Raw genomic sequence first — 111,651 nt, 5'->3', positions numbered from 1 at the left:
CCTCACCGCCAAGCTCAAGGACGAATTCGCCAAGCGCGACGTCAAGGTGATCGCCCTCTCGGTGGACGGCCTGGAATCGCACCAGGGCTGGATCAAGGACATCGAGGAAACCCAGGCGACCGCCGTGGGCTTTCCGATCCTGGCCGACGCCGATCGCAGTGTCTCGACCCTCTACGACATGATCCACCCCAATGCCAACGACACCCTCACGGTGCGCTCGCTGTTCGTCATCGATCCGCAAAAGAAGGTGCGGCTGTCGATCACCTATCCGGCCAGCACCGGACGCAATTTCGACGAGATCCTGCGGGTGATTGATTCCCTGCAGCTCACCGACAATCACAAGGTGGCGACCCCGGGCAACTGGAAGGATGGCGATGACGTGGTCATCGTGCCGTCGCTCAAGGACGAAGAAGAACTCAAGCGCCGTTTCCCCAAGGGCTACACCGCGGTGAAGCCCTATCTGCGCCTGACCCCGCAGCCCAATCGCTGACACCTGCGGTGACAAGAAAACCCCGGCTCCGGCCGGGGTTTTTGTTTTCTGGTTATAACCAAGTGCCTAAAGGATATTTTTAGGGAATAAGCACCCCTTGCTAAGGTCCGCTCATTCCTTTTCGAGCGGCGCGACACCGCTCCTTTTTATCCTGGAGGCGGCGATGCAGGTGGTGACTTTGGCGGGCAGTCCGGGAGCGCGGTCGCGCTCCACCGGCGTGCTGGATCTGGCAGCGAACTGGCTGCAGGCGCGCGGCGTGGAATTGTCGCGCTGGCGTATCCAGGACTTTCCCGCCGCCGACCTCATCGGTGCCCGTTTCGACAGTCCGCCAGTAGTGGAACTGATCGCCCAGTTGCAGGCCGCCGATGGCCTGGTGATCGCCACCCCGGTGTACAAGGCCTCCCTGGCCGGCGCCCTCAAGACCCTGCTGGACCTGCTGCCCGAACGCGCCCTGACCCATAAGGTGGTGCTGCCCCTGGCCACCGCCGGTTCCAGCGGCCACCTGCTGGCCATCGACTACGCGCTGAAGCCGGTGCTCTCGGCGCTCAAGGCTCAGGAAATCCTCAATGGCGTCTTCGCCGACGACAGCCAGGTCAGCTACACCGAGACCGGCGTCGCCCTGACCCCGGCGCTGGAGCAGCGCCTGCACGAATCCCTCGAACAATTCCACGCGGCCCTGGTGCGGCGTCCCCAACCCCTGACCCCCGAGCTGCTGGCCGATCGCATCGGTCAGGCGCGCTGGGGCATCTGACCAGGAGCGTTAGTCATGCAGTTCTCCTTCACCCGTTCGCTGCTCGCCGTTTCCCTGCTGACCCTGGCCGCCGGCCTGGCCCAGGCGGAAGAGACGGTGCGCATCGGCTACCAGAAGTACGGCACCCTGATCACTCTCAAGGCCCGCGGCACCCTGGAGCAGCGCCTGGCCAAGGACGGCGTCAAGGTGCAGTGGACCGAATTCCCCGGCGGCCCGCAGCTGCTGGAAGGCCTCAACGTCGGCAGCATCGATTTCGGCGTGACCGGGGAGACCCCGCCGGTGTTCGCCCAGGCCGCCGGGGCCGATCTGGTCTATGTGGCCCACGAGCCGCCGGCGCCCACCAGCGAAGCCATCCTGGTGCCCAAGGATTCGGCCATCCAGTCGCTGGCCGATCTCAGGGGCAAGAAGATCGCCCTGAACAAGGGTTCCAACGTCCACTACCTGCTGGTGCAGGCGCTGGCCAAGGCCGGCATCCCCTACCAGGACATCCAGCCCGTCTACCTGCCGCCCGCCGATGCCCGCGCCGCCTTCGAGCGCGGCGCGGTGGATGCCTGGGTGATCTGGGATCCCTATCAGGCCGCCGCCGAGACCCAGTTGCAGGCGCGCACCCTGACCGATGCCACCGGCCTCGCCGACAACCACCAGTTCTATCTGGCCACCCGCAGCTTCGCCAAGGCCCATCCCGAGCAGGTCGGCGCCATCGTCGACGAGGTGCGCTCGGTGGGCGAGTGGGCCAAGGCCCACCCCGACCAGGTCGCCGCCCAGGTGGCGCCGCTGCTGAACCTGCCGCTGGACACCGCCGAACGGGTGGTCAAGCGCCAGGGCTATGGCGCCCGCTTCATCAGTCCCGAGGTGGCGGCGCAGCAGCAGAAGATCGCCGACGCCTTCACCGCCCTCAAGTTGATTCCCAAGCCGCTGGTCATCCGCGACGTGGTGTGGACCCCGCCCGCCAGTCTGCAGACCGCTGCCGCCAAACCCTGAATTCGCCTGCTGGAGAAAGTCCCCATGAGTCTCGATATCTTCTGGTTCCTGCCGACCCACGGCGATGGCCACTACCTGGGTACCGCCGAAGGCGCCCGCGCCGTCGACCACGGCTACCTGACCCAGGTCGCCCAGGCCGCCGATCGCCTGGGTTTCGGCGGGGTGCTGATCCCAACCGGTCGCAGTTGCGAGGATTCCTGGCTGGTGGCCGCCTCGCTGATCCCGGTCACCCAGAAACTCAAGTTCCTCGTAGCCCTGCGCCCGGGGATCATCTCGCCCACCGTGGCAGCGCGGCAGGCGGCCACCCTGGATCGCCTCTCCGGCGGCCGGGCGCTGTTCAACCTGGTCACCGGCGGCGATCCCGACGAGCTGGCCGGTGACGGCCTGCACCTGTCCCACAGCGAAAGATACGAAGCCTCGGTGGAGTTCACCCGCATCTGGCGTCGCGTGCTGGAGGGCGAGACGGTGGACTACGACGGCAAGCACATCCAGGTGAAGGGCGCCAAGCTGCTCTATCCGCCGCTGCAGCAACCGCGCCCGCCGCTGTACTTCGGCGGCTCTTCCGATGCCGCCCAGGACCTGGCCGCCGAGCAGGTGGAGCTGTACCTGACCTGGGGCGAACCCCTGGACGCGGTGCGCGAGAAGATCGAGGCGGTCAGGGCCAAGGCCGCCGCCCAGGGCCGCACGGTGCGCTTCGGCATCCGCCTGCACGTGATCGTCCGCGAGACCAACGAAGAGGCCTGGAAGGCCGCTGACCGGCTCATCGCCAACCTGGACGATGCCACCATCGAAAAGGCCCAGGCCGCCTTCGCTCGCTTCGACTCGGTCGGCCAGCAGCGCATGGCCGCGCTGCACGGGGGCCGCCGCGACAACCTGGAGATCGCCCCCAACCTCTGGGCCGGGGTCGGCCTGGTGCGGGGCGGTGCCGGGACCGCGCTGGTCGGCGACGGTCCCACCGTGGCCGCGCGGGTCAAGGAATACGCCGCCCTGGGCATCGATACCTTCATCTTCTCCGGCTATCCGCACCTGGAAGAATCCTACCGGGTGGCCGAACTGCTGTTCCCGCACCTGCCGGTCAAGCGGCCGACCCAGGTGGAGGGCGCCAACTACGTGAGTCCCTTCGGCGAGATGGTGGCCAACGACATCCTGCCGCAGAAAGCGGCGCAGAGCTGAGGGGGCGGGCATGAGCAGTACGACCGAACGTCAACTCCAGCGCCTGGCGCCCTGGGTGGTGCCGGTGGCCCTGATCGTCGCCTGGCAGCTGTCGGTGAGCAGCGGCCTGCTGTCCAGCCGCATCCTGCCGTCACCGGCGGCGGTGCTGGAAGCGGGCTGGAGCCTGGTCAAGAGCGGTGAGCTCTGGCAACACCTGGCCATCAGCGGCTGGCGTGCCGGTATCGGCTTCGCCATCGGTGGCAGCATCGGCCTGGCGCTGGGCTTCATCACCGGGCTGTCGAAATGGGGCGAGCGCCTGCTCGACAGCACCCTGCAGATGGTGCGCAACGTGCCGCACCTGGCGCTGATCCCGCTGGTGATCCTCTGGTTCGGCATCGACGAATCGGCCAAGTTGTTCCTGGTGGCCCTGGGGGTGTTCTTCCCCATCTACCTCAACACCTACCACGGCATCCGCAACGTCGATCCGGCGCTGGTGGAGATGGCCCGCAGCTACGGCCTCTCCGGGGCGCGGCTGTTCTGGCACGTGGTACTGCCGGGCGCCTTGCCGGCCATCCTGGTGGGGGTGCGTTTCGCCCTCGGCCTGATGTGGCTGACGCTGATCGTCGCCGAGACCATTTCCGCCAGCTCCGGTATCGGCTACCTGGCGATGAACGCCCGGGAATTCCTGCAAACCGACATCGTGGTGCTGGCCATCCTGCTCTATGCCGTCCTCGGCAAGCTGGCGGATCTCGCCGCCCGCGGCCTGGAACGCGCCTGGCTGCGCTGGCACCCGGCCTATCAGAAGGGAGCCCACGCATGACCAGTCTGCAAGCCGTTCCGCCGCTGGCACGGGGCATCGCCCTAAAGCTGCAACAGGTGGTCAAGACCTTTGGCGAGCGCACCGTGCTCCATGGGATCGATCTGGAGATCCCGGCCGGTCAGTTCGTCGCCGTGGTGGGCCGCAGTGGCTGCGGCAAGAGCACCCTGCTGCGCCTGGTGGCCGGACTCGACCGCGCCAGTGGCGGCACCCTGCTGGGGCAGGACGAACCCCTGGCAGCGCACCGCGAAGACACCCGGCTGATGTTCCAGGACGCGCGCCTGCTGCCCTGGAAACGCATCATCGACAACGTCGGCCTGGGCCTCAAGGGCGACTGGAAGCCCAAGGCGCTGGAAGCCCTGGAGGCGGTCGGCCTGGCCGATCGCGCCCAGGAATGGCCCTCGGCGCTGTCCGGCGGCCAGAAGCAGCGCGTGGCCCTGGCCCGCGCCCTGATCCACCAGCCGCGCCTGCTGCTGCTCGACGAGCCGCTGGGCGCCCTGGATGCCCTGACCCGCATCGAGATGCAGCAACTCATCGAGGGCCTCTGGCAGCGCCACGGCTTCACCGTGCTGCTGGTGACCCACGACGTGGGCGAGGCGGTTGCCCTGGCCGACCGCGTGGTGCTCATCGAAGACGGCCATGTCGGCCTGGATCTCGACGTCAATCTGGCGCGCCCCCGGGCCGCCGGCGATGCCCAGCTGGCCCGCCTGGAAGCCGAGGTACTGGCCCGGGTGCTGCAGCAGCCGCTCAACCCCGATCTACCCGAAATCGTGCAACCCCTGCCCACGCAACTGCGCTGGGCCTACTGATCGTTCATCCGAGGAGTTCTGCCATGACCATCAAGGCCATCAACGTTCGCAACCAGTTCAAGGGCACCATCAAGGAAATCATCGAGGGCTCGGTGCTCTCCGAGATCGACGTCCAGACCGCCGCCGGCATCGTCACCTCCGTCATCACCACCCGCTCGGTCAAGGAGCTGGAACTCCAGGTGGGCAGCGAGGTGATCGCCTTCGTCAAATCCACCGAGGTGTCCATCGCCAAGCTGTGAGGCGGCCCTGCTGGTGAGGAAACCCGCCCTAGTGGCGGGTTTTTTGTTGGGGCCTGGTGTTGGGTATCCGCGTCACTGCCACGATTCTGCAACCTGGGTCGGTTCCAATGCCGCTTTTGCCTGGAGGAATGCGGGTGCGGCGACAAAGGGGCGTGGCCCTGCTCATGGCGCTTTGGGCGCTGGCCTTGGTGGCAGCCTTGTTGCCGGTGCTGCTGGCCGAAGGGCGGGCCGAACTGCAGCGGGCGCGGTTGCTGGAGCACGAGACGCTGGCGCGGGCACTGGCGGCGGGCGCCGAGCAGGTGGTCACCCAGGGCCTGATACAGGCCGGGGCCCGCCAGCGTCCCGAGTTCTGGCAGAGCCTGAGGGGGGAGGTGCTGGCCTATGAGGTGGAGGGGGCCCAGGTCCGTGCCCAGCTGCGCGATCTGCACGGCTGCTTCAACGTCAACGCCCTGGCCGGCCCGGAGCGGGACCTGGCGTTGCGGCAGCTGAAGCAGCTGCTGGCGCAGCGTCCGGGCGGCCTGGGCGAGCCCGGACTGACGGCTGCGGCCTTTGCCGAGCGCCTCGCCGACTGGGTCGATGCCGACGGCGAGACCCGTGAATTCGGTCTGGAGAGTGCCGAGGCCCTGCGGCTGGCGCCGCCGCTGCTGGTGCCCAATCTGCCGCTGGCCGAGATCGGCGAACTGGATCGGCTGGAGCCGGCGCGCCCTGGTCGGCATCTGCACCTGCGTGAACTCTGTGCCCTGCCGGAAACCTCCGGCTGGCGCCTCAATGCCAATGCCCTGGGGCTGGGTCAGCTGGCGCTGCTGGAGGCGCTGTTTCTCGATGAGGTGCCGCGCGAGACGCTGCAACTGCTGATCACCGCGCGGCCCGCCCAGGGCTATGCCACGGTCGAGAGCCTGCGCGAAGCGCTGCCGGGGGTGGGGGAGGAGACCTTCAGCCTGCTGACCCAGCGGCTGATCCTCAACAGCGGCGACTTCCTGCTCGGGGTCGAGGTGAGTCGCGACGGCCAGGTCTTTCGCCAGGTGCGGCAGCTGGCGGCCCAGGGCGTGAGTCGCTGGGCTGCCGCAGTGCCGGCGCAACGGGTGCGCTGGCTGGCGACACGGGACACCACGCTGTGGGTACCGGGGCCGGGTGGCGCGGAGGTGTTGCAGTAGCCTTGCGGTCCGGGCCGTAGCGTGGAAAACGGCGCAGCCTTTTCCACAGGTGATTCGTTGCCCGGGGCATGCCCTCACCCCAACCCTCTCCCAGGGGGAGAGGGGGTTGTCGGAGCAGGCGATTCGCTCCATCAAAGCCAGAGCCGTAGCGTGGAAAACGGCGCAGCCTTTTCCACAGGTGGCTCCGATGCGCGGGGCATGCCCTCACCCCAACCCTCTCCCAGAGGGAGAGGGGGCTGTCGGAGCAGGCGAGCCGCTTTATCAATGCCAGAGCCATAGCGTGGAAAACGCTGCGCGGTTCTCCATGTGACGGGACGGATTTCGAATCCGCCGGAAAGCAAAAGGCTCCCGCGGTCGTCGCCAACCGGGGGAGCCGGGCTCTCGCCGACGCGATCAGACGCCGATGGGGCCGCCGTCGAGCTTCTGGATCACCACGGTGGAGGCGCGGGGACGCACCTTGGTGCCGGCCGGGGTGGCGTCGGTGGCGACTTCGCTGAACGGCCAGTTATCCGGGTGCTGGACGTTGATGAACATGGTCGTCAGGTCCGGGGTCCAGGTGATGCCGGTGATTTCGCAGCCATTGGGACCGACCAGGAAGCGGCGCAGCGCGGTCTGGTTGGTGGCGGAAATGGCGACCTGCTTGCCGCTGCCATCCACCACCTGGGCCGGGATGACCGCCAGCAACTGGTCGTTGGTGTACTCGGCCACGGCGTTGTCGCTGTTGTCGGTCTCGATCCAGAGGATGCCGCGGCTGTCGAAGGCCAGGCCGTCGGGGCTGGCGAACTGGTTGAGTTCGGTCAGGCCCGAGCGGTTGATGTCGGGGGCCGCGCCGGCGTCCGAGCCGAAGACGAAGATGTCCCAGGTGAAGTCGGTCTGGTTGCTGTTGTCCTTCCAGCGCACGATGTGGCCGTTGACGTTGGGTACCCGCGGGTTGGCGGCATTGGCCGAGGTGCGTGCCGAGTTGTTGGTGAGGGTGACGTAGACCTCGCCGGTGAAGGGGTTGACCGTGGTCCACTCCGGGCGGTCCATCGGGGTCGCGCCCACGGCGTCGGCGGCGCCGCGGGTGTTGAGGATGATGCCGGCCAGGTCGCCGTAGAGGGCGCCCAGGGTACGGCCATCCTTGGTCGGCGCATTGACCGTCAGCGGCAGCCACTTGCCGTTGCCGCCGTCATCGAAGCGGGCGACGTAGAGGGTGCCGTTGTCCAGGTACTTGGCGCCGATGGCCAGGCGATTGGCCGAATTGGCGTCGGCCGGATCCCAGGCAGCGGCGGAAACGAATTTGTAGATGTATTCGTTGCGCGAGTCGTCGCCCATGTAGAACGCCAGCGGCTGGCCGGCGACCGGGATGCCGTAGGCCGAGCCCTCGTGGCGGAAGCGACCCATGGCGGTGCGCTTGGTGGCCGGCGCGGCGCTGTTGTAGGGGTCGATCTCGACGATGTAGCCGTAGCCGCTGGCTTCGTTGCGGAAGTCCTGGGTCGCGCTGGCGCCGGTGGGGGTCAGGTCGAAGCGGCGGAATTCGTTGTCCACCTCGCTGGCGTCACCCGCCGGCGTCTCCCAGCCGTAGTTGCTCTTGTTGGTGATGCCGATGCGCTTCTGGTCGACCGGCAGGGTGCCCTTGTTGACGAAGATGCCCGGCCAGTTCTCCTCGCAGGTGAGGTAGGTGCCCCAGGGGGTGAAGCCGTTGCCGCAGTTGTTGTTGGTGCCGCGGGTGCGGGTGCCATCGGGGGAGTAGGGGGTGACCAGATTGGCGTTGCCGCGCAGCGGACCGGCGATTTCCATGGGCGTGGCGCTGGTGAAGCGGCGATTCAGCGCGTCGTTGGTGACCACCTGCCAGATGCCGTTGACCTTGCGGATGCGGATCACCGCCGCGCCATGGGCGTTGATCTCCTTGCGCACTTCCTCGGCGGGACGCTTGCCGTTGGTGGTGGTCGGGCCGTTGGGGTGCAGCACCTTCTGGTCGATGTATTCGTAGTTGATGGCCAGCAGGCCGTCGCTGCTGGAATTGTTCAGCGGGAAGAAGTGCATGCCGTCGTGGTGCATGCCGGCCGCATTGGCCTGGTCGGTGGAGGTGTTGCTGCCGTCGCTGCGCCAGGCGTTGGCCAGGTTGTTCAGCGGGGTGCCCCAGGGCGCCAGGGTGCGGGCGCTGTAGCCAGAGGCCAGGACGATGGCGTCGAGTCGGGCGCCGCGGATGGATTCGAAGCCAAGCTTGAGCTGCGGCGCCGGGGCCGGCTGGCTGGGGGCCGGATCGTCGTGCGAGCCGCCACCGCCGTCGAAGCAGGCGGTCAGACCACCGCCGGCGATCATGGCGATGGCGGCACCCAGACCGCCCTTCATGACGCTGCGGCGCGACAGGTAACGGTCGACGACGGCGTCCAGCGGCTCGTTGCCGCTTTCGTTGCGGTTACGGTCGTCGCTCGTGAAAGTGCTCATGCGCAAAGCTTCCTTGGTTGATCACGGGAGCCGGCGACTTTAGGAAGCCTCTGTGATGGTCTGGTGACTGAAAGGTTACAGCCGGTCATTTCCCGGCGGTTGAGCTGTAACAGTTTGTAACCTGCTGTTTTGTCATGAATTTGTAGCTTTTCGCCGCCTAGGATGCCGCCCTCATTTAAGCGCGCAAGGCAGACATCGGATGGGCAACTGGGCACGACGCCAGGTCTTGGGCTGGCTCGCGGCGGGCGCCACGGCACCCCTGCTGGGTGGCTGTGCCCGGGGCTTTTCCGCCGGTCCGGCGGATACCGATCTGCAGCTGCTCTATGTCGCCGATACCCTGGATGCCCGCGAACCCGGCTGGCCAGTGGTGCCGCGGGTGCGGCTCGGGCCGGCCGGGCGTATCGGCGCCGCGCCCTGGCGTACCGGCGCCGACGCGGCCCGTCTCGCTCCCGCGCTGGCACCGCTGCTGGATGCCGGGCGTGGCGACGGCCAGCGCTATGGTGGCTATGCCGCCCTGGCCTGCCAGCTGACCCAGTTGCGCACCCGCCAGGGCGCGATCCGTAGCCTGACCCTGGAAAACGGCCAGTGCTGGAACGGCAGCGGCCTGACCCAGCTGACCCGCGGCGAGGCCGGGGTCGAGGGCAGCCAGTTGCTGGGCAGCGAGGTCCGCGTCAGCAGCGACGAACGCCTGCTCTGGCCCGAGCGCAGCGCCGCCCTCTATCGCCGTTATGGTCGCCCGGTGCTGGGCGCCACCCTTACCGAAGAACAGCGCACCACCCTGGGCGTCGCCCCCTTCGCCCTGATCGAGCGCGACGGGGTGCGCATCGCCCTGGTCGGAGTGACCGATCCCTATGCCAGCGACCAGCAGGCGCCGCTGGCCGACTGGTATGCCCGGCTGCGTCCGGTGCTGGCCGAAGCCCGGGGCAAGGCCGATCTGCTGGTGGTGCTGGCCGATGTCGGCAGCGGGCCGGGCCTGTGGCTGGCCGAGCGGCTGGAGGAAGCGGACCTGCTGCTCTGCGCCCGCGGCCAGGATCTCTGGCCGGAACTGATCCCGGTGATGCGCGGCAGCGGGCGTCCGCTGCCGGTGTGCCTGCCGGGCTGCCGCGGCGTCGGTATCTTCGAGATCCGCTGCCGGGGCGGTCGCGACGGCTGGCGCCTGGACGCCGTCTTCCATCCGGTGCAGGCCGAGCGCGTCTCGGATCGAGCCCTGCTGGAACATTATCAGCGGCAACTGGCGCAGGCCCGGGCGCCCCATGCCGGCTGGCTCGACCAGCGCCTGGCACGGGCGCCGGTGGACCTCTGGCGCCGCGACCTGCTCGGCGGCAGCTGGGACGCCCTGATCGCCGCGGCCCTGGGCGGTGGCGATGCGCAGCCGGTGCTGCTGCCCGGGCTGAGATATGACCTGCCCCTGCGGCGGGGCGACTGGATCACCCGCGAGCACCTGATCGCCCTCTGTGGCGGCCACGAGGCCACGGTGCTGGATCTGCCCACCTCGGCGGACGGCCTGCGCACGCTTCTGGAAGAGGCCGCCGACAACCGCTTCGGCGAACCCCTGCTGCTGGACAACAGCCAGGATCTGCCGCGGCTGCTGGGCGTTCAGTGGACCTGCCGCTACGGCGCGCCGCGCGGCCAGCGCATCGGACCGCTGCAGGCACCCCTGGGCGCCTCCTTTACCTGTCGCACCTTTGCCCTGGGGCGTGAACTCGGCACCGGCGAGGCGCTGTGGCAGCGCCTCGAAGCCTATCTGCGCGCCCGGCCCGCCGACTGGGGCTTGGCACCCCTGGCGCCGCCACGCCTGGAGTTCGTCGAAGGCCATCCGGGCTGGCATCCGCTGGCTGCCTTGCGCCGCCGTCTGGAGTCTCTGGCCTGATGGCGCGCCTGCTCATCCATCCCCTGGCGCTGCGGCTGCTGACCCTGCTGTGGCTGGGCATCGCCGCCTGGCTGGCGGCCCGGGTGGTCTGCGACCTGCGCCTGCTGTGGCTGCCGACGCCCGCGCCCAGCGCCCAGGTCGAGACGGCACCGGCGGCCGATCTGCTCGCCGGCCATTGGCGCGCCACCAGCCAGGCCGCACCCAGCAGCCTGCCGATCCAGTGGGTCGGGGCGATCAAGGCGGTGCCCATCGACGGGTCGGTGGTGGTGCTGCGCCACGGCGATCGCCAGCTGTCCCTGGTGCTGGGCGACAGCCTGGCGCCCGGTCTGGTGCTGACCGCCATCGACGCCCAGGGCCTGGTCTTTACCCGCGGCGATCGCGAAGAGCGGTTGCCCTGGCCGGCGCCGCGCGAACTCGTCGGGCTCGCCGCCAGCGGTACGGCCAAGCCGGCACCGGTCAAGGCCGCGCCCCTGCCGAGCGCGGAGGAGGGTGACCTGGCCAGCCTGCTCAGGCGCATTCGCGCCACCCCGGTGCGCGAGCATGGTGAGCTGACCGGCTACCGCCTGCAACCCGGCGCCGAGCCGGCCTTCTTCAGTGGCCTGGGCCTGGAGCCCGGCGACGTCCTGCGCCGGGTGGACGCCGTCCCCGTGGCCGATACCCGGGCGCTCCTGCAACGCCTGCCGCACTGGCGCGCCACCGGCGCCCTGACCCTGGAACTGGAACGTCAGGGGCGTGCCCTGGCCCTACCCGTGAGACTGTCCCTGTGAAGAAACGCAGCTATTGCGGCCTGCTCCTCGCCTTCTGGCTGCTCGGCGCCCAGGCCGAACAACGCTTCGAGGTCAACTTCGAGAACACCGAGATCGATCTGTTCATCGAAAGCGTCGGGCGCATCACTGGCACCAACTTCGTCATCGACCCCCGGGTGCGCGGCACCCTGACGGTGCGCAGCGCCCAGCCCCTGGCCGCCGACGATGTCTATGCCCTGGCCCTGGCCCAGTTGCGCGCCAACGGCTACGCCGCGGTGGAGCTGGACGACGGCAGCGTGAAGATCCTGCCCGATCAGGCGGCGCGCACCGAACCGCTGCCGGTGGAGCTGGATGACGGCGCCCCGGCCAAGGCCGGGGCCGGCGATACCGTGGCGACCCGGGTGTTCGCCGTGCGCGGTGGCAATCTCGAACAGCTGCTGGGCATCGTCCGTCCGCTGATGGACGCTCGGGTCGGGGTGGCCACGCCCTATCCGGCCAGCAACCTGCTGGTGGTGACTGACTGGCGCAGCAACCTCAGTCGCATCGGTCAGCTGCTGACGCGGCTGGACCGCGGCCGCGACGAGCCGGTGGAGATGATCACCCTGCGCCATGCCCAGGCGCGCGACACCGCGCCGCTGGTGGAGCGGCTGCTGGCCAGTCGCGGCCAGGCCGGTGGTGGTGTCCAGGTGCTGGCGGACGCCCGCAGCAATGCCCTCATGGTGCGCGGCGACGAGGCCGTGCGCCGCCAGGTGCGCCGGCTGGTGGCCGAACTGGACGTCTCCCGCGATGCCGCCAGCGACACCGAGGTGGTCTATCTGCACCACGCCAAGGCCGGCGAGGTGGTCAAGGTGCTGCGCGGCCTGAGCGGCGAGGTCACCCAGGAGGCACGGGTGGAGATTCCCGTGGCGCCTGCTGCTGGTAATACCACCCCTGTGGAGGGTGGGGCGGAAGGGGAAGCCCCGCTGCCCAAGAGCGGCGGGACGCTGGCGCCGGGGGCGCCCGGTATTCGTCTGGAAGCGGACCTGGGGACCAACTCCATCGTGCTGATCGGTCCGCCACGGGAGCTCGCCGGCTACAAGCGCATCATCAGCCAGCTGGATATCCGCCGCGCCCAGGTCGTGGTGGAGGCCATCATCGCCGAGATCACCGACACCAAGGCCAACCAGCTGGGTGTCCAATGGCTGTTTCTCGACCGCAACGGCAACCTGCCGGCGGGCAGCGTCAACTTCACCAACGGCACGCCCATCAACGGCATCGCCGCCGCCGCGGCCAACCAGGACACCACCGCCCTGGGCAGTCTGCTGTCGGGCATGCAGGGCATCTCCGCCGGGGTCGGGCGCATCGGTGGCAGCGGTTTGAATTTCGTCACCCTGCTGCAGGCCATGCGCGGCGAGAGCGGTTTCAACCTGCTGTCGACGCCGACGCTGCTGACTCTGGACAACGCCGAGGCCTCGATCATGGTCGGCCAGGAGGTGCCCTTCGTCACCGGTTCGGTCACCAGCAACAACGCCAATCCCTACCAGACCATCGAGCGCCGCGAGGTGGGGGTCAAGCTGCGCCTCAAGCCGCAGATCAACGAAGGCGACACCGTGCGCATGGAGATCGTCCAGGAGGTCTCGTCGCTGGCCGACAACGTGCGCGCCAGCGACGTGGTCACCAACAAGCGTGAGATCAAGACCACGGTGATGGTCGAGGACAACGGCCTCATCGTCCTCGGCGGCCTGATCAGCAACGAGGGCAACGACAGCGACCAGCGGGTGCCGCTGCTGGGCGACGTGCCGGTGCTGGGCAATCTGTTCAAGTCGCGTACCCGCTCCAGCACCAAGCAGAATCTGGTGGTGTTCATCCGTCCGCGCATCCTGCGTGATCCGGCGCTGGTGCAGCAGATCAGCGAGGACAAGTATCGCGGCATGCGCGCCGCCGCCTCGGCCGCTGCCTTGCCGGCCACCCCGCCGGGCAGTCGCGGCGCGCCCACCCTGCAGAGTCTCTATCCCTCGGCGCGGGCGCGCCTGGACGGCCTCTGATGACACCGACGCTGCCTTATCGCCTGGCGCGCCAGGCCGGTATCGCCCTGGCCGCCGCGCCCGACGGCTATCGGCTGCTGTGCCGTACGGATGCCGACCTGGCCCTGCTGCAGGAAGTACAGCGTCGCCATGGTCCCCCCCTGGGCTGTGACTGGCTGCCCCGCGAGGTCTTCGAACAGCGCCTGGGACCGCTCTACGAAGCCGGCCAGGCCACCAGCGAAGCCCTGGTGGAAGGCCTGGGCGAGACCGTCGACCTGGCCGGGCTGATGGAAGAGCTGCCGCGGGTCGAGGACCTGCTCGACAGCGCTGGCGAGGCGCCGGTGATCCGCCTGATCAACGCCCTGTTCGCCGAGGCCCTGCGCCTGGACGCCTCCGACCTGCACGTGGAGACCTTCGAGCAGGCGCTGGTGGTGCGGGTGCGGGTGGATGGGGTGCTGCGCGAATTGCTGCGCCCGCCGCGGGCCCTGTCGGCCATGCTGGTGTCGCGGATCAAGGTCATGGCGCGGCTGGACATCGCCGAGAAGCGCCAGCCCCAGGATGGCCGCATCACCCTGAGGGCCAGCGGCCGGGACGTCGACATCCGCGTCTCGACCCTGCCCGGCGTCCACGGCGAGCGGGTGGTGATGCGCATCCTCGACAAGCAGGCCAGCCTGCTGGAGCTGCCGCGCCTCGGCCTGCCGCCGGCCATAGACACTGGCCTGCGTGGTGCCCTGGCCCAGCCCAACGGCATCCTGCTGGTCACCGGGCCGACCGGCTCGGGCAAGACCACCACCCTCTATGCCAGCCTGGGCCTGCTCAACGAGGGCAGCCGCAGCATCCTCACCGTGGAAGACCCGGTGGAATACGCCTTGCCCGGCATCGGCCAGACCCCGGTCAACCCGCGCGCCGGCCTGACCTTCGCCAGCGGCCTGAGGGCCATCCTGCGCCAGGATCCGGACGTCATCATGATCGGCGAGATCCGCGACGTGGAGACTGCCGGCATCGCTGTGCAGGCCAGTCTCACCGGTCACCTGGTGCTCTCCACCCTGCACACCAACAGCGCCCTGGGCGCCATCACCCGGCTGCGCGACATGGGCGTTGAGCCCTTCCTGCTGGCCTCCAGCCTCAAGGGGGTGCTGGCCCAGCGGCTGGTGCGGCGGCTCTGTGGCTGCGCCGCCTGGCGTCCGCTGCGCCCGGCCGAGCAGGCGCTCCTGCCGGGGTTGGCCGGCCTCGAACGGCTGCGCGAACCCCAGGGCTGCGCGGCGTGCAACGGCAGTGGCTATCGCGGTCGCCTGGGGCTCTATGAATTCGTCGCCCTGGACGCCGAACTGGCCGAACTCATCTATCGCGGCGCCGGTGAAGGCGAGATGGCGCGACTGCTGGAAGGCCGCCGCGCGACCCTGGCCGAGGGCGCCCTGGCGCGCCTGGCGGCGGGCGAGACCAGCCTGGCGGAGGTGCTGCGTGCGGTGCACCAGTAACGCCCTCGGCGGAGCGCTGCGCTGATGCCGGCCTACCGCTACCTGGCGCTGGACGGCGACGGGCGTCGCCAGCGCGATGTCATCCAGGCCGAAAGCGAGCGCCACGCCCGCCAGCTGCTGCGCGAGCGCGGCCTCTTTCCCCGCGAGGTGCAGGCGAGCGGTCCGGTGCGCGGCGCGCGCGGTCGCGGCGGACGGCTGGACGCCAACAGTCGCACCGATTTCACCCGCCAGCTGGCGACCCTGGTGGGCGCTGCCATTCCCCTGGCCGAGGCCCTGCAGATGCTCGAGCGCCAGAGTCGCCAGGCGGCGCTCAAGGCCTTGCTGCTGGATCTGCTGGGCCAGGTGCGCGAGGGCTACACCCTGGCCGACAGCCTGGGTCGCCATCCCGGCACCTTCGATCCGCTGTACCTGACCCTGGTGGCCGCCGGGGAGCGGGCCGGGCGCCTGGGCCCGGTGCTGGAACGCCTGGCCGACTATCTCGAACGGGTGCAGCGCCAGCGCCACAAGGCGCGTACCGCGCTCATCTATCCCCTGGCGCTGGCCCTGGTCTCCATCGCCGTGGTGGCCGGCCTGATGACCTTCGTGGTGCCCAAGCTCACCGAGCAATTCATCCACAGTGGCCTGCAATTGCCCTGGATCACCCGCGCCCTGGTGGCCGTCAGCGATGGCCTGCTGGTCTTTGGGCCCTGGTTGCTGGGTCTGCTGGTGCTGGCCGGTGTCGGTCTGCAGCGCCTGCTGCGCCAGGTCCTGTGGCGGCGACGCTGGCATCGCCAGCTGTTGCGCCTGCCGCGCCTGGGCGAGTTGCTGCGCACCCTCGACAGCGCCCGCCTGACCCGCAGCCTGGCGATCCTGGTCGGCAGCGGCATCCCGGTGCTCGAAGGCCTGCAGGTCAGTCGTGCCACCCTGGGCAACCAGGTCCTGGGTGACGCCCTGGACGCCGCCATCGAGCAGGTCACCGCCGGTACCGGCCTCGGCCGGGCGCTGGATCGCACCGCGGTGTTTCCGCCGCTGCTGGTGAACATGGTCGCCAGCGGCGAGGCCAGCGGCACCCTCGACGCCATGCTGGAGCGGGTTGCGGATGCTCAGGAGCGGGATTTCAACCAGCAGGTGGACCTGGCCCTGGCGCTGTTCGAACCGGTGCTGATCCTCATCCTCGGCGGCGTGGTGCTGGCCATCGTCCTCGCCATCCTGCTGCCCATCATGCAGCTCAACCAGGCGCTTAACCTCTGATGCACCCCAAGGAGACTTTCGCGATGCGCTCTCATGCCGTACCCGCCCGCCAGGCCGGCTTCACCCTCATCGAGATCATGGTGGTGATCTTCATCATCGGCCTGCTGGTGGCCATCGTCGCGCCCAATGTGCTGGACAACCAGGACAAGGCCATGCAGCAGAAGGCCCGCGCCGATCTCGCCAGCCTGGAGCAGGCGCTGGACATGTACCGCCTGGACAACCTGCGCTATCCCACCGCCGAGCAGGGCCTGGCCGCCCTGGTGAGCAAGCCGACCCAGGCCCCCGAGCCGCGCAACTACCGCGCCGACGGCTATATCCGCCGCCTGCCGGAAGACCCCTGGGGCGCCGCCTATCGCTATCGCATCCCTGGCGAACATGGCCGGGTGGATCTCTACAGCCTCGGCGCCGACGGCCGCGAAGGCGGCGAGGGCAGCGACGCCGACATCGGCAACTGGACCCTCTGAGTCACCATGCCAAGGCGCCAGGGCGGTTTCACCCTGCTGGAGCTGATGGTCGTGCTGCTGATCGTCGGCCTGCTCACCGCGGTAGGCGTGGCGCGCCTGGGCGGCGGCAGTCCGGCCGGGCAGTGGCGCCTGGAAAGTCTGGCGGGCGACTTCCAGCTGGCGCGGGACACCGCCCGCCGCAGCGGCCGCATCCTCGGCTGGCAGGCCGACGCCTCCGGCTTTCGCTATCTGCAACTGGTGGCCGACACCCGCGGGCCACGCTGGCAACCCCTGGCCAGTGCCGATCTGCCGGACGGGCGCTGGCCGAGTGGTCTGCAACTGGCCGAACCGGTGAGTGCCCAGCCGCGGCTGATCTGGTGGCCGAATGGCGATACCCAGGGCCAGCGCCTGGCCTTTGCCGAAGACGAGCGGCAGTGGCTGCTGGTGGTCGACGGGCGCGGCCGCGCCTCGGTGGAACGGCCATGAAGCAGACCGGTTTCACCCTGCTGGAGGTGCTGGTGGCCCTGGCCATCGTCGCCTTCATGGCGGTGGGCGTCAGCCAGGTGATCGGCCAGCGACTGGACATCGCCGGGGTCGCCCAGTCCCGCGAGCTGGCCCAGCTGTGCGCCCGTGAACTCACCGCCCGGGCGCGGGTGGAGGGCCTGGCCACCGGCCAGGGCGAGTTGAACCAGGGTGGCGAACGCTGCTACTGGCGCCTGGAGGGCGCAAGCGGCCCCCTCGGCGGGCGGCTGACGCTCTATGCCGATGCCGCGCTCAGTCGAAGCCTGGGCGACTGGCCGATCCAGGCCGGAGTCCAGCCATGAGAAACCAGGCGGGCATGACCCTGATCGAGGTGCTGCTGGCCATCGCCCTCACGGCGCTGCTCGCCGTCTTGCTCGGCAGTCTGGTCAATCTCTGGCTCGACGCCCGCGGTCGCCTGGCCGCGCGGGAATCGACCAACGCCCGGGTGCTGGACCTCTGCGGCCTGCTGGAGCGGCGCCTGGGTGGTCTGGTCCTGCGCCCGCTGCAGGAGCACCGGCTGCCGCTGCACAACGCCCTGCTGGAGTGGCGCCCCGCCGAGCACCGCCTGGACTGGGTCGCCCTGGACAGCCTGCCGCTGAGTGCGGGGCAGGGCGCCGGTCGCCTGCGTCGCCAGCGCCTGGAATGGGATGCCGCCCAGGAACGGCTACGCCTCTGGCGCAGTGCCGAGCTGGATGCGGTGGAGGCCCCGGTGTGGCAACCGGTGTTCGATCAGCCCGGCGTCGAGCGCCTGCAGCTGGAATTCCACGGCGGCGGCCGCTGGCTCGCCTATCCGCCCCCGGCCGAACCCGCCAACGGGGTACGGCTGACCTTTACCCTGCAGGGTGCCGGCTATGTCTGCACCTTCGCCCTGCCTCAGACAGGTTGACCCCATGCTCGCCTCCCTCCCGCTCGGGCGCCTGCTGCCCCTGCTGCGCCGCGACCTCAGCCCCGCCCACAGCTCCACGCGGCTGCTCCTGCGTACGCGGCGACCCGGTCCGCCGGGCCCGGACAATCCGCTGGTGGCCGCGCGCCTTCAGGACGGCCAGCTGCAAGCCGCGGCAGCGCTGCCCGCGTCCGCCCAGCCGGTGACCCTGCTGCTGCATGGCGAAGACTGCAGCCTGTTCGATGTCGCCGCGCCCAAGGGGCTGCGTCCGCACGAATGGGGCCTGCTGCTGGAGGACCAGCTGCTGGCGGACGCCAGTGACCAGCACCTGGTCTGTCTGGGGCGCACCCCGGGTCGGCTGCGCCTGCTGGCACTGGATCGGGCGCTGCTGGAGGCCTGGCGGGAGCACTGCGCCGCCTGCGGCTGGACGGTGGCGGCCTGCTGGGTCGACTTCCAGCTGCTGCCCGAGCCCACCGCCGAGAGCGGGATCGGAATGCGCCTGGGCGAAGGCCTGAGATTCAAGACCCGGATCGAAGGCCACGAGGTCTGGCTGACCTGGCCGCACGCCCTCGAAGCCAGTCTGTCGCCCGCCCTGGCCGCGCTGCTCGAAGCCGGGCCCGAGGCCTCCCGCGATCCGCTCTGGCCCCGGCCCGCCGCAGGTCTCGCGCCCCTGGATCTCTGGCCGCGCCAGGGCCAGCGTCGCAGCCGACCCGCGCTGGGCCTGCCGCGTCCACTGGTGCTGGGCATGGCCGCGGCCGCGGTGCTGGCGATCCTGCACCTGGGCCTGCAACAGGTCCAGCAGTGGCGACTGGCCCAGCTCGACCGGGCCTATGTCGCCCAACGGCTGGGTCTGGCCAGCGACCGTCTCGAGGCCGGCCGCGCCGAACGCGAACTCCAGTTGGCCAGCCGTACCCGGCGGCAGCTGGAGGGCCAGTGGCGCCTCTGGCAGCGCCTCAGGGAGCCCCTTGGCGCCGCCCTGACCAGCGCACCAGGGCTGCGTCTGGTGGAATGGTCGCTCGATGAGCAGGGCATCCAGCTGGTGCTGGAAGGCCCCGCCAGTCTGGACAAGACCTTGCGCAGCCGACTCGGCGAGGAATTCGCTACCCTGCAGTGGCAACGGCAGGCCGGACGCCTGACCCTGCGCCTGGCGGTCCCGACGGAGAAGCGACCATGAGCACCCTTTTGCAGCGCTGGCAGCGGCTGCCCACTGAACGCCAGCGACTGGCCCTTGGCGGCCTGGTCATTCTGTTGCTGGCCGCCATCCTCTGGCTGCGCCCCACTCCAGGGGGCCGACCGGCCTCGGTGGACTGGGTCCGCCTCGCCGCAGAGGCCCGGGCACTGCCGGTCGCCCAGCCGCTGCAGGAGACGGACTGGCGCGCTGCGGTAGGCGGGGTGACCTTCAGCGCCCTGACCCTGGCCGAGCCGGTCTGGCACCTGCGTGGCGAAGCGGCGGATATCGCTGCGGTGGAACGGCTGCAGGCCTGGGCGCGGGCACGCGGCTGGTTGCCGCAGACCCTCAGGATTCGCAGCCAGTCAGGGGGCGTGGCCTTCGAACTGGATGTCCTGGCGGTGCTGGTGGGGCGGACGCCATGATGCGCTGGCTCGCGCGCCTGGTCGTTACCCTGTTCGTCCTGCTGATCTTCGCCCTGGGCTGCCTGCTCTATTGGCCCGCGGCGGACTGGCTGCCGCGGCTGCTACCGCCCCAGGTCACCCCGGTGGGGCTGCAGGGTTCCCTGCTGGGCGGCGGCATGCAGCGCCTCGACTGGCCGGGCGGCGGTGCCGGCCCCTGGCAATGGCAGCTGCGCTGGCCGGGCCGGTTGCAGGTCAGGATCGGCGAGCCCGAGGCTGCGCCCTGGGGCATGGTCCTCAGCGGCTGGCCCTGGCGGTGGCAGGCCGATCTCGCCGGAGGTGACCTGCGCTGGCTGCAGGCGCCGGGTAGCGCGCTGCTCGCCGGTCGGCTGGTGGGCGAGGTACGCCTGGCAGGCAGCTGGCGACGTTGCCAGGCGGCGGGTGGCGGATGGCAGGGCGATGGCCTGCAGCTCCTGGCGCCCCGGCGTCTCGCCCTGGGCGAGTCCCGGTTGCAGGTGGATTGCCAGACGGCGCCCTGGCTGCAGGGCGTCTTCGAGCGCACCGGCCAACATCGCCTGGAACTGCGCCTGAGCCTGGCCAACTGGCGCGGGCAGGTGCAGGGCACGGCGCAGCCCGGCAGCGACATGGCGTCGGTGCTGCAGAACATCGGCTGGCTCAGGCCCGGGCAGAGCCAGGTGATGGGGCGCTTCTGAATCTGGAAGAGCAGGGATCAGGCGACGCGCAGGCCCTGGCTCGACCCCAGCTTCGCCAGGTGGAGCAGGCCTTCCTCCCACTGCCGATGCCCGGAGCGGGTGTTGATATGGCCGGCACCGGGCAGGACATCCAGTTCGCTGCCCCAGGCCTGCGCCAGGGCTTCGGCCCGCGGCAGGCTGATGGCATGGTCGTTGTCCGAGGTCACCACCCGCGAGGGGAAGGGTAACGGCTGGCGTGGCAAGGGGGCGAAACCCACCAGCTCCACGGGGCAACCCGGACGTTCGACATCGGCCGGCGCCACCAGCAAGGCCGCCAGCACCCGCTGCCGGCGGGCCACCGGGGCGCTGGCCGCCCAGCGGGCGACGGTCACGCACCCCAGGCTATGGGCGATCAGCACCACCGGCGCATTGGCCTGGGCGATAGCCGCGTCGAGGGCGGCGACCCAGCGCTGCGGATCGGGACGCTGCCAGTCGTCCTGTTCGACCCGACGGGCATCCGGCAGACGGCGTTGCCAGTGGGTCTGCCAATGCTCGGGGCCGGAGCCTTGCCAACCGGGAAGGATGAGATAGCGGGTCATGGCGGTGCTCCGCGGGGGAAAGGGAGCATCGATAGTGCCGACGGTCGACCCGCATGAGAAAGAATAAAAGGCGCTTTGGTTATGCCTTACGCCTTGGTATGCAGTGGCGGAATCGCGATCGTGGCGGTTCGCCGATGCGACCGCTCCTACGGAAATATCCGTCTCGTGTAGGAGCGGCCGCGTCGGCGGACCGCCATGGCCGCGATCAAAAAACCCAACTACTCGTTGCGCCCCAACCGCTCCACTTCCTGCAGCCAGCGCAGCCGCTGCTCCTCGTCCGCCGCCCGCACCGGCGAATACTCGTGCACCTGCAGCACCTGGATGCCACAGGCCTCGAGGCCTTCCTGGATGCCCTGGCGATGGGGCGCCTGGTTACGCAGGCGCTGCCAGGGGGAGGGCGGGGTGTCGGAGGTGACCAGCAGCTCGGCGCTGCGGCCGGTCAGCAGCGGCTCGCCGCCCCAGGTCTGGTCGCGCTGGGCGAAGGCGAAGCCCGGTTGCAGCACGCGCTCAAGAAAGCCCGCCAGCACCGCCGGCAGGCCGTTCCACCACACCGGGTAGATGAACACCAGGTGCTCGGCCCAGTGGATCTGCCGCTGGGCTTCCAGCAGATCCGGCTCTAGTGTCTGCGAGAGGTCATAGCCCTCGCGCAGCACCGGATCGAACTGGGCGTCGGCCAGCTTGAGCTGGCGTACCACCTGGCCACTGGCCTGGGCGCCCTGGACATAGGCATCGGCCAGCGACTGGCAGAAACTGATGCGCTTGGGATTGCCCTGGATGACCAGCAGGCGCCGGCCATCCCCTTCCAGCGGCGTGGCGCCGCGTGCCTCAGCCACGGCCACCGGCTTCCAGCATGGTTTCCGGACGTACCCACTCGTCGAACTGCGCATCGGTCAGGTAGCCGAGCTCCAGCGCGGCGGCGCGCAGGGTCTTGTTCTCGGCATAGGCCTTCTTGGCGATCTCGGCGGCCTTGTCGTAGCCGATGTGCGGATTGAGCGCAGTCACCAGCATCAGCCCCTGCTCCAGGTGCTCGGCCATCTTGTGCTCGTCCGGCTCCATGCCGGTGACGCAATGGGTGTTGAAGTTGCGGCAGCCATCGGCCAGCAGGCGAATGGATTCCAGCACGTTGTGGGCGATCACCGGCTTGTAGACGTTGAGCTGCAGATGGCCCTGGCTCGCGGCGAAACCCACGGTGACGTCGTTGCCGATCACCTGGCAGGCCAGCATCGACAGGGCCTCGCACTGGGTGGGATTGACCTTGCCCGGCATGATGGAGCTGCCCGGTTCGTTGGCCGGCAGTTTGACCTCGGCGAAGCCGGCGCGCGGACCGGAACCCAGCAGGCGCAGGTCGTTGGCGATCTTCATCAGGGCCACGGCCAGGGTCTTGAGGCCGCCGTGCAGGGCCACCAGCGGCTCATGGCCGGCGAGGGCGGCGAACTTGTTCGGTGCGGTGACGAAGGGCAGACCGGTGAGTTCGGCGATTTCCTTGGCGATGGCCTCGTCGAAGCCCTTGGGCGCGTTGAGGCCAGTGCCCACGGCGGTGCCGCCCTGGGCCAGTTCCAGGACCGCCGGCAGGGCGTTGCGGATGGCCCGTTCGGCCAGATCCAGCTGGGCGACGAAGGCCGACAGCTCCTGGCCGAAGGTCACCGGGGTGGCGTCCATCATGTGGGTGCGGCCGGTCTTGACCAGGTTCTGGTAGCGTGCCGATTGCAGCGCCAGGCCGCCGGACAGCTCGGCGATGGCCGGCAGCAGGTCGTTCTGCACCGCCAGGGCGGTGGCGATGTGCATGGCGGTGGGGAAGCAGTCGTTGGAGCTCTGACCGCGATTGACGTGGTCATTGGGATGGACCGGCTTCTTGCCGCCCATGCCGTTGCCGGCCAGCTCGTTGCTGCGCCCGGCGATGACCTCGTTGACGTTCATGTTGCTCTGGGTGCCGCTGCCGGTCTGCCAGACCACCAGGGGAAACTGGTCGTCATGGAAACCGTCGAGGATCTCGCTGCTGGCCTTCTCGATCAGGGTGGCAACGTCTTCCGGCAACTCGCCGAGGCGCAGATTGACCCGCGCGGCCGCCTTCTTCACCGTCGCCAGGGCATGCACCACCGCCAGTGGCATCTGCTGGTTGCCGATGGCGAAGTTTTCCAGCGACCTCTGGGTCTGGGCACCCCAGTAGACGTCGTCGGCTACTTCGATGGGGCCGATGCTATCGGTTTCGGTGCGGCTCATGGCGGTCTCCGTTGATGAGGTAGGGTCCAGCTAACTTGGGCAGCAGGTTAGCGCCAGGGTTCCCAAATGGGAAGTGTTCTCAAATAGCTGCGGATCCTCGCCAAGTTCAGGCCAGGTTCAGCCGCTCTGTGGCACACTCGCGGTCCATTTTCAGCCTCCTGAAGGATGCCCATGAAGAAGACCCTCCGTACGCTTGGCGCCGTCGTTGTGCTCGCCAGCGCCAGCAGCTTCGCCCTGGCCGATGCCAAGAGCCACGCGGCCGACGCGGAGCGCTTTCTCAAGCTGGCCAACGCCGACAAGCTGACCACGCCGGTCTATGCCCAGGTCCAGCAACTCTTCGCCCAGCACTTCGAGCAGGCCAAGGCGCCGGCCAAGAAGGCCGTGCTGGAAAGCTACACCGCCCGCGCCAACCAGGCGCTGGACAGCACCATCGGCTGGGAAAAGATCAAGCCCGAGATGGTCAAGCTGTACACCGACAACTTCACCGAAGACGAGCTGGAAGGCCTGATCAAGTTCTACCAGTCCGATCTGGGCAAGAAGATGATCGCCACCCTGCCGCGCCTGTCGGCGCAGTCCGCCCAGCTGACCCAGGCCAAGCTGGAGCAGGCGGTACCCAAGGTCAACGGCATCCTCGCCGAGATGGACAAGGAGCTGGGCGTGAAGCCGCCGGCCGGTGCCGAGAACGCGCCGCCGCCCGCCAAGCGCTGATTCCCGCCGTTGCCACGAAGCCCGGACCCGTTCCGGGCTTTGTCGTCTGAGGGCCGACCGGAGCGATTCCGGGCGGGCCGCCAGCCCGTTAGAATGCGGGTTCTCACAGTCGAGGTATCCCCATGAGCATGCGCGAACGTATCCAGTCCAGCCTGGGCCTGTTGCAACCCGAGCACCTGGAGGTGCTGGACGAAAGCCACATGCACAGTCGCGGCCAGGAGACCCACTACAAGGCGGTGGTGGTCAGCCCGCACTTCGCCGGTCTCAACGCGGTGAAGCGCCACCAGAAGGTCTACGGCACCCTGGGCGAACTCATGGGCCAGTTCCATGCCCTGGCGCTGCACACCTACACCCCGGAAGAGTGGGCGGCCCAGGGGCAGGCACCGGATTCGCCCACCTGCCGCGGCGGCAGCAAGCACGACCTGGCGGGTTGAGTCCCGCCAGCCCTGTTCAGCGGCAGCCTGTATTGGTTAAAATTTGATCGGCGCCGGCATCCTTGCCGGCGTTTTCGTCAATGAACCTGTTTCACGACCTCGCGTGCTAGAGACAAACAAGGCCTAGGCGGCCCCGCGAAAAGACCTGAGGAAGCGGATCGGACTCGCGCTCGAGTTTACGAGTGGTAAATGAGCATTCCGACGGGGCTGGCCCTCCAGGGACTTTTCAACGCAGTTTGGCCGACGCGCAGCAGGTCATGAACAGGTTCTAACCGGTCCGCCCTTTGCGAGGGCGACCCCTGGGAACCCGAAGATGACCGACAAGATTGTCGTGGCGGCCTTGTACAAGTTCGTCACCCTGGACGACTACGTCCAATTGCGTGAACCCCTGCTGCAGACCCTCCTGGCGAGCGACGTCAAGGGCACCCTGCTGCTGGCCGAGGAAGGCATCAACGGCACCGTCTCCGGCAGCCGCGAAGGCATCGATGCCGTGCTCGCCTGGCTGCGCGCCGATCCGCGCCTGGTCGACATCGACCACAAGGAATCCTACTGCGCCGAGCAGCCCTTCTATCGCACCAAGGTCAAGCTGAAGAAGGAGATCGTCACCCTGGGCGTGCCTGGCGTCGATCCCAACCGCCGCGTGGGCACCTATGTCGAGCCCCGGGACTGGAATGCCCTGGTCGACGATCCCGAGGTGCTGGTGATCGACACCCGCAACGACTACGAGGTGGGCATCGGCAGCTTCAAGGGCGCCATCGATCCCAAGACCAAGAGCTTTCGCGATTTTCCGGCCTATATCCGCGAGCACTTCGATCCGGCCCGGCACCGGAAGGTCGCCATGTTCTGCACCGGCGGCATCCGCTGCGAGAAGGCGTCGAGCTTCATGCTGCAGGAGGGCTTTCCCGAGGTCTTCCACCTCAAGGGCGGCATCCTCAAGTACCTCGAAGAGGTGCCCGCGGCCGAGTCGCGCTGGGAGGGCGAGTGCTTCGTCTTCGACAACCGGGTGACCGTGACCCATGATCTCGCCGAAGGGGTCTACGACCAGTGCCATGCCTGCCGCACGCCGGTCTCGCCGGAAGACATGCAGTCGCCGCACTACAGCCCCGGCATCAGCTGCCCGCACTGCTGGGATTCGCTGTCGGAAAAGACCCGCGCCGGCGCTCGCGAGCGGCAGAAGCAGATCGAACTGGCGCGTCTGCGCAACGAACCCCACCCCATCGGCCGCGATCCGCGGCTCAACGCCACGCCCAGCCTCGAGGAAGTCTAGGATGACCGGTCGCCTGCTCTATGTGATGGACCCCATGTGCTCCTGGTGCTGGGGCTTCGCCCCGGTGGTCGAGCGCCTGGCCGAGCGGGCGGCCGCCCAGGACATCCTCCTGCAGCTGGTGGTCGGCGGCCTGCGCCGCGAGCGGGTGGCCCAGGACACCGCCAGCCGGGTGCGCACCCTGGCCTACTGGCAGGCGGTACAGGAGACCACCGGCCAGCCCTTCGCCCTCGACCAGGGCCCGCCGGAGGGCCTGGTGTACGACACCGAGCCGGCCTGCCGCGCCCTGGTCGCCGCGCGCCAACTCGACGAAGAGGCCGTCTGGCCGCTGGCCAAGCGCATCCAGCGAGCCTTCTATGTCGAAGCCCGCGACGTCACCCAGCCGGCGCTGCTGGTGGAACTGGCCGAGGCCTGTGGCCTGCCGCGCATCGAATTCGCCCCGCTGTTCGACGGTGAGGCGGCGCACCAAGCCACCCAGGCCGACTTCGACTGGGCACTCAATCTGGGCATCGCCGGTTTCCCCACGCTGCTGGCCGAGCGGGACGGCCAGCTGGCGCTGATCACCAACGGCTACCAGCCGCTGGACGAACTGGAGCCGCTGCTGGACGCCTGGCTCAGCCGCGGCGCGCAGCCGGCGTGACCCTGGTCATCGACGAGCGGCTAAGGCTGCCCGAGCAGGAAATCCAGCTCACCGCGGTGCGCGCCCAGGGCGCGGGTGGCCAGAACGTCAACAAGGTCTCCAGCGCCGTTCACCTGAGATTCGACATCCAGGCCTCGTCGCTGCCGGAAGCGCTCAAAGCGCGCCTGCTGGCCTTGCGCGATGGGCGCATCAGCCGCGACGGCGTGGTGGTGATCAAGGCGCAGCAATACCGCACCCAGGAGCAGAATCGCGCCGATGCCCTGGAGCGCCTGGCCGCGCTGATCGCCGCCGCCAACGTCCAGGAAAAGCCACGGCGACCCACCAAGCCCACCTACGGCTCCAAGCAGCGCCGACTGGAGGGCAAGTCGCGTCGCAGCGGCCTCAAGGCCAGTCGCGGACGGGTGGATTTCTAGGCGCCTCAGACCGGCGCCAAGGTGTCGCTTGCCAGCGTCTTCAGCCACTCGCCGACCGCCAGTAGAGCAGTATCTGCGCGGCCTCGCGTCGGCATGACCAGGTAATAGCCCCAGTCGCTCTGGACGGGTTCGGCCAGCACCTGGAGCAGTTGACCACTCTCCAGGGCGTCGCGGACGAATTGTCGATTGACCATGGCCACACCCTGGCCGGCCAGGGCCGCATCTATGGCCAGGGCTGCCTGGTTCATGTGCAGTTGCTGACGTGCTGCCTGGCCATCCAATACGGCCGGCCAGTCAGCCTGGCCATCGTTGAGCAGGGAATAGCGAGCCAGCGTCGCCGCATCCAGGGGCAGGGGTTGAACGCCGATCAGCGTTGGGCTGGCCACCACGATCAACTCGGCGAAGAGAAAGTCTGCCGTCACGCCACGCTGTTCAGGGCGGCGGGTCAAGCGTATCGCCAAATCAACCCCGTCCCGGGTGAAGTCCACCAGGACATCGCTGGCCTGCACCCGCAAATCGAGGTCGGGGTGGGCTCGGGTGAAAGCCGGCAATCGCGGAATGAGGCATTTGGCGGCGAAGGTTGGCGTCACGCTTACGGTGATCACGCGCCTGCGCGACAGCAGTGCATCGGTGGCTTCACGGAGCAAGGCAAAGGCGCGTTGCACATCATGGAAGTAGGCGCGACCGCGCTCGCTCAGTTGCACGCCTCGGCGCTGACGCAGGAACAGCGGAAATCCCAGGCGCTCCTCCAGCTGGCGTACCTGCTGGGCGACTGCTGCCTGGGTGACGGACAGCTCCAGGGCGGCTGCCTGGAAGCTGCCCCGCCGCCCGGCGGCTTCGAAGGCTTGCAGCGCTTTCAACGGCGGGAGGCGGTGGCTGACCGTCATGATCTTCCTGACCCTGGCTTTTCTATTGGCTGTATGCAGAGGATAGCGTGACAGGAATCAGCGGAAACCCGGTAGACAGAGACCTTTATTCCACGACTCGGCACCAGTTGCCAGGAGGAAGCAATGGGTCTTACCGTCATGATGTTCACGGCGCTTGGCCTGTGCTGGGGCTCGAACTTCATCTACATGAAGCTGGCTGCCGACTTCACCTCACCGGCGCAGATGACGTTGCTGCGGGTGTGTTGTGGCTTCGTACCCCTGGTGCTGGTGGCCTGGTGGCGAGGCGCACTCAAAAGGGCTCAGCTGCGTTTGTTGCCGCACTTCTTGGTGATGGCGCTGTTGGCCACCGCGTTCTATTACTTCGCCATCGCCAAAGGTACCGAACGGCTGCCTTCTGCCGTCGCTGGCGTGCTGGGCGGCACCATCGCCTTGTTCACTACCTTGGCCAGTCTGGTGTTCCTCCGCTCGCAACGCCCCAGTACAGCGATGCTCTGGGGCGTGTTGCTGGGCTTTGCTGGCGTGGTGGTGCTGATCGCGCCCTGGCAGGACGGAGCGGCCCCGTTGGATAAACAGGGCGTGTTCTGGATGCTGGGGGCAGCAGCGCTATTCGGCGGCTCCTACGTCTATGTCTGTCGATTTCTTGCGCCCCATGGTCTACCGGCTCTGGCGTTGGTGACCTGGCAAATGGGGCTTGCCCTAGTGTTGCTGCTGCTGGTGACCGACACCTCGGGCATGGGCGAGCTGCTGGTGCACCCGCGGGCACTGGCCGGGGTGACATTCGGGCTGGGGTTCTTGGGTACCGGAATGGCTTTTCTGCTTTATTACGCCCTGCTCGAACGCCTGGGTGCTGTCGCCTCGGCGGCGGCGACCTATCTTACCCCGGCGGTAGCCTTGGTTATTGGCTGGGCCAACGGTGAGGTGGTGGGGCCGCGTGAGCTGGCCGCGGCCGGGGTGATCCTGCTGGGGATTGCCTTGATGCAACAGGGACGGGACCGCTCCAAGGTGCGCTAGCGCACCACGATCAGCGCGCTGCCGGCGGCTTCCAGCATGTTGCGGGTGTTGCTGCCCATGAAGAAGTGGCGCAGGCGGGAGTGGCCGAAGGCGCCCATCACCACCAGCTCGAGACCGTGCTGCTTGCGATAACGCTCCAGGCCCAGCTCCACGTCGCCGTCGGTGATGGCGGTGGTGACCGTGCGGCCCCGGGCTCTGAGTTCGTCGGCGGCGCGAGCGAGGGCGACGCGGCGTTCTTCGCGGTCGCGGCCAACCGTCACCAGGTGGCAGGCCAGGCCGTCGAACAGTCGGCAGTTGGCCACCCAGGTCACCGCCTTGCGGGCGCTGCTGCTGTCGTCATAGGCCAGCAGCACGCCGTCGGGTTTGACGAACAGGTGGCCGGCCACCAACAGCGGGCGATGCAGGAGGCGGATGGCGCTCTCCAGATGGCGACCGATCAGCCGCTTGGGCGGGCTGTCCTCGCCCTGGCGGCCCAGCACGATGAGGTCGAAATCCTCCTGCAGACTCTCCAGCGAACCTATCAGGTCACCGTGCTGCAGCACGGCGCCGGCGCAGCGGGCCTGCTGCTCCTCTACCCGCAACTGGGCGGCATCGAGCAGCAGCCGACCCTGGTCTTCGGCGAGATTGCCGCGCTGGGCGTCCAGGGCGGCCAGCTCGGTGAGCAGGTGTTCGCGGTTGACCAGCAGCGGCGGCGTGGCCTGGCCCGGCCGTGGGAAGCGGCGCTGATCCAGTACATGCAGCAGGGTGAGCGGGGCATCCAGGGCGAGACCCGCCCAGGCGGCGAAGTCGCAGACGGCGGCGCTGACGGCCGAGCCGTCGAGGCAGGCAAGGATCTTGGACATGGCCGCGGATCTCCGGGAGCAGGACATTGCTGGGAGAGACCCGGCGGCGCCGTCCGGGGTTCAATCGCCGAGGGCGAGGTCGTCCGTCACCCCGCCGCGACGCAGCAGCTGCTTGCAGCGTTGCGACAGGTGCAGCACCCGCACCCGCTTGCCGGCCTTGGCATAGCGTTCGTGCAGGGTATGCAGCGCCGCCACCGCGGAATAGTCGACGAAACTCAGGTGGCGGCAGTCCACCACGACCTTCGCGGGATCGCCGGCCGGATCGAACTGGTTGAGAAAGGTGGCGGTGGAGGCGAAGAACAGGGTGCCGTGGACCTGGTACCTCTTGCTGCCGTCGGCCTCCAGGTGGCTGTCGGCATAGAGCCGGCGGGCGTGCTGCCAGGCGAAGTTGAGCGCGGCCAGGACGATGCCGCAGAGCACCGCGGTGGCGAGATCGGCGAAGACGGTGATCACGGTGACGGCGACGATCATCAGCATGTCGCTGCGCGGTACCCGGTGCAGCACCCGCAGCGAGGCCCAGGCAAAGGTCTGCTGGGCGACCACGAACATGGTGCCGACCAGCGCCGCCAGGGGAATGCGCTCGATCAGCGGCGAGAGAAACAGCACGAAGAGCAGCATCAGCACGCCGGCGACCACCCCTGACAGCCGGCCACGGCCACCCGAACTCAGGTTGATCATGGTCTGGCCGATCATGGCGCAACCGCCCATGCCGCCGAACAGCCCCGAGGCCAGGTTGGCCGCGCCGAGCGCCACGCACTCGCGATTGGGGCGGCCGCGGCTCTCGGTGATTTCGTCGGTGAGATTCAGCGTCAGCAGGGTCTCCAGCAGGCCGACCAGGGCCATCAGCACCGCATAGGGCAGGATGATCTGCAGGGTTTCCAGACTCCAGGGGATGTCGGGCAGCGCCAGCCGCGGCAGGCCGCCGGCGATATGGGCCATGTCGCCCAGGGTACGGGTCGGCAGGTCGAGGAAGTGCACCGCCAGGCCGACGCCGAGGATGGCGGCCAGGGCCGGCGGCACGGCGCGGGTCAGGCGCGGCAGGAGCCAGATGATGGCCATGGTCGCTGCGGTCAGGCCGATCATCAGATACAGCGGGGTACCGCTGAGCCAGGTCTCGCCCTGCTTGAAGTGCTCCAGCTGGGCCAGGGCGATGACGATGGCCAGGCCGTTGACGAACCCCAGCATCACCGGGTGCGGCACCATGCGGATCAGCTTGCCCAGGCGCAGAAGACCGAAGCCGATCATCAGCAGGCCGCCGAGCACCACCGTGGCCAGCAGGTACTGCACGCCGTGCTGCACCACCAGGGCGATGATGACCACCGCCATGGAGCCGGCGGCGCCGGAGACCATGCCGGGGCGACCACCGAAGAGGGCGGTGAGGGTACAGATGAAGAAGGCGCCATAGAGCCCCATCAGCGGGTTGAGATGGGCGACCAGGGCGAAGGCGATGCACTCGGGCACCAGGGCAAAGGACGTGGTGAGACCGGCCAGGATGTCGGCGCGGGGAGAGACACTTTTCATGGCGTATCCAGAACGGGCGATGGCGCGGCGGGGCGCGATCGCGGAGAGACGACAGGGCAGCAAGACACGGGCAGCCGCCGCAGGGGCGGTTACCGGGGGAGGGGTGGTGCTATGGCGGCGTCGGCAGGCGCTTGGACATGGTGAAGGGGTCCGAGGCATCGCGAGGAAAGTTAGCGAGCTTAGCATGACTTTCCGGCGCTGCCGAATCGACAGGATCGATGGACCGCTCTACCGGACGCCTTTCGCCAGGCCCTGACCTTGCACATCCGCTGGATAAGCAGTCGCGATCCGCTGCCCACTCGCCACCCCGTTCGTCAGACCGCGGCGGATCAGGAGATGGAAGGCCGACTTCCATTGATCGGCGACAACAGCGAAGCGCTCGATAAGCCAAACGGTTGAGTTACTCTCTGTGCAGGGTCCGGCTACGCACCGGACCCAGCCTGAACGAGGATAAGAACCGTGGATATGAACCGTCGGCAATTCTTCAAGGTCGCTGGAGTCGGCCTTGCGGGATCCAGCCTGGCGGCGTTAGGCATGGCTCCCACAGCCGCCTTTGCCGACCAGGTGCGCCATTTCAAACTGGCGCACACCGTGGAAACCCGTAACACCTGTCCCTACTGCTCGGTCGGCTGCGGCCTGATCATGTACAGCATGGGCGACCGGGCCAAGAACGTGGCCCAGAACATCATTCACATCGAGGGCGACGCCGACCACCCGGTCAATCGCGGCACCCTCTGCCCGAAGGGCGCTGGCCTGCTGGATTTCATCCACAGCCCCAATCGCCTCAAGTACCCCGAAGTCCGCAAGCCCGGCAGCAACGAGTGGACCCGCATCAGCTGGGACGAGGCGCTCGGGCGCATCGCCACCCTGATGAAGGAAGACCGCGATGCCAACTTCATCGCCACCAACGACAAGGGCCAGACGGTCAATCGCTGGCTGACCACGGGCTTCCTGGCCGCCTCGGCGTCCTCCAATGAAACCGGTTATCTGACGCACAAGATCGCACGGAGTCTGGGCCTGCTGGCCTTCGACAACCAGGCGCGCGTCTGACACGGCCCGACGGTGGCAGGTCTTGCCCCGACGTTTGGCCGTGGTGCGATGACGAATCATTGGAGCGACATCAAGAACGCCAATCTCGTCCTCATCATGGGCGGCAATGCCGCTGAAGCCCATCCGTGCGGCTTCAAGTGGGTCACCGAGGCCAAGGCGCACAACAACGCCCGGCTGATCGTGGTCGATCCGCGTTTCACCCGTTCCGCCTCGGTGGCGGATTACTACGCGCCGATCCGTACCGGCAGCGACATCGCCTTCCTGGGCGGGCTGATCAATTACTTGATCACGAACGACAAGATCCAGCAGGAGTACGTCCGCAACTACACCGACGCCGGCTTCCTGGTGAAGGAAGGCTTCACCTTCGAGGATGGCCTGTACAACGGCTACGATGCGGAGAAGCGCACCTACACCGACAAGGTGAACTGGGGCTATCAGATCGGCGATGACGGCTTCGTCAAGATCGATCCGACCCTGCAGGATCCGCGCTGCGTCTTCCAGCTGATGAAGCAGCACTACAGCCGCTACACCCTGGAGGTGGCCAGCCAGACCTGCGGCACGCCGCCGGAGGCGATCCAGAAGGTCTGGGCCGAGATCGCCGAGACCTCGGCGCCCGGTCGCGTCATGACCATCCTCTATGCCCTGGGCTGGACCCAGCACTCCATCGGCGCGCAGATCATCCGCTGCGGTGCCATGGTGCAACTGCTGCTGGGCAACATCGGCATGCCCGGTGGCGGCATGAACGCCCTGCGCGGTCACTCCAACATCCAGGGCCTTACCGACCTGGGTCTGCTGTCGATCCAACTGCCCGGCTACCTGACCATCGGCGGTGACGGCGAGCAGGACTACAACGCCTTCATCACCAAGCGCGCCAGCAAGCCGCTGCGCCCGGGGCAGCTGAGCTACTGGCAGAACTACGGCAAGTTTCACGTCAGCCTGATGAAGGCCTGGTACGGCGACAAGGCCACCAAGGACAACGACTGGTGCTACCACTGGTTGCCCAAGGTGGATGTCACCGGCGCCGGCTACGACGTCCTGCGCTACTTCGACATGATGGGCAAGGGCCAGGTCAACGGCTATGTCTGCCAGGGCTTCAACCCCATCGCCGCCTTCCCCAACAAGGCCAAGGTGATGCGCGGGCTGTCCAAGCTCAAGTGGCTGGTGATCATGGACCCGCTGGCCACCGAGACCTCCGAGTTCTGGCGCAACCACGGCGATCACAACGATGTGAACACCGCCGAGATCCAGACCGAGGTGTTCCGCCTGCCCACCACCTGCTTCGCCGAGGAAGACGGCTCCCTGGTCAACTCCAGCCGCTGGCTGCAGTGGCACTACAAGGGCGCCGAGGCACCCGGCGAAGGGCGCAGCGACATCGCCATCATGTCCGAGCTGTTCCTCAAGCTGCGCGAGGCTTATGCCAGGGAGGGCGGGGCCTTCCCCGATCCCATCCTGGGGCTGTCCTGGCCCTACGCCAAGCCCGAGGAGCCGGCCCCCGAGGAGCTGGCCAAGGAGTTCAACGGCTACGCCGTCACCGATGTGCTGGATGCCAAGGGCGCGGTCTCGGCCAAGGCCGGCCAGCAACTCGCCGGTTTCGGCCAGCTGATGGACGACGGCAGCACGGCGTCGGGTTGCTGGATCTTCTGCGGGTCCTGGACCGAGCAGGGCAACCAGATGGCGCGGCGCGACAACAGCGATCCCTTCCATATGGGGCAGACCCTGGGCTGGGCCTGGTCGTGGCCGAACAACAGACGCATCCTCTACAACCGTGCCTCCTCGGATCTCCAGGGCAAGCCCTGGGACCCGAGCAAGAAGCTGGTGTGGTGGAACGACAAGGCGCAGAAGTGGGGCGGTACCGACGTGCCCGACTACAAGATCGACGCCAAGCCGGCCGATGGCATGAGTCCCTTCATCATGAACCCCGAAGGGGTGGCGCGCTTCTTCGCCCTGGACAAGATGGCTGAAGGGCCCTTCCCGGAGCACTACGAGCCGTTCGAGACCCCCATCGGCGTCAACCCGCTGCACCCCAACAACCGCAAGGCCCTCAACAGCCCGGCGGCGCGGGTGCTCAAGGACGACTGGGCGGACTTCGGTGATCGCAAGGATTTCCCCTATGCGGCCACCACCTACCGCCTGACCGAGCACTTCCACTACTGGAGCAAGCACTGCCGCCTCAACGCCATCATCCAGCCGGAGCAATTCGTCGAGATCGGCGAGGTGCTGGCCAAGCAGAAGGGCATCGCCGCCGGCGATCTGGTGCGCGTCACCTCCAAGCGCGGCCACATCGTCTGCAAGGCGGTGGTGACCAAGCGGATCCGTCCGCTGCAGGTCAACGGCGAGACGGTGCACCACGTCGGCATCCCCATCCACTGGGGCTTCTCCGGTGTGGCGCGGATGGGTTATCTGGCCAACACCCTGACCCCCTTCGTGGGTGACGGGAACACCCAGACACCCGAGTTCAAGTCGTTCCTCGTCAACGTGGAGAAAGCGTGATGGCCAGTCAGGATATCTATGCCCGCTCCGCGACCACCACGGCCTACACCTCGGTGCGCACCCAGGCGGAAGTGGCCAAGCTGATCGACGTGTCCAAGTGCATCGGCTGCAAGGCCTGCCAGGTCGCCTGCTCGGAATGGAACGAGTTGCGCGACGAGGTGGGCCATACCCATGGCACCTACGACAACCCGGCGGACCTCACCGCGGACTCCTGGACGCTGATGCGCTTCACTGAGCACGAGGACGAGGCCGGCAAACTGGAGTGGCTGATCCGCAAGGACGGCTGCATGCACTGCGCCGAGCCGGGTTGCCTCAAGGCCTGTCCGAGTCCGGGGGCCATCGTCAAGTACGCCAACGGCATCGTCGACTTCAACCAGGATCACTGCATCGGTTGCGGCTACTGCATCGCCGGTTGCCCCTTCGACATCCCGCGGATCTCGAAGAAGGACAACAAGGCCTACAAGTGCTCGCTGTGTTCGGACCGGGTCGGAGTCGGCCTGGAACCGGCCTGCGTGAAGACCTGCCCGACCGGCGCCATCACCTTCGGCACCAAGGACGCCATGAAGGAGCACGCCGCCGAGCGCATCGTCGATCTCAAGAGCCGCGGCTACGAGAACGCCGGTCTGTACGACCCGGTTGGGGTAGGGGGCACCCACGTCATGTACGTGCTGCACCATGCCGACCAGCCGCAGCTGTACAACCACCTGCCCAAGGATCCGACCATCAGCCCCACCGTGGGCCTGTGGAAGGGCTTCACCAAGCCCCTGGCGCTGTTCGCCATGGGCGCGGCGGTGCTGGCCGGCTTCTTCCACTACGTGCGTGTCGGCCCCAACCGGACCGATGACGACGACGAGGTGGTCGAGGCGCCGCCCCGTTCCGAGGGCGATACGCCCAGGGGCGAGGTCAAGCAGCTGAGTCCGTCCGTGCAGATCTTCGATCCGCACGACAAGCAGCCCTAGCAGGGGTACGCCCCCGGCTTGGCCGGGGGCGTCCTGGGAGATCGAGATGAAACCTGAAATCCAGCGTTACAACGCCAACGAGCGGACCAACCACTGGATCGTGGCGATCCTGTTCTTCATGGCCGGGCTGTCGGGGCTGGCGCTGTTCCATCCCGCGCTGTTCTGGCTTTCGAACCTGTTCGGCGGCGGCACCTGGACGCGCATCCTGCATCCCTTCATGGGTGTGGCGATGTTCGTGTTCTTCGCCTTTCTGGTGATCCGCTTCTGGCGGCACAACAAGATCGGTCGCGAGGACGCCCAGTGGCTCAAGCAGATCAACGACGTCCTGAACAACCGCGAGGAAAAGCTGCCACCGATCGACAAGTACAACCCCGGGCAGAAGATCCTGTTCTGGGTGCTGCTGGCCTGCATGCTGGTCCTCTTGGTCAGCGGCGTGGTCATCTGGCGGCAGTACTTCGCCCACCTGTTCCCCATCCCGGTGATCCGCCTGGGCGCCCTGGCCCATGCCGTCGCCGCCTTTGTGCTGGTGCTGTCGATCATCGTGCACATCTATGCCGGGATCTGGATCAAGGGTTCGGTGACCGCGATGATGACCGGCTGGGTGAGCCGGGCCTGGGCCAAGAAGCACCACTCGCTGTGGTACGAGAAGGTCACCCGCGAGAAGAAGTGAGCCCTTTGCTGTTGGGCTTCGCTGCGCTCAACCCAACCTACCGGATGAGGTACGCGGCATTTTTTGCCCCCTCTCCCTCCGGGAGAGGGTTGGGGTGAGGGCAGCAGAGCCCGCACCCCAACCCGCCCGCTATCCTGAATCCTCTCTTCCACCGTTCTGCTAAGGAGCCCTGCCATGGCGGGCCAGATCCTCGAGCCCGGCGAAATCGAAGCCGCGGCCGTCAATCCCGATTTCATCCTGCTACCCGGTGGCGAGCTGTTCGGCTATCGCGCCGACCGCCTGCGCCTGCTGGCCACCGGCAATGCCCTGGGCGACTACCTGTTGTTGATGGCCGAGGTGTGCGAAGCCCAGCAAGGGGTCTTCGACCGCCTCGCGCCCCTGCCGCTGGACGAGGCGCGCAGCGCCCGGAGTCTGCAGCACGGCCTGCCACCCCTGGGCTACGACACCCTGGTCCGCGAAGGCGACTGGCTGCCCGCGCTGGATGCCCTGCTGGAGACCCTCACGCTCTCTCAGGCACCGGTGCAGGCCGCCCTGGACGAACTGCGCCAGGCCGATACCGGCCAGCGCAAAGCCTGGGCCATCGCCCTGCTGGCGGGCAGCTACGAGCTGGTGCCGGCCGGCGTGGTGCCCTTCCTCGGCGCCGCCCTGCAGGTGGCCTGGACCCACTGGCTGCAACGCAGCGACTTCAGCGCCCTGCGCGAACAGGGCAGCCAGACGGCCTGCCCCTGCTGCGGCGCGCCGCCCATGGCCGGCGTCATCCATCACCTGGGCAAGGCCAATGGCCTGAGGTACCTCACCTGTTCGCTGTGCGCCTGCGAATGGCACTTCGTGCGGGTCAAGTGCAGCCACTGCGAGACGGGCAAGGGGCTGGGCTACTACTCCCTGAGCACCGACGACGCCAACGCCCAGAAGGCCCCGCTGCGCGCCGAGACCTGTGCCCACTGCAAGACCTACCTCAAGCACCTCTATCGCGACCACGACGCCCGCAGCGAACCCCTGTCCGCCGACCTCGCCAGCCTGGTGCTGGACGTGCGCCTGGCGGAAGAGGGCTACGAGCGCCACGCGCCCAACCTGCTGTTCGCCCCGGGCTAGACCGGGCATGGCGACCGCCCGGGGCAGGGCGGTCGCCGCTTCTGTTTCCGCATATGGCGGGCTGCTCCGCCCGGGCCTCTGTAGGCGCACGCTCCCCGGTTGCGCTTCGTGAAGCCAAGCCGCGCGAACCTCGGCGAAGCGGTCGCCAACGTTGCTTATCGCGCCAAGAGTCGCTCGAGGATGCCCTGTCACCTCCGGGTCATCTTGCAGAGCCAGTCTATCGAGGGGCACAAAACCTTCTATCACGCCGGGCGGCGAAGCCGTCTAGTATGGAGATTGCGCCGCTTCGTCGGTGTGCCCATCTGATGAGGGGATAACAATGACCGCAACGTCCGCTTCGCCCATGGTGGGGCTCTCTCCGGAGCCGGCTCGACGCCGGCATCGGTGTCTGTCGAGCCCCTAGGCCGACGCGACCGGAACCACGCCTTCTGCAGGCCGTGCTGCTGTCGCGGCTGACAACCGGATGAACAAGACCCTGAGGTAGCCAAGAAGATGTCGACCGAATCCAAGTGCCCGTTCAATCACGCCGCCGGCGGCGGTACCACCAACAAGGATTGGTGGCCGAACCAGCTCAATCTCAACTTCCTGCACCAGCATTCCTCGCTCTCCGATCCCATGGGCGAGGAATTCGACTACGCCACCGAATTCAAGAGCCTCGACCTGGAAGCGGTAAAGGCCGACCTGCGTGCCGTGATGACCGATTCCCAGGACTGGTGGCCGGCTGACTTCGGTCACTATGGCCCGCTGTTCGTGCGGATGGCCTGGCACAGCGCCGGCACCTATCGCGTCGGTGACGGCCGTGGCGGCGCCGGTCAGGGTCAGCAGCGCTTCGCGCCGCTCAACAGCTGGCCGGACAACGTCAGCCTGGACAAGGCGCGCCGGCTGATCTGGCCGGTCAAGCAGAAGTATGGCCGCAAGATCTCCTGGGCCGACCTCATCGTGCTCACCGGCAACGTCGCCCTGGAATCCATGGGCTTCAAGACCTTCGGCTTTTCCGGCGGTCGCCAGGACGTCTGGGAACCGGACGACGCGGTGTTCTGGGGCTCGGAGACCGTCTGGCTGGGGGGCGATGTCCGCTACGGCGAGCACAAGCAGATGGAGCAGCCCGGTGACGGCGTGCTGACCGCACAGCCCGAGCAGCATCCGGTCGAGCAGAGCCGCAACCTGGGTTCCAGCCGCATGCTGGAGAACCCGCTGGCTGCCGTGCAGATGGGCCTGATCTACGTGAACCCCGAAGGTCCCAACGGCAATCCCGATCCGGTGGCCTCGGCCCATGACATTCGCGAAACCTTTGGCCGCATGGCCATGAACGACGAGGAAACCGTCGCCTTGATCGCCGGCGGCCACGCCTTCGGCAAGACCCACGGTGCGGGCCCGGCCACCAGCGTCGGTGCCGAGCCGGAAGCGGCCGACCTGGAACAGCAGGGCTTCGGCTGGCAGAACAGCTATGGCACCGGCAAGGGCGCCGACACCATCACCAGCGGCCTCGAAGTGACCTGGACCTCCACGCCGACCCGCTGGAGCAACGAATACTTCGAGAACATGTTCAAGTTCGAGTGGGAGCTGTTCAAGAGCCCGGCCGGTGCCCACCAGTGGCGGCCCAAGGACGGCGCCGGTGCCAATGCCGTGCCCGATGCCCACGATCCCAGCAAGCGTCACCAGCCGACCATGCTGACCTCGGACCTGGCGCTGCGCTTCGATCCGGCCTACGAGAAGATCTCCCGCCGCTTCCTGGAAAATCCGGACCAGCTGGCCGATGCCTTCGCCCGTGCCTGGTTCAAGCTGACCCACAGGGACATGGGGCCGCTGGCCCGTTACCTGGGCCCGGAAACCCCGGCCGAGGAGCTGCTTTGGCAGGACCCGCTGCCCAAGGCTGAAGGTGCGCCCCTGGGCGAGGCCGAGGTCAAGGCGCTCAAGGACAAGCTGGCCGCGTCCGGCCTGAGCGTGTCCGAACTGGTCGGCACCGCCTGGGCGGCGGCTTCCACCTTCCGCGGCTCCGACAAGCGCGGCGGGGCCAATGGCGGCCGGCTGCGCCTGGCGCCGCAAAAGGACTGGGCCGTCAACCAGCCGGCGCAACTGGCCAAGGTGCTGGGTGTGCTGGAGGGTATCCAGCGTGACTTCCAAGGGCAGGGCAAGCAGGTGTCCATCGCCGACCTGATCGTGCTGGCCGGTAGCGTCGGGGTGGAAAAGGCCGCCCAGGCGGCGGGGCACTCGATCAGCGTTCCCTTCACCCCGGGTCGCGTGGATGCCTCCCAGGAACAGACCGATGTGCAATCCTTCGGGCACCTGGAGCCCTGGGCCGACGGCTTCCGCAACTACGTGGGCGGGGAGTTCAAGGTCAAGCCGGAATTCCTGCTGGTGGACAAGGCGCATCTGCTGAATTTGACCGCGCCGGAACTGACGGTGCTGCTGGGTGGCCTGCGCGTGCTGGACATCAACGTGGGCGGCGCCAAGCACGGCGTCTTCACCCAGCGGCCGCAGACCCTGACCAACGACTTCTTCGTCAACCTGCTGGACATGGCCACCGAATGGAAGGCCACCGGTCCGGACAAGGCCACCTTCGAAGGTCGCGATCGCAAGACCGGGGCCGTGAAGTGGACCGGTACCCGGGTCGATCTGGTGTTCGGCTCCCACGCCCAGCTGCGCGCCCTGAGCGAGGTCTACGGCAGTGCCGACGCCCAGGAGAAGTTCGTCAAGGACTTCGTCAAGGTCTGGACCAAGGTGATGGAGCTGGATCGTTTCGATCTGCGCTGATCGCCATGCGGTGACGGAAAACGCCTCCTTCGGGAGGCGTTTTTTTTGGCCTCGCCAGCGACCCGCCGTTCATCCCCGATCAGTGGCGAGTCTCGCGGAGGCCACAGCCTGGAGCCATTCCGGCGCCCCCGGCGCGAGGGTCCGCCAGCCTTAAGCAAACCCTAAGCGCCCCTTAAGGAGCGCGTAACCCGGGAGATACAAACTGCGCTAAACACCCAGAGGCTGTCCCCCATGGAAGCGCTTGCCGAACTCTCCCTCAGTCTGGTCGAAGGCCCCATCCGCCCCGATCTGTGCCGCGATGAAGTCCTCGCCGATCTGTTCGAGGCCACCGCGGCGCGGGCGCCGGAGCGACCCGCCCTGCTCGAAGGCGAGCGCAGCCTGAGCTACGGCGAACTGAACGCCTGGGCCGACCGCGCCGCCTCGCGGCTGTTGGCCGACGGCGCCGGGCCCGGCCGCGTGGTCGGCCTCTGGCTGCCGCGCGGCATCGAGCTGCTGGTGATGCAGCTGGCCATCGCCAAGACCGGCGCCGCCTGGCTGCCCTGCGATGCCGAAACCCCGGCCGACCGCGTGGCCCTGTGCCTGGAAGACGCCCAGGCGGTAGGCGTGATCACCGGGGCGCCCTTCGCCGATCTGCTGGCGCGCCCCGGGTTGCACTGCTGGACCCCCGACGCGCTGAGCGTCGCCCTGGGCAGCGGCGAAACCCTGCGCCGGCGCGGCCTGGTCTCTCCGGACAATCTGGCCTATCTGATCTACACCTCCGGCTCCACCGGCAAGCCCAAGGGCATCGGCATCCGCCAGGACAGCATCTGCCACTTCCTGCGCAGCGAGAATTCGCTGCTCGGTATCGAGGCCGGCGACCGGGTCTACCAGGGTTTCTCGGTGGCCTTCGACATGTCCTTCGAAGAGATCTGGATCAGCTACCTGGTGGGCGCCACCCTCTGGCTGGCCCCGCGCGAGATCACCGCCGATCCCGAGGCCCTGGCCCGCGCCCTGAGCGCCAATCGCATCAGCGTGCTGCACGTGGTGCCGACCCTGCTGGCGCTGCTGCCGGAAGACGTCCCCAGCCTGCGCCTGATCAACCTGGGCGGCGAGATGTGCCCCGAGCCCCTGGTGGCGCGCTGGAGCCGGCCGCAACGGCGGCTGTTCAACACCTATGGCCCCAGCGAGGCCACCGTCTCGGCGAGTCTGGCGCAGCTGCAACCGGGCGAGCCGGTGACCATTGGCCGGCCGCTGCCCAACTACAGCCTGCTGGTGGTGCCTGCCGATGCCAGCCAGCCGCTGGCGCTGCTGCCGCGCGACCAGGTGGGCGAACTCTGCATCACCGGTCCCGGCGTGGCCGATGGCTACCTGGGCCGCCCGGAGCTGACCGCCGAGAAATTCCTGCCCAATCCCTGGAGCACCGGCAGTCACGATCTCAAGCTCTATCGCACCGGTGACCTGGCGCGGGTCGACGAACACGGGCAGGTGCACTGCCTGGGCCGGGTCGATGACCAGGTGAAGATCCGCGGCTATCGCGTCGAACTGGGCGAGATCGAAGCCACCCTGGCCCGCCAACCCGGGGTCGGGACCGTGGCCGTGGTGCTGCGCGAAGAGGGCGGCGTGGAGCAACTGGTGGCCTTCCTGGTCGGCGATGGCGGCCCGCTGCCACGCAGCGACCTGCTGCGCACCGAACTGGCCGGCTGCCTGCCGCTGTACATGGTGCCCAGCCGCTTCGAGTGGCTCGGCGAGATGCCACGGCTGAATTCCGGCAAGATCGATCGCAAGCAACTGCGGGCCCGCCCCCTGGCCATCGCTGCGGTGGCGCCGGTCGCTCCGGCCAGCGGCGCCCTGGGTGCGCTGCTGGCGGCCACCGCCGAACTCTTCCCCGGTCAGCCGCTGCACGCCGAGATGGATTTCTTCGACGACCTGGGCGGGCACTCGCTGTTCGCCGCCCGGCTGGTCTCGCGCCTGCGCCAGGATCCGCGCTATGCCAGTGCCACGGTCAAGGCGGTCTATGCCGGCCGCACCCTGGGCGCCATCGCCGAGGCCCTGGAGGCCGACGCCGCCGAAGCGGGCGCAACGACGGCCACCGAGGCCTGGGCGCCACCCAGCCGCTGGCGGCGCTGGCGCTGTGGCCTGGCCCAGGCGGTAGCCCTGCCGCCGCTGCTGACCCTGCGCCTGGGCCGCTGGCTGGCGCCCTTCCTGGCCTTCCCGCTGCTGATCCATTCCGGCACCGCGCTGCCCCTGGCGATGCTGACCGCCCTCAGCCTGTTCGTCCTGGCCATCGGCCTGGAATTCGCCGTGGCCGTGGTGGGCAAGCGCCTCACCGGCCGCCTGCAGCCCGGTCGCTATCCGCTCTGGGGACTGACCTACTACCGCTGGTGGCTGGGTGAGCGTTTCCTCGCTCTGGCGCCGGCCTACCTGCTCAGCGGCTCGCCCCTGGCGCGGGGCTGGCTGCGCCTGCTTGGCGCACGCGTCGGCGCCGAAGCCTTCGTCGGCACCCTGACCCTGCGCGTCCCCGAGTTGCTGACCCTGGGGCAGGGCGCCAGCCTGGGCAACGGCGTCAATTTCGAAAACGCCCGGGTGCTGCGCGGCGAATTGCTGCTCGGCGCCGTGACCCTGGGGCGCGAAGCCCAGGTCGGCTCCTATGCCATCCTCGAAGGCGACACCGCCCTCGGTGACGGTGCGCGCCTGCAGGCCCAATCCGCCCTGCGCAGCGGTCAGCGCATCCCGGCCGGCCGCCACTGGGGCGGCGCGCCGGCCCGCGATCAGGGTGCCGCCGGTGCCCGCGTGCTGCCGCCGGCCCCGGTGTCCCGTGCCCAGCGTGCCCTGCTCAAGGGCCTCTATGCCCTCAGCGGCCTGGTGGTCTCGGTGCTGTTCTTCATGCCGCTGTTTCCCCTGGCGCTGCTGATCGACGAACTGGAAAGCTTTGGTGGACTACCCTGGTGGCACACCTCTTCGCTGCTGCTCGATGCCCTGCAGTACGGCGTACTGGCCCTGCCGCTTGGCGTGGTCAGCGTCGCCCTGACCCTGCTCGGCTGCGCCCTGGCGCGGCGGCTGATCCTGCCACGCCTGGAAGAAGGCCAGTGGTCGATCGACAGCCTCTTCTACTGGCGCAAGTGGCTGGCCAACCTGATCCAGGAGTCGGCGCTGCAAAGCTTGCAGGGCCTCTATGCCACCGTCTATTCGGCGCTCTGGTATCGCCTGCTGGGTGCCCGGGTCGGTCGCGATGCCGAGATATCCACCGCCCAGGGTCCGGTCTCCTCGTTGCTGGAGCTGGGCGCCGAGACCTTTATCGCCGATGCCGTGATGCTCGGTGACGAACAGGTCGCCCAGGGCTGGATGACCCTCAGACGCACCTCCATCGCCCGGCGCAGTTTCGTCGGCAACGGCGCCTATGTCGCCGACGGCTGCCACATCCCCGAAGACGCCCTGATCGGTGTCCTGGGTCGACTCGACGAGGGTGTGCCCCTGCGCCAGGGCGAAACCTGGCTCGGCTCGCCGGCGGTCCGGCTGCCGGCGCGGGAAACCCTGACCGGCTACCCGGAAAGCCTGACCTTCCGCCCGGCCCCCTGGCGCCGGGTGGCGCGTGGCCTGATCGAAGCCCTGCGCATCGTGCTGCCCACCGGCTTCACCGTGGCCGCCGGCTGCGCCATCGCCGAGGCCTTGGTGCCGCTGTGGCAGCAGGGCGCCTGGCTGCAGCTGCTCGGCGAGACCCTGCTGGCCGGCAGCGCCTTCGCCCTGGCCAGCTTCCTGGTCGTGCTGGGGCTCAAGTGGCTGGTGGTGGGCCGTTATCGTCCGCGTTCGGCGCCCATGTGGACCTTTTTCGTCTGGCGCAGCGAAGCCATCACCAGCCTCTACGAAACCCTGGCGGTGCCCAATCTGCTCGGCACCCTGCGCGGCACGCCCTGGCTGCCGCTGGCGCTGCGCCTGCTCGGCGCCCGCCTGGGTCGCGGCACCTACCTGGATACCACCGACCTCACCGAATTCGACTGCGTGCGCCTCGGTGACCACGGCGAACTCAACGCCCTGGCCGGTCCCCAGACCCACCTGTTCGAAGACCGGGTGATGAAGGTCGGCGAAGTCGAGCTGGGGGCCGGGGTCAACCTGGGGCCGCGCAGCGTGGTGCTCTATGGCGCCCGCGTCGGCGACGACGTGGAACTGGGTCCGCTGTCGCTGGTGATGAAGGGCGAAACCCTGCCGGGTCGCTCGCGCTGGGAGGGTAACCCCGTTCAGCCCCGGCGCTAGCACTGTCACACAACCATAAAGACAGCCCCGGATACTCCGCCCCGTACAACAATGACGGGGCAAGGCGATGACGGCGTGGGTACGACGGATCAGGATCGGACGGACCGGCTGGCTGCTGGCCTTGGCGCTGCTGCTGGCACTGGGGGTGACCCAGGGCCTGCGCAGCAGCCATCTGGACAGCCAGTTGCTGTTCTGGCTCGGCCAGCAGTGGCAGAGCGAACCCCGAACCTCCCTGGAACTGGGTCGCTACCGGGTGGCGGTGGAAGCCAAGACGGTGGCCGGGGTCACCGAGAATCTGTCCGACCTCAGCTACGACCCGGAGCGGGATCGGCTCTGGGCGGTGGTCAACAATCCGCCGGAGTTGCTGGCCCTGAGCCGTGACGGCGAGCTGCTGCAACGCCATCGCCTGGAAGGCTTCGACGACGTCGAAGGCGTGACCTATCTGGGCAACGACCGCCTGCTACTGGCGGAAGAGGGCGCCAACGCCCTGACCCTGGTAGGCATCCCCGAAGGCGACGACGTGCTCCGGCGCAAGGACTATCGCAGCCTGACCCTGGATCTCTTCCCCCGCGCCAACCAGGGCTTCGAAGGCCTGGACTACGACGCCGCCCGCGATCGCCTGTTCGTGGTCAAGGAGCACTCGCCGCGCAAGCTCTATGAAATCCGGGGCCTGCTCAGGAGCTTCGACGGCGACTTCGCCCTGCGCATCATCGATCGCCAGGCCTGGCTGGACCAGGCGCCCAGCACCGGCGACCTTTCCGCGGTCCATGTCGATCGCCGCACCGGCCACCTGCTGCTGCTCAGCGACGAGTCGCGGGTGCTGATCGAGCTCGATGACCAGGGCCATACCCTGGATACCCGTTCCCTGGTGGCGCCCTTCGGCGGCCTGTCACGGCGGATCCGCCAGCCCGAGGGCGTCACCCTGGATACCGCCGGCAACCTCTATGTGGTCAGCGAACCCAATCTGTTCTATCGCTACCAGAAGCGCTGATCAGACGCCGCCCAGTCGCTCCAGCACGGCAGGGGTGTCCTGGGCGCCCATGGCGCGGGCCACGCTCAGCGCCGTGTTGCCGGCGGCGTCCCGGGCCTTGGGATCGGCGCCGCGGGCGACCAGCAATTCCACCATCTGCACGTGATTGAACATGGCCGCCATCATCAGTGCGGTCTTGCCGTCGGGCATGGCGCCCTCCACGGCGGCGCCGTGCTCCAGCAGCAGTTCGGCCATCGGCAGGTTGTTCTTGAAGGCCGCCCCGGCCAGGGGCGACTGGCCCATGTCGTTGGCGAGGTTCGGATCGGCCCGGTGCTCCAGCAGGACACGACTGGCCTCCAGGTGACCGTGGTAGCTGGCCAGCATCAGCAGGCTGTCGCCCTTGTGATTGCGCAGATTGGGCGTCAGCCCCTTTTCCAGCACCAGGGCCAGCACCTCGGCATTGCCGGTGCGCGCGAGGTTGAACACCTCGGTGGCGAATTCCTGGGCTTCTTCATCGGTCATGCGCTGGGGACCGTCTGCGGTCATGGGGTTCTCCTGGGCTAAGGCGGACGGGACCCTCGGGGTCCCGGGCGATAGGAGGGCAGACCCGAACGGCAGGAGGGAGTTCTCCCGCAGCGGCGAAACAAGGCCGCCGCACGTGCCTGTATGGCGGACGCGCAGTAGTTTTATAAGCGGCTCTCAGCCGAAGGTGGCGTGGGTCTCGGCATAGGCCTGCAATTCCGCCACGCTGTAGTTGCCGACCATCAGCACCGGGCCATGGGCCGTGCCGATCTGCGCCGGCAGGGTGTCCAGAAAACCACCGGTAGGGGTCACCCCGAGGTTGGTGTATTCGGCGGCCGGCAGATGGAATTCGGCGATCAGGCGCGCCGCTTCGGCGATTCCGGCGGCCACGCTGAGCGGATGCAGGGCCGCCCCCAGTGGATTGACCTGGCCACCGTTGTCGCCGTTGAACAGGTGGCCGACCTTGGCCGCCGCCTGGGTCAGGTCGTGCTGGTCGGCCTGGGCACCGATCAGGAACAGCGAGCCATAGTGGGGCAGGCTGCCGCCACCCTCGGCCTGGCTGACGAAGCTCGGCGCGAAGGGCTGTTCGCCGCGGATGTCGGAGCTGTAGTTGGCCACCGGATCGCCCAGGGTGACCACATTGACGAAATTGCCCCCATGGCCCACGGCCTGAGCATCGCGGGGAATGCCCGAGGCCTCGAAGCTGATGCCGCCGAGACCGGTCTGCTGGGCGACGTAGGCCGCCGAGATGCCACCTAGGGAGTGGCCGGTGACGAAGATGTCCTGGGTGCCATAACCCTGCTTGGCCGCCGCCTCGATGACCTGGTGGGCGAAGTCCAGCGACTGCCGCTGGGCGCTGGAGACCTGCTGGCCGAGGATCTGCAGATCGCTCAGCAGGCCACCGGCGGTGGAGAGGGGATCGATCAGCAGATTCTCGCCTCTAGTGGTGCCGGCATAGGTGATGAGCACCTGGTTCTCGGCGGTGATCCAGGTGTGGGCCGTGGCGCCGTTGAGCGAGTTGTGCAGCGTCAGCTGATGGCCATCGACGAGGAACGGCCGCATGCCGTCGGGCGTGCCACCCAGTACGTACTCGCTGATGGCGCCGTTGAGGAATTCGCTGACGGTAGGGGTGCTGGCCGAGTGGGTCTGCGCCAGCGGCGTGGCCGCGGCGCTCTTCAGCGTGTGCAGGTAGGTGAAGTTGCCGAGGCTGACGATGTCGCTGCTGTCGAGCAGGCCATCGCTGGCCCAGAGGGAGGATTTCTTGGACATGACGGCACCTTTGTTATTGTCGTGAGGTGGACGTGGTGGCCAGGGCCCTCCACACCAAGACCGCGGCAGGTGGCTGGGAAGAGCCCGCGAAACCATCCTAGGACGGGCTCTGGCACGCGGCAAACCGGGAACCCGGGGGTCATTTCCGGACGCCCCGGGTCCGGGTTCGGGCCGCTCTCTCCCAGGGCGGGACGAGCCTGCGGCAGTCCGGCGCCCCTGGTCGACCCGCCGCGGGTTCGGGCTACACTGGGGGTCGACTCGACCCAAGAGGCTCCCATGACCGCCATCCGCCTGCCGTCCATCGACCGCCTGCTGCGCCATCCCGCTTCGCGTCCGCTGGAGGAGCGCCACGGTCGCGAGCAGGTCCTTGGCGGCTATCGCTCGCTGCTGGACGATCTGCGCGAGGCCCTGAGGGCCGGCACCCTGACCGCGGTGGAGGTGGAGGAGGGCGTGCTGGCCGGCCGTCTGGGCGAGCGCCTGGCGTTGCACAGCCAGCCGCGGGTGCGGCGGGTGTTCAACCTCACCGGCACGGTGCTGCACACCAACCTGGGGCGGGCGCTGCTGGCGGAAGAGGCCATCGCCGCGGTAGTCGAGGCCGCGCGTCAGCCGATGAATCTGGAATTCGACCTGGCTACCGGCAAGCGCGGCGATCGCGACGACCTGGTCGCCGACCTGGTGCGCGAACTCACCGGCGCCGAGGCGGTGACGGTGGTCAACAACAACGCCGCGGCGGTCCTGCTGGCCCTGCATGCCATAGGCGCACGCAAGGAAGGGGTGCTGTCCCGCGGCGAGCTGATCGAGATCGGTGGCGCCTTCCGCATCCCCGACATCATGGCCCGCGCCGGGGTCAAGCTGGTGGAGGTGGGCACCACCAACCGTACCCATGCCCGCGACTACGAAGCCGCCATCGGCCCGCGCACCGCGCTGCTGATGCGGGTGCACACCAGCAACTACAGCGTCCAGGGCTTTACCGCCAGCGTGGCTACGGCGGAGCTGGCCGCCATCGCCCGCGCCCATAAAGTGCCGCTGTTGGAAGACCTGGGCAGCGGCACCCTGGTGGACCTGACCCGTTGGGGACTGCCCGCCGAACCCACGGTGCAGCAGGCCCTGCGCGACGGCGCCGACCTGGTGACCTTCAGTGGCGACAAGCTGCTCGGCGGCCCCCAGTGCGGCCTCATCGTCGGTCGCCGCGACCTCATCGAGCGCATCAAGAAGAATCCGCTCAAGCGGGCGTTGCGGGTCGACAAGCTGACCCTGGCCGCCCTGGAGGCGACCCTGGCGCTCTATCGCGATCCGGATCGACTGGCCGAGCGGTTGCCCAGCCTGCGCCTGCTGTCGCGCCCGGCCGAGGCCATCACCACCCAGGCCGAGCGGCTGCTACCGGCCTTCGCCGCCGTGCTGGGCACGACCTATGCGGTCAGCGTGGAGCCGGCGCTCGGCATGATCGGCAGTGGCGCCCAGCCGGTGGCCCGCCTGCCCGGGGCGGCGCTGTGCTGTCGCCCCCAGGTCAGCAAGCGCCTGCGTGGGCGCGCCTTGCGACAACTGGAAGAAGGCCTGCGCCAGCTACCCATCCCGGTGGTGGGGCGCATCGACGCCGATGCGCTCTGGCTGGACCTGCGCCAGCTCGACGACGAAGCCGCCTTTCTCGCGCAATTGCCAGCGCTGCTGCTGCCGGAGATTCGTTAACGGACGACCCAGCGCTGCCGGGCCCAATTGCTCAGCAGATCCACGCCCAGCACCAGCACCAGCATGCCGAGGATCACGGTGGCGGCCTGGGCCTGCTGGAACAGGCTCAGGCTGAAGTACAGCTGCTGCCCCAGGCCACCAGCGCCGACGAAGCCGAGGATGCTGGCCATGCGGATATTGTTTTCCCAGCGATAGAGCAGATAGGCCAGCAACTGCGGCCAGACCGCCGGCAGGGTGCCGTAGAGAAAGGCCGCCAGCGCGCCACCGCCGGCCAGGCGAATGGCTTCGGCCGGCGCCTTGGGGGTGTTTTCCAGGGCTTCGGCGAACAGCCGACCGAGCACCCCGGCGGTGTGCAGGGCCAGCGCCAGGGTGCCGGCGTTGGGTCCCAGGCCGGCGGCCAGCACCATCAGCGCCGCCCAGACCAGTTCTGGCACGGCGCGCAGGGCATTGAGCAGCAGCCGTGCCAGCGCCAGGGCGCCCAGGCCTAGGCGCCCGGCCGCCGGCAGCGCCAGCAGGATGCCGAGCAGCCCGGCGAGCAGGGTACCCAGGGCCGACATGGCCAGGGTTTCCACCGCGCCATGGGCCACGGCCGACAGCTGGGCGAGGGAGAAGTCCGGCTGGAGAAAGTCGGCCAGGAAGCTGCCCATCTGGCCCAGGGCGCGGGCACTGAGCAACTCACCGAAGGCGGTGCCCAGGTAGCTGGCGGACGCCACCAGGGCGGTGCCCATGGCCAGCACCGTCAGAGTGCCCCGGCCCCGGCCCTGACCGCGCTCCACCTGGCGCAGCAGGCGACTGAGCACATCGGCCAGGAGCACCAGCACCAGGAAGGTCAGCAGCAGGCTGGCCACCTCGCCACCGGCGAACATGCGCAGCGACAGATCGACCTGCTGGCCGAGCCCGCCGGCGCCGACGAAGCCCATCACCACCGAGGCGCGAATGGCGCACTCCCAGCGATAGACGCTGTAGGAAATCATCTCGCCCGCGGCGTTGGGCAGCACGCCATAGACGAAGGCCTGCAGGCGACCGGCGCCCTGCAGCAGCAGGGCCCGCGCCGGACGGGGATCGACCGATTCGAAGATTTCCGCATAGACCTTGCCCAGCATGCCGCCATAGGTGATGGCGATGGCCAGCACCCCGGCGGTCGGCCCCAGGCCCACGGCGCGGACGAACAGCAGCGCCCAGACGATCTCCGGCACGCTGCGCAGGACGATCAGCACCCCGCGGACCAGTCCGCGGAGCAGGCGCGGCAGGCGGCCTGGACGGCCGCCGCGGGGCAGGGCGGAGATCGACAGCACACGGGTGGCGAGCAGGGCGGCGGGCAGGGCGATCAGCGCGGCCAGGGCCATGCCCAGGGTGGCGATGGCCAGGGTTTCCAGGGTGGCGCGGCCGAGCACGGCGAGAAAGTCGGCGTCATGGGCGGGCGGCCAGAAGCCGGCGAGAAAGTGGCCCATGGTGCGGGCGTTGTCGCCGGTGAAGAGACCCGGCAGATCGAATTCCGCCAGGCGCAGCGTCGGCCAGGCCAGCAGCAGGGCCAGCAGGGTGAGCAGCAGACGAGGCCGGGCGGCCGGGTCCTGGCGAGGCGAGGTCAGCATCGCGGCAGGTCGAGCGGCGTCTCGGCCGGGGCCGGGGCCGGAGCGGCGGGCGGCAGGGTGGTGCTCAAGCCCTCGTTGGCATAGAGCGCGGCGAGATCGGCCGGGGTGACGGCACTGGCGGGCTTGTCCCACAGCAGCCGACCGGCCCGCAGACCGAGGATGCGCGGAAAGTGCTGCAACGCCAGTTCGACGTTGTGCAGGCTGGTGACCAGGGTAGTGCCCTGGCGCGCCGCGGCGTCGCTCAGCACCTCCAGGGTATGGGCGGCCAGCACCGGGTCCATGGCCGACACGGGTTCGTCGGCGAGCAGCAGCTGCGGCTGCTGGTAGAGCGCCCGGGCGATGCCGATGCGCTGCAACTGGCCCCCGGACAGCTGATCGCAGGAGGAGTAGAGCCGATCGGCGAGATCCAGCGGCGTCAGGGCCGCCGCGGCGCCGGCGCGATCCAGCGGATGCACCAGGCTGACCAGGCTGCGCGCCAGCGACCACTGGCCGAGACGGCCGGCCAGCACCGCAGTGATGACCCGCTGGCGCGCCGGCAAGGGCGGCGCCTGGTGGATCAGGCCGATACGGGCGCGCAACTGACGCCGCGCCCGGTTGCCCAGGCTCCAGGGCTGCTGGCCGAGCAGCTCCAGCTCACCCGCGAGCGGCCGCAGCCCGGTGGCCAGCAGGCGCAGCAGGCTGGTCTTGCCCGCCCCGGACGGACCGATCAGCGCGACCTGCTCACCCTGTTGCAGGTTGAGGTCGAGATCGGCCAGGGCGGGCGAGCCGTCGGCGTGTACCAGCGTCACGCCCCTGAGGGCGAGACTCACTTGAGCAGGCCGGCCGCCAGGGCGGAAGCCTCGATGCTCTTGTAGTTGTCCGGCGAGGTCGGCACGAAGCGGCTGGCCGCCTGCAGGTCGAGGATCGCCTTGTCGGCCGGCTTGGCCGGATCCAGGTCGAGGAAGGCCTGCTTGATCTTGGCCGCCAGTTGCGGATCCAGATTGCCGCGCACCGTCCAGTTGTAGTCGTAGTAGGCCGGGGTGGTGGAGATGACCCGGACCTTGCTGGTGTCGACCTTGCCGGCGTCGACCAGCTTCTTCCACACCGAGGCGTTGAGCACGCCGGCATCGGCCTTGCCCGCGGCGACCCAGGCGACGGTGGCGTCATGGGCGCCGGAATAGGCCACCCGCGAGAAGAACTGCTCGGGAACGATGCCGTCCTGCTGCATGAAGTAGCGCGGCATCAGGCTGCCTGAGGTGGAAGAGACCGAACCGAAGGCGAAGGTCTTGCCCTTGAGGTCCTGCAGGGTCTTCACGGCCGGGTCGGCGGTGATGAACTTGCTGGTGAACTGCTGATCTTCTGCGCGCTGCACCAGGGGGGTCATCGGCGCCTTGCGCTGCGCCTGGACGAAGGTGAAACCGCCGAACCAGGCCAGGTCCAGGCGATCCGAGGCCATGGCTTCCACCACGCCGGCATAGTCGGACACCGGGACGAATTTCACCGGCATGCCCAGGCGCTGCTCCAGGTATTCACCCAGCGGCTTGAACTTGCGGATCAGCTCGGTGGGCGCCTCGTCGGGAATGGCCGAGACGCGCAGTTCGTCGGCGGCGTGGGAGAGCAGGGAAGTCAGGGACAGGGCCAGGCCTGCTGCCAGGGCCAGCGAACGCTTGAGCATGGGTTTCTCCGGTTCAATAGCGGAAAAAAAGGGGCTGCAGTATAGGGGGTGGCGCTGTTTTGCGCAGCCGTCACGAGGCCGCTGGCCTGGCAGGATGCAGCTGCGGCGTGGCGTGACGGCTCTGGGAAGGGGTTAGGCAGCGGACGCGACTCGGCGTGCGGGTCCGCTGCGGTGGTGTCAGGACGGGTCGGCGAGCACTCAGGTCTCGTCGAAGAAACGCTCGTTCCAGTCCACCAGGGGTTGCGGCGAATTGAGCTTCTGCCCGTAGATCACCGCATAGGCCAGCACGTTCTGCACGTATTGCCGCGTCTCGTCGAAGGGAATGGTCTCCACCCAGACATCGAAGGCCAGGTGGCGGGCGCCCGTCAGCCAGCGCTTCACCCGCCCCGGGCCGGCGTTGTAGGCGGCCGAGGCCAGCACCCGGTTGCCGTTGAACTGGGCATGGACCATGGACAGATAGGCGGTGCCCAACTGGATGTTCTTCTCCGGGGTCAGCGCCTGTTGCGGCGAGGCCAGGGGAATGGCGAACTTGCTGGCGGTATGGCTGGCGGTGGCCGGCATCAGCTGCATCAACCCCATGGCGCCCACCCCGGAGCGTGCATCGGCCATGAAGCCGCTCTCCTGGCGGGTGATGGCGAACACCCAGCTGCTGTGCAGACCGCGGGTCTGGGCCTCGCGCACGAAGCTTTCGCGATAGGCGATGGGGAAGCGGATGTCCAGGTCGTCCCAGTACTTGGCCAGGCTGATGGTGCGAATCGCCGGGAAGTACCACTGCATGTCGTAGGCCATGCGGGCCTGGGCCACCAGTTCGTCACGGTTGAAGTGACGGCTGACATAGAACCACTCGCGGCGAGCATTGATCGGCTCGCCACGGGCGATGAATTCCAGGGCCCGCTGCACGCCGGGGGTGTTGCGCACCTTGCGCTTGAGGGCGTCGCTGAGCATCAGCGGCTTGTTGTTGAGCTGATAGGGCGCCTTGCTGCGGTCGGCGGCAAGGAAGCCATAGTAGTCGCGCTCGCGACTGACCTCGGCGTATTCCCGCAGCACCGCCGGACTCTGCGGCTGCATCAGCTCCAGGGTCCGGGCGCGCCAGTATTCCCAGCGATTGGCCTTGGCCAGGCTCGGCGGAAAGCGCTCGATCAGCGCATGGGCATCGCTCCAGCGACCCAGGCGCAGCAGCAGGCGGGCGCGCCATTCGCTGACGTCGTCGTCCCGCAACTCGGGATCATAGCGCTCCATCAGCGGCAGGGCGCGCGGATCGAAGTTCTTCGCCAGGGTCAGGCCGATCTGGCGGGCGATGGCGACCTTTTCATCGCGGGTGAAGGGCATGCGCTGGCTGTAGATTTCGAGCAGGCTCATGGCCTGTTCCGGATCCTGGCGCGCCAGCTTGCGCAGGCCCAGGCCGACCACGTCGGCGAGACTCTCGCTGGCCGGGGCGAAGGCCTGGACATTGGCGATCTGCTGCGGCTTCTGGGCCACGTCGATCAGCCGCTGGGCCTGGCCGGACAGCGTCGGCAACTGGGCGGACAGGGTGCGCACCAGGCCGTACTCGCCCTTGTCGGCGGCCAGCTTGGCACGCTCCCAGACGCGCTCCTCGGTGAGTTGCCCGCGCGCCGCCCAGGCCTGGAACAGGCCGTCGCAGGTGGTCGGCTGGGCCTTGCCCACCAGCCAGTATTTCTCCGCCAGTTTGAAGCCCTCGCTGGCATTGCCCTGGGCGATCAGGTACTGGCCGTGCAGGCAGTCCAGCTCGGTGAAGTTGAAGTCCGGCGAATAGTATTTCTCGAAGCGATTCCAGTCGCCGCGATCGGCCAGGCTGCGCAGCCAGCGCAGGCGCAGCCAGTTGGACTGCGGCAGATCGCCGTGCTCGGCGAGAAAGGTCTCGATCTCGGCATCGCTGGCCCCGGGAACGCGCTTGATCAGCTCGTCATAGGCCAGGTAAGGCTCCAGCGGATAGGTGCGCAATTCACCGCGATTGGCCAGGTAGACACTGGCATCGCCGCGGTCCAGCGCCGCCTTGGCCTGGTCGTAGAGTTGCCGCTGCTGCTCCAGGGGAGCGGCTTGCGAGGTGGTGGAGCCGATCAGGGGAGCGAGGAGCAGGGGCAGGATGACGAACAGGCGACCGCGCATGGGAATTCCGTAAAAGCTGGATGCGGAGGGGGCGGCGCGCACTGCGCAAGGCAAGCGGCCGACCGTCACGGGGCAGTCTAGCTTACGTGCCGGCGCCAGGCGGCGAAAGCGTCGGCCATGGCCTGCCGTCGGGCGGTCCGGGCGTTTCGCCGGCTCGTGTCGACCGGCGCCGGGGTGGGCGTCTCTGCTAGACTGGCTGGCCTTTTTCGCGGAGAAACCCATGGCGCTGCTCAAGTTCACCAACGTATCCCTGGCCTTTGGCGTCACCCCCTTGCTGGACGGGGTGTCCTGGCAGATCGAGCGGGGCGAGCGGGTATGCATCATCGGCCGCAACGGCACCGGCAAATCCAGCCTCCTGCGCATCGTCAAGGGCGAGCAGCAGGCCGATGACGGCGAGGTCTGGCGCGCCCCGGCGCTGAAGATCGGCGAACTGCCGCAGGAATTGCCGCGCGCCGACGACCGCTCGGTGTTCGACGTGGTGGCCGCGGGCCTGGCCGGCGTCGGCGAATTGCTCGCCGAGTACCATCACCTGACCCAGGACACCAGCGGCGAACTGGATATGGAGCGGCTCATGCACGTCCAGCAGGAGCTGGAGGCCCGCGATGGCTGGCGCCTGCAGCAACTGGTGGAAAGCACCCTGAGCCGGCTGCAGCTGCCGGCGGAAAAGACCCTCGCCGAACTGTCCGGCGGCTGGCGGCGGCGCGTGCTGCTGGCCCAGGCGCTGGTGGCCGAGCCGGATCTGCTGCTGCTCGACGAACCCACCAACCACTTGGACATCGGCGCCATCGCCTGGCTGGAAGACGCCCTGCGCGGCTATCCGGGCGCCGTGCTGTTCATCACCCACGACCGTGCCTTCCTCCAGGCCCTGGCCACCCGCATCCTCGAACTGGATCGCGGCAACCTGATCGACTGGCAGGGCGACTACGCCAGCTTCCTGGTGCACAAGGAGCAGCAACTGGCGGCCGAAGAGACCGCCAACGCCCTGTTCGACAAGCGCCTGGCCCAGGAAGAAGTCTGGATCCGCCAGGGCATCAAGGCCCGGCGTACCCGCAACGAAGGTCGGGTCCGTGCGCTCAAGGCCATGCGCAACGAACGTAGCGAGCGCCGCGAACGCCAGGGCAAGGCCAATCTGCTGCTGGAAACCGCCGACAAGTCCGGCAAGCAGGTCATCCTCGCCGAGCACATGAGCTATGCCCATCCCGGCGGCGAACCCCTGATCCGCGACCTGACCCTGCTGATCCAGCGCGGCGATCGCATCGGCCTGCTCGGTCCCAACGGCTCGGGCAAGACCACCCTGCTCAAGCTGCTGCTGGGTGACCTCCAGCCCACCGCCGGCAAGATCCAGTACGGCACCAAGCTGGAGATCGCCTATTTCGACCAGCTGCGCCTGCAACTGGAACCGGAAAAGACGGTGATCGACAACCTCGCCGAGGGTCGCGAATTCATCACCATCAACGGCCAGGATCGGCATGTGCTGAGCTACCTGGGCGACTTCCTGTTCAGCCCCCAGCGTGCCCGCACGCCGGTCAAGGCGCTGTCCGGTGGCGAACGCGCGCGCCTGCTGCTGGCCAAGCTGTTCAGCAAGCCGGCCAACCTGCTGGTGCTGGACGAACCCACCAACGACCTCGACGTCGAGACCCTGGAGCTGCTGGAAGAGGTGCTGCTGAGTTTCGAGGGCACGGTGCTGATGGTCAGCCACGACCGGGCCTTCCTCGACAACGTGGTGACCAGCACCCTGGTGTTCGAGGGGGAAGGGCGGGTCCGCGAATACGTCGGTGGCTACCAGGACTGGCTGCGCCAGGGCGGCTCGCCGCGTCTGCTCGGCGTGCAGACCCGGGAGGACAGCAAGCCGGCGCCGGCCAAGGCCGAACCCGCGTCCGCTGCGGCACCCGTGGCCGCTGCCGCCGCGCCGGCCAAGCGCAAGCTCAGCTACAAGGAACAGCGTGAGCTGGACGCCCTGCCAGGCGCCATCGAAACCGCGGAGATCGAATTGGAGGCCCTGCAGACCGCCATTGCCGATCCGGGCTTCTACCAGCTGCCGAACGAGGTCACCCAGGCCAAGCTCGCCCGAATGGATGCGCTGCAGGCCGAACTGGATCGCCTCATCGAACGCTGGGCCGAACTGGAATAATCCAGCCCGGCCGCGGGATCAGGCCTTATCTTTCTTCAAGGCTACCGCCAGGGTATCGCAGGGCGCGCCGTGCAGCAGGTCGTTGGACGTCGAGCCCAGCAGCAGCGCCAGGCCGTGACGACCGTGGCTGCCGACCACGATCAGGTCGCATCCCTGTTCCTTGGCCATGCGGTGGATTTCCTGGCGCGGTTGGCCGTAGGCCAGCACGCAATTGCCGGCCAGCTCCGCATACTGGGTAGTGAAACCGTCCAGTCGCTCGCGGGCCTGCTCGATCTGCTGCTGCTGCAGCGACGACAAGTCCATGGGCACGTCGCCGCCAAAGGCCATGGCCATGGGCTCGACCACGTGCACCAGCGACACCTTGCTGCCACAGCACTGACCCAGGGCAACCGCACGGCGGATCACCGGCTGGCAATCTTCGGTCAGGTCGACGGCAACCAATATGTGTTGGTAGGCCATACACATCTCTCCTTCATGATGGGGCGCCAGACCGTACCGTGGCTGGCGCTCGATTCGCAGGCTCTAGCCCACTTGTAGTTTCGACTCCAGGAGTCGGGGATAGCTCCACGGCTATCTTGCACAGAAGCGCGCCAAGCTCAAGCGCCCGCCACGCGAACCCCGCTCGCGCTTTCCCCGTGCGTCCCAATTGACAAGCGCCCGCTTTTGCCAGAAGGTTGTGCGAGCCGTTCAAACGGTTGTATGAATTTTCGCCCCGGCCCGGCCGGTGCCCTCCACAGAACAATATCGGGGCTGGCGATTCTCGGCTTCCACCCAAGCCGCCGCCCGCTTCGCGACCAGGACTCAAGGGAGACCCGCTGATGATTTTCGAAGGCAAAGCCCTTTCGGTGCGCGACGTGGAGGACGGCATCGCCGAACTTCGCTTCGACCTCCAAGGCGAATCGGTCAACAAGTTCAGCGCCATCACCCTGCGCGAATTCCGCCAGGCCGTGGATGCCCTGAAAGCCCACGCCGGCCTGCGCGGCGTCATCGTCACCAGCGGCAAGGACGTCTTCATCGTCGGCGCCGACATCACCGAATTCGTCGAGATGTTCGGTCGGCCGACCGAAGAGCTGCAGGCCGGCATCGCCGAGATCAACCGCATCTTCAACGATTTCGAAGACCTGCCGGTGCCCACCGTGGCCGCCGTGGGCGGCATCGCCCTGGGTGGCGGTTGCGAGATGACCCTGGCCGCCGACTACCGGGTGCTGAGTACCGCAGCGCGCATCGGCCTGCCGGAAGTCAAGCTGGGCATCTATCCGGGCTGGGGTGGTACCGTCCGCCTGCCGCGCCTGATCGGCAGCGACAACGCCATCGAGTGGATCGCGTCCGGCAAGGAAAACGACGCCGCCACCGCTCTCAAGGTCGGCGTGGCCGATGCCGTGGTCGCCCCCGAGCACCTGTTCGACGCCGCCCTGGACCTGGTCCGCCGCGCCGCCGCCGGCGAGCTGGACTACCGCGCCAAGCGCAAGCCCAAGCTGGAAAAGCTGCAGCTCAATGCCATCGAAGCCATGATGGCCTTCGAATCGGCCAAGGGCTTCGTCGCCAGCCAAGCCGGTCCGCACTATCCAGCACCGCTGGAAGCCATCAAGGCCATCCAGAAGTCCGCCAACTACGGCCGCGACAAGGCACTGGAAGTCGAAGGCGCCGGTTTCGCCAAGATGGCCCAGACCTCGGTCTCCGCCAGCCTGGTCGGCCTGTTCCTCAATGACCAGGCGCTCAAGCGCAAGGCCAAGGTGTTGGAGAAGCAGGCCGCGCCGGTCAAGCTGACCAGCGTGCTGGGCGCCGGCATCATGGGTGGCGGCATCGCCTACCAGTCCGCGCTCAAGGGCACCCCGATCCTGATGAAGGACATTCGCGACGAAGCCCTGGAGCTGGGGCTGAGCGAAGCCAGCAAGCTGCTCAACAAGCGCGTCGAGAAGGGCCGCCTGGAGCCGGCGAAGATGGCCGAGGCGCTCAATCGCATCCGCCCGACGCTGTCCTATGGCGACTTCAAGAGCGTCGACCTGGTGGTCGAAGCCGTGGTCGAGAATCCCAAGGTCAAGCAGGCCGTGCTGGCCGAGGTGGAAGGCCAGGTGCGCGAGGACGCCATCCTCACCTCCAACACCTCCACCATTTCCATCAGCCTGCTGGCCCAGGCGCTCAAGCGTCCGGAAAACTTCTGCGGCATGCACTTCTTCAACCCGGTGCACATGATGCCCCTGGTCGAGGTGATCCGCGGCGAGAAGACCAGCGAGAAGGCCATCGCCACCACCGTGGCCTATGCCCGCCAGATGGGCAAGAACCCCATCGTGGTCAACGACTGCCCCGGCTTCCTGGTCAATCGCATCCTCTTCCCGTACTTCGGCGGCTTCGCCGCGCTGCTGGCCCAGGGGGCCGATTTCCAGCGCGTCGACCGGCTGATGGAGAAGTTCGGCTGGCCCATGGGTCCGGCCTACCTGATGGACGTGGTCGGCATGGACACCGCCCACCACGCCCGCGACGTCATGGCCGAGGGTTTCCCCGAGCGCATGAAGGAAAGCCGCAAGACCGCGGTGGACGCCCTCTACGAAGCCCAGCGCTTCGGCCAGAAGAACGGCAAGGGCTTCTATGTCTACGAGACCGACAAGAAGGGCAAGCCGAAGAAGGTCGCCGACCCGGCCGTGGCCGAGGTGCTGGCACCGGTCACCTACGAGCAGCGTGAATTCACCGACGAGGAGATCGTCGAGCGGATGATGGTGCCGCTGTGCCTGGAAGCCGTTCGCTGCCTGGAGGACGGCATCGTCGAGAGCGCCGCCGAGGCCGACATGGGCCTGATCTACGGCATCGGCTTCCCGCCCTTCCGCGGCGGTGCGCTGCGCTACATCGACAGCCTGGGCGTGGCCGAATTCGTCGCCATGGCCGACAAGTACGCCGACCTCGGGCCGCTGTACCACCCGACCCCCAAACTCCGCGAAATGGCCGCCGCTGGCCAACGCTTCTTCGGTTGAGCCTGGAGTAAAGAAATGAGTCTGAATCCGAGAGACGTCGTCATCGTCGACTTCGCCCGCACGCCCATGGGTCGTTCCAAGGGCGGCATGCACCGCAACACCCGCGCCGAGACCCTGTCCGCGCGGCTGATCGACGCGGTCCTCTACCGCAATCCCCAGGTCAATCCGGCCGAGGTGGAAGACGTGATCTGGGGCTGCGTCAACCAGACCCTGGAGCAGGGCTGGAACATCGCCCGCATGGCGTCGCTGCTGACCCGCATCCCGCACACCAGCGGCGCCCAGACGGTGAGCCGCCTGTGCGGTTCCTCCATGAGCGCCCTGCACACCGCCGCCCAGGCGATCCAGACCGGCAACGGCGACGTCTTCGTCGTCGGCGGGGTGGAGCACATGGGTCATGTCGGCATGATGCACGGCGTCGACCCGAATCCCCAGCTGTCGCTGCACGCCGCCAAGGCCTCCGGCATGATGGGCCTGACCGCCGAGATGCTGGGCAAGATGCACGGCATCACCCGCGAGGCCCAGGACCAGTTCGGCTATCGCTCGCACCAGCTGGCCTGGAAGGCCACCCAGGAAGGCAAGTTCAAGGATGAGATCATTCCCCTGGAAGGTCACGACGAGAACGGTTTCCTCAAGGTCTTCAGCCAGGACGAGACCATCCGTCCGGAAACCACCCTCGAAGGCCTGGCGGCGCTGAAGCCGGCCTTCAACCCCAAGGGCGGTACCGTGACCGCCGGTACCTCTTCGCAGATCACCGACGGCGCCTCCTGCATGCTGGTCATGTCGGCCCAGCGCGCCCAGGACCTCGGCCTGCAGCCGCTGGCCAGGATCCGCGCCATGGCCGTGGCCGGTGTCGATCCGGCGATCATGGGCTACGGTCCGGTCCCGGCTTCGCAGAAGGCGCTCAAGCGCGCCGGTCTGACCATCGCCGACATCGATTTCATCGAACTCAACGAAGCCTTCGCGGCCCAGGCCCTGCCGGTGCTCAAGGACCTCAAGGTGCTCGACAAGATGGAGGAAAAGGTCAATCTGCACGGCGGTGCCATCGCCCTGGGTCACCCCTTCGGTTGCTCTGGCGCCAGAATTTCAGGCACGCTGTTAAATGTCATGAAACAGAATGACGGCACCTTCGGCCTGGCCACCATGTGCGTGGGTCTCGGCCAGGGCATCACCACGGTGTTCGAACGCCTGCGCTGATCCGCCGCAGCGTGCGTCATCCGACCGGGGCGCCCCCAGGGCTGCCCCGGTTTTCTTTTTTCGAGGTGGAACATGGCATTGCAGACGGGACTCTACCGGCACTACAAGGGTCAGCAGTATCGGGTACTGGGCGTGGCCCGGCATTCGGAGACCGAGGAAGAGCTGGTCATCTATCAGGCGCTGTACGGCGAATACGGACTCTGGGCCCGGCCTCTGAGCATGTTTCGCGAGAGCGTCCAGGTCGATGGCGAGCAGGTGCCGCGCTTCGCGCTGATCAGCGTCGAAGCCGATCCCTTGGGTCTGGATGCCACGCCGCAGCCTTGACCTTGCCGACATCGCCACTATATATAGCGGTGCCGCGTTGGCCGACCGCCCCCGGCGCACCAGACTGAAGACGTTCTGGTCCTCCATCCGCCGTTCCGGCGCTCGCCTTTCGCTCGCTCATCGCTTTCAAGCAGGAATCTGACTCTCCCATGGGTAAATCGCTGGTCATCGTGGAATCCCCGGCCAAGGCCAAGACCATCAACAAGTACCTGGGCAACCAGTACGTGGTGAAGTCGAGCATCGGCCACATCCGCGACCTTCCCACCAGCGGCGCCGGCACCGCCAAGGAGCCCGCCGCCAAGACGCGCAAGACCGCCGCCGAGGCGCCCGCGCTGTCACCCAAGGAAAAGGCCCGGCGCCAGCTGTTCGCCCGCATGGGTGTCGACCCCGAGCACGGCTGGAAGGCCCACTACGAGATCCTGCCCGGCAAGGAAAAGGTGATCGAGGAGCTGCGCCGCCTGGCCAAGGACGCCGACACCGTCTATCTCGCAACCGACTTGGACCGCGAAGGGGAGGCCATCGCCTGGCACCTGCGGGAAGCCATCGGTGGCGACGACTCGCGCTATAAGCGCGTGGTCTTCAACGAGATCACCAAGAAGGCCATTCAGGAAGCCTTCTCCCAGCCCGGCGAGCTGGACATCAATCGCGTCAACGCCCAGCAGGCGCGGCGCTTCCTCGACCGCGTGGTCGGCTACATGGTCTCGCCGCTGCTGTGGTCGAAGATCGCCCGTGGCCTGTCCGCCGGTCGGGTGCAGTCCGTCGCGGTCAAGCTGGTGGTGGAGCGCGAACGCGAGATCCGCGCCTTCGTCCCCGAGGAATACTGGGAGATCCATGCCGACCTGGCCACGCCGAAAAAGGCCCAGGTGCGCTTCGAAGTGGTGCGTGAGAAGGGCGAAGCCTTCAAGCCGCTGAACGAAGCCCAGGCCAAGGCCGCCCTGGCCAAGCTGGAAAAGGCCGCCTATCGCATCGCCAAGCGCGAAGACAAGCCGACCAGCAGCCGGCCCTCGGCACCTTTCATCACCTCCACCCTGCAGCAGGCGGCGAGCAATCGCCTGGGCTTCGGGGTGAAGAAGACCATGATGATGGCCCAGCGTCTCTATGAGGCCGGCTACATCACCTACATGCGTACCGACTCGACCAACCTGTCGGGCGATGCCATCGCCATGGCCCGCGGCTACATCGAGAGCGAGTTCGGCAAGCAGTACCTGCCGGAAAAGGCCAACGTCTACGGCAGCCGTGAAGGCGCCCAGGAAGCGCACGAGGCCATCCGCCCGTCCGACGTCAACGTCAAGCCCAACAGCCTGTCAGGCATGGAGCGTGACGCCGAGCGCCTGTACGAACTGATCTGGCGCCAGTTCCTGGCCTGCCAGATGCCGCCGGCCGAGTACCTGTCCACCACGGTGACCGCCGCGGCGGGTGATTTCGAGCTGCGTGCCCGCGGCCGCATTCTCAAGTTCGATGGCTACACCCGCGTCCTGCCGCAACAGAGCAAGCCGGGCGACGACGACGTCCTGCCCGAGATGAAGCAGGGCGAGGACCTCGGCCTGGTCAAGCTCGACCCGAGCCAGCATTTCACCAAGCCGCCGGCGCGCTTCTCGGAAGCCAGCCTGGTCAAGGAACTGGAGAAGCGCGGCATCGGCCGACCCTCCACCTACGCGGCCATCATTTCCACCATCCAGGATCGTGGCTACGTGACGGTGCACAACCGCCGCTTCTATGCCGAGAAGATGGGCGACATCGTCACCGATCGCCTCAACGAAAGCTTTGCCAACCTGATGGACTTCAGCTTCACCGCCAACATGGAAGGCAACCTGGACAACGTGGCCCAGGGCGAGCGGGACTGGAAGAACCTGCTCGACGAATTCTATGGCGACTTCAAGCAGAAGCTGGAGACCGCCGAGGCCGGCGAGAAGGGCATGAGGGCCAACCAGCCCACCCTGACCGACATTCCCTGCCAGGTCTGCGGCCGGCCGATGATGATCCGCACCGCCTCCACGGGGGTGTTTCTCGGCTGCTCGGGCTATGCCCTGCCGCCCAAGGAACGCTGCAAGGCCACCATCAACCTGGTGCCGGGCGACGAGATCGCCGAAGACGACGAGGGCGAATCCGAGTCCCTGGTCCTGCGCGGCAAGCACCGTTGCCCCATCTGCAGCACGGCGATGGATGCTTATCTGATCGACGAACACCGCAAGCTGCACGTCTGCGGCAACAACCCGGACTGCCCGGGCTACGAGATCGAAGAGGGCAGCTATCGCATCAAGGGCTATGAAGGCCCTTCGCTGGAATGCGACAAGTGCGGTAGCGAGATGCAGCTCAAGACCGGGCGCTTCGGCAAGTTCTTCGGCTGCACCAATCCGGCCTGCAAGAACACCCGCAAGTTGCTCAAGAACGGCGAGCCGGCCCCGCCGAAGATGGACGCCGTGCCCATGCCGGAGCTGCGCTGCGAAAAGGTCGACGACACCTATGTGCTGCGCGATGGCGCCTCGGGGCTGTTCCTGGCTGCCAGTGGCTTCCCGAAGAATCGCGAGACCCGCGCGCCGTTGGTCAGCGAATTGCTGCCCCATCGCGACGAGATCGATCCCAAGTACCATTATCTGCTCAGTGCTCCGGTGAAGGACTCTGAAGGCCGTCCGGCGGTGATCCGCTTCAGCCGCAAGACCAAGGAGCAGTACGTGCAGACCGAGGTCGAGGGCAAGCCCACCGGCTGGAAGGCCTTCTACGACGGCAAGAAGTGGCAGGTGGAAGAAAAGCGCTAGCGTCTCTAGCGCCAACTGCAGACAGGAGGCCGGCGTGAGCCGGCTCCAGGAGAAGGGCATGGCCAACGAGCGTTATACCCGCACCAACCAGAAGCTGTACTTTGCCGGTCTGGCCCTGGAAAGCTGGCGCCTGGCCCAGGCTGCGCCCGCCGCGCAAAGCCAGGGCCGGATCATGGCCGAGCGGGAAGCCTGCCTGTTTCACCTGCACGGCGCCTTGCTGGGACTCTGTCAGGAAGTGGCGGGCTTTTACCGCCACCCCACCATGGAGGCCACCTCGCTGGCCGTTCTGCTCGCTCCCGAGGCGCTCAATGAAGCGCCCAGCCCGGAAATGGGCGAGCTGATCGAGTTGGCCGGTAACCCCGAGACCTGGCTGGCGCGACTGATCGCCGAGTACCAGCGGCTGCTGCAGCCGCCCCAGGCACCCCGGCGACCCAAGCAGGATCCGACGCTGCCCTTGATCGAGGCGGTCAGCCTGGAGCCGGCCGAGCCGGAGCTGGGTCTCGAGGAGGTGGAAGCCTGGCGTGAAAGCCTCAAGCAGACGGCGCTCAGATTCCGTGGCGCCATGACCGAGTGGTAGGGTAGTTCTCACTACAATGCCATAGAGGCCGTCAGGACGATGGCCTTGCAGACCGTCGAAAAAGGCTCAGGCAAGTCAGCCTCTCAGACCCCACGCTGTTACACTGTCCGCTTAGCTGTGGAGATACTGAATGACTACTGCCTACCTGGAAATCGTTGAACTCTCCGATGGTCGCATCGTGTTGCGCCGTGCGGACGACGAGGAAGCCCTCGTTACCCTGGAGTTTTCCAGCGATGCCAAGGATTTCCTGCATGGACAGCAGATAGAGGTGGCCAAGGCCATGTTCAACCTGGGTGTGCAGATGGCCGGGCGCCTGGCCGAAGGCGATAGCCTCCAGCGCGACGATCAACCGCGCGTCCTGCACTGATTCTTTTCCAGATCCGGCATTCCGTCCTGGAATGCCGCCGCTACATCCCGTCCCGCCGCCTGCTTCCTACGCGAATCTGACGTTCAGACTCTGGCTGTTGCCCTGGGCCGCGGCACGTGCCAGCTGCTGCTTGCCCGCATCGCTCAGGTCGTGCAACCAGCTGATCACAGTATGGCTCTGCCCCTTGCGCAGCACCTCGCAGGCCAATTGCAGCGTCTTGGCAGCGCTCGGCGTCTGTAGCAGAAGCACACGCTCCGGATTCAGATGGGTGCTGCGCAACCAGGCGTTGCTGAGCAGCGACGGCGGGGTGACCAGGGTCAGCCAGCGGGCATCGTCCTTGTCGCTCAACTGGCGCAGGATGGGCGCCAGCAACTGCAGACACTGTTCCTGGCTGCCGTGCAGGGACATCTCGCTGAAGGTGTCCGGCAGTGGAGCGGCGGGCAGTTCCCGGGCCTGCTTGCCGGGCTTGGGCAGAAAGGCGGTCAGCTCCTGCAGCAGGAACTCCGGTGCCAGATCCAGCTCTTGAACCGACGAGCGCGGCGCATCGAACATCAGGGGAAATTGCATGGCGACCTCCTGGAGGCGACTCGATCAAATCCACTCGAGATCATGTACCACGGATACATGACGTCACTGTGCTCAGCCTGGTCTTGAGCGCTTTCCGGAGCGCGAACAGATACCCCCGATCAAGACTTCGGCGTAAGGCATAAAGGCGTGATAACGGCTGGCCCGAAGGCCAGCCTTAGACGTTAGCGGCGGATGACGCCAACGCTTAACCCTTCGATGGCGAATTCCTGGGTGGAAAGATCGACTTCGATAGGGGAGAACTCGGGATTTTCCGCCAGCAGAGTGACCTGGTTGCCCGAGCGCTTGAATCTCTTCACGGTGACTTCGTCGCCCACCCGGGCCACGACGATCTGGCCGTTGTGCACTTCGCGGGTCACATGGACGGCCAGCAGGTCGCCATCGAGGATGCCGACGTCTCTCATGCTCATGCCCTTGACCTTGAGCAGGTAGTCGGCACGCGGCTGAAAGAAGGCCGGGTTGATGGCGCAATTTTCCTCGACGTTCTGCTCGGCCAGGATGGGGGCGCCCGCAGCGACCCGACCGATGACCGGCAGGCTCTCGTCGGCCTTGCGCGAGGTGTCCAGACCCGGGATGCGGATGCCCCGGGAGGCGCCCGGCGTCATCTCGATGGCACCCTTGCGGGCCAGCGCCTTGAGGTGCTCCTCGGCCGCATTCGGCGATTTGAAACCAAGCTCCTGCGCGATCTCCGCGCGGGTAGGCGGAAAGCCATTGGCTTCGAGGCAACGCTTGATGAAGGCCAGGATCTCGGCTTGTCGCGGTGTCAGTTTCAGCATGATGCACGTCGCGTCGTCTAATGATGCTGTGATTATATACAGTAACTCCGGGTGGTAGGCAAGGCCGCCGACCACGACTTCGGACGACAGGCCGCGATCGTGACCAAAAGCCCGCAGAGGGTGGAAAGACGCGGCTTCCAGGCCATCAGCTGACCGCTCGCCGGCCGAACCGCGATTGACTTCGATAGCGTTTGAAACATATGTTTCAAACGGAATTCATCTACCGGGGACGGTCATGGCGCAGTCGGATACCGTGGAGCGCATTCTGGATGCGGCCGAGCAACTGTTCGCCGAGCGCGGCTTTGCCGAGACCTCGCTGCGACTCATCACCACCAGAGCCGGGGTCAACCTGGCGGCGGTCAACTATCATTTCGGTTCCAAGAAGGCGTTGATCCAGGCGGTGTTCTCGCGCTTTCTCGATCCCTTCTGCTTCAACCTGGAACGAGATCTGGATCAGTGGCAGCCCAGGAATGGCGAGGACGTGAGCCTGGAGGCTCTGCTGAATCTGCTGGTGGATCACTCCCTGGCCATCAAGCCGCGGCATGGCAATGACCTCTCGGTGTTCATGCGGCTGCTGGGCCTGGCGTTCAGCCAGAGCCAAGGGCACCTGCGCAAATACCTGGAGCAGACCTATGGCCGCGCCTTCCGCCGCTTCCTGCTGCTGGTGAATCGGGCCGTTCCCGAGATTCCGCCCCTGGAGCTGTTCTGGCGCGCCCACTTCATGCTGGGGGCGGCGGTGTTCAGCATGTCCGGCATCAAGGCGCTGCGGGCGATTGGCGAGAACGACTTCGGCGTCGATACCCACACCGACCAGGTGCTGCGGCTGATGGTGCCCTTCCTCGCCACCGGCATGCGGGCGCCCACGGCGATGCACGCACCGGAACTGGCCCAGGCCCAGTATCGGCCGCGGCGGCCGGTCGCCGTGGAGACGGCCGAGACCTACTAGGCTGCGGCATCAAGGGTGGCTGGGGTAAGCTTGCGTCCCTTTCACGGCGCCGTGCGCCGGAGCATTCGGACGAGGTACCCATGCAAGGCTCCCTGATGGTCGATATCGCTGGCACCTGGCTCACCGCCGAGGATCGCCAGCTGCTGCGTCAGCCGGAGGTGGGCGGACTGATCCTGTTCGCCCGCAACATCGAAACCCCGGGCCAGGTTCGCGAGCTATGCCGTGCCATCCGCGCCCTGCGGCCGGAACTGCTGCTGGCCGTGGACCAGGAAGGCGGTCGCGTGCAGCGCCTGCGCCGCGATGTGGTGCGGCTGCCGGCCATGGGGCAACTGGGCGGTCGCGCGGACAGCGCGGAACTGGCCCGCCTCTGCGGCTGGCTGATGGCGACCGAGATCCTGGCGGTGGGGCTGGACTTCAGCTTCGCCCCGGTGCTGGACGTCGACCATGGGCGCAGTCAGGTCATAGGCGCACGTTCGTTCGGCAAGGCCGAGCAGGTGATCGAGCTGGGTGGTGCCTTCATCGCCGGCATGGGCGACGCCGGTATGGCCGCGACCGGGAAGCATTTCCCCGGGCATGGCTGGGCCGAAGCCGATTCCCACTATGCCATTCCCACCGACGAGCGCGATCTCGATACCCTGCTGCGCACCGACCTGCGCCCCTTCCAGGCCCTGTTGCCGACCCTGGGCGCGGTGATGCCCGCTCATGTCATCTATCCCGCGGTGGATCCCCAGCCGGCCGGCTTTTCCCGGCGCTGGCTGCAGGACATCCTGCGCGGCGAACTGGATTACCAGGGCGTGATCTTCAGTGACGACCTGTCGATGGCGGGCGCCCACGTGGCGGGCGATGCCGGCCAGCGCGTCGAGGCCGCGCTCAGCGCCGGCTGCGACATGGGGCTGGTGTGCAATGACCGCGCAGCGGCCGAGCTGGCCCTGACGCGGGTGCAGCAGCTGGGCGTCTCGCCCGCGCCGCGGCTGGCCAGCATGAGGGCCCGCCGCCACGTCGATCTCGATTACCGGCAGCAACCGCAGTGGAGTCTTGCCCTGCGGCGGTTGCGCCAGGCTGACCTCATCTAAAGGACATTCCCATGACTACCTACGCCATCATCGGCGGTACCGGCCTCACCGCGCTCGCGGGTCTGGAGCTGGACCAGGCCCAGACCTTCGAGACGCCCTGGGGCGCGCCCTCGGCGCCCGTGCAGCGCGGCCACTATGCCGGGCGCCCGGTGCTGTTCCTGGCGCGCCATGGCCATCCCCATCGCATTCCGCCGCATCAGGTCAACTACCGCGCCAATCTCTGGGCGCTCAAGGAGGCCGGTGCCGAGGCCATCGTCGCTGTGAACGCCGTGGGCGGTATCCATGCCGCCATGGGCAGCGGTCATCTGTGCGTGCCCCATCAACTGGTGGACTACACCTGGGGGCGCGGCCATACCTTCTTCGAAGGGGCCGACCTCGAGCACGTCACCCACATCGACTTCAGCTTTCCCTACGATGAGCCCCTGCGGCAGCGTCTGCTCGGGGCACTGCGCAGGCTGCAGCTGCCGCACAGCGACCATGGCGTCTATGCCGCGACTCAGGGGCCGCGCCTGGAGACGGCGGGGGAGATCGTCCGGCTGGAGCGCGACGGTTGCGACATCGTTGGCATGACCGGGATGCCGGAAGCGGCCCTGGCCCGCGAATTGGGCCTGCCCTACGCCTGCCTTGCGCTGGTGGTGAATCCGGCGGCCGGCAAGGTGCAGCGGGAAATCACCATGGCCGAGATCGAAGCCGTTCTGGCCAGCGGCATCGACGAGGTGCGGCAGGTGCTGGCCGAGGTGCTGGCGGGCTGATAGCGCTCAAGCCGCTCCCGGGATCGACCGGGAGCGGCTCTTCGATCAGCTGGCGGCGGGCGTCAGGCGGTCGAACAGGGCTTCCAGGACGTTGAAGCGCTCTTCCGCCCGCTCCATGGGTACCTGGAACTTGAACAGGGTCGCGCCTTCCAGCCGGTACTTCTTCGGCTGCGCCTGGATCATCTTCACCAGCACCAGCGGATCCACCTGGGTGTCGGCGGCGAATTCCAGCCGTCCGCCCTGGGGCCCGGCATCCACCTTGACGATGCCCAGGCCTTCCGCACGCAGCTTGAGCAGCGTCAGGCGCACCAGGTTCTTGGTCGGTTCCGGCAGGAGTCCGAAGCGGTCGATCATCTCCACCTGCAATTCCTTGAGGGCGTCTTCGTCCGCCGCCGAGGCGATGCGCTTGTAGAGGATCAGCCGCGCATGGACGTCGGGCAGGTAGTCTTCCGGGATCAGCGCGGGCACGCGCATGTTGATGTCCGGACCGCCGCCCAAGGGTTGCTCCAGGTTGGGCTGCTCGCCCTTGCGGATGGCCTTGACCGCGCGCTCCAGCATTTCCATGTAGAGGGTGAAGCCGACCGCCTGGATCTGGCCGCTCTGGCCTTCGCCGAGCAGTTCGCCGGCGCCGCGGATCTCCAGGTCGTGGGTCGCCAGGATGAAGCCGGCCCCCAGGTCCTGGGCACCGGCGATGGCTTCCAGGCGCTTCTCGGCGTCCGGCGTCATGCCCTTGCGCGGCGGGGTGAGCAGATAGGCATAGGCCTGGTGGTGACTACGGCCGACCCGGCCGCGCAGCTGGTGCAGCTGGGCCAGGCCGAACTTGTCGGCGCGCTCGATGATGATGGTGTTGGCATTGGGCACGTCGATGCCGGTCTCGATGATGGTCGAGGCCACCAGCACGTTGAATCTCTTGTGGTAGAAATCGCTCATCACCTGTTCGAGATCGCGTTCGCGCATCTGTCCGTGGCCGATGCCGACGCGGGCCTCCGGCACCAGCTCGGCCAGTTCGCGGGCCCGCTTCTCGATGGTCTTGACCTCGTTGTGCAGGAAGTACACCTGGCCGCCGCGCAGCAGTTCGCGCAGCAGGGCTTCCTTGATCACCGCGTTCTGCTCCTCCATGACGAAGGTGCGCACCGAGAGACGCCGAGCCGGCGGGGTGGCGATGATGGACAGGTCACGCATGCCGGCCACGGCCATGTTCAGGGTGCGTGGGATCGGCGTGGCGGTGAGGGTGAGGATGTCCACCTCGCTGCGCAGCGACTTGAGCTGTTCCTTCTGGCGCACCCCGAAGCGGTGCTCTTCGTCGATGATGGCCAGGCCCAGGTCCTTGAACTTCACGTCGCCCTGCAACAGCTTGTGGGTGCCGATGATGATGTCGATCTTGCCCTCGGCCAGCTCGCGTGCGGCGGCGGCGACTTCCTGGGCCGACTTGAAGCGGCTCATCACCTCGACCCGTACCGGCCAGTCGGCGAAGCGATCGCGGAAGCTGTTGTAGTGCTGCTGGGCGAGGAGGGTGGTGGGTACCAGCACCGCCACCTGGCGACCACCGTGGACGGCGATGAAGGCCGCGCGCATGGCCACCTCGGTCTTGCCGAAGCCCACGTCGCCGCAGACCAGGCGATCCATGGGCGTGCCCGCCAGCATGTCCTTGTGCACCGCCTCGATGGCGGCCTGCTGGTCCGGCGTCTCCTCGAAGGGGAAGCCGGCGGAGAAGGTGGCGTAGTCCGCCGCCGGATCCTTGAAGGCATAGCCCTTGCGCGCGGCACGCCGGGCATAGATGTCGAGCAGCTCGGCAGCCACGTCGCGCACCTGTTCGGCGGCCTTGCGCTTGGCCTTCTGCCAGGTCTCGGAACCCAGCTTGTGCAGCGGCGCCAGGGCGTCGTCGGTGCCCGAGTAGCGGGCGATCAGGTGCAGGTTGGCCACCGGCACATAGAGCTTGGCGTCGTCGGCGTATTCGAGCAGCAGGAATTCCTGGGGCTGGTCGTCCAGCTCCAGGGTGATCAGGCCCATGTAGCGGCCGACGCCATGGTCGATGTGCACCACCGGCGCGCCTTCGCGCAGCTCGGTGAGGTTCTTGATGACGTTCTCGCCGGCGTCGCGACCCTTCTCGCGCCGGCGGCGCTGCATGATGCGCTGGCCGAACAGCGGATTCTCCGGAATCAGGGCGACGCCGGCGTTATCCAGCACCAGGCCTTCGTCCAGCGGCGCCAGGGCGATGGCGATGCGCTCGGCGCTGGCCTGGAAGGCTGCCCAGCCGTCGACCTGGCCAGGGCGCAGGTTCAGTCGGGCGAGCAGCTCCAGCAGCACCTCGCGGCGACCGGCGCTTTCCGCGGTGAACAGCACGCGACCGGGGAAATCGGTGATGAAGTGCTCCAGGGCCGCCAGCGGCTGGCTGGCCTTGGCGTCGATGGCCAGGTCCGGCAGGGCGCGTGCGGCGAAGCGCTCGCGGCCCACGCCGGCTTCCAGGTCGTCCGCGCCGATGACCACCCGCGGCCAGGCCTTCAGCCGGGCGAAGCAGTCTTCCACCGGCAGGAAGACATCGGCCGGCGGCAGCAGCGGCCGCTCCGGATCGATCCGGCGGTCTTCGTAGCGATTACGGACATCGGTCCAGAATTGCTCGGCGGCCTGTTCGATACCCGGCAGGGAAAACACCTGGGTGTTGGCCGGCAGATAGTCGAAGAGGGTCGAGGTCTCGTCGAAGAACAGCGGCAGGTAGTACTCGATGCCTGCCGGGGTGATGCCGCTGGCCAGATCCTGATAGATGGGGCAGCGGCGATAGTCCACGTCGAATCTTTCGCGGAATCGCGCACGAAAACCGGTCACCGCCTCTTTATGCAGCGGGAATTCCCGCGCCGGCAGGAGACGGATGCTGTCGACCTTGTCGATGGATCTCTGCGTCTCCGGATCGAAGGTGCGCAGCGTCTCGATCTCGTCGTCGAACAGGTCGATCCGGTAAGGCAGGTTGCTGCCCATGGGAAAGAGATCGATCAGGGCGCCGCGCACGGCGAATTCGCCGTGTTCGTACACCGTATCCACATATCTATAGCCGGCCGCTTCCAGGCGCGCGCGGGTGGCTTCCACGTCCAGCCGCTGGCCGACGTCCAGCACCAGGCTGCTGCCGAGCAGGAAGCGCGTGGGCGCCAGGCGGTGTAGGGCAGTCGCCAGAGGGACTACCAAAATGCCGTGGGACAGCTCCGGCAGCCGATAAAGGGTGGCGACACGCTGGGAGATGATGTCCTGGTGGGGCGAGAAGACATCGTAGGGTAGCGTCTCCCAATCGGGAAAATTCAGTACCGGAAGTTCAGGGGCGAAGAAGCGCAGTTCCTGCTCCAGGCGATCAGCGGTCTGGCTGTCCTGGGTGATCAGCAGGGTGAAGCGGCGGGTCGCGGCCTTGGCGGCTTCAGCGATGGCGAGGGCTAGCGCGGCGCCGGGCAGATTGCCCCACTGCTGGCGGCCGGCGGTTTCAGGAATTGACGGGGTACGCAAAACTGACACGCGGGCGGAACTCCGGTGGATTTCGGGAGGGTTGGGATTGTAACGACCGGGCTTTCACGCTGTCAGTGCAGCGACGCGCGTAGATTGCCTGGGACAGGCAGCGCGGTCATAATGTAGTTCCTTTTTTCAGCTCCTACATAGGGAAGGATTTGTCGTGAGTCAGAAGCCTGAGCAGTGCCTTGAAGAATGGATCGATCGCGAAGCGCTCGCCGAGGCCATGATTCCCCTGATTGGTCAGCTGTACCGTAACAACAATGTTGTGACCTCCATTTACGGTCGCGGTTTGGTCAACCGTTCGGTGATCTCCATTCTCAAGGCCCACCGGTTCGCTCGCCAGATCGACAACGTCGAGCTGTCCGTGCAGGACACCTACCCGCTGGTGAAGGCCCTGAGCGAGCTGGAACTGGGCGCCGCCTCCATCGACCTCGCTCGTCTGAGCCTGAAATTCAAGGCCGAAGGCGCCGGTCGCGACCTCAAGGACTTCCTGCGCAGCGAGCTGTCCGCCGTGGTCGGCAAGCAGGGCGTCGAGCAGCGCAAGGGCAAGGACGTCGTCCTCTACGGCTTCGGTCGCATCGGTCGCCTGCTGGCGCGCATCCTCATCGAGCACCAGGGTAGCGGCGACGGCCTGCGCCTGCGCGCCATCGTCGTGCGCAAGGGCGCCGACAACGATCTGGTCAAGCGTGCCAGCCTGCTGCGTCGCGACTCCGTGCACGGTTCCTTCGACGGCACCATCACCGTCGACGAAGCCAACAGCACCCTGTGTGCCAACGGCACCCTGATCAAGGTGATCTACTCTAACGATCCCACCACCGTCGACTACACCCAGTACGGCATCCAGGATGCCATCGTGGTCGACAACACCGGCAAGTGGCGCGATGCCGAAGGCCTGGGCCAGCACCTCAAGTGCAAGGGCGTCTCCCGCGTGGTGCTGACCGCACCCGGCAAGGGCAGCCTGAAGAACATCGTGCATGGCATCAACCATGACACCATTACCGCCGAAGACACCATCGTCACCGCGGCCTCCTGCACCACCAACGCCATCGTGCCGATCCTGAAGGCGGTCAACGACAAGTACGGCATCGTCAACGGTCACGTCGAGACCGTGCATTCGTACACCAACGACCAGAACCTGATCGACAACTTCCACAAGGGCGATCGCCGTGGCCGCAGCGCCGCGCTGAACATGGTCATCACCGAGACCGGCGCCGCCAAGGCCGTGGCCAAGGCGCTGCCGGAACTGGCTGGCAAGCTGACCGGCAACGCCATCCGCGTGCCGACGCCCAACGTCTCCATGGCGATCCTCAACCTGAACCTGGAAAACGCCACCAGCAAGGACGAGATCAACGAGTACCTGCGCGAGATGGCGCTGCACTCGCCGCTGCACAAGCAGATCGACTTCGTGAACTCGCCGGAAGTGGTGTCCAGCGACTTCGTCGGCTCCCGCCATGCGGGTGTGGTCGATGCCGGTGCCACCATCGTCAGCGACAACCGTGTCGTCCTCTACGTCTGGTACGACAACGAGTTCGGCTACAGCTGCCAGGTCGTGCGGGTGCTGGAAGAGATGGCGGGCGTCAATCCGCCGGCCTTCCCGGCCTGAGTCTTGCATCCTAGGCAAGGCTGACTTGCAAGAAAAAACGGGAGCCCGCGTGGCTCCCGTTTTCGTTTTGACCGGGTTTTGCGCCACAATAGCGACCCGTGACAAGAGGTCGCAGCCCCCTGGGGCGATCTCGCGCCGGATCCGACCTCTCGCGAGGCGGTCCGGCTCCAGCCGTCGCCTGCGGACGGCTAACCTTCTGAGGAGAAAGCATGGCGGTCTATAGCTACGACGTGGTGGTACTGGGTTCGGGACCGGCAGGCGAGGGTGCGGCGATGAACGCCGCCAAGAATGGCCGTCGCGTGGCGGTGGTGGACAATCGCCAGGTGGTCGGCGGCAACTGCACCCACCTGGGCACCATTCCTTCCAAGGCGCTGCGTCATTCGGTCAAGCAGATCATCCAGTTCAACACCAACGAGATGTTCCGCTCCATCGGCGAGCCGCGCTGGTTCTCCTTTCCCGACGTGCTGCGCAGCGCCGAGCGGGTGATTGCCCGCCAGGTGTCGTCCCGCACCAGCTACTACGCGCGCAATCGCGTCGACCTGTTCTTCGGTACCGCCAGCTTCGCCGACGAGAACACCATCGAGATCGTCAACCTGCGTGGCGATCTGGAGCGCCTGGTGGCCAAGCAGGTCGTCATCGCCACCGGCTCGCGACCCTATCGCCCGGTGGACGTGGACTTCAGCCATCCGCGCATCTACGACAGTGACACCATCCTGTCGCTGACCCATACCCCGCGCCGGCTGATCATCTATGGCGCCGGGGTGATCGGCAGCGAGTACGCCTCCATCTTCAGCGGCCTCGGCGTGCTGGTGGACCTGATCGACAACCGCGACCAGCTGCTCAGCTTCCTCGACGACGAGATCTCCGACGCCCTGAGCTATCACCTGCAGAACAACAATGTGCTCATTCGTCACAATGAGGAATACGAGCGCATCGAAGGCCAGGAAAACGGCGTCGTCCTGCACCTGAAGTCCGGCAAGAAGCTGCGCGCCGATGCCCTGCTGTGGTGTAACGGCCGGACCGGCAACACCGACCAGCTGGGCCTGCAGAACGTGGGCATCTCGGTCAATAGCCGGGGCCAGGTCACCGTCGACGAGAACTACCGGACCTCGGTCGCCAACATCTATGCGGCGGGCGACGTCATCGGCTGGCCAAGCCTGGCCAGTGCCGCCTACGACCAGGGGCGTTCGGCCTCGGACAATATCCTGCATGACAACAACGGGCGGGTGGTCAACGACATTCCCACCGGCATTTACACCATTCCCGAGATCAGTTCGCTGGGCAAGACCGAGCGCGAGCTGACCCAGGAGCGGGTGCCCTACGAGGTCGGCAAGGCCTTCTTCAAGAGCATGGCGCGGGCGCAGATCTCCGGCGAACCGGTGGGCATGCTGAAGATCCTCTTCCACCGCGAGACCCTGCAGGTGCTGGGCGTGCACTGCTTCGGCGACCAGGCCTCGGAGATCCTGCACATCGGCCAGGCGATCATGAACCAGGAAGGCGAGGCGAACAGCATCCGCTATTTCGTCAACACCACCTTCAATTACCCGACCATGGCCGAGGCCTACCGGGTAGCGGCCTTCGATGGCTTGAATCGGTTGTTTTGAGTCGGCCCAGGTTGAGCGGACGGAGGCGAATGTCCGCTCGGCTAGCCCCCTCTCCCCTCGGGAGAGGGCTGGGGTGAGGGGGCCTCCCTGTAGCAGCCTCCAGTGGAAAAGGCTGCGCCGTTTTCCACGCTACGGAGTCGGCTCGCATCACGGCCCAGGCGGTCCGCCGCTGCGGCCGCTCCTACGGGTGTTTGCCTAGAGGTAGGAGCGCTGTCTTTATCGCGGCCATGGGCCGCTCCTACGATTACACCGAGCCTGTGGGAGCGGCCCATGGCCGCGATCAGTGAAGCATCAGAGTCCCGCAGAGGCGTCCGCAGCGACGGCCCCCATGGCCGCGACTGCTCGGGCAGGCAGGAGCCTACCCCAGCGTCCGCCGCGCCAGGCTCGGAAAATCCGTGATCAGGCTGTCCGCGCCGAAGTCGGCCAGGCGGCGCATCAGGCTGGCGTCGTTCACCGTCCAGACCGAGACGTGCAGGCCCTGGCGCTGAGCCTTGAGCAGCCGCTCCGGGGTGCACAGCGTCCAGTTTAGCGCCAGCAGGTGGCAGTCGTAGTGAGAGGCCACCTTGAGCGGATCCAGCCAGGCGTATTCCGCCACCAGTCCACGCGCCAGCTGTGGGGTGTCACGCTGCAGGGCGCGCAGGACTTCGCGCGAGGAGCTGGTCACAGTCACCTTGTCCTGCAGGCCGAATTCCTCGACCAGCTGGGCGATGGCCCTCACGGTCTGCGCCGCCCGCACTCGCGAGGCGCTCTTCACCTCCAGCTGCCAGTGTTCGAAGGAACACTTCTCGAACAGCTCGCGCAGGGTCGGGATGGGGCAGGGGCGCGGCCACACCGGCCCCCCCTGGCGGGCATCCAGGGCGATTAGATCGGCGACCGCCTTTTCGCTGACCTTGCCGCCACGACCGGTGGTGCGTTTCAGGGTCGGGTCGTGGATCACCACCAGCTCGCCGTCCCGGGAGAGGTGCAGGTCCAGCTCGCAGCGCGTGACGCCCAGTTCCAGGCACAGCTCGAAACCAGCCAGGGTGTTTTCCGGGGCTTCGCCGCGGGCGCCGCGGTGTCCGTAAATAAGGGTCATGAGGGCTCCTTGGCGCTAGGGTGAGGGGACCGGGCGCCGCGGTTCGCGTACCGCGTCCAGCACCCGGTCGTTTTCGAAATAGACGCTGAAATCTCTGTAGTCCCAGCGGCGGATGGGCGGCCGACCGACCGGCGGGTGCTCCTGATCGGGCAGGCCGAAGCGTTCCAGGACCTGGCTGCGGCTGTCGCCGCGCAGGGGTAGCGGGGTACTGCCATCGCCCTGCTGGCCCAGCGGGATCTGCAGGGTCTCGGCCCAGCCGGGCAGGGCGGCGCCGAGCAGCAGGAGCGCCAGCCAGGGGCGTTTCACGCCTCGTCTCCGCGGTCGGCGCGGCGCACCCGGGCCTGCTGGCGCAGGACGTGGCGCGCCAGCAGCTGGCGCTGGGCGTCTTCCAGGTCGATGAAACTGGTGCCGATCTCGTATCCGCCCTTGACGGCCTGGCAACCGGTCACCTCGGCCAGCACCTGCAGGCCCAGGCCCTGGGGTGGCAGCGCCATGCGCAGGTCGAGGCGGGTGCCCAGGGCATAGGGCTCGGCATCGACGAAGGCCAGGCCGCCTTCGGACAGCACCACGTCGCGGGTGGCGCCGCTGTCGTGCAGGAGATTCCAGGTAAAGGCCTGGCCGAGCAGGTCCAGGCGCTTGTGCACCAGGCGCAGGCAGGCGGTGACGGCGCGGTCGCGCTCGTCCAGATTGCGCAGCAGGTGACGGGATTCGAATTCCAGCTGATGCAGTTCGCTCAGGAGTGCGAACAGCGGCGCGGTCTCGCCGGGGACCCCGTCGGCAGGGCTGATTTGCAGTGCGATACGGTCGGTGATGCGATAGTATTCCCGCCGTTCACGCGCGTCTGGGGTGGTCATGTCGGGCCGCTCCGTGGGTGATGGCCCCGAGTGTAGCCGGCGAGCCGGCACGGTGTCGCCGTCCAACCCGCAGGGCGCCTACGTCTTTCCGCCGTGCAAGCGAGCCTATGTTCAGACCCCTGCCGATCTACCTTGGCCTGCGTTACGTCCGCGCCAAGCGCCGCAACCATTTCGTCTCCTTCATCTCGCTCACCTCCATGATCGGCCTGGCCCTCGGCGTGGTCGTGATGATCGTGGTGCTGTCGGTCATGAACGGCTTCGACCGCGAGATGCGCGATCGCGTCCTCGGCATGATTCCCCATGCGACGGTGGAGTCCTACCAGCCGGTCAACGACTGGCGCAGCGTGCGCGAATTGGCGCTGCAGAACAGCCAGGTGGCCGCGGTGGCGCCCTTCACCCAGTTGCAGGGCATGCTGGCCCACGACAAGGCGGTGCAGACGGTATTGCTCAACGCCATCGATCCGGCCGAGGAGCCCAAGGTCTCGATCATCCCCAGCTTCATGCGCGAGGGCCGGCTCGACGACCTCAAGCCGGGCGAATTCGGCATCATCATCGGCTCCCTGGCCGCCGAGAAACTGGGCGTCAAGGTCGGCGACAAGCTCACCTATATCGCCCCGGAAGTGGCCGTGACCCCGGCCGGCATGTTTCCGCGCATGAAGAGATTCACTGTGGTGGGCATCTTCAGCGTTGGCGCCGGTGAGCTGGACGGCTCGGTGGGCCTGATCGACATCGAGGACGCCGCACGGCTGCAGCGCTGGCCGGCGAACGCGGTACAGGGCGTGCGCCTCAAGCTGCACGACCTGTTCCAGGCGCCGGACGTGTCCTGGAACATCGCTCGCCAGCTGCCGGGCAACGACTGGTACGCCCGCGACTGGACCCGCACCCACGGCAATCTCTACCAGGCCATCGGCATGGAAAAGACCATGATCGGCCTGCTCCTGCTGCTGATCGTCGCCGTGGCCGCCTTCAACATCGTCTCCACCCTGGTGATGGTGGTGACCGACAAGAAATCCGACATCGCCATCCTGCGCACCCTGGGCGCCACGCCCCGGCAGATCATGGCGGTGTTCATGGTCCAGGGGACCTTCATCGGCGTCATCGGCACCGCCATCGGCTGCCTGCTGGGCGTGCTCGCCGCGCTCAACGTCAGCGCCGCCCTGGCCTGGGTGCAGCGGGTCACCGGGCACCAGTTCCTCAACGCCGAGGTGTACTTCATCGACTACCTGCCGGCGCAGCTGCAGCTGCACGACGTCCTGCTGGTCTGCGGCGCGTCCTTTGCCCTGAGCTTCCTGGCCACGCTCTATCCCTCCTGGAGCGCCGCCCGTACCCAACCCGCCGAGGCCCTGCGTTATGAATGATCGAGCCGTTTTACGTTGCCAGGACCTGGGCAAGCGCTACGAGGAAGGCCCCCAGACCGTCGAGGTGCTGAGCAACGTCCAGCTGACCCTGCAACCGGGCGAGCGGGTGTCCATCGTCGGCAGTTCGGGGTCGGGCAAGACCACCCTGTTGAACCTGCTCGGCGGCCTGGATACTCCCAGCAGCGGCAGTGTCTGGCTCGACGGCGAGGAGCTGTCGGCGCTCAACGAGAAGGCCCGCGGCCTCCTGCGCAATCGCGCCATGGGCTTCGTCTACCAGTTCCACCACCTGCTGCCCGAATTCAGCGCCCTGGAAAACGTCTGCATGCCTCTGCTGATCGGCAAGGCCTCCATCGGCGAGGCCCGCGAGCGCGCCGCCAAGCTGCTGGAGCGGGTCGGTCTCGGCCATCGCCTGGGCCACAAGCCGGCCGAGCTGTCCGGTGGCGAGCGCCAGCGCGTGGCCATCGCCCGGGCGCTGGTCAACCAGCCCAAGCTGGTGCTGCTCGACGAACCCACCGGCAACCTCGACCAGCACACCGCCCATGGCATCCAGGATCTGATGCTGGAGCTGTCCACCTCGCTGCGCACCGCCTTCCTGGTGGTGACCCACGACCAGGTGCTGGCTGGCCAGATGGACCGGATGCTGCGCCTGGACGAAGGCCATCTGGTCGATGCCACGCCGGCCCGGCAGGTCTGAGGTCGCCATGTTCAGACCGCTTTCGCTGTTCATCGGCCTGAGATACACCCGCGCCAAGCGGCGCAAGTCGTTCATCTCCTTCTTTTCGCTGGTCTCCATGTTCGGCCTGGCACTGGGCGTGCTGGCCATGATCCTGGTGCTGTCGGTGATGAACGGCTTCCAGGAGGAAATGCGTGGCCGCATCCTCGGCATGGTGCCCCATGCCTTCATCAGCGCGGCCCAGCCGCTGGACGACTGGCGCCCGCTGGCGGCCAAGGCCGAGCAGCAGCCCCATGTGCTGGCGGCGGTGCCCTATACCCAGTTGCAGGGCATGCTCTCGGTACGAGGGCGCATGCAGCCGCTGCTGGTAGACGGTATAGATCCGGCCCAGGAAAAACGTGTGTCCATCGTCGGCGAGCGCATGACCCAGGGCAGTCTTGACGCCCTCAAGCCCGGCGAATTCGGCATCGTGCTGGGCGAGATCGCCGCGCGGCGCTTCCAGCTGGAACTGGGCAGCCAGGTCACGGTGATCATCCCCGAGGTCGGCGCCACCGGCAGCATCACCCCGCGGCTGCGGCGCTTCACCGTGGTCGGCACCTTCAAGGTCGGCGCCGAGCTGGATGCCTCCCTGGCGCTGATCAACGTCGCCGATGCCGCGCCGCTCAAGGGCTGGCAGCCGGGCCAGGTGGAAAGCATCCGCCTGGCGCTGGACGATCTGTTCCAGGCGCCGCGCATTTCCCGCGACGTGGCCAAGGCCCTCGGCGACGGCTACCAGGCGCGCGACTGGACGATCTCCCAGGGCAGCCTGTTCCAGGCGATGCAGATGGAAAAGACCATGATCGGTCTGCTGCTCTTGCTGATCGTCGCCGTGGCCGCCTTCAACATCATCGCCACCCTGATCATGGTGGTGGCCGACAAGAAGGCCGACATCGCCATCCTGCGCACCCTGGGCGCCACGCCCGGGCAGATCATGGCGGTGTTCATGGTGCAGGGTACGGTGATCGGCTTGGTCGGCACCCTGATCGGCGGCGTGCTGGGCGTCATCGCGGCGCTCAACGTCAGCAGCTGGATCGCCGCCCTGGAGCGCCTGGTCGGCCACAAGCTGTTTGGCGGCGACATGTACTTCATCAGCAACCTGCCGTCGCGGCTGGAGCTGGAAGATGTGGTGCTGATCGCCGTGGCCGCCCTGAGCATGAGTTTCCTGGCAACCCTCTATCCCGCCTGGCGCGCCTCGCGCACCTCACCGGCCGAAGCCCTCCGCTACGACTGATCTCCTGCCGGGCCAGGGGGCGCCATGCCCCTGGTCCTGTGGCGTCCAAACTGCTCTAATCCGCGCTTCTGAAGCCCTTTCGGCTCTCCATGGATGGAGTCCTGATGCGCGCCGCTCTGCTGTCCTTTGCCCTGGGCGTGCTGCTCCTGCGCGCCTTCGCCACGCTGCCGTCGCTACCGCTGCTGGCGGCCCTCGCGGCCGTGGCCCTGGCACTGCTGTTCACCCGCTTCCTGGCGCTCGGTGCCCTCGGGCTGGGTCTGGCCTGGGCGCTGCTCAATGGCCACTGGGCGCTGGACGATCGCCTGGATCCGGCGCTGGAACAGCGGGTGCTGTGGATCGACGGCCAGATCAGCGGGCTGCCCACGGTGGACGCCGATTCGGTGAGTTTCGTGCTCGCCGGGGCGACCAGCCGCCGCGCGCTTGAGCTGCCGGCGCGGATCCGCCTGAGCTGGCACGGCGGGCCGCGCCCGCTGGCCGGCGAACGCTGGCGCCTGGCCGCGGAGTTGCGCGGCCCGGCGGGCCTGGTCAACCCCCTCGGCCAGGACCGCGAAGCCTGGCTGCTGGCCCAGGGCATAGGCGCCACCGGCAGCGTCAAGGATGGCCAGCGCCTGGCCGCCGCCAGTGGCCTGGCGACCTGGCGCGACGGTATCCGGCAATACCTGCAGAGGCGCGATCCGGCCGGGCAGGGTGGGCTGCTCGCCGCCCTGGTGGTGGGCGACGGCTCGGGCATCACCGATGCCCAGTGGCAGCTGTTCCAGGACACCGGCACCGTGCACCTGATGGTCATCTCCGGGCAGCACATCGGCCTGATCGCCCTGGGCGTCTACGCCGGAGTGGTCCTCCTGGCGCGGCATGGCTGCTGGCCGCGCCGGCTGCCCTGGCGCCTGTCCGCGGCGGTGCTGACCATCGCCACCGCGCTGGGCTACGGACTGCTTGCCGGCTTCGAGGTGCCGGTGCAGCGGGCCTGCGTCATGGTCACCCTGGGCCTGGTCTGGCAACTCGGGCGCCAGCAGGTGCGGCTGGCGGATGCCGTGCTGCTGGCCCTGGTGCTGGTGCTGGCCGCCAATCCGCTGGTCAGTCTGCTGCCCGGCTTCTGGCTGTCCTTTGGCGCCGTGCTGTTGCTGCTGTGGAGCTTTGCTGGCCGCCTGGGCCGCCTGCCCTGGTGGCTCACCCTCGGACGCGCCCAGTGGTGCATGGCCGTGGGCCTGGCGCCGCTGCTGCTGGCGCTGGGCCTGCCCCTGAGTCTGAGCGGCCCGCTGGCCAATGCCCTGGCCGTGCCGCTGATGGACCTGGCCATCGTGCCCCTGGCCCTGGCGGGGACGCTGCTGTCCCTGCTCTGGTCGCCGCTGGGAACTCCGGCCTTGCTGCTGGCGGGTGGCCTGCTGCAGGGCCTGCTCTGGCTGCTGGGCGGCTTGGCGCACCTGGGGGCGGCCTGGCAACCGGTATTGGCACCCACCTGGGCCCTATGGCTGGCGGGGCTGGGCGCGCTGCTGGCCCTGCTGCCCGCGGGGGTGCCGCTGCGAGTCTTCGGCGCGCTGCTGATGCTGCCGGGGCTGTTTCCCCCGCCACCGCTACCCGCGGAGGGCCTGGCACGGATCACCGTGCTGGACGTGGGGCAGGGCCTGGCGGTGCTGGTGCGCACCCGCGAGCATGCGCTGCTCTATGATGCCGGTCCGCGCCAGGGCAGCTACGACAGCGGCGCCCGGGTCGTCCTGCCCAACCTGAAGGCCTTCGGCATCGGCAGCCTGGACGTCATGCTGCTCAGTCACGCCGATGCCGACCACGCCGGTGGTGCGCCGGCCGTGGCCAGGGGACTGCCGCCAGGACAGGTACTCAGTGGCGAGGCGGCTCGCCTCACGCCGGAACTGCACGCCCGGGACTGCACGGATGGGGCCGAGTGGCGCTGGAACGAGGTCGCCTTCACCACCTGGTGGCACCCCGCGGCGGATTCCAACGCTTCCTCCTGCGTGCTCAGCGTCGTGGCGAGGGGCGAGCGCCTGTTGCTGACCGGCGACATCGACGCCCGCCGTGAAGCCGAACTGCTGGCCAGCGGTGTGCCCGTGGCGGCGGAATGGCTGATCGCTCCGCACCACGGCAGTCGCAGCGGCTCCAGCGCCGCCTTCATCGACGCCGTCCAGCCACGTGGTGTGCTCATCTCTCGGGGGCTGAACAATCGCTATGGCCATCCCCATCCCCAGGTACTGGCGCGCTATCGCGAGCGCGGCGTGCTGCCCTACGACACCGCCGAGCGGGGCGCCCTGAGCTGGACCCTGGGTCGCTGGGAAGTACCAAGCGGGCAACGCCAGGTGCGGCATTGGTGGCGGATAAGCCCGCCGACACCCTGATAGCCTATTCAAAGGCTGCTGCGCGTCGGCCAAACCGCGTTGAAAAGACCTTCGGAATGCTCATTTACCATTCGTAAACTCCGCTTCCTCAGGTCTTGTCGCCTTGTTTGTCTCTAGCTCGCGAGCCCTTGAACAGGCTCTCCGGCGTTCGTGCTAGAGTGGCCGCATTTTGCGGCAGGGGTAACGGTCTCGTGTTCGAAATGGTCAAAGCGGGCGGCTGGATGATGCTGCCGATCATTCTCAGTTCCATCCTGGCCACGGCCATCATCGCCGAGCGGCTGTGGACCCTCAGGCGCAGCCGGGTCGCACCGCCGACGCTGCTCGCCCAGGTCTGGCGCTGGATCCAGGACAAGCAGCTCAATGCCGAGCGGCTGCGCGAATTGCGCGCCGGATCGCCTTTGGGCGACATCCTCGCCGCGGGCCTGGCCAATTCCCGCCACGGCCGCGACATCATGAAGGAAGCCATCGAGGAAGCCGGCAGCCGCGTGGTGCACGATCTCGAGCGCTACCTCAACACCCTCGGCAGCATCGCCGCCCTGGCGCCCCTGATGGGTCTGCTGGGTACGGTGTTCGGCATGATCGACATCTTCAGCGCCTTCATGAACGACGGCATGGCCAATGCGCCCATCCTCGCCGGTGGCATCTCCAAGGCCCTGGTCACCACCGCCACCGGCCTGCTGGTGGCGATTCCCGCGGTGTTCTTCCATCGCTACCTGCTGCGCCGGGTCGATGAGCTGGTGGTGGGCATGGAGCAGGAAGCGGTCAAGCTGGTGGACATCCTTCACGGCGATCGCGAGGTGGACGTCCGCGAAGGAGTTCCGGCGTGAAATTCCGTCGCCGCGCCGGGGGCGCCGCTCGCGAAGAGGTCTATATCAACCTGGCGTCCTTCATCGACGTCATCTTCGTCCTGCTGCTGTTCTTCGTGGTGACCGCGACCTTCAGCAAGCCCAGCCAGCTGAAGATCGAACTGCCCGAGGCCGATAGCGCCGCCGCGGCCGCCAACCAGGGCAAGATCCTGGAAATCAGCATCACCGCCGAAGGCCAGATGGCGCTCAACGGCCAGACCCTGGCGCGCAACGACCTGACCGGCCTGACCACCGCGCTGCAGCGGGAATCCGGCGGCGACAACAGCCTGCCGCTGGTGATCACCGCCGATGGCCGCGCCACTCACCAGGCAGTGGTCATGGCCATGGACGCTGCCGGCAAGCTGGGTTTCAGCCAGTTGCGCATCACCACCCTCGAGGCCCAGGCGAAACGGCCGTGAGCCTGGGCGAGCGCCTGGTCCGCGCCTGGTACCAGGGGCATCCGGCCCTGGGCCTGCTGGCGCCGCTCGAAGCCCTCTATCGCCAGGTCGCCCGGCGCAAGCGCCAGCGTTTCCTGGCGGGGCAGGGCAGCATCCATCGCGCGCCGGTACCGGTCATCGTGGTGGGCAATCTCACCGTGGGCGGTACCGGCAAGACGCCCATGATCCTCTGGCTGATCGGCCACCTGCGCGCCCGTGGGCTCAAGGTCGGGGTGGTCAGCCGCGGCTATGGCGCCACGCCGCCGAGTCTGCCCTGGCGGGTGCGGGCCAGCGACACCGCCGCCGTCGCCGGCGACGAGCCGCTGCTGATCGTGCAGCGCACCGGGGTGGCGCTGGTGACGGATCCCGACCGCGGTCGCGCCGTCGAACGCCTGCTCGCCGAAGAATCGCTCGACGTCATCCTTAGCGACGACGGCCTGCAGCACTATCGCCTGGCCCGCGACCTGGAGCTGGTGATGGTCGATGCGGCGCGCGGCTTCGGCAACGGTCGCTGCCTGCCGGCCGGCCCGCTGCGCGAACCCCTGGAGCGCCTGGCCGAGGTGGACGCCGTGATCCACAACGGCGCCGCGGTCGATCCGGCCGACGGCTTCGGCCTGACCCTGCAGCCCAGTGCCCTGGTCAATCTGCGCAGCGGCGAGACGCGACCGCTGGATTTCTTTCCGCCGGGGCAGCGCCTGCACGCCCTGGCCGGCATCGGCAACCCCGGGCGTTTCTTCGCCACCCTCGAAGGACTACACTGGCAGCCGTTGCCCCATGCCTTCGCCGATCACGCCACCTACAGCGCCGCGGACCTGACCTTCACCCCCGCGCTGCCGCTGGTGATGACCGAGAAGGACGCGGTCAAGTGCCGGTCCTTCGCCGCCGCCGACTGGTGGTACCTGGCGGTGGACGCCCAGCCCTCGGCCGCCTTCGTCGCCTGGCTGGACGGGCGTCTCGACCGACTCCTGCCCGAACACTCTCACTGACGGAACCTCTGCCCATGGATCTCAAGCTGCTGGACATCCTCGCCTGCCCCCTGACCAAGAGCCCGCTGATCTTGAGCGACGACAAGACCGAACTCATCAGCAAGGCCGCCGGCCTGGCCTTCCCGATTCGCGACGGCATCCCGGTGATGCTGGAAAGCGAGGCGCGCATCATCACCACGGACGAGCGTCTGGATAAATGAGCGCCGCCTTCACCGTCGTCATTCCGGCACGACTGGCCAGCACCCGGCTGCCCAACAAGCCGCTGCTCGACATCGCCGGCAAGCCGATGATCCAGCACGTCTGGGAGCAGGCCCGCCGCAGCGGCGCCGCGCAGGTGGTGGTGGCGACCGACCACGACGACATCCTGCGTGCCTGCGAAGGCTTTGGCGCCCGGGTCCTGCTGACCCGCGCCGACCATGCCTCGGGCACCGATCGCCTGGCCGAGGTGGCCGAGCTGCTCGGCCTGGCCAGCGACGCCCTGGTGGTCAACGTCCAGGGCGACGAGCCGCTGATCCCGCCGGCAGTAATCGACCAGGTGGCGGCCAACCTCGCCGCCCATCCCGAAGCCGGGGTAGCCACTCTGGCTGAGCCGATCAGTGACGTCGATAGCCTGTTCAATCCCAATGTGGTCAAGGTGAGCACCGACGTGAACGGCCTGGCACTGACCTTCAGCCGGGCACCGCTGCCTTGGGCGCGCAACGCCTTCGCCAGCGATCGCGCGCAGCTGCCCCAGGGCTTTCCCTATCGTCGCCACATCGGCATCTACGCCTACCGCGCCGGCTTCCTTGCCGATTTCGTCAGCTGGGGTCCCTGCGCCCTGGAAGAGACCGAAGCCCTGGAGCAATTGCGCGCCCTCTGGCACGGCGTGCGCATCCATGTCGCCGATGCCCTGGAAGCGCCCCAGGCCGGCGTGGATACCCTGGAAGATCTCGAACGCGTCCGTCGCCTGCTGGGAGCCTAGATGACCCTGCGCATCCTGTTCGTCTGCATGGGCAACATCTGCCGCTCGCCCACCGCCGAAGGCATCCTCAGGGCCAAGCTGGACGCCGCCGGCCTTGCCGAGGCTGTGGAGCTGGACTCGGCCGGCACCGGCGACTGGCATGTCGGCAAGGCACCGGATTCCCGGGCCATCCAGGCCGCGGCCGGTCGCGGCTATGACATCGCCGACCTGCGCGCGCGCCAGGTCGCTGAGGACGATTTCCAGCGCTTCGACCTGATCCTGGCCATGGACCAGGACAACCTCGCCTGGCTGGAACAGTTGCGTCCGGACGAGGGCGCCGTGCCCGAACTCTTCCTGGCGCGCCAGGGCCTGGCGGTGGACGAGGTGCCCGATCCCTATTACGGCGGTACAGCTGGCTTCGAGCGGGTCCTCGACCTGCTGGAAAGCGCCTGCGATGGCCTGGTCGCTGAGGTGGCTGCCCGTCATGGTCGCTGAGCTGCAACAGCTGGTTCCGCTGCAGGGCCTCAATACCTTCGGTCTGGTGGCAGAAGCCGATCGCTATCTGGAAGCCGCCAGTGACGCCGAGGTCCGCGCGGCCCTGGCGGTGGCCCGGCAGCTGGGCGTACCCCTGCGGGTGCTGGGCGGTGGCAGCAATCTGGTCCTGCCCGAACGGGTCGAGGGTCTGGTGCTGCGGCTGACCTCGCGCGGCATCCGCCTGCTGGCGGAGGAGGGCGATGCCCTGCTGGTGGAAGCCGAAGCCGGCGAGCCCTGGCACCCCTTCGTCATGGCCACCCTGGCCAACGGCTGGTACGGCCTGGAAAATCTCAGCCTGATCCCGGGCACCGTGGGCGCCTCGCCGATCCAGAACATCGGCGCCTATGGCGTCGAATTGAAGGACAGATGTGCGGGCGTCACGGCGCTCGACCGCCACAGCGGCGAACTCCATGACCTCAGTCCGGCCGATTGCGCCTTCGCCTACCGCGAGAGTCGCTTCAAGGCCGAGGCTGGTCGCTGGATCGTGCTGCGGGTGCGCTTCCATCTCAGTCGGCGCCCGCAGCTGGTGTTGGACTACGGTCCGGTGCGCCAGGCCCTGACCGAGGCGGGCGTCACGCAGCCGACCCCCGAGGCCGTCAGCGCGGCCATCTGCAGCATCCGCCAGAGCAAACTGCCCGACCCGGCGGTGCTGGGCAATGCCGGCAGCTTCTTCAAGAATCCGGTGGTGACCGCTGCCGAAGCCGCCGCGCTGCAGGGCCGCTATCCAGGTCTGCCGACCTATCCACAGGCCGATGGCAGCGTCAAGCTGGCCGCCGGCTGGCTCATCGACCAGGCCGGCTGGCGCGGTCATCGCGATGGCGCCGTGGGGGTGCATGCCGCCCAGGCGCTGGTGCTGGTCAACTTCGGCGGCGCCCGCAGTCGCGACGTCCTGGCCCTGGCCGAGCGCATCCGCGCCTCGGTGCGCGAGCGCTTCGGCGTAACGCTGGAGATGGAGCCGGGAAGCCTGACGTGACCGACGACGCCCCCGATGCCCAACGCCGCCGCCTGCTGATCGCCACCACCTCCGCCGTCGGCGGCCTGGGACTGGTGGCGGGTAGCGTGCCCTTCGTCTGCGCCCTGCGGCCCAGTCGTTCGGCGGAGGTGGCGGCGGCGCCGGTCGAGGTGGATCTCAAAACCCTGCGCGAAGGCGAGCAACTCACGGTGCAGTGGCGCGGCCAGCCGGTCTGCGTTCTGCGCCGCAGCGCGGCGGACCAGGCCCGGCTGTTGGCCGACCAGGCCGGCCTCGCCGACCCGGATTCCCGGGAATCCAGCCAGCCACCCTATGTCGATCCACGGCTGAGATCGCGGCGGCCGGACATCTTCGTGGTCACCGCTATCTGCACCCACCTGGGCTGTATTCCCTCCCTGGACACCGCAACGACGAACCAAGGCTATCTCTGTCCCTGCCATGGCTCCCATTTCGATCTCGCCGGGCGGGTCTATCGCGACCAGCCGGCACCCCTGAATCTGGCCGTGCCTCCCTATCACTTCAAAGGCGAGAGCCTGCTGGTGATCGGCAGCGACGGGGAGGGCGCGGCATGAGGGACAGGGAGCCCGGCTGGCTGGAGCGACGGCTGCCGATCGGCGCCTTCTGGCGCCGGCACCTCGGCGACTACCGGGTGCCGCGCAACCTCAACGTCTTCTATCTGTTCGGCTCGCTATTGCTCTTCATCCTGGCGCTGCAGGTGCTGACCGGACTCTGGCTACTGTTCGGCTATGAACCCACCGTGAAGGGTGCCTTCTCCTCGGTCCAGCTGTTCATGCGCGAGGTGCCCTTCGGCTGGCTGATCCGCTATCTGCACGCGGTGGGCGCCTCGGCGCTGTTCGTCTGCCTCTATCTGCACACGCTGCGCGGCCTGCTCTATGGCTCCTATCGCGCGCCACGGGAGCTGGTCTGGAGCTTTGGCGTGCTGCTCTATCTGCTGCTGCTGGCCCAGGCTTTCTTCGGCTATCTGCTGCCCTGGGGACAACTTTCCTACTGGGGCGCCCAGGTGTCCCTCAGTGCCGTCGAGGCCGTGCCCCTGATCGGCCCGACCCTGGCCGACCTGCTGCGCGGCGGGATAGTGCTGTCCGATGCCAGCCTGCGCCGCTTCCAGGCCCTGCACGTGGTCGGGCTGCCACTGCTGATCCTTGCGCTGGTGAGCCTGCACGTCGTCGCCCTGCGCCAGACCGGCTCGAACAATCCCGAGGGTGACGAGCGCGATGTCAGCGGTGCCGCCGGGGTGCCTTTCCATCCCTATCTGACGCTCAAGGACCTCTGCGGCCTGGCGGTCTTCCTGCTGGTCTTTCTCGCCGTGGTGCTGCTGGCGCCTGACCTGGGCGGACTGGTGCTGGAACCGGCCAACCAGCAGCCGGCCGATCCGCTGGTGACTCCCGCACATATCGCGCCGCCCTGGTACCTGGCCCCCTTCTATGCGCTGCTGCGCGCGGTGCCGAGCAAGGCCGGCGGTCTCGGCCTGGCGGCCCTGGCCATCGCCCTGCTGTTCGTCTTGCCCTGGCTGGATCGCAGTCCGGTCCGCTCGGTCCGCCACAAGGCCTGGCCGGCGCGACTGGGGCTGTACCTGGCCTGCCTGGCCTTTGTCGCCCTGGGCGTGCTGGGCGTGGTCGCCCTGACCGATGGGCGCCTGCTGCTGGCGCGTCTGGCGGCGGGTGTCTATTTCATCGGCCTGCTGGGCATGCCCTGGTACAGCAGTCTGGGTCGTCCGCGTACGCCAGCGGAGTCCCGGTCATGAGTCGCGTTCTGCTGCTGGTCCTGCTGCTGTGCAGTGGTCTGGCCATAGGCACCGAAGGCGATCCCCGGGCCGGTGCCATCAGCTTCGGCCGCTATTGCCTGGCCTGCCATGGCCAGGAGTACCAGCGCTTCGACCGGGTCGCCGCCGATCTTCACCTCGACCTCGCCAGCTGGGCGCCCGGGCGCACCCCCAGCGCGCCCATGCTCGGGCTGCTCAAGCCCGAGGACGCCCGGCGTGCCTTTGGCAGCGTGCCGCCGGATCTCACCCTGATCGCCGCGGTGCGCGGCGAGGCCTGGCTGCGCGCCTTCCTGCAGGAATTCTATGTGGCGCCCGGGCGGCCGCTCGGGGTCGACAACCTCAGGGCACCCGGCACGCGCATGCCCGACGTCCTGGCCGCCCTGCGCGGCCGCCAGGTGCGCGACTGCAGCGCGGGACGTTGCGTGCTGCGCCTGGAACCCGGCAGCGGCGCCCAGACGCCCGAGCAGTTCGCGCGCACCGTCGACGATCTGGTCGCCTACCTCGCTTATTCCGCCGCGCCCGAGCGCAGCCTGGCCTGGCGCCTCGCGCCCTGGGTGCTGGGCTATCTGCTGCTGTTCGCCGTCCTGGCCTTCTGGCTCAAGCGCGAATTCTGGCGGCGATTGCCCGACAGTGAGCGATGAGACTAGGTGGCGGGCGGCAAGGTGCGAGATAATCCCTTCTTTGCAGCTTCGCCCCCAACGGGGGAGGGACCCATGGGCGCCATAACCCGCCTGACCTGTTTCCATGATCCCGAGGATCACTACAGCCACCGGATCCGTCTGATCCTGGCGGAAAAGAACGTCGAGTGCGAGCTGATCGCCGTACGCCGGGGCGAGTGTCCACGGCAGCTGGCCGAGCACAATCCCTATGGCACCGTGCCGACGCTGATGGATCGCGACCTGGTGCTCTATGGCACCGAGGTGCTCATGGAGTACCTCGAGGAACGCTATCCGCATCCGCCGCTGCTCCCTGCCTATCCGGTCACCCGTGGCCAGTCGCGACTGCTGATGCACCGCATCGGCCGTGACTGGTGCAGCCTGGTGGACGCCATCCTGCAGGCCGCGCCGGGCGCCGACCTCGCCACCGCGCGCAAGGAATTGCGGGAGAGCCTGACCGGCGTGGCGCCGATCTTCGCGGAAAAACCCTTTTTCCTGAGCGACGACTTTTCCCTGGTGGACTGTTGCCTGCTCCCCCTCCTGTGGCGCCTGCCGCGCCTGGGCGTCGAATTGCCCCGGGCCGCCAAGCCGCTACAGGACTACATGGATCGCATGTTCGCGCGCGACAGTTTCCGATCCAGTCTTTCGGTCACCGAGCGTGAGATGCGCTAGAGGAGAACCCCATGAATTCCAGTCGCCCCTACCTGGTCCGCGCGCTCTACGAGTGGATCGTAGACAACGACTGCACGCCCCATCTGCTGGTCAATGCCGACTACGCCGAGGTGCGCGTGCCGCCGGGCTATGCCAACGACGGCCAGATCGTGCTGAACGCCTCGCCCAGTGCCGTGCGCGACCTGCACATGGACAACGAGGCGGTGAGCTTCAATGGCCGCTTCGGCGGCGTGGCCTACAACCTCTACGTCCCGATCGGCGCCATCCTGGCCATCTATGCCCGGGAGAACGGCCAGGGCATGGTCTTCGACAGCGAGCCCAGCCCGCCGGATGACCAGGGTCCCGACACTGGCGGCAGCAAGCCCGAGGCGCCCAAGCCGGCACCGGCGCGGCCGAGTCTGAAAGTGGTCAAGTAAGCCCTGCCGGCCTGCCGCGAAGTCTCTTTGCGGCAGGCAAGAAAAAGCCCCTGTCGGCATGGCCGGCAGGGGCTTTTTCGTAAGCCAGGCGGACTCAGCGCTTGAGCGAGGCCGGCAGGTGCGGCTGGATCTGGGTCAGCAGGCCGCGGAAGCACTTGGGGTTGCCGGCGACGATGTGGCCCTTCTCGAGGAAGTCGTGGCCACCGTTGAAGTCACCGATCAGGCCACCGGCTTCCTGCACCAGCAGGGCGCCTGCGGCCATGTCCCACTCCGACAGCCCCATTTCCCAGAAGGCGTCGAAACGACCGGCGGCGACATAGGCCAGGTCCAGGGCGGCGGAGCCGGCGCGGCGGATGCCGGCGGTCTGGCCGATCAGGCTGCGGAACATGCCCAGGTAGTTGTCCAGGTGATCGACGTCATTGGCACGGAAGGGGAAGCCGGTACCCAGCAGGGCGCCTTCCAGGCTGCGCCGGTTGGTGACGCGGATGCGGCGACCGTTCAGGGCGGCACCACGGCCACGGCTGGCGGTGAATTCTTCCTGACGCACCGGATCCAGGACCACGGCGTGCTCCAGGCGGCCCTTGTATTTGCAGGCGATGCTCACCGAGAAGTGCGGGACGCCACGGAGGAAGTTGGTGGTGCCGTCCAGCGGGTCGACGATCCAGACGTAGTCGGCGCCTTCGCCTTCGCCCGCCAGGTAGCCGGATTCCTCACCGTAGAAACCGTGGGTGGGGTAGGCCTTGCGCAGGGTGGCGAGGATGGTCTGCTCGGCGGCCCGGTCGACTTCGGAGACGAAGTCGTTGGCGCCTTTTTCGTCGACGGCGATCACGTCCAGGCGCTCAATCGAACGGAAAATCAGTTCACCGGCGCTGCGGGCCGCGCGCAGTGCGATGTTCAGCATGGGCTGCATGGATAAATCACCTGGGTTGTATAAGGAAAGCCGGCAATGATAGCAGACTTCGCGGCGCTGGAAGGGGTATTCGTGGCAAGCGGGCGCGTGTGGGCGTAGTATACGGCGCCGATTTCCCGCGTCCGCTCGAGGATAGCCACGTGCTGAACAACATCCGCGTCGTTCTGGTCAATACCAGCCATCCCGGCAACATCGGCGGTGCCGCCCGGGCAATGAAGAACATGGGGCTGTCGCGCCTCTATCTGGTCGATCCCGAGGACTTTCCCAGCGGCGAGGCCAATGCCCGCGCCTCCGGGGCCAACGACGTGCTCGACGCCGCCATCGTCGTCGACACCCTGGAAGAGGCCCTGACCGGCTGCAGTCTGGTGCTGGGCACCAGCGCCCGCGATCGCCGCATCCCCTGGCCGCTGCTGGATCCGCGCGAATGCGCCACCACCTCCCTGGCCCAGGTGGAGCAGGGTGGCGAGGTAGCCCTGGTGTTCGGTCGCGAATACGCCGGCCTCACCAACGAGGAGCTGCAGCGCTGCCACTACCATGTGCACATCCCCTCGGACCCGGCCTTCGGCTCGCTCAACCTCGCCGCAGCGGTCCAGGTGCTGGTGTACGAGGTGCGCATGGCCTGGCTCGCGGCGCAGAACCAGCCGACCAAGATGAACAAGGTCGAGGCCACCGCCATGCTCAACACCCAGCCGGTGACGGTGGAGGAGCTGGAGCTCTATTACGAGCACCTGGAGCAGACCCTGGTGGAGATCGGCTTCCTCGATCCGGCCAAGCCGCGTCACCTGATGAGTCGCCTCCGCCGCCTCTATGGCCGGGCCGGCATCAGCAAGCTGGAGATGAACATCCTGCGCGGCATCCTCACCGAAACCCAGAAGGCCGCCCGGGGCGAATCTCATCCGCGGACTATCCCCCCGATAGATAATGCCTGAGTGATTTGGTCGGTTTTAAAGTTGACCTTTTTTGTCGGGAATCCGATAATCGGGGTCATCCGATGCAACCCGCTCGAGTTCGTCATGAGACTGACCACCAAAGGCCGCTATGCCGTAACCGCCATGCTCGACCTGGCGCTGCATGCCCAGCGGGGCCCGGTGTCGCTGGCCGACATTTCCGAGCGGCAGGGTATTTCGCTGTCCTATCTGGAGCAGCTGTTTGCCCGGCTGCGCCGCGGCTCGCTGGTCAACAGCGTACGCGGTCCCGGCGGCGGCTATCAGCTGGCGCGCGACATGGGCGGTATCCATGTCGCCCAGGTGATCGATGCCGTCAACGAATCCGTGGATGCCACCCGCTGCCAGGGCAGCGGGGGGTGTCACCAGGGTGATACCTGCCTGACCCACCACCTCTGGTGCGACCTGAGCGATCAGATCCACACCTTCCTCAGTGGCATCACCCTGGCCGACCTGGTCGCCCGCAACGAGATCCAGCAGGTTGCCAAGCGTCAGGACACCAAGGTCTGTGCCAGCAAGCAATCGCCTTTAGCGGTCGAAAAAATCGAAGCGTCCACCATCGACTGAGCAGAGACGCCCGTCTGATTAGGAGTAACCGATGAAATTGCCGATCTACCTAGACTATTCCGCCACCACACCCGTCGATCCGCGCGTCGCTCAGAAGATGAGCGAGTGCCTGCTGGTGGACGGCAACTTTGGCAACCCTGCATCGCGCTCCCACCTGTTCGGCTGGAAGGCCGAGGAAGCCGTGGAAAACGCCCGTCGCCAGGTGGCCGAACTGGTCAACGCCGACCCGCGCGAGATCGTCTGGACCTCCGGTGCCACCGAGTCCGACAACCTGGCCATCAAGGGCGCCGCGCACTTCTACCAGAACAAGGGCAAGCACCTGATCACCTCCAAGATCGAGCACAAGGCGGTGCTGGACACCACCCGCCAGCTCGAGCGCGAAGGCTTCGAGGTCACCTACCTCGAGCCGGGCGAAGACGGCCTGATCACCCCCGAGATGGTCGAGGCGGCCCTGCGTGACGACACCACCCTGGTGTCCATCATGCACGTCAACAACGAGATCGGTACCGTCAACGACATCGCCGCCATCGGCGAGCTGACCCGTTCCCGTGGCGTGCTCTTCCACGTCGATGCCGCCCAGTCCACCGGCAAGGTCGAGATCGATCTGGAAAAGCTCAAGGTCGACATGATGTCCTTCTCGGCGCACAAGACCTACGGTCCCAAGGGCATCGGCGCTCTCTACGTCCGCCGCAAGCCGCGCGTGCGTATCGAGGCCCAGACCCATGGTGGCGGTCATGAGCGTGGCATGCGTTCGGGTACCCTGGCGACCCACCAGATCGTCGGCATGGGCGAAGCCTTCCGCATCGCCAAGGAAGAGATGGTCCAGGAAAATGCCCGCATCAAGGCCCTGAGCGATCGCTTCTACCGGCAGTTCGAAGGCCTGGAAGAGGTCTACCTGAACGGCAGCCTGATCCACCGTGTGCCGCACAACCTGAACCTGAGCTTCAACTACGTCGAAGGCGAGTCGCTGATCATGGCGCTCAAGGACCTGGCGGTCTCGTCCGGTTCGGCCTGTACCTCGGCCTCCCTGGAGCCGTCCTACGTCCTGCGCGCCCTGGGCCGCAACGACGAGCTGGCGCACAGCTCCATCCGCTTCACCTTCGGTCGCTTCACCACCGAAGAAGACGTCGACTATGCCGCGAGCAAGGTCACCGAAGCCGTCAACAAGTTGCGTGAATTGTCTCCGCTGTGGGACATGTTCAAAGAAGGCGTAGACCTGAGTCAGGTCGAGTGGCAAGCCCACTGACCCACCCCCTGATGAGTGAGGATTGAACCATGGCATACAGTGAAAAGGTCATCGACCACTACGAAAATCCGCGCAACGTCGGCAAGTTCGACGCGGCTGATCCGGATGTCGGCACCGGCATGGTCGGCGCTCCCGCGTGCGGCGACGTGATGCGCCTGCAGATCAAGGTCAACGAGCAGGGCATCATCGAAGATGCCAAGTTCAAGACCTACGGCTGCGGCTCCGCCATCGCCTCCAGCTCCCTGGCCACCGAGTGGATGAAGGGCAAGAGCATCGAGGAAGCGGCGTCGATCAAGAACAGCATGATCGCCGAAGAACTGGCCCTGCCGCCGGTGAAGATCCACTGCTCGGTACTCGCCGAAGACGCCATCAAGGCGGCGGTCAGCGACTACAAGCAGAAGAAAGGCCTGCTCTGAGGAGGAACCATGGCGATCAGCATGACCGAGTCCGCCGCCCGCCACGTGCAGCGTTCCCTCGACGGACGCGGCAAGGGTGAGGGCATCCGCCTGGGCGTTCGTACCACGGGCTGCTCGGGACTGGCCTACGTACTCGAGTTCGTCGATGAATTCGCGGCCGAGGACCAGGTGTTCGAAAGCCATGGCGTCAAGGTCATCATCGACCCCAAGAGCCTGGTCTACCTGGACGGCACCGAGCTGGATTTCGTGCGTGAAGGCCTCAACGAGGGCTTCAAGTTCAACAATCCCAACGTGCGTGGCGAGTGTGGCTGCGGCGAAAGCTTCAACATCTGAGGCCCGCCATGGGTAAGCCCTGTCACTTCGCCCTGTTCGAGATCAGGCCCGCCTTCGAGATCGATCAGGCGGGTCTGGCCTCGCGCTATCGCGATCTGGCCCGCACGGTCCATCCGGATCGCTTCGCCGATGCGCCGGAGCGCGAACGGCGCCAGGCGCTGGAGCGGTCGGCCGAGCTCAACGAGGCCTATCACGTGTTGCGCGCTCCGTCGCGCCGCGCGCGCTATCTGCTGGAGCTCGAAGGGCACGAGATGCCGCTCGAGGCGACCATCCAGGACACCGACTTCCTCATGCAGCAATTGCAGTGGCGCGAGGAGTTGGAAGACCTGCAGGACGCCGGCGACAGCGCGGGCATTCCCGCCTTCCGCCAGCGCCTCAAGGATGCGCAGCGTGACATCGAGCAGGCCTTCGCCGCGATCTGGCAGGATCCCGCCCAGCGCGAGTCTGCCGAGCGCTTGGTCCGTCGCATGCAGTTTCTCGACAAGCTGGCCAGCGAGATCCGCCAGCTCGAAGAGCGTCTGGACGATTAATCACAGGTGTCGCTCCGGCACCGACAACCATAAGCCGACTAGCCAATGGCTCTATTGCAGATAGCCGAACCCGGAATGGCGCCCAAGCCGCACCAGCGCAAGCTGGCGGTGGGCATCGATCTGGGCACCACCAATTCCCTCGTGGCCGCCGTCCGCAGTGGCGTGGCCGAGACCCTGCCCGATCTGCAGGGCGAGGTGATCCTGCCGTCCGCCGTGCGCTACGCCGCCGCTGGCGTGGAGGTGGGGGCGGGCGCCAAGGCCGCTGCCGCCCATGACCCCTTCAATACCATTCTTTCCGTCAAGCGCCTCATGGGGCGTGGCATCGCCGACGTCAAGCAGCTGGGCGAGCAGTTGCCCTATCGCTTCGTCGCCGGTGAATCGGAAATGCCCTTCATCGATACCGCTGCCGGGCGCAAGAGTCCGGTAGAGGTCTCCGCCGACATCCTGCGGGTGCTGCGCGAGCGCGCCGAAGCCACCCTGGGTGGCGAGCTGGTCGGCGCCGTCATCACCGTGCCGGCCTACTTCGACGACGCCCAGCGTCAGGCGACCAAGGACGCGGCCCGCTTCGCCGGCCTGAATGTTCTGCGCCTGCTCAACGAACCCACCGCGGCGGCCGTGGCCTATGGCCTGGACCGGGGCGAGGAGGGCGTGGTCGCCATCTACGACCTGGGTGGCGGCACCTTCGACATCTCCATCCTGCGCCTGACCCGTGGCGTCTTCGAAGTCATGGCCACCGGTGGCGACAGCGCCCTGGGCGGTGACGACTTCGATCACGCCATCGCCGGCTGGATCGTCCAGCAGGCCGGGTTGTCCAGCGATCTGGATCCGGGCACCCAGCGCCGCCTGCTGCAGAGCGCCTGCGCCGCCAAGGAAGCCCTGTCGGCCGCCGAGCGCGTCGAGGTCAGCCACGGCGACTGGTCGGGCGTGTTGGACCGCGGCACCTTCCAGGCACTCATCGCACCCCTGGTCGCGCGCAGCCTGAAGGCCTGTCGCCGTGCCCTGCGCGATGCGGACGTGGAGCCGGCGGATATCCGCGCCGTGGTCATGGTCGGCGGTTCCACCCGCGTGCCCTATGTCCGTGAAGCCGTGGGTGAGCTGTTCGACTGCACCCCGCTCACCGACATCGATCCGGATCGCGTGGTCGCCATCGGCGCCGCCCTGCAGGCCGATTCCCTGGCCGGCAACCGCGCCGGCGAAGAACTGCTGCTGCTGGACGTCATCCCGCTGTCCCTGGGACTCGAGACCATGGGCGGCCTGATGGAAAAGATCATTCCGCGCAACACCACCATCCCGGTGGCGCGGGGTCAGGATTTCACCACCTATCGCGACGGCCAGACCGCCATGCTGGTGCATGTGCTGCAGGGCGAGCGCGAGCTGGTCAAGGACGCCCGTTCCCTGGCGCGCTTCGAGCTGCGTGGCTTTCCGCCCATGGTCGCCGGGGCCGCCAAGATCCGCGTCACCTTCCAGGTCGATGCCGACGGCCTGCTCGGCGTTAGCGCCCGCGAGCTGTCCAGCGGCGTGGAAGCCAGCGTCCAGGTCAAGCCGTCCTATGGCCTGACCGATGGCGAGATCGCCAACATGCTGCAGGACTCCTTCCGCCATGCCGGAGACGACATGCAGGCCCGCGCGCTGCGCGAGCAGCAGGTCGAGGCCCGGCGGCTGATCGAGGCGGTCACCGCCGCGCTGGCCGCCGATGGCGAGCGCCTGCTGGACGCCGAGGAGCGTCAGGTGATCGAGCTGGAAATCGGCCGGCTGGCCGAGCTGCTGGACGCCACCGACGTCCAGGCGCTCGAAGACCAGACCAAGCGTCTTTCTCACGTAACCGATGCCTTCGCCGCCCGGCGGATGAACGCCTCGGTCAAGGCGGCCCTGGCGGGTCGTCGTCTCAACGATATCGAGGAGTAGTTCCATCATGCCGCAGATCACCCTGCTGCCCCACGCCGAGCACTGCCCCGAGGGCGCGGTCTTCGAAGCCAGCGAAGGCGAAACCATCATCGCCGCGGCCCTGCGCAACGGCATCGACATCGAGCACGCCTGCGAGATGTCCTGTGCCTGCACCACCTGCCACGTGGTCATCCAGGAAGGCTTCGACTCCCTCGAGCCTTCCGATGAACTCGAGGACGACATGCTGGACAAGGCCTGGGGTCTGGAGATGCGTTCGCGCCTGTCCTGCCAGGCGGTAGTTGGCAGCGAAGACCTGGTGGTGGAGATTCCGCGCTACACCATCAACCAGGTTTCCGAAGGTCACTGAGGACAGCTGTCATGGCACTGAAATGGACCGATGTGCTGGATATCGCCATCGAACTCAACGACGCCCATCCCGACGTGGATCCGCGCTACGTGAATTTCCTCAAGCTGCGCAACTGGGTCGTGGAGCTGCCGGAATTCGACGACGATCCCCAGCGGGGTGGCGAGAAGGTGCTGGAGGCCATCCAGGCCGCCTGGATCGAAGAGTCCGCCTGACGCATCGCCCGTACCGCGCTACGCTTTTCACCGGGACCCGCGTATAATCCGCGGGTTTCGTTTTTGCTCTATTCCCACATTCGGAGTTCACATGTCTGTTCAACGTACCCTGTCGATCATCAAGCCCGATGCCGTATCCAAGAATGTCGTCGGTGAGATCGTCACCCGCTTCGAGAAGGCTGGCCTGCGCGTCGTCGCTGCCAAGATGGTCCAGCTGTCCGAGCGCGAAGCCGGTGGCTTCTACGCCGAACACAAAGAGCGTCCCTTCTTCAAGGACCTGGTCTCCTTCATGACCTCCGGTCCGGTCGTGGTCCAGGTGCTGGAAGGCGACAACGCCATCGCCAAGAACCGTGAGCTGATGGGCGCCACCGATCCCAAGAAGGCCGACGCCGGTACCATCCGTGCCGACTTCGCCGTCTCCATCGACGAGAACGCCGTCCACGGTTCGGACTCCGAAGCGTCCGCCGCTCGCGAGATCTCCTACTTCTTCGCAGCCACCGAAGTCTGCGAGCGCATCCGCTAAGGATGAGCGCTGGCCAGGGAAGCGGCCAGCCCGCCTTCCTGGCACCGCCCGCGCCCTGCGTGGGCTTCAAACAGATTTCGTCGAGGTGATCCCATGACCACAGCCACCGATAAGGTCAATCTGCTGGGCCTGACCCAGCCGCAACTCGAGTCGTTCTTCGAGTCCATCGGGGAGAAGCGCTTTCGCGCCGGCCAGGTCATGAAGTGGATCCATCACTTCGGCATCGATGATTTCGACGCCATGAGCAACCTGGGCAAGGCGCTCAAGGAAAAGCTCAAGGCCGCCGCAGAGATCCGTGGCCCCGAGATCGTCAGCGAGGACATCTCCCGCGACGGCACCCGCAAGTGGGTGATCCGTGTCGCCTCCGGCAGCTGCGTCGAGACCGTTTACATTCCGCAGAACGGCCGCGGCACCCTGTGCGTGTCGTCCCAGGCCGGTTGCGCGCTGGACTGCAGCTTCTGCTCCACCGGCAAGCAGGGCTTCAACAGCAACCTCACCGCCGCCGAGGTGATCGGCCAGGTGTGGATCGCCAACAAGTCCTTTGGCAGCGTGCCCGCCAAGATCGACCGTGCCATCACCAACGTGGTGATGATGGGCATGGGCGAGCCCCTGCTGAACTTCGACAACGTCGTCGCCGCCATGCGCATCATGATGGACGACCTCGGCTACGGCATCTCCAAGCGCAAGGTGACCCTGTCCACCTCGGGCGTGGTGCCGATGATCGAAGAGCTGGCCAAGCAGATCGACGTCTCCCTGGCGCTGTCGCTGCACGCGCCCAACGACGAGCTGCGCAACGAGCTGGTGCCGATCAACCGCAAGTATCCCCTGGCCATGCTGCTCGACGCCTGCCAGAGATACATCGGCCAACTTGGCGAGAAACGCGTCCTGACCATCGAGTACACCCTGCTCAAGGACGTCAACGATCTGCCCGAGCACGCCCTGCAGATGATCGAGCTGCTGCGCAACGTGCCCTGCAAGATCAACCTGATTCCCTTCAATCCCTTCCCGCACTCCGGGTACGAGCGGCCGAGCAAGAACGCCACCCGCCGTTTCCAGGAGCTGCTGCAGCAGGCCGGTTTCAACGTCACGGTGCGCACCACCCGCGGTGACGACATCGACGCCGCCTGCGGCCAGCTGGTGGGCCAGGTCATGGACCGCACCCGCCGCAGCCAGCGCTATATCGCCGTTCGCCAGCTCGACGGTGCCGAAACCGTAACGCCGCTCCAGGGCTGAGGGCGCGACCATGGCGATCACGCGCTTTGCGGCTGTCGCGCTCGCCCTGGTGGTCGGCGGCCTCGCCGGCTGCGTGACCGAGGGCGACCGCAATCCCATGGATACCCGCCAGGGGCGGATGCAGGCCCGTGATGCCTACATCCAGCTCGGCCTCGGCTATGTCCAGCAGGGCAACACCGAACAGGCCAAGGTGCCGCTGAAGAAGGCGCTGGAGCTGGATTCGTCCAGCGCCGACGCCCATGCCGCCCTCGGGCTGGTGTTCCAGGCCCAGGGCGAGACCGACCTGGCCGATCAGGAATACCGCCTGGCCCTGCGCGAGCGGCCCCGCGATGCCCGCATCCTCAACAACTATGGCAGCTTCCTCTATGAGCAGGGGCGCTACAAGGATGCCTACGAACGTTTCACCCAGGCCGCCGAAGACAGTCTCTATCCCGAGCGCGCCCGGGTGTTCGAGAATCTCGGCCTGACCGCCCTGCGACTCAATCAGGTCGACTTGGGCAAGGAAAATCTGGAAAAATCCCTGCGGCTGGATCGCAATCAGCCCAGGGCCCTGTTCGAATTGGCTCAACTGGCCTACCAGACGCGCGACTATGTGCCGTCCCGGAGCTATTACCAGGCCTTCAGCCAGCTCAGCCCCCAGGATGCCCGCAGCCTGTTGCTCGGGATCCGCCTCGCCGAGGTGTTCAATGATCGCAACACCGCCGCGAGCTATGCCCTGCAGCTGAAGCGCCTCTACCCGAACTCACCTGAATATCGTCAACTTCAGTCGGAGCAGAAATGACCGCAGTGCAATCCGAAGCGGTACACGCCGGACGGGGCAATCCCGGTGAGATCTTGCGTCAGAAGCGCCTGTCGCTTGGCTGGAGCCAGGCCCAGGTCGCCCAGAATCTCAATCTCAGCGAGCGCATCATCGAGCAGCTCGAGTCCGGCAACTATCAGCAGATGCCTGGGCACACCTTTGCCCGCGGCTATACCAAGGCCTACGGCAAGCTGCTCGGCCTGGACCAGGTCGAACTGGTGCGGACCTTCGACGGCTACACCGGCACCGATGCCAAGGGCAGCACCGTGCACAGCCTGGGGCGTCTCGACGAGCCGGTGCGGTTGTCGCGCAATGTCCTGAGATTCGTCAGTTTCATCCTGGTGGTGCTGATCATCGCCATGGGCCTGTTCTGGTGGCAGGAGCGCAGTCGCCAGGCCTCCAGCGCCAGTGCCGTGAGCATGGAGCATGTCGAGGTCGAGGGCGCCGACGGCAAGACCGAGATCCATCCCATCGACGAGCCGGAAGAACAGCCCCCGGTCACCGCCCAGCAGCCGGCCGCCACCCTGCCGTCCCCGGTGGGCACGCCGACGCCGGATGCCAATGCCGTCGCCGCCATGACCGCCCCGACCGCTGCGCCCACCCCGGCCCCGGTAACGGGTTCGACCTCGCCAGCGCCCACGGCACCCGTCGCCGCGACCCCGGCCGCGCCGACCAGCGCCCCTGCCGCGGCGCCCGTCGCCGGCAGCGACAGCCTGAACATCCGCTTCAGCGCCAATTGCTGGACGCAGGTCAGCGACGGTAGCGGCAAGATCCTCTTCAGCGGCGTGAAGAAAGGCGGCGAGAGCCTCGAATACGCCTCGATCAAGGCGCCGGTGAACATCCGTCTCGGCTTTGCCCGCGGTGCCCAGATCTCCTACAACGGCCAGGTCGTCGACCTCGCGCCTTACACCAAGGGCGAGACCGCCCGCATCAAACTCGGTCAGACCGGACAATGACGTCCGGCGACCCCATGGGAAACCAGCATGCATAGCGAATCGCCCATCAAACGTCGGTTGTCCCGCAAGATCTGGGTCGGCTCGGTGCCGGTCGGCGGCGATGCCCCCATCGCCGTGCAGAGCATGACCAACACCGAAACCTGCGACGTCGACGCCACCGTGGCGCAGATCCAGCGCCTGCAGGACGCCGGTGCCGACATCGTGCGCGTCTCGGTGCCCGACATGGACGCCGCCGAAGCCTTCGGTCGCATCAAGCAGCGAGTCAGCCTGCCGCTGGTGGCCGACATCCACTTCGACTACAAGATCGCCCTGCGCGTGGCCGAACTGGGCGTGGACTGCCTGCGCATCAACCCCGGCAACATCGGTCGCGAAGACCGGGTCCGGGCGGTGGTCGACGCGGCCCGCGAGCGCGGCATTCCGATCCGCATCGGCGTCAACGCCGGTTCGCTGGAAAAGGACCTGCAGAAGAAATACGGCGAGCCCACCCCGGAAGCCCTGGTGGAATCGGCCATGCGCCACGTCGACCACCTGGAGAAGCTGGACTATCCGGACTTCAAGGTCAGCGTGAAGGCCAGCGACGTCTTCATGGCCGTGGCCGCCTACCGCCAGTTGGCCACCCGCATCGAGCAGCCGCTGCACCTGGGCATCACCGAAGCCGGTGGCCTGCGTTCGGGTACGGTGAAGTCCGCCGTGGGCCTGGGCATGTTGCTGGCCGAAGGCATCGGCGACACCATCCGCATCTCGCTCGCGGCCGATCCGGTCGAGGAGATCAAGGTCGGTTTCGACATCCTGAAATCCCTGCGCCTGCGTTCGCGCGGCATCAACTTCATCGCCTGCCCGAGCTGCTCGCGGCAGAACTTCGATGTGGTCAAGACCATGAACGAGCTGGAAGGGCGCCTGGAGGACCTGCTGGTGCCCTTGGACGTCGCGGTGATCGGTTGCGTGGTCAACGGCCCCGGCGAAGCCAAGGAGGCCCATGTCGGCCTGACCGGGGGTACGCCCAACAACCTGGTGTACATCGACGGCAAGCCTGCCTCCAAGCTGAACAACGACAATCTGGTGGACGAGCTGGAAGGGCTCATCCGCCGCAAGGCGGCCGAAAAGGCCGAAGCGGATGCCGCGCTCATCGCGCGCAGCTGAAAGATCAAGGAATAAGGCCCTTTCGTGAGCAAGTCCCTGCAAGCCATCCGTGGCATGAACGATATCCTGCCGGAGCAGACCCCGGCCTGGCGCTACCTGGAACGTACCTTCGCGACGCTGCTCGACGGCTATGGCTACCACGAGATCCGTCTGCCCATCATGGAGTTCACCGAACTCTTCGCCCGCGGCATCGGCGAGGGCACCGACGTGGTGGACAAGGAGATGTACACCTTCCTCGACCGCAACGAAGAGTCCCTGACCCTGAGGCCGGAAGGCACCGCGGGTTGCGTGCGGGCCGTGCTCGAGCACGGCATGACCGGGGGTGGCCAGGTACAGAAGCTCTGGTACGCCGGCCCGATGTTCCGCTACGAGAAGCCGCAGAAGGGGCGCTATCGCCAGTTCCACCAGATCGGCGTGGAGGTGTTCAACCTGCCCGGCCCGGACATCGACGCGGAGCTGATCGTGCTCACCGCGCGCCTCTGGCAGCGCCTGGGGCTGACCGACGCCGTCACCCTGCAGCTCAACAGCCTGGGTTCCAGCGCCGATCGCGCGCGTTATCGCGAAGCCCTGGTGGCCTATCTGCAGGAACGCTTCGAGCAACTCGACGAAGACAGCCAGCGCCGCCTGACCACCAATCCGCTGCGCATCCTCGACAGCAAGAACGCCCAGACCCAGGCGCTGCTGCAGGACGCCCCGACCCTGGCGGACTACCTGGACGACGAATCCCGCGCCCACTTCGATGGCCTCAAGGCCCGCCTGGACGCCGCCGGCATCCGCTACCAGATCAATCCCAAGCTGGTGCGTGGCCTGGACTACTACGGCCGGACCGTCTTCGAGTGGGTCACCGACAAGCTGGGTGCCCAGGGCACCGTCTGCGCCGGTGGCCGCTACGACGGCCTGATCACCCAGTTCGGCGGCAAGCCCACCCCGGGCGTCGGCTTCGCCATGGGCGTCGAGCGCCTGGTGCTGCTGCTGGAAACCCTGGAGTGCCTGCCCGGTGATCTGCAGCGCCCCGCCGATCTCTATCTCTGCGCCTTTGGCGAGGCGGCCGAACTGGCCGGCCTCAAGCTGGCCGAGCAGCTGCGCGATGCCCGTCCCGACCTGCGTCTGCTGGTCAACGCCGGTGCCGGCAGCTTCAAGAGCCAGTTCAAGAAGGCCGACAAGAGCGGCGCGCTCTGGGCGATGATCCTGGGTGAGGACGAACTGGCCGCGCAACAGGTGGCGCTCAAGCCGCTGCGTGGCGAGGCGCCCCAGGAAAAGGTCGATTTCGCGGCCCTGGCCGCTCGTCTGGACGAGATTTTGCCCCCGGCCGGTTCCGGTCGCGGGAATTGAGGAGAACGGATTTGAGTTCCATCGACGACGACAATCTGGTGGTCGCCAAGGCCTGGTGGCAGCGTAACGGCAAGCCGCTGGTGGCCGGTGGCGTCATCGCCCTGGTGGCGGTACTCGGCTGGCAGGGCTGGCAGCGCTATCAGAACAACCAGGCGCAAGGCGCCTCGGTGCTCTATCAGCAGCTGGTGGAAGCCGCGCTGGCGCCCGGTGGCAAGGTCGACACCGCGCGGGTGACCGATACCTACGGCAAGCTCAAGCAGGATTATTCCGGTACCGCCTACGCCCAGTACGGCAGTCTCTTCGTCGCCAAGGTGGCGGTGGAGAACAATCGCCTGGACGACGCCGCCGCCGAACTCAAGGCCGTGGTGGACAAGCCCCACGATGCCGAACTCGGCGAGCTGGCACGGCAGCGTCTGGCCCGGGTGCTGGCGGCCGAGGGCAAGGCCGAAGAGGGTCTCAAGCTGCTGGATGGCGAGGCGCCCAAGGCCTATGTCGCCAACCGCGAAGAATTGCGTGGCGATCTGCTGGTGGCGCTGAAGAAGCCGACCGAGGCCCGCGCCGCCTACGAAAAAGCCCGCGCCGCGCTGCCCAACGATGCAGCCGAAGGCGTGCTACAGATGAAACTCGATGATCTCGCCAAAGGAGACGCCTGATGTTGCGCTGGAAGCCTATCGCGGTACTGGGTCTCGCCCTTGCGGTCGTCGGGTGCAGCAGCACCGGCAAGAAGGAATTGCCGCCTGCCGAGCTGAAGGACATCAAGGCCGAGGTCCGACTGGATGAAGTCTGGAGTCGCTCGGTGGGCGATGGCCAGGGCAAGGAATACAACCGCCTGGTCCCGGCCGTGGACGGCCAGACCATCTTTGCCGCCGATGCCGATGGCCGGGTCATGGCGATGAATCGCGAGACCGGTGCGGTGCTGTGGAAGAAGGACCTGGACCTGCCGGTCTCCGGCGGCGTCGGAGTCGGCTCCGGTCTGGTGCTGGTCGGTACCCTGCGTGGCCAGGTCATCGCCCTCGACAGTGCCAGTGGCGACGAGAAGTGGCGTGCCCAGGCCTCCAGCGAGGTGCTGTCCGCTCCGGTCGTCAACAACGACGTGGTGGTGGTGCAGTCCCAGGACGACAAGCTGCAGGCCTTCGAGCTGGGCAGCGGTACCCGTCGCTGGATCTACGAAGACACCCAGCCGGTGCTGAGTCTGAGGGGCACCGGTGCCCCCCTGGTGACCAACCAGGTGGTGATGGCCGGTTTCGCCAGCGGCAAGGTGGTCGCCTTGGACGTGCAGCGTGGCCTGCCGCTGTGGGAACAGCAGATCGCCGTACCCAAGGGCCGTTCCGAACTGGAGCGCATCGTCGACGTGGACGGCGGCCTGTCGCTTTCGGGCGACACCCTCTATGTGGTCAGCTACAACGGCCGCGTGGTCGCGCTCAATCCGGCCAACGGCCAGATCCTCTGGCAGCGTGACGCCTCCAGCTACGACGGCGTGGCCGAAGGCTTCGGCAACGTCTACCTGAGCCTGGACAACGGCACCGTGGAAGCCGTCGAGGAATCCTCGACCTCCGCGCTCTGGACCAATGCCGATCTGGCCCGTCGCCAGCTCACCGGGCCGGTGGTCTGGTCGAGCAACGTGGTGGTGGGCGACTACGCCGGCTACATCCATCTGCTGAGCCAGGTCGATGGGCGTTTCGTCGGTCGCACCAAGGTCGACGGTGACGGCGTCCGGGTACGGCCACTGGTCGTCGGCGATATGCTCTACGTTTACGGCAATGGCGGTAAACTCGTCGCCTATCGTCTGCGCTAGAAACTATTATCCTCAACCGATGGCCGCTACCGTGAAGTTCGGTAGCGGCCATCGTGTTTTCTGCTCTGGGAGAGCCGCATGGTTCCCGTAATTGCCCTGGTGGGGCGGCCGAACGTCGGCAAATCCACGCTTTTCAATCGCCTGACCAAGACCCGGGACGCCATCGTCGCCGACTTCGCCGGCCTGACCCGCGATCGCAAGTACGGCGAAGCCAAGTGGCAGGGACGCACCTACATCGTGGTCGACACCGGCGGTATCTCCGGTGACGAGGAAGGCATCGACCTGAAGATGGCCGAGCAGTCGCTGCAGGCCATCGAAGAATCCGATGCGGTGCTGTTCCTGGTGGACTCCCGCGACGGCATGACCGTCGCCGACCAGATGATCGCCGAGCACCTGCGCAAGAGAAACAAGCGCACCTTCCTGGTGGCCAACAAGGTCGACACCGTCGATCCCGAGATCGCCCGGGCGGAATTCAGCCCGCTGGCCATCGGCGATGCCTTTCCCATCGCGGCGGCCCACGGCCGTGGCGTGAACAACCTGCTGGAAGCCGCCCTGGGCGTCTTCCCCAAGGACGAGGTCGAGGTCGAGGAGCTCTCCGAGGAGCAGGTGCGGGCGGCCGCGGAAGAGGGCGGTGACGTCTTCCGCCGCGTGCAGGGCATCGACGAGACCACCGGCATCAAGATCGCCGTGATCGGTCGACCCAACGTCGGCAAGTCGACCCTGGTCAACCGCATGCTCGGCGAAGAGCGAGTCATCGTCTATGACCAGGCCGGCACCACGCGCGACAGCATCTACATCCCCTTCGAGCGCAACGAAGAACGCTACACCCTGATCGACACCGCTGGCGTACGCCGGCGCGGCAAGGTCTTCGAGGCGGTCGAGAAGTTCTCGGTGGTCAAGACGCTGCAGGCGATCCAGGACGCCAACGTGGTGATCTTCGTCATGGACGCCCGCGAAGGCGTGGTCGAGCACGACCTCAACCTGCTCGGCTTCGTGCTGGAGACCGGTCGTGCCCTGGTGATCGCCCTCAACAAGTGGGACGGCATGGAGTCCGGCGAGCGCGACTACGTCAAGACCGAGCTGGAACGCCGGCTGCTGTTCGTCGATTTCGCCGACATCCACTTCATCTCGGCACTGCATGGCACCGGCGTGGGCCATCTGTACAAGTCGGTGCAGCAGTCCTTCGCCTCGGCCACCACCCGCTGGCCTACCAGCCGCCTGACCCAGATCCTCGAGGACGCGGTGCAGGAGCACCAGCCGCCGATGGTCAGCGGACGCCGCATCAAGCTGCGCTATGCCCACCTGGGCGGTGCCAACCCGCCGCTGATCGTCATCCACGGCAACCAGACGGAAGCGGTGCCCAAGTCCTATACCCGCTACCTGGAAAAGACCTATCGCCGGGTGCTCAAGCTGGTGGGGACGCCGATTCGCATCGAATACCGCGGTGGCGAGAACCCCTTCGAGGGCAAGAAGAACACCCTCACCGAGCGCCAGGTCAACAAGAAGCGCCGGTTGATGAGCCACCACAAGAAGGCCGAGAAGAAGCGCAAGGACAAGCGGCGGTAAGCCGGTCGGGCGTTGTGAAGGAAAGGGGGCTAATAGCCCCCTTTCTCTTTGTTAGCGGATTCTGGCGAGGAGGCTCCTCGCGCACCGAACTTCCCCCTCTCCCTTCGGGAGAGGGTTGGGGTGAGGGTGATCCCTGCGACGGCCTAGCAGTGAAAAAGATCGTAGCCTTGTCCCCTTCGCGTCGCCAAGGGGTGACCTGACTGCCAGCGGTTGCCCTCACCCTGGCCCTCTCCCGGAGGGAGAGGGGATGTTTGGGTCAGGCCTTGTACCCAGGCTATGCCTAGACCGCTGGCTGGCTGATCGGCTTAGCACTACTTGCCCTCTCGCGCAAAAAATCGCAGTCTGCCGATCTCCTTCCAGCCAGACCTGTGCCCGCGCGATGATCCAGAGCAAGCTTCCCGACCTCGCCGTCACCATCTTTACCCGCATGTCCCAGCTCGCCGCCCAGACCGGTGCGCTGAATCTGTCCCAGGGCTTTCCCGATTTCGATGGCCCGGCCGAGTTGCTCGCGGCGGTCGGTCGCCATGTCGCGGCCGGCCACAACCAGTACGCGCCCATGACCGGGCTGCCGGCGCTGCGCCAGCAGGTGGCAGCCAAGGTCGCCGCCTTCTATGGCCGAGAGGTGGATGCCGAGACCGAGGTCACCATCGTCCCCGGTGCCACCCAGGGCCTGTTCTGTGCCCTGCAGACGCTGGTGCGGCCGGGTGACGAGGTGATCGTCTTCGATCCCTGCTACGACAGCTACGAACCCTCGGTGCAACTGGCCGGCGGGCGCTGCGTGCACGTGCCCCTGGCGCTGCCGGGCTTTGGTATCGACTGGCCGGCGCTGGAGGCGGCCCTGAGTCCGCGCACCCGTGCCATCGTGCTCAATACCCCGCACAACCCCAGTGGCGCCCTGGTCAGCGCCGCCGAGCTGGATCGTCTGGCCGCGCTGATCCGCGGGCGCGATCTCTATCTGGTCAGCGACGAGGTCTATGAGCACCTGGTCTACGACGGCGAGCGCCATGCCAGCGTCATCGTCCACGACGAACTCTATGCCCGCGCCTTCGTGGTCAGCTCCTTTGGCAAGACCTATCACGTCACCGGCTGGAAGACCGGCTATGTGGTGGCGCCGCCGGCGCTGTCGGCGGAATTGCGCAAGGTGCACCAGTACGTGAGCTTCTGCGGAGTGACGCCGATCCAGGCCGCCCTGGCCGACTTCATGTCCGCCCATCCCGAGCATCTCAGCGAGCTGCCGGGCTTCTACCAGGCCAAGCGCGATCTCTTCTGCGATCTGCTGGGCAACTCGCGCTTCACCTTCCAGCGCGCCGCCGGCACCTATTTCCAGGTGGTCGACTACTCCGCCATCCGCCCGGAGCTGGACGACGTGGCCATGGCCGAATGGCTGACCCGCGTGCATGGCGTCGCCGCCATTCCGCTGTCGGTGTTCTACCAGACGCCGCCCGCGGACCTGCGCCTGGTGCGCTTCTGCTTTGCCAAGCGCGAAGACACCCTGCGCCAGGCAGCGGAGCGGCTATGCGCGATCTGACTCCCATCCAGGACCTGCGCCTGGCGCTGGTGCAGAGCGAACTGGCGTGGCACGATCCGGCCGCCAACCGTGCTCATTTCGAGGCGCTGCTGAGGGACGTGGGCGAGACTGACCTGATCATCCTGCCGGAAATGTTCACCACCGGCTTTTCCATGGAATCGGCCGCGCTCGCCGAGCCCGCGGACGGGCCGACGGCGGCCTGGATGAGCGAACAGGCGCAGCGGCTCGGCGCGGTGGTCACCGGCAGCCTGATCGTGCGGGACGCGGCTGGACAGCACCGCAATCGCCTGCTGTGGGCGACGCCGGATGGCGAGTTGCAGCACTATGACAAGCGCCATCTGTTTCGCATGGCCGGCGAGCACGAGCACTATGCCCCGGGCGAGCAGCGACTGCGGGTGACGCTCAAGGGATGGCTGATCCGCCCGCTGATCTGCTACGACCTGAGATTCCCGGTCTGGAGTCGCGCCCAGGACGACACCGATCTGCTGCTCTATGTGGCCAACTGGCCGGCGCCGCGGCGCGGCCACTGGAATCGCCTGCTGCCGGCACGGGCCATCGAGAATCTCTGCTATGTCGCCGCGGTGAATCGGATCGGCAGCGACGGCAACGGTCATCCCTATGCCGGTGACAGCCAGGTGCTGGACTTCCAGGGGGAGCCCCTGATCGACGCCGGCGCGGAATCCGGCATCTTCCACGCCACGCTGTCCGCTGCAGCCCTCACGGCCTATCGCGAGCGCTTTCCGGCGCAGCGCGATGCCGATGCCTTCCGCCTGGACTGATCAGGCCCAGAAGGGCGCTGGCTGGGCAGCATGCTGGTGGATCAGGGCGATGGCCTGGTCCACGTCCGCCGCGGTGGTGTAGCGACCCAGGCTGAATCTGTAGCTGCGCGCCGCCTGTTCGGCGGTCAGGCCGAGGCCCAGGAGCACATGGGAGGGCGCCGCCTTGGCCGAACTGCAGGCCGAGGTGGTCGAGAAGGCCAGCTGCCGCTGCAGCGCCGCGGTGTCCAGCGGCGTGGCGAAGGTCAGATTCAGGGTGTGGGGAATGCGCTGCCGGGCGCAGCCATTGAGCCGCATGCCGTTCAGGGTTTGTACCCCGGCCAGGAATCGCTCGCGTAACTGGCCGAGACGCTCGTTCTCTCGCGCCATGGCCTGGCCGGCGAGGGCGAAAGCGGTCCCCATGCCGACGATCTGGTGGGTGGCCAGGGTGCCGGAACGCAGCCCGCGCTCATGGCCGCCACCGTGGATCTGCGCCTGCAGGGCACCCTCGGCGCGCGGACCGACATAGAGGGCGCCGATGCCCTTGGGCCCATAGGTCTTGTGCGCGGAAAAGGACATCAGATCGACTTCCAGGCCGGCCAGGTCGATGGCGACCTTGCCGGTGGCCTGGGCGGCGTCCACGTGGAAGAGGGCGCCCCGGACGCGCACCAGCCGGCCGATGGCGTCGATATCGGTCAGGGTACCCAGCTCGTTGTTCACCATCATCAGCGAGACCAGGCAGGTGTCCGCTCGCCAGGCCTGGGCGACGGCCTCAGGGGTGATGAGGCCTGCCGCGTCCGGCGCCAGGTAGGTGACGGTGAAGCCCTCGGCTTCCAGCTGGGCGGCGGTATCCAGTACCGCCCGGTGCTCCAGGCAACTGGTGATCAGATGGCCATGCCCGCGCCGCCGGGCGACGCCGAGCAGCGCGAGGTTGTTGGATTCGGTGGCGCCGGAGGTCCAGATCAGCTGCTCGGGCCTGGCGCCGACCAGGTCGGCCACCTGCTGGCGGGCGGTGTCCACGGCGCGCTGGGCGTCGTTGCCGAAGGCATGGCCGCGAGAGGCGGGATTGCCGAAGACGCCCTGGCGCCCCATACAACCCAGCATGGCTTCGATGACGACATCGTCGACAGGGGTGGTGGCGGCGTAATCGAAATACAGGGGATAAGCGTCCATGGCGGCCTCGGGCATTGGAATGGACCTAGGCTAACGCTGGCGCGCGTGAAGAAATTTGCTTTTTTATCGCTCATTGAGCTTTCGAGCAGAATAGAATTCTCTCTAATAGCCGTTGTAGAGAAAATGAATTCATGGATCGCTTCGATCGCGCCATTCTCGAGATCTTGCAGCAGGACAGCACCCGACCGGTGGCCGATATCGCCGAGCGCATCGGCCTGGGTACCACGGCCTGTTGGCGGCGTATCCAGAAGCTGGAGGAGCAGGGCGTGATCCGCGCCCGGGTGGCACTGCTCGATCCCCGCGAGCTCAACGTGGGGGTGACGGTCTTCGTTTCGGTACGCACCAATCAGCACGCCATGGACTGGCTGCAGCGTTTCCACGAGGCGGTGGCGGCCATTCCGGAGGTGGTCGAGCTCTATCGCATGGCGGGCGATACCGACTACCTGATGCGCATCGTGGTGCCGGATATCGCCGCCTACGATGGCGTCTACAAGCGGCTGATCCAGGTACCGGGATTGCTGGACGTCAGCTCCAGCTTCGCCATGGAGCAGATCAAGTACAGCACCGCCTTGCCGCTGGATTATGTGCGGTAGGAGGATTGGGCTATCGCGGCCATGGGCCGCTCCTA

At 67.3% G+C, this 111,651-nt stretch carries 105 protein-coding genes and 1 pseudogene (1 of these 106 cut by a window edge); 83 read left to right on the top strand and 23 right to left on the bottom strand.

Annotated elements, in window-relative coordinates:
* The 8 genes from PSK12I2_RS0110880 to gspK form a co-directional block, all read left to right on the top strand.
* Positions 1 to 490: the 3' portion of a peroxiredoxin gene (locus tag PSK12I2_RS0110880; RefSeq protein ID WP_027598409.1), read on the top strand. The gene continues 149 nt to the left of window position 1, outside the view; only the last 490 of its 639 coding nucleotides appear in the window; its start codon lies off the left edge, out of view; its stop codon occupies positions 488 to 490.
* Positions 491 to 653: 163 nt separating this feature from the next.
* Complete coding sequence (gene ssuE / locus PSK12I2_RS0110875) at positions 654 to 1,241, top strand: NADPH-dependent FMN reductase (protein ID WP_027598408.1); 588 nt, start codon at positions 654 to 656, stop codon at positions 1,239 to 1,241.
* 15 nt (positions 1,242 to 1,256) lie between these two features.
* The gene (locus PSK12I2_RS0110870; protein WP_027598407.1) at positions 1,257 to 2,222 is read left to right on the top strand and encodes a sulfonate ABC transporter substrate-binding protein; all 966 of its coding nucleotides are present in this window, start codon (positions 1,257 to 1,259) and stop codon (positions 2,220 to 2,222) included.
* Positions 2,223 to 2,246: 24 nt separating this feature from the next.
* Positions 2,247 to 3,395 (top strand): FMNH2-dependent alkanesulfonate monooxygenase, encoded by a 1,149-nt coding sequence (gene ssuD, locus PSK12I2_RS0110865; protein WP_027598406.1) that lies wholly within the window; start codon positions 2,247 to 2,249, stop codon positions 3,393 to 3,395.
* Between the two features lie 10 nt (positions 3,396 to 3,405).
* A complete protein-coding gene (ssuC, locus tag PSK12I2_RS0110860; protein WP_017639828.1) occupies positions 3,406 to 4,194 on the top strand; it encodes an aliphatic sulfonate ABC transporter permease SsuC in 789 nt (262 codons plus the stop codon).
* Positions 4,191 to 5,000: an aliphatic sulfonates ABC transporter ATP-binding protein gene (gene ssuB, locus PSK12I2_RS0110855; RefSeq protein WP_027598405.1), complete on the top strand. Its 810-nt coding sequence runs from the start codon at positions 4,191 to 4,193 to the stop codon at positions 4,998 to 5,000. Before ssuC ends, ssuB begins: the two co-directional genes overlap by 4 nt.
* Before the next feature lie 23 nt (positions 5,001 to 5,023).
* Positions 5,024 to 5,239, top strand: coding sequence for a molybdopterin-binding protein (locus tag PSK12I2_RS0110850; protein ID WP_007163030.1), 216 nt, complete (start codon positions 5,024 to 5,026; stop codon positions 5,237 to 5,239).
* 134 nt (positions 5,240 to 5,373) lie between these two features.
* Positions 5,374 to 6,393 carry a type II secretion system minor pseudopilin GspK gene (gene gspK, locus PSK12I2_RS0110845; RefSeq protein WP_244898804.1) on the top strand — a complete coding sequence of 340 codons (1,020 nt, stop codon included), beginning with the start codon at positions 5,374 to 5,376 and terminating at the stop codon, positions 6,391 to 6,393.
* A gap of 393 nt (positions 6,394 to 6,786) precedes the next feature.
* Here gspK and PSK12I2_RS0110840 read toward each other — a convergent pair whose 3' ends face one another.
* Positions 6,787 to 8,823 (bottom strand): PhoX family phosphatase, encoded by a 2,037-nt coding sequence (locus tag PSK12I2_RS0110840; RefSeq protein ID WP_007162340.1) that lies wholly within the window; start codon positions 8,821 to 8,823, stop codon positions 6,787 to 6,789.
* Positions 8,824 to 9,022: 199 nt separating this feature from the next.
* Here PSK12I2_RS0110840 and PSK12I2_RS0110835 point away from each other — a divergent pair, with 199 nt between their 5' ends.
* The 12 genes from PSK12I2_RS0110835 to PSK12I2_RS0110780 are packed head-to-tail and all read left to right on the top strand — an operon-like array spanning position 9,023 to position 20,280.
* Complete coding sequence (locus tag PSK12I2_RS0110835) at positions 9,023 to 10,693, top strand: hypothetical protein (protein ID WP_027598403.1); 1,671 nt, start codon at positions 9,023 to 9,025, stop codon at positions 10,691 to 10,693.
* Complete coding sequence (locus tag PSK12I2_RS25065; RefSeq protein ID WP_051398717.1) at positions 10,693 to 11,460, top strand: hypothetical protein; 768 nt, start codon at positions 10,693 to 10,695, stop codon at positions 11,458 to 11,460. The genes PSK12I2_RS0110835 and PSK12I2_RS25065 overlap by 1 nt, the downstream gene beginning before the upstream one ends.
* Entirely contained in the window at positions 11,457 to 13,463 is a 2,007-nt protein-coding gene (gene gspD / locus PSK12I2_RS0110825) for a type II secretion system secretin GspD (RefSeq protein WP_027598402.1), read from the top strand. The genes PSK12I2_RS25065 and gspD overlap by 4 nt, the downstream gene beginning before the upstream one ends.
* Positions 13,463 to 14,920, top strand: coding sequence for a GspE/PulE family protein (locus PSK12I2_RS0110820; protein ID WP_027598401.1), 1,458 nt, complete (start codon positions 13,463 to 13,465; stop codon positions 14,918 to 14,920). The genes gspD and PSK12I2_RS0110820 overlap by 1 nt, the downstream gene beginning before the upstream one ends.
* 24 nt (positions 14,921 to 14,944) lie before the next feature.
* Positions 14,945 to 16,150, top strand: coding sequence for a type II secretion system inner membrane protein GspF (gspF, locus tag PSK12I2_RS0110815; RefSeq protein WP_027598400.1), 1,206 nt, complete (start codon positions 14,945 to 14,947; stop codon positions 16,148 to 16,150).
* Positions 16,151 to 16,173: 23 nt separating this feature from the next.
* Entirely contained in the window at positions 16,174 to 16,614 is a 441-nt protein-coding gene (gene gspG / locus PSK12I2_RS0110810) for a type II secretion system major pseudopilin GspG (protein WP_007162347.1), read from the top strand.
* Between the two features lie 6 nt (positions 16,615 to 16,620).
* Positions 16,621 to 17,079: a GspH/FimT family pseudopilin gene (locus PSK12I2_RS0110805; RefSeq protein ID WP_027598399.1), complete on the top strand. Its 459-nt coding sequence runs from the start codon at positions 16,621 to 16,623 to the stop codon at positions 17,077 to 17,079.
* On the top strand, positions 17,076 to 17,417 hold the full coding sequence (locus PSK12I2_RS0110800) for a prepilin-type N-terminal cleavage/methylation domain-containing protein (protein WP_027598398.1): 342 nt from the start codon (positions 17,076 to 17,078) through the stop codon (positions 17,415 to 17,417). Before PSK12I2_RS0110805 ends, PSK12I2_RS0110800 begins: the two co-directional genes overlap by 4 nt.
* Positions 17,414 to 18,001, top strand: a complete 588-nt coding sequence (locus PSK12I2_RS0110795; RefSeq protein WP_027598397.1) for a prepilin-type N-terminal cleavage/methylation domain-containing protein — start codon at positions 17,414 to 17,416, stop codon at positions 17,999 to 18,001. Before PSK12I2_RS0110800 ends, PSK12I2_RS0110795 begins: the two co-directional genes overlap by 4 nt.
* Positions 18,002 to 18,005: 4 nt before the next feature.
* Positions 18,006 to 19,172 carry a type II secretion system protein GspL gene (gene gspL / locus PSK12I2_RS0110790; RefSeq protein WP_027598396.1) on the top strand — a complete coding sequence of 389 codons (1,167 nt, stop codon included), beginning with the start codon at positions 18,006 to 18,008 and terminating at the stop codon, positions 19,170 to 19,172.
* The gene (locus tag PSK12I2_RS0110785; RefSeq protein ID WP_027598395.1) at positions 19,169 to 19,591 is read left to right on the top strand and encodes a hypothetical protein; all 423 of its coding nucleotides are present in this window, start codon (positions 19,169 to 19,171) and stop codon (positions 19,589 to 19,591) included. Before gspL ends, PSK12I2_RS0110785 begins: the two co-directional genes overlap by 4 nt.
* On the top strand, positions 19,588 to 20,280 hold the full coding sequence (locus PSK12I2_RS0110780) for a hypothetical protein (protein ID WP_027598394.1): 693 nt from the start codon (positions 19,588 to 19,590) through the stop codon (positions 20,278 to 20,280). The genes PSK12I2_RS0110785 and PSK12I2_RS0110780 overlap by 4 nt, the downstream gene beginning before the upstream one ends.
* A 17-nt stretch (positions 20,281 to 20,297) precedes the next feature.
* On the opposite strand, the gene PSK12I2_RS0110775 is transcribed toward PSK12I2_RS0110780, so the two are convergent.
* From PSK12I2_RS0110775 to PSK12I2_RS0110765, 3 genes are all read right to left on the bottom strand, one after another.
* The gene (locus tag PSK12I2_RS0110775; RefSeq protein ID WP_027598393.1) at positions 20,298 to 20,858 is read right to left on the bottom strand and encodes an alpha/beta hydrolase; all 561 of its coding nucleotides are present in this window, start codon (positions 20,856 to 20,858) and stop codon (positions 20,298 to 20,300) included.
* Positions 20,859 to 21,076: 218 nt separating this feature from the next.
* Positions 21,077 to 21,697 (bottom strand): NAD(P)H-dependent oxidoreductase, encoded by a 621-nt coding sequence (locus PSK12I2_RS0110770; protein WP_027598392.1) that lies wholly within the window; start codon positions 21,695 to 21,697, stop codon positions 21,077 to 21,079.
* Entirely contained in the window at positions 21,684 to 23,078 is a 1,395-nt protein-coding gene (locus PSK12I2_RS0110765) for a class II fumarate hydratase (RefSeq protein WP_007162356.1), read from the bottom strand. The genes PSK12I2_RS0110770 and PSK12I2_RS0110765 overlap by 14 nt, the downstream gene beginning before the upstream one ends.
* 171 nt (positions 23,079 to 23,249) lie before the next feature.
* Between PSK12I2_RS0110765 and PSK12I2_RS0110760 the strand changes: the two genes are divergently transcribed.
* From PSK12I2_RS0110760 to arfB, 5 genes are all read left to right on the top strand, one after another.
* Positions 23,250 to 23,786 carry a DUF2059 domain-containing protein gene (locus tag PSK12I2_RS0110760; RefSeq protein ID WP_037006907.1) on the top strand — a complete coding sequence of 179 codons (537 nt, stop codon included), beginning with the start codon at positions 23,250 to 23,252 and terminating at the stop codon, positions 23,784 to 23,786.
* A gap of 122 nt (positions 23,787 to 23,908) precedes the next feature.
* Entirely contained in the window at positions 23,909 to 24,220 is a 312-nt protein-coding gene (locus PSK12I2_RS0110755) for a BolA family transcriptional regulator (protein ID WP_007162358.1), read from the top strand.
* 313 nt (positions 24,221 to 24,533) lie between these two features.
* On the top strand, positions 24,534 to 25,487 hold the full coding sequence (locus PSK12I2_RS0110750; RefSeq protein ID WP_027598390.1) for a rhodanese-related sulfurtransferase: 954 nt from the start codon (positions 24,534 to 24,536) through the stop codon (positions 25,485 to 25,487).
* A 1-nt stretch (position 25,488) separates the two neighbouring features.
* Positions 25,489 to 26,124: a DsbA family protein gene (locus PSK12I2_RS0110745; RefSeq protein ID WP_027598389.1), complete on the top strand. Its 636-nt coding sequence runs from the start codon at positions 25,489 to 25,491 to the stop codon at positions 26,122 to 26,124.
* Entirely contained in the window at positions 26,121 to 26,537 is a 417-nt protein-coding gene (arfB, locus tag PSK12I2_RS0110740) for an alternative ribosome rescue aminoacyl-tRNA hydrolase ArfB (RefSeq protein WP_027598388.1), read from the top strand. Before PSK12I2_RS0110745 ends, arfB begins: the two co-directional genes overlap by 4 nt.
* 5 nt (positions 26,538 to 26,542) lie before the next feature.
* Here the strand turns inward: arfB and PSK12I2_RS0110735 are convergent, their stop codons facing one another.
* A complete protein-coding gene (locus tag PSK12I2_RS0110735; RefSeq protein ID WP_027598387.1) occupies positions 26,543 to 27,424 on the bottom strand; it encodes a LysR substrate-binding domain-containing protein in 882 nt (293 codons plus the stop codon).
* Between the two features lie 123 nt (positions 27,425 to 27,547).
* On the opposite strand from PSK12I2_RS0110735, the gene PSK12I2_RS0110730 reads away from it, so the two are divergent.
* Positions 27,548 to 28,435 carry a DMT family transporter gene (locus tag PSK12I2_RS0110730; protein ID WP_027598386.1) on the top strand — a complete coding sequence of 296 codons (888 nt, stop codon included), beginning with the start codon at positions 27,548 to 27,550 and terminating at the stop codon, positions 28,433 to 28,435.
* Here the strand turns inward: PSK12I2_RS0110730 and PSK12I2_RS0110725 are convergent.
* On the bottom strand, positions 28,432 to 29,277 hold the full coding sequence (locus tag PSK12I2_RS0110725) for a universal stress protein (RefSeq protein ID WP_027598385.1): 846 nt from the start codon (positions 29,275 to 29,277) through the stop codon (positions 28,432 to 28,434). The two genes, PSK12I2_RS0110730 and PSK12I2_RS0110725, sit on opposite strands and share 4 nt — an antisense overlap.
* 60 nt (positions 29,278 to 29,337) lie before the next feature.
* Positions 29,338 to 30,798 carry a SulP family inorganic anion transporter gene (locus PSK12I2_RS0110720; protein ID WP_007162365.1) on the bottom strand — a complete coding sequence of 487 codons (1,461 nt, stop codon included), beginning with the start codon at positions 30,796 to 30,798 and terminating at the stop codon, positions 29,338 to 29,340.
* 459 nt (positions 30,799 to 31,257) lie between these two features.
* On the opposite strand from PSK12I2_RS0110720, the gene fdnG reads away from it, so the two are divergent.
* The 7 genes from fdnG to PSK12I2_RS0110680 all read left to right on the top strand — a co-directional run bounded on the left by fdnG (position 31,258) and on the right by PSK12I2_RS0110680 (position 45,031).
* Positions 31,258 to 34,338 carry a formate dehydrogenase-N subunit alpha gene (fdnG, locus tag PSK12I2_RS0110710; protein ID WP_139346960.1) on the top strand — a complete coding sequence of 1,027 codons (3,081 nt, stop codon included), beginning with the start codon at positions 31,258 to 31,260 and terminating at the stop codon, positions 34,336 to 34,338.
* The gene (fdxH, locus tag PSK12I2_RS0110705) at positions 34,338 to 35,297 is read left to right on the top strand and encodes a formate dehydrogenase subunit beta (protein ID WP_027598383.1); all 960 of its coding nucleotides are present in this window, start codon (positions 34,338 to 34,340) and stop codon (positions 35,295 to 35,297) included. Before fdnG ends, fdxH begins: the two co-directional genes overlap by 1 nt.
* 46 nt (positions 35,298 to 35,343) lie before the next feature.
* Complete coding sequence (locus tag PSK12I2_RS0110700; protein ID WP_007162369.1) at positions 35,344 to 35,967, top strand: formate dehydrogenase subunit gamma; 624 nt, start codon at positions 35,344 to 35,346, stop codon at positions 35,965 to 35,967.
* A gap of 174 nt (positions 35,968 to 36,141) precedes the next feature.
* A complete protein-coding gene (gene fdhE / locus PSK12I2_RS0110695) occupies positions 36,142 to 37,059 on the top strand; it encodes a formate dehydrogenase accessory protein FdhE (protein ID WP_027598382.1) in 918 nt (305 codons plus the stop codon).
* Between the two features lie 492 nt (positions 37,060 to 37,551).
* The gene (gene katG / locus PSK12I2_RS0110690) at positions 37,552 to 39,813 is read left to right on the top strand and encodes a catalase/peroxidase HPI (protein ID WP_027598381.1); all 2,262 of its coding nucleotides are present in this window, start codon (positions 37,552 to 37,554) and stop codon (positions 39,811 to 39,813) included.
* 231 nt (positions 39,814 to 40,044) lie between these two features.
* The gene (locus PSK12I2_RS0110685; RefSeq protein ID WP_027598380.1) at positions 40,045 to 44,040 is read left to right on the top strand and encodes a Pls/PosA family non-ribosomal peptide synthetase; all 3,996 of its coding nucleotides are present in this window, start codon (positions 40,045 to 40,047) and stop codon (positions 44,038 to 44,040) included.
* A gap of 67 nt (positions 44,041 to 44,107) precedes the next feature.
* Entirely contained in the window at positions 44,108 to 45,031 is a 924-nt protein-coding gene (locus PSK12I2_RS0110680; protein WP_027598379.1) for an SdiA-regulated domain-containing protein, read from the top strand.
* Here the strand turns inward: PSK12I2_RS0110680 and PSK12I2_RS0110675 are convergent, their stop codons facing one another.
* A complete protein-coding gene (locus tag PSK12I2_RS0110675; RefSeq protein ID WP_007162373.1) occupies positions 45,032 to 45,556 on the bottom strand; it encodes an ankyrin repeat domain-containing protein in 525 nt (174 codons plus the stop codon).
* 153 nt (positions 45,557 to 45,709) lie between these two features.
* Entirely contained in the window at positions 45,710 to 46,801 is a 1,092-nt protein-coding gene (locus PSK12I2_RS0110670) for a hypothetical protein (protein WP_027598378.1), read from the bottom strand.
* A gap of 276 nt (positions 46,802 to 47,077) precedes the next feature.
* Here PSK12I2_RS0110670 and selA point away from each other — a divergent pair, with 276 nt between their 5' ends.
* Positions 47,078 to 48,487 carry an L-seryl-tRNA(Sec) selenium transferase gene (gene selA / locus PSK12I2_RS0110665; protein WP_027598377.1) on the top strand — a complete coding sequence of 470 codons (1,410 nt, stop codon included), beginning with the start codon at positions 47,078 to 47,080 and terminating at the stop codon, positions 48,485 to 48,487.
* Here selA and phnE read toward each other — a convergent pair.
* The 5 genes and pseudogenes from phnE to PSK12I2_RS0110645 all read right to left on the bottom strand — a co-directional run bounded on the left by phnE (position 48,484) and on the right by PSK12I2_RS0110645 (position 53,860).
* Positions 48,484 to 49,215 (bottom strand): phosphonate ABC transporter, permease protein PhnE, encoded by a 732-nt coding sequence (gene phnE / locus PSK12I2_RS25230; RefSeq protein ID WP_256203974.1) that lies wholly within the window; start codon positions 49,213 to 49,215, stop codon positions 48,484 to 48,486. The genes selA and phnE overlap by 4 nt on opposite strands.
* Before the next feature lie 51 nt (positions 49,216 to 49,266).
* Positions 49,267 to 50,079, bottom strand: a pseudogene (locus PSK12I2_RS25225) (PhnE/PtxC family ABC transporter permease); the annotation flags it as partial.
* Positions 50,073 to 50,888, bottom strand: coding sequence for a phosphonate ABC transporter ATP-binding protein (locus PSK12I2_RS0110655; RefSeq protein WP_027598375.1), 816 nt, complete (start codon positions 50,886 to 50,888; stop codon positions 50,073 to 50,075). The pseudogene PSK12I2_RS25225 and the gene PSK12I2_RS0110655, both read right to left, overlap by 7 nt.
* Positions 50,885 to 51,733: a putative selenate ABC transporter substrate-binding protein gene (locus PSK12I2_RS0110650; protein ID WP_007162378.1), complete on the bottom strand. Its 849-nt coding sequence runs from the start codon at positions 51,731 to 51,733 to the stop codon at positions 50,885 to 50,887. The genes PSK12I2_RS0110655 and PSK12I2_RS0110650 overlap by 4 nt, the downstream gene beginning before the upstream one ends.
* Before the next feature lie 198 nt (positions 51,734 to 51,931).
* Positions 51,932 to 53,860 (bottom strand): transglycosylase SLT domain-containing protein, encoded by a 1,929-nt coding sequence (locus PSK12I2_RS0110645; RefSeq protein ID WP_027598374.1) that lies wholly within the window; start codon positions 53,858 to 53,860, stop codon positions 51,932 to 51,934.
* 220 nt (positions 53,861 to 54,080) lie between these two features.
* On the opposite strand from PSK12I2_RS0110645, the gene PSK12I2_RS0110640 reads away from it, so the two are divergent.
* Positions 54,081 to 55,991, top strand: coding sequence for an ATP-binding cassette domain-containing protein (locus PSK12I2_RS0110640; protein WP_027598373.1), 1,911 nt, complete (start codon positions 54,081 to 54,083; stop codon positions 55,989 to 55,991).
* An 18-nt stretch (positions 55,992 to 56,009) separates the two neighbouring features.
* Here PSK12I2_RS0110640 and PSK12I2_RS0110635 read toward each other — a convergent pair whose 3' ends face one another.
* Positions 56,010 to 56,450 carry a universal stress protein gene (locus PSK12I2_RS0110635; RefSeq protein ID WP_007162381.1) on the bottom strand — a complete coding sequence of 147 codons (441 nt, stop codon included), beginning with the start codon at positions 56,448 to 56,450 and terminating at the stop codon, positions 56,010 to 56,012.
* A 359-nt stretch (positions 56,451 to 56,809) separates the two neighbouring features.
* Here PSK12I2_RS0110635 and fadB point away from each other — a divergent pair, with 359 nt between their 5' ends.
* From fadB to PSK12I2_RS0110605, 6 genes are all read left to right on the top strand, one after another.
* A complete protein-coding gene (fadB, locus tag PSK12I2_RS0110630) occupies positions 56,810 to 58,957 on the top strand; it encodes a fatty acid oxidation complex subunit alpha FadB (protein ID WP_027598372.1) in 2,148 nt (715 codons plus the stop codon).
* A 15-nt stretch (positions 58,958 to 58,972) separates the two neighbouring features.
* Positions 58,973 to 60,151, top strand: a complete 1,179-nt coding sequence (fadA, locus tag PSK12I2_RS0110625) for an acetyl-CoA C-acyltransferase FadA (RefSeq protein ID WP_027598371.1) — start codon at positions 58,973 to 58,975, stop codon at positions 60,149 to 60,151.
* A 72-nt stretch (positions 60,152 to 60,223) separates the two neighbouring features.
* Positions 60,224 to 60,475 (top strand): DUF1653 domain-containing protein, encoded by a 252-nt coding sequence (locus tag PSK12I2_RS0110620; RefSeq protein WP_027598370.1) that lies wholly within the window; start codon positions 60,224 to 60,226, stop codon positions 60,473 to 60,475.
* Between the two features lie 149 nt (positions 60,476 to 60,624).
* The gene (topA, locus tag PSK12I2_RS0110615) at positions 60,625 to 63,231 is read left to right on the top strand and encodes a type I DNA topoisomerase (RefSeq protein WP_027598369.1); all 2,607 of its coding nucleotides are present in this window, start codon (positions 60,625 to 60,627) and stop codon (positions 63,229 to 63,231) included.
* Positions 63,232 to 63,289: 58 nt separating this feature from the next.
* Positions 63,290 to 63,808 (top strand): DUF6586 family protein, encoded by a 519-nt coding sequence (locus PSK12I2_RS0110610; protein WP_007162386.1) that lies wholly within the window; start codon positions 63,290 to 63,292, stop codon positions 63,806 to 63,808.
* 130 nt (positions 63,809 to 63,938) lie between these two features.
* Positions 63,939 to 64,175, top strand: a complete 237-nt coding sequence (locus tag PSK12I2_RS0110605) for a hypothetical protein (RefSeq protein ID WP_007162387.1) — start codon at positions 63,939 to 63,941, stop codon at positions 64,173 to 64,175.
* A 66-nt stretch (positions 64,176 to 64,241) separates the two neighbouring features.
* On the opposite strand, the gene sulA is transcribed toward PSK12I2_RS0110605, so the two are convergent.
* A complete protein-coding gene (gene sulA / locus PSK12I2_RS0110600) occupies positions 64,242 to 64,742 on the bottom strand; it encodes an SOS-induced cell division inhibitor SulA (protein ID WP_027598368.1) in 501 nt (166 codons plus the stop codon).
* Between the two features lie 182 nt (positions 64,743 to 64,924).
* Entirely contained in the window at positions 64,925 to 65,536 is a 612-nt protein-coding gene (gene lexA, locus PSK12I2_RS0110595; RefSeq protein ID WP_007162389.1) for a transcriptional repressor LexA, read from the bottom strand.
* 235 nt (positions 65,537 to 65,771) lie between these two features.
* Here lexA and PSK12I2_RS0110590 point away from each other — a divergent pair, with 235 nt between their 5' ends.
* The 3 genes from PSK12I2_RS0110590 (at position 65,772) to PSK12I2_RS0110580 (ending at position 68,307) form a co-directional block, all read left to right on the top strand.
* Complete coding sequence (locus PSK12I2_RS0110590) at positions 65,772 to 66,482, top strand: TetR/AcrR family transcriptional regulator (protein ID WP_027598367.1); 711 nt, start codon at positions 65,772 to 65,774, stop codon at positions 66,480 to 66,482.
* 80 nt (positions 66,483 to 66,562) lie between these two features.
* Positions 66,563 to 67,555 (top strand): beta-N-acetylhexosaminidase, encoded by a 993-nt coding sequence (gene nagZ / locus PSK12I2_RS0110585; RefSeq protein ID WP_027598366.1) that lies wholly within the window; start codon positions 66,563 to 66,565, stop codon positions 67,553 to 67,555.
* Positions 67,556 to 67,566: 11 nt separating this feature from the next.
* A complete protein-coding gene (locus PSK12I2_RS0110580) occupies positions 67,567 to 68,307 on the top strand; it encodes an S-methyl-5'-thioinosine phosphorylase (RefSeq protein WP_027598365.1) in 741 nt (246 codons plus the stop codon).
* 45 nt (positions 68,308 to 68,352) lie between these two features.
* Here the strand turns inward: PSK12I2_RS0110580 and mfd are convergent, their stop codons facing one another.
* Positions 68,353 to 71,802, bottom strand: a complete 3,450-nt coding sequence (gene mfd / locus PSK12I2_RS0110575; RefSeq protein WP_027598364.1) for a transcription-repair coupling factor — start codon at positions 71,800 to 71,802, stop codon at positions 68,353 to 68,355.
* Positions 71,803 to 71,956: 154 nt separating this feature from the next.
* Here mfd and PSK12I2_RS0110570 point away from each other — a divergent pair, with 154 nt between their 5' ends.
* Positions 71,957 to 73,399 (top strand): glyceraldehyde-3-phosphate dehydrogenase, encoded by a 1,443-nt coding sequence (locus PSK12I2_RS0110570; protein WP_007162394.1) that lies wholly within the window; start codon positions 71,957 to 71,959, stop codon positions 73,397 to 73,399.
* 209 nt (positions 73,400 to 73,608) lie between these two features.
* A complete protein-coding gene (gene sthA / locus PSK12I2_RS0110565; protein ID WP_027598363.1) occupies positions 73,609 to 75,003 on the top strand; it encodes a Si-specific NAD(P)(+) transhydrogenase in 1,395 nt (464 codons plus the stop codon).
* A 358-nt stretch (positions 75,004 to 75,361) separates the two neighbouring features.
* Here the strand turns inward: sthA and PSK12I2_RS0110560 are convergent, their stop codons facing one another.
* From PSK12I2_RS0110560 to PSK12I2_RS0110550, 3 genes are read right to left on the bottom strand one after another with little or no spacing between them, the layout of a single operon-like run.
* The gene (locus PSK12I2_RS0110560) at positions 75,362 to 76,078 is read right to left on the bottom strand and encodes a glycerophosphodiester phosphodiesterase (RefSeq protein WP_027598362.1); all 717 of its coding nucleotides are present in this window, start codon (positions 76,076 to 76,078) and stop codon (positions 75,362 to 75,364) included.
* Positions 76,079 to 76,093: 15 nt separating this feature from the next.
* Positions 76,094 to 76,384 carry a phosphodiesterase gene (locus PSK12I2_RS0110555; RefSeq protein ID WP_027598361.1) on the bottom strand — a complete coding sequence of 97 codons (291 nt, stop codon included), beginning with the start codon at positions 76,382 to 76,384 and terminating at the stop codon, positions 76,094 to 76,096.
* A complete protein-coding gene (locus PSK12I2_RS0110550; protein WP_027598360.1) occupies positions 76,381 to 76,932 on the bottom strand; it encodes a PilZ domain-containing protein in 552 nt (183 codons plus the stop codon). Before PSK12I2_RS0110550 ends, PSK12I2_RS0110555 begins: the two co-directional genes overlap by 4 nt.
* 107 nt (positions 76,933 to 77,039) lie before the next feature.
* On the opposite strand from PSK12I2_RS0110550, the gene PSK12I2_RS0110545 reads away from it, so the two are divergent.
* The 16 genes from PSK12I2_RS0110545 to PSK12I2_RS0110470 all read left to right on the top strand — a co-directional run bounded on the left by PSK12I2_RS0110545 (position 77,040) and on the right by PSK12I2_RS0110470 (position 90,814).
* Positions 77,040 to 78,290, top strand: coding sequence for a lipoprotein-releasing ABC transporter permease subunit (locus PSK12I2_RS0110545; protein WP_027598359.1), 1,251 nt, complete (start codon positions 77,040 to 77,042; stop codon positions 78,288 to 78,290).
* Positions 78,283 to 78,984, top strand: coding sequence for a lipoprotein-releasing ABC transporter ATP-binding protein LolD (lolD, locus tag PSK12I2_RS0110540; RefSeq protein ID WP_026083696.1), 702 nt, complete (start codon positions 78,283 to 78,285; stop codon positions 78,982 to 78,984). Before PSK12I2_RS0110545 ends, lolD begins: the two co-directional genes overlap by 8 nt.
* 7 nt (positions 78,985 to 78,991) lie before the next feature.
* Positions 78,992 to 80,233: a lipoprotein-releasing ABC transporter permease subunit gene (locus PSK12I2_RS0110535; RefSeq protein ID WP_027598358.1), complete on the top strand. Its 1,242-nt coding sequence runs from the start codon at positions 78,992 to 78,994 to the stop codon at positions 80,231 to 80,233.
* 104 nt (positions 80,234 to 80,337) lie between these two features.
* Positions 80,338 to 82,578 carry a DNA internalization-related competence protein ComEC/Rec2 gene (locus PSK12I2_RS0110530; protein WP_027598357.1) on the top strand — a complete coding sequence of 747 codons (2,241 nt, stop codon included), beginning with the start codon at positions 80,338 to 80,340 and terminating at the stop codon, positions 82,576 to 82,578.
* A gap of 191 nt (positions 82,579 to 82,769) precedes the next feature.
* Positions 82,770 to 83,405: a MotA/TolQ/ExbB proton channel family protein gene (locus PSK12I2_RS0110525; protein WP_027598356.1), complete on the top strand. Its 636-nt coding sequence runs from the start codon at positions 82,770 to 82,772 to the stop codon at positions 83,403 to 83,405.
* Complete coding sequence (locus tag PSK12I2_RS0110520; protein ID WP_007162404.1) at positions 83,402 to 83,842, top strand: biopolymer transporter ExbD; 441 nt, start codon at positions 83,402 to 83,404, stop codon at positions 83,840 to 83,842. The genes PSK12I2_RS0110525 and PSK12I2_RS0110520 overlap by 4 nt, the downstream gene beginning before the upstream one ends.
* Positions 83,839 to 84,846 carry a tetraacyldisaccharide 4'-kinase gene (lpxK, locus tag PSK12I2_RS0110515; RefSeq protein WP_027598355.1) on the top strand — a complete coding sequence of 336 codons (1,008 nt, stop codon included), beginning with the start codon at positions 83,839 to 83,841 and terminating at the stop codon, positions 84,844 to 84,846. The genes PSK12I2_RS0110520 and lpxK overlap by 4 nt, the downstream gene beginning before the upstream one ends.
* A 14-nt stretch (positions 84,847 to 84,860) precedes the next feature.
* A complete protein-coding gene (locus PSK12I2_RS0110510) occupies positions 84,861 to 85,046 on the top strand; it encodes a Trm112 family protein (RefSeq protein ID WP_007162406.1) in 186 nt (61 codons plus the stop codon).
* Positions 85,043 to 85,807: a 3-deoxy-manno-octulosonate cytidylyltransferase gene (gene kdsB / locus PSK12I2_RS0110505; RefSeq protein WP_027598354.1), complete on the top strand. Its 765-nt coding sequence runs from the start codon at positions 85,043 to 85,045 to the stop codon at positions 85,805 to 85,807. Before PSK12I2_RS0110510 ends, kdsB begins: the two co-directional genes overlap by 4 nt.
* A gap of 6 nt (positions 85,808 to 85,813) precedes the next feature.
* On the top strand, positions 85,814 to 86,281 hold the full coding sequence (locus tag PSK12I2_RS0110500) for a low molecular weight protein-tyrosine-phosphatase (protein ID WP_027598353.1): 468 nt from the start codon (positions 85,814 to 85,816) through the stop codon (positions 86,279 to 86,281).
* Positions 86,271 to 87,293: a UDP-N-acetylmuramate dehydrogenase gene (gene murB / locus PSK12I2_RS0110495; RefSeq protein ID WP_027598352.1), complete on the top strand. Its 1,023-nt coding sequence runs from the start codon at positions 86,271 to 86,273 to the stop codon at positions 87,291 to 87,293. Before PSK12I2_RS0110500 ends, murB begins: the two co-directional genes overlap by 11 nt.
* On the top strand, positions 87,290 to 87,862 hold the full coding sequence (gene petA / locus PSK12I2_RS0110490; RefSeq protein WP_027598351.1) for a ubiquinol-cytochrome c reductase iron-sulfur subunit: 573 nt from the start codon (positions 87,290 to 87,292) through the stop codon (positions 87,860 to 87,862). Before murB ends, petA begins: the two co-directional genes overlap by 4 nt.
* Positions 87,859 to 89,052, top strand: a complete 1,194-nt coding sequence (locus tag PSK12I2_RS0110485) for a cytochrome bc complex cytochrome b subunit (RefSeq protein WP_027598350.1) — start codon at positions 87,859 to 87,861, stop codon at positions 89,050 to 89,052. The genes petA and PSK12I2_RS0110485 overlap by 4 nt, the downstream gene beginning before the upstream one ends.
* Positions 89,049 to 89,711, top strand: coding sequence for a cytochrome c1 (locus tag PSK12I2_RS0110480; RefSeq protein WP_027598349.1), 663 nt, complete (start codon positions 89,049 to 89,051; stop codon positions 89,709 to 89,711). Before PSK12I2_RS0110485 ends, PSK12I2_RS0110480 begins: the two co-directional genes overlap by 4 nt.
* 72 nt (positions 89,712 to 89,783) lie before the next feature.
* The gene (locus tag PSK12I2_RS0110475; RefSeq protein WP_027598348.1) at positions 89,784 to 90,398 is read left to right on the top strand and encodes a glutathione S-transferase N-terminal domain-containing protein; all 615 of its coding nucleotides are present in this window, start codon (positions 89,784 to 89,786) and stop codon (positions 90,396 to 90,398) included.
* Between the two features lie 11 nt (positions 90,399 to 90,409).
* Positions 90,410 to 90,814 carry a ClpXP protease specificity-enhancing factor gene (locus PSK12I2_RS0110470; RefSeq protein ID WP_007162414.1) on the top strand — a complete coding sequence of 135 codons (405 nt, stop codon included), beginning with the start codon at positions 90,410 to 90,412 and terminating at the stop codon, positions 90,812 to 90,814.
* A gap of 94 nt (positions 90,815 to 90,908) precedes the next feature.
* Here the strand turns inward: PSK12I2_RS0110470 and suhB are convergent, their stop codons facing one another.
* Positions 90,909 to 91,724 carry an inositol-phosphate phosphatase gene (gene suhB / locus PSK12I2_RS0110465; protein WP_027598347.1) on the bottom strand — a complete coding sequence of 272 codons (816 nt, stop codon included), beginning with the start codon at positions 91,722 to 91,724 and terminating at the stop codon, positions 90,909 to 90,911.
* A gap of 140 nt (positions 91,725 to 91,864) precedes the next feature.
* Between suhB and trmJ the strand changes: the two genes are divergently transcribed.
* The 20 genes from trmJ to PSK12I2_RS0110365 all read left to right on the top strand — a co-directional run bounded on the left by trmJ (position 91,865) and on the right by PSK12I2_RS0110365 (position 109,874).
* The gene (trmJ, locus tag PSK12I2_RS0110460; protein WP_027598346.1) at positions 91,865 to 92,653 is read left to right on the top strand and encodes a tRNA (cytosine(32)/uridine(32)-2'-O)-methyltransferase TrmJ; all 789 of its coding nucleotides are present in this window, start codon (positions 91,865 to 91,867) and stop codon (positions 92,651 to 92,653) included.
* A gap of 84 nt (positions 92,654 to 92,737) precedes the next feature.
* Complete coding sequence (gene iscR / locus PSK12I2_RS0110455) at positions 92,738 to 93,235, top strand: Fe-S cluster assembly transcriptional regulator IscR (RefSeq protein ID WP_027598345.1); 498 nt, start codon at positions 92,738 to 92,740, stop codon at positions 93,233 to 93,235.
* Between the two features lie 31 nt (positions 93,236 to 93,266).
* On the top strand, positions 93,267 to 94,481 hold the full coding sequence (locus tag PSK12I2_RS0110450) for an IscS subfamily cysteine desulfurase (RefSeq protein WP_007162418.1): 1,215 nt from the start codon (positions 93,267 to 93,269) through the stop codon (positions 94,479 to 94,481).
* Positions 94,482 to 94,510: 29 nt separating this feature from the next.
* Positions 94,511 to 94,897: a Fe-S cluster assembly scaffold IscU gene (gene iscU, locus PSK12I2_RS0110445; RefSeq protein WP_007162419.1), complete on the top strand. Its 387-nt coding sequence runs from the start codon at positions 94,511 to 94,513 to the stop codon at positions 94,895 to 94,897.
* A gap of 9 nt (positions 94,898 to 94,906) precedes the next feature.
* Complete coding sequence (iscA, locus tag PSK12I2_RS0110440; RefSeq protein ID WP_007162420.1) at positions 94,907 to 95,230, top strand: iron-sulfur cluster assembly protein IscA; 324 nt, start codon at positions 94,907 to 94,909, stop codon at positions 95,228 to 95,230.
* An 8-nt stretch (positions 95,231 to 95,238) separates the two neighbouring features.
* Complete coding sequence (gene hscB, locus PSK12I2_RS0110435) at positions 95,239 to 95,760, top strand: co-chaperone HscB (protein WP_027598344.1); 522 nt, start codon at positions 95,239 to 95,241, stop codon at positions 95,758 to 95,760.
* A gap of 45 nt (positions 95,761 to 95,805) precedes the next feature.
* Entirely contained in the window at positions 95,806 to 97,665 is a 1,860-nt protein-coding gene (gene hscA, locus PSK12I2_RS0110430; RefSeq protein WP_027598343.1) for a Fe-S protein assembly chaperone HscA, read from the top strand.
* A gap of 7 nt (positions 97,666 to 97,672) precedes the next feature.
* On the top strand, positions 97,673 to 98,011 hold the full coding sequence (fdx, locus tag PSK12I2_RS0110425; RefSeq protein WP_007162423.1) for an ISC system 2Fe-2S type ferredoxin: 339 nt from the start codon (positions 97,673 to 97,675) through the stop codon (positions 98,009 to 98,011).
* 11 nt (positions 98,012 to 98,022) lie between these two features.
* Positions 98,023 to 98,223, top strand: a complete 201-nt coding sequence (gene iscX, locus PSK12I2_RS0110420; RefSeq protein WP_007162424.1) for a Fe-S cluster assembly protein IscX — start codon at positions 98,023 to 98,025, stop codon at positions 98,221 to 98,223.
* Positions 98,224 to 98,314: 91 nt separating this feature from the next.
* Positions 98,315 to 98,746: a nucleoside-diphosphate kinase gene (gene ndk / locus PSK12I2_RS0110415; RefSeq protein WP_007162425.1), complete on the top strand. Its 432-nt coding sequence runs from the start codon at positions 98,315 to 98,317 to the stop codon at positions 98,744 to 98,746.
* 93 nt (positions 98,747 to 98,839) lie between these two features.
* Positions 98,840 to 99,979: a 23S rRNA (adenine(2503)-C(2))-methyltransferase RlmN gene (gene rlmN, locus PSK12I2_RS0110410; protein ID WP_007162426.1), complete on the top strand. Its 1,140-nt coding sequence runs from the start codon at positions 98,840 to 98,842 to the stop codon at positions 99,977 to 99,979.
* A 10-nt stretch (positions 99,980 to 99,989) separates the two neighbouring features.
* Positions 99,990 to 100,760 carry a type IV pilus biogenesis/stability protein PilW gene (gene pilW, locus PSK12I2_RS0110405; protein ID WP_007162427.1) on the top strand — a complete coding sequence of 257 codons (771 nt, stop codon included), beginning with the start codon at positions 99,990 to 99,992 and terminating at the stop codon, positions 100,758 to 100,760.
* Complete coding sequence (locus PSK12I2_RS0110400) at positions 100,757 to 101,734, top strand: helix-turn-helix domain-containing protein (RefSeq protein WP_027598341.1); 978 nt, start codon at positions 100,757 to 100,759, stop codon at positions 101,732 to 101,734. The genes pilW and PSK12I2_RS0110400 overlap by 4 nt, the downstream gene beginning before the upstream one ends.
* 27 nt (positions 101,735 to 101,761) lie before the next feature.
* Entirely contained in the window at positions 101,762 to 102,874 is a 1,113-nt protein-coding gene (gene ispG, locus PSK12I2_RS0110395; protein WP_007162429.1) for a flavodoxin-dependent (E)-4-hydroxy-3-methylbut-2-enyl-diphosphate synthase, read from the top strand.
* A 24-nt stretch (positions 102,875 to 102,898) separates the two neighbouring features.
* Complete coding sequence (hisS, locus tag PSK12I2_RS0110390; RefSeq protein WP_007162430.1) at positions 102,899 to 104,206, top strand: histidine--tRNA ligase; 1,308 nt, start codon at positions 102,899 to 102,901, stop codon at positions 104,204 to 104,206.
* Positions 104,207 to 104,217: 11 nt separating this feature from the next.
* On the top strand, positions 104,218 to 104,859 hold the full coding sequence (locus tag PSK12I2_RS0110385) for a tetratricopeptide repeat protein (protein WP_007162431.1): 642 nt from the start codon (positions 104,218 to 104,220) through the stop codon (positions 104,857 to 104,859).
* Positions 104,859 to 106,001, top strand: coding sequence for an outer membrane protein assembly factor BamB (bamB, locus tag PSK12I2_RS0110380; protein WP_027598340.1), 1,143 nt, complete (start codon positions 104,859 to 104,861; stop codon positions 105,999 to 106,001). The genes PSK12I2_RS0110385 and bamB overlap by 1 nt, the downstream gene beginning before the upstream one ends.
* A gap of 78 nt (positions 106,002 to 106,079) precedes the next feature.
* Complete coding sequence (gene der, locus PSK12I2_RS0110375) at positions 106,080 to 107,567, top strand: ribosome biogenesis GTPase Der (RefSeq protein ID WP_007162433.1); 1,488 nt, start codon at positions 106,080 to 106,082, stop codon at positions 107,565 to 107,567.
* A gap of 379 nt (positions 107,568 to 107,946) precedes the next feature.
* Positions 107,947 to 109,095, top strand: a complete 1,149-nt coding sequence (locus PSK12I2_RS0110370; RefSeq protein WP_027598339.1) for a pyridoxal phosphate-dependent aminotransferase — start codon at positions 107,947 to 107,949, stop codon at positions 109,093 to 109,095.
* Complete coding sequence (locus PSK12I2_RS0110365; RefSeq protein WP_027598338.1) at positions 109,083 to 109,874, top strand: amidohydrolase; 792 nt, start codon at positions 109,083 to 109,085, stop codon at positions 109,872 to 109,874. The genes PSK12I2_RS0110370 and PSK12I2_RS0110365 overlap by 13 nt, the downstream gene beginning before the upstream one ends.
* Here PSK12I2_RS0110365 and PSK12I2_RS0110360 read toward each other — a convergent pair whose 3' ends face one another.
* Positions 109,875 to 111,023, bottom strand: a complete 1,149-nt coding sequence (locus PSK12I2_RS0110360) for an aminotransferase class V-fold PLP-dependent enzyme (protein ID WP_027598337.1) — start codon at positions 111,021 to 111,023, stop codon at positions 109,875 to 109,877. It abuts the gene before it with no gap.
* A gap of 131 nt (positions 111,024 to 111,154) precedes the next feature.
* Here PSK12I2_RS0110360 and PSK12I2_RS0110355 point away from each other — a divergent pair, with 131 nt between their 5' ends.
* A complete protein-coding gene (locus tag PSK12I2_RS0110355; RefSeq protein ID WP_007162437.1) occupies positions 111,155 to 111,616 on the top strand; it encodes an Lrp/AsnC family transcriptional regulator in 462 nt (153 codons plus the stop codon).
* Positions 111,617 to 111,651: the final 35 nt, after the last annotated feature.

The organism is Pseudomonas sp. MOIL14HWK12:I2, assembly GCF_000510745.1.
Taxonomy (GTDB): Bacteria; Pseudomonadota; Gammaproteobacteria; order Pseudomonadales; family Pseudomonadaceae; genus Chryseomonas; species Chryseomonas oryzihabitans.
This window is presented reverse-complemented; position numbering and strand designations above follow the sequence as displayed.

Excerpts from the sequence above, each read along its gene's own strand:
- ssuE (WP_027598408.1), top strand. The coding sequence starts at position 654 with ATGCAGGTGGTGACTTTGGCGGGCAGTCCGGGAGCGCGGTCGCGCTCC.
- PSK12I2_RS0110870 (WP_027598407.1), top strand. The coding sequence starts at position 1,257 with ATGCAGTTCTCCTTCACCCGTTCGCTGCTCGCCGTTTCCCTGCTGACC.
- ssuD (WP_027598406.1), top strand. The coding sequence starts at position 2,247 with ATGAGTCTCGATATCTTCTGGTTCCTGCCGACCCACGGCGATGGCCAC.
- ssuC (WP_017639828.1), top strand. The coding sequence starts at position 3,406 with ATGAGCAGTACGACCGAACGTCAACTCCAGCGCCTGGCGCCCTGGGTG.
- ssuB (WP_027598405.1), top strand. The coding sequence starts at position 4,191 with ATGACCAGTCTGCAAGCCGTTCCGCCGCTGGCACGGGGCATCGCCCTA.
- PSK12I2_RS0110850 (WP_007163030.1), top strand. The coding sequence starts at position 5,024 with ATGACCATCAAGGCCATCAACGTTCGCAACCAGTTCAAGGGCACCATC.
- PSK12I2_RS0110840 (WP_007162340.1), bottom strand. The coding sequence starts at position 8,823 with ATGAGCACTTTCACGAGCGACGACCGTAACCGCAACGAAAGCGGCAAC.
- PSK12I2_RS0110835 (WP_027598403.1), top strand. The coding sequence starts at position 9,023 with ATGGGCAACTGGGCACGACGCCAGGTCTTGGGCTGGCTCGCGGCGGGC.
- PSK12I2_RS25065 (WP_051398717.1), top strand. The coding sequence starts at position 10,693 with ATGGCGCGCCTGCTCATCCATCCCCTGGCGCTGCGGCTGCTGACCCTG.
- PSK12I2_RS0110820 (WP_027598401.1), top strand. The coding sequence starts at position 13,463 with ATGACACCGACGCTGCCTTATCGCCTGGCGCGCCAGGCCGGTATCGCC.
- gspF (WP_027598400.1), top strand. The coding sequence starts at position 14,945 with ATGCCGGCCTACCGCTACCTGGCGCTGGACGGCGACGGGCGTCGCCAG.
- gspG (WP_007162347.1), top strand. The coding sequence starts at position 16,174 with ATGCGCTCTCATGCCGTACCCGCCCGCCAGGCCGGCTTCACCCTCATC.
- PSK12I2_RS0110805 (WP_027598399.1), top strand. The coding sequence starts at position 16,621 with ATGCCAAGGCGCCAGGGCGGTTTCACCCTGCTGGAGCTGATGGTCGTG.
- PSK12I2_RS0110800 (WP_027598398.1), top strand. The coding sequence starts at position 17,076 with ATGAAGCAGACCGGTTTCACCCTGCTGGAGGTGCTGGTGGCCCTGGCC.
- PSK12I2_RS0110795 (WP_027598397.1), top strand. The coding sequence starts at position 17,414 with ATGAGAAACCAGGCGGGCATGACCCTGATCGAGGTGCTGCTGGCCATC.
- gspL (WP_027598396.1), top strand. The coding sequence starts at position 18,006 with ATGCTCGCCTCCCTCCCGCTCGGGCGCCTGCTGCCCCTGCTGCGCCGC.
- PSK12I2_RS0110785 (WP_027598395.1), top strand. The coding sequence starts at position 19,169 with ATGAGCACCCTTTTGCAGCGCTGGCAGCGGCTGCCCACTGAACGCCAG.
- PSK12I2_RS0110780 (WP_027598394.1), top strand. The coding sequence starts at position 19,588 with ATGATGCGCTGGCTCGCGCGCCTGGTCGTTACCCTGTTCGTCCTGCTG.
- PSK12I2_RS0110775 (WP_027598393.1), bottom strand. The coding sequence starts at position 20,858 with ATGACCCGCTATCTCATCCTTCCCGGTTGGCAAGGCTCCGGCCCCGAG.
- PSK12I2_RS0110765 (WP_007162356.1), bottom strand. The coding sequence starts at position 23,078 with ATGAGCCGCACCGAAACCGATAGCATCGGCCCCATCGAAGTAGCCGAC.
- PSK12I2_RS0110760 (WP_037006907.1), top strand. The coding sequence starts at position 23,250 with ATGAAGAAGACCCTCCGTACGCTTGGCGCCGTCGTTGTGCTCGCCAGC.
- PSK12I2_RS0110755 (WP_007162358.1), top strand. The coding sequence starts at position 23,909 with ATGAGCATGCGCGAACGTATCCAGTCCAGCCTGGGCCTGTTGCAACCC.
- PSK12I2_RS0110750 (WP_027598390.1), top strand. The coding sequence starts at position 24,534 with ATGACCGACAAGATTGTCGTGGCGGCCTTGTACAAGTTCGTCACCCTG.
- PSK12I2_RS0110745 (WP_027598389.1), top strand. The coding sequence starts at position 25,489 with ATGACCGGTCGCCTGCTCTATGTGATGGACCCCATGTGCTCCTGGTGC.
- PSK12I2_RS0110735 (WP_027598387.1), bottom strand. The coding sequence starts at position 27,424 with ATGACGGTCAGCCACCGCCTCCCGCCGTTGAAAGCGCTGCAAGCCTTC.
- PSK12I2_RS0110730 (WP_027598386.1), top strand. The coding sequence starts at position 27,548 with ATGGGTCTTACCGTCATGATGTTCACGGCGCTTGGCCTGTGCTGGGGC.
- PSK12I2_RS0110725 (WP_027598385.1), bottom strand. The coding sequence starts at position 29,277 with ATGTCCAAGATCCTTGCCTGCCTCGACGGCTCGGCCGTCAGCGCCGCC.
- PSK12I2_RS0110720 (WP_007162365.1), bottom strand. The coding sequence starts at position 30,798 with ATGAAAAGTGTCTCTCCCCGCGCCGACATCCTGGCCGGTCTCACCACG.
- fdxH (WP_027598383.1), top strand. The coding sequence starts at position 34,338 with ATGGCCAGTCAGGATATCTATGCCCGCTCCGCGACCACCACGGCCTAC.
- PSK12I2_RS0110700 (WP_007162369.1), top strand. The coding sequence starts at position 35,344 with ATGAAACCTGAAATCCAGCGTTACAACGCCAACGAGCGGACCAACCAC.
- fdhE (WP_027598382.1), top strand. The coding sequence starts at position 36,142 with ATGGCGGGCCAGATCCTCGAGCCCGGCGAAATCGAAGCCGCGGCCGTC.
- katG (WP_027598381.1), top strand. The coding sequence starts at position 37,552 with ATGTCGACCGAATCCAAGTGCCCGTTCAATCACGCCGCCGGCGGCGGT.
- PSK12I2_RS0110685 (WP_027598380.1), top strand. The coding sequence starts at position 40,045 with ATGGAAGCGCTTGCCGAACTCTCCCTCAGTCTGGTCGAAGGCCCCATC.
- PSK12I2_RS0110680 (WP_027598379.1), top strand. The coding sequence starts at position 44,108 with ATGACGGCGTGGGTACGACGGATCAGGATCGGACGGACCGGCTGGCTG.
- PSK12I2_RS0110675 (WP_007162373.1), bottom strand. The coding sequence starts at position 45,556 with ATGACCGCAGACGGTCCCCAGCGCATGACCGATGAAGAAGCCCAGGAA.
- PSK12I2_RS0110670 (WP_027598378.1), bottom strand. The coding sequence starts at position 46,801 with ATGTCCAAGAAATCCTCCCTCTGGGCCAGCGATGGCCTGCTCGACAGC.
- selA (WP_027598377.1), top strand. The coding sequence starts at position 47,078 with ATGACCGCCATCCGCCTGCCGTCCATCGACCGCCTGCTGCGCCATCCC.
- phnE (WP_256203974.1), bottom strand. The coding sequence starts at position 49,215 with ATGGGCACCGCCCTGGTGGCGTCCGCCAGCTACCTGGGCACCGCCTTC.
- PSK12I2_RS0110650 (WP_007162378.1), bottom strand. The coding sequence starts at position 51,733 with ATGCTCAAGCGTTCGCTGGCCCTGGCAGCAGGCCTGGCCCTGTCCCTG.
- PSK12I2_RS0110645 (WP_027598374.1), bottom strand. The coding sequence starts at position 53,860 with ATGCGCGGTCGCCTGTTCGTCATCCTGCCCCTGCTCCTCGCTCCCCTG.
- PSK12I2_RS0110640 (WP_027598373.1), top strand. The coding sequence starts at position 54,081 with ATGGCGCTGCTCAAGTTCACCAACGTATCCCTGGCCTTTGGCGTCACC.
- PSK12I2_RS0110635 (WP_007162381.1), bottom strand. The coding sequence starts at position 56,450 with ATGGCCTACCAACACATATTGGTTGCCGTCGACCTGACCGAAGATTGC.
- fadB (WP_027598372.1), top strand. The coding sequence starts at position 56,810 with ATGATTTTCGAAGGCAAAGCCCTTTCGGTGCGCGACGTGGAGGACGGC.
- fadA (WP_027598371.1), top strand. The coding sequence starts at position 58,973 with ATGAGTCTGAATCCGAGAGACGTCGTCATCGTCGACTTCGCCCGCACG.
- PSK12I2_RS0110620 (WP_027598370.1), top strand. The coding sequence starts at position 60,224 with ATGGCATTGCAGACGGGACTCTACCGGCACTACAAGGGTCAGCAGTAT.
- topA (WP_027598369.1), top strand. The coding sequence starts at position 60,625 with ATGGGTAAATCGCTGGTCATCGTGGAATCCCCGGCCAAGGCCAAGACC.
- PSK12I2_RS0110610 (WP_007162386.1), top strand. The coding sequence starts at position 63,290 with ATGGCCAACGAGCGTTATACCCGCACCAACCAGAAGCTGTACTTTGCC.
- PSK12I2_RS0110605 (WP_007162387.1), top strand. The coding sequence starts at position 63,939 with ATGACTACTGCCTACCTGGAAATCGTTGAACTCTCCGATGGTCGCATC.
- sulA (WP_027598368.1), bottom strand. The coding sequence starts at position 64,742 with ATGCAATTTCCCCTGATGTTCGATGCGCCGCGCTCGTCGGTTCAAGAG.
- lexA (WP_007162389.1), bottom strand. The coding sequence starts at position 65,536 with ATGCTGAAACTGACACCGCGACAAGCCGAGATCCTGGCCTTCATCAAG.
- PSK12I2_RS0110590 (WP_027598367.1), top strand. The coding sequence starts at position 65,772 with ATGGCGCAGTCGGATACCGTGGAGCGCATTCTGGATGCGGCCGAGCAA.
- nagZ (WP_027598366.1), top strand. The coding sequence starts at position 66,563 with ATGCAAGGCTCCCTGATGGTCGATATCGCTGGCACCTGGCTCACCGCC.
- PSK12I2_RS0110580 (WP_027598365.1), top strand. The coding sequence starts at position 67,567 with ATGACTACCTACGCCATCATCGGCGGTACCGGCCTCACCGCGCTCGCG.
- sthA (WP_027598363.1), top strand. The coding sequence starts at position 73,609 with ATGGCGGTCTATAGCTACGACGTGGTGGTACTGGGTTCGGGACCGGCA.
- PSK12I2_RS0110560 (WP_027598362.1), bottom strand. The coding sequence starts at position 76,078 with ATGACCCTTATTTACGGACACCGCGGCGCCCGCGGCGAAGCCCCGGAA.
- PSK12I2_RS0110550 (WP_027598360.1), bottom strand. The coding sequence starts at position 76,932 with ATGACCACCCCAGACGCGCGTGAACGGCGGGAATACTATCGCATCACC.
- PSK12I2_RS0110545 (WP_027598359.1), top strand. The coding sequence starts at position 77,040 with ATGTTCAGACCCCTGCCGATCTACCTTGGCCTGCGTTACGTCCGCGCC.
- lolD (WP_026083696.1), top strand. The coding sequence starts at position 78,283 with ATGAATGATCGAGCCGTTTTACGTTGCCAGGACCTGGGCAAGCGCTAC.
- PSK12I2_RS0110535 (WP_027598358.1), top strand. The coding sequence starts at position 78,992 with ATGTTCAGACCGCTTTCGCTGTTCATCGGCCTGAGATACACCCGCGCC.
- PSK12I2_RS0110530 (WP_027598357.1), top strand. The coding sequence starts at position 80,338 with ATGCGCGCCGCTCTGCTGTCCTTTGCCCTGGGCGTGCTGCTCCTGCGC.
- PSK12I2_RS0110510 (WP_007162406.1), top strand. The coding sequence starts at position 84,861 with ATGGATCTCAAGCTGCTGGACATCCTCGCCTGCCCCCTGACCAAGAGC.
- kdsB (WP_027598354.1), top strand. The coding sequence starts at position 85,043 with ATGAGCGCCGCCTTCACCGTCGTCATTCCGGCACGACTGGCCAGCACC.
- murB (WP_027598352.1), top strand. The coding sequence starts at position 86,271 with ATGGTCGCTGAGCTGCAACAGCTGGTTCCGCTGCAGGGCCTCAATACC.
- PSK12I2_RS0110485 (WP_027598350.1), top strand. The coding sequence starts at position 87,859 with ATGAGGGACAGGGAGCCCGGCTGGCTGGAGCGACGGCTGCCGATCGGC.
- PSK12I2_RS0110480 (WP_027598349.1), top strand. The coding sequence starts at position 89,049 with ATGAGTCGCGTTCTGCTGCTGGTCCTGCTGCTGTGCAGTGGTCTGGCC.
- PSK12I2_RS0110475 (WP_027598348.1), top strand. The coding sequence starts at position 89,784 with ATGGGCGCCATAACCCGCCTGACCTGTTTCCATGATCCCGAGGATCAC.
- PSK12I2_RS0110470 (WP_007162414.1), top strand. The coding sequence starts at position 90,410 with ATGAATTCCAGTCGCCCCTACCTGGTCCGCGCGCTCTACGAGTGGATC.
- suhB (WP_027598347.1), bottom strand. The coding sequence starts at position 91,724 with ATGCAGCCCATGCTGAACATCGCACTGCGCGCGGCCCGCAGCGCCGGT.
- iscR (WP_027598345.1), top strand. The coding sequence starts at position 92,738 with ATGAGACTGACCACCAAAGGCCGCTATGCCGTAACCGCCATGCTCGAC.
- PSK12I2_RS0110450 (WP_007162418.1), top strand. The coding sequence starts at position 93,267 with ATGAAATTGCCGATCTACCTAGACTATTCCGCCACCACACCCGTCGAT.
- iscU (WP_007162419.1), top strand. The coding sequence starts at position 94,511 with ATGGCATACAGTGAAAAGGTCATCGACCACTACGAAAATCCGCGCAAC.
- iscA (WP_007162420.1), top strand. The coding sequence starts at position 94,907 with ATGGCGATCAGCATGACCGAGTCCGCCGCCCGCCACGTGCAGCGTTCC.
- hscB (WP_027598344.1), top strand. The coding sequence starts at position 95,239 with ATGGGTAAGCCCTGTCACTTCGCCCTGTTCGAGATCAGGCCCGCCTTC.
- hscA (WP_027598343.1), top strand. The coding sequence starts at position 95,806 with ATGGCTCTATTGCAGATAGCCGAACCCGGAATGGCGCCCAAGCCGCAC.
- fdx (WP_007162423.1), top strand. The coding sequence starts at position 97,673 with ATGCCGCAGATCACCCTGCTGCCCCACGCCGAGCACTGCCCCGAGGGC.
- iscX (WP_007162424.1), top strand. The coding sequence starts at position 98,023 with ATGGCACTGAAATGGACCGATGTGCTGGATATCGCCATCGAACTCAAC.
- ndk (WP_007162425.1), top strand. The coding sequence starts at position 98,315 with ATGTCTGTTCAACGTACCCTGTCGATCATCAAGCCCGATGCCGTATCC.
- rlmN (WP_007162426.1), top strand. The coding sequence starts at position 98,840 with ATGACCACAGCCACCGATAAGGTCAATCTGCTGGGCCTGACCCAGCCG.
- pilW (WP_007162427.1), top strand. The coding sequence starts at position 99,990 with ATGGCGATCACGCGCTTTGCGGCTGTCGCGCTCGCCCTGGTGGTCGGC.
- PSK12I2_RS0110400 (WP_027598341.1), top strand. The coding sequence starts at position 100,757 with ATGACCGCAGTGCAATCCGAAGCGGTACACGCCGGACGGGGCAATCCC.
- ispG (WP_007162429.1), top strand. The coding sequence starts at position 101,762 with ATGCATAGCGAATCGCCCATCAAACGTCGGTTGTCCCGCAAGATCTGG.
- bamB (WP_027598340.1), top strand. The coding sequence starts at position 104,859 with ATGTTGCGCTGGAAGCCTATCGCGGTACTGGGTCTCGCCCTTGCGGTC.
- der (WP_007162433.1), top strand. The coding sequence starts at position 106,080 with ATGGTTCCCGTAATTGCCCTGGTGGGGCGGCCGAACGTCGGCAAATCC.
- PSK12I2_RS0110370 (WP_027598339.1), top strand. The coding sequence starts at position 107,947 with ATGATCCAGAGCAAGCTTCCCGACCTCGCCGTCACCATCTTTACCCGC.
- PSK12I2_RS0110365 (WP_027598338.1), top strand. The coding sequence starts at position 109,083 with ATGCGCGATCTGACTCCCATCCAGGACCTGCGCCTGGCGCTGGTGCAG.
- PSK12I2_RS0110360 (WP_027598337.1), bottom strand. The coding sequence starts at position 111,023 with ATGGACGCTTATCCCCTGTATTTCGATTACGCCGCCACCACCCCTGTC.
- PSK12I2_RS0110355 (WP_007162437.1), top strand. The coding sequence starts at position 111,155 with ATGGATCGCTTCGATCGCGCCATTCTCGAGATCTTGCAGCAGGACAGC.